Annotated in this window: 102 protein-coding genes, 3 tRNA genes, 3 rRNA genes and 1 pseudogene (2 of these 109 cut by a window edge); 96 read left to right on the forward strand and 13 right to left on the reverse strand. The window is 43.2% G+C overall.

The annotated features are described in order from the left end of the window. The 27 genes from J1C81_RS02075 to J1C81_RS02205 all read left to right on the forward strand — a co-directional run. Positions 1-1,166, forward strand: the final stretch of a protein-coding gene (locus tag J1C81_RS02075; RefSeq protein WP_002916421.1) for a pneumococcal-type histidine triad protein. 1,267 nt of this gene lie to the left of the window's left edge; only the last 1,166 of its 2,433 coding nucleotides appear in the window; its start codon lies off the left edge, out of view; its stop codon occupies positions 1,164-1,166. Between the two features lie 20 nt (positions 1,167-1,186). After that, on the forward strand, positions 1,187-2,104 hold the full coding sequence (locus J1C81_RS02080) for a metal ABC transporter solute-binding protein, Zn/Mn family (RefSeq protein WP_002916420.1): 918 nt from the start codon (positions 1,187-1,189) through the stop codon (positions 2,102-2,104). Positions 2,105-2,406: 302 nt separating this feature from the next. After that, positions 2,407-3,399, forward strand: a complete 993-nt coding sequence (locus tag J1C81_RS02085) for an ABC transporter ATP-binding protein (RefSeq protein ID WP_002916419.1) — start codon at positions 2,407-2,409, stop codon at positions 3,397-3,399. A 1-nt stretch (position 3,400) separates the two neighbouring features. Next, positions 3,401-4,219, forward strand: coding sequence for an ABC transporter permease (locus J1C81_RS02090; RefSeq protein WP_002916418.1), 819 nt, complete (start codon positions 3,401-3,403; stop codon positions 4,217-4,219). 1 nt (position 4,220) lies between these two features. Continuing rightward, positions 4,221-5,006, forward strand: coding sequence for an ABC transporter permease (locus J1C81_RS02095; protein ID WP_002916417.1), 786 nt, complete (start codon positions 4,221-4,223; stop codon positions 5,004-5,006). 50 nt (positions 5,007-5,056) lie between these two features. Continuing rightward, the gene (locus J1C81_RS02100; RefSeq protein WP_032909900.1) at positions 5,057-5,515 is read left to right on the forward strand and encodes a GNAT family N-acetyltransferase; all 459 of its coding nucleotides are present in this window, start codon (positions 5,057-5,059) and stop codon (positions 5,513-5,515) included. Between the two features lie 51 nt (positions 5,516-5,566). Continuing rightward, positions 5,567-5,639 (forward strand) — tRNA-Thr (locus tag J1C81_RS02105). Between the two features lie 175 nt (positions 5,640-5,814). Next, positions 5,815-7,902: a hypothetical protein gene (locus tag J1C81_RS02110; protein WP_002916415.1), complete on the forward strand. Its 2,088-nt coding sequence runs from the start codon at positions 5,815-5,817 to the stop codon at positions 7,900-7,902. A 640-nt stretch (positions 7,903-8,542) separates the two neighbouring features. After that, on the forward strand, positions 8,543-9,187 hold the full coding sequence (locus J1C81_RS02115) for a hypothetical protein (RefSeq protein ID WP_032909899.1): 645 nt from the start codon (positions 8,543-8,545) through the stop codon (positions 9,185-9,187). A gap of 210 nt (positions 9,188-9,397) precedes the next feature. Then, positions 9,398-9,610: a hypothetical protein gene (locus J1C81_RS02120; protein ID WP_235787748.1), complete on the forward strand. Its 213-nt coding sequence runs from the start codon at positions 9,398-9,400 to the stop codon at positions 9,608-9,610. Beyond that, on the forward strand, positions 9,607-11,145 hold the full coding sequence (locus J1C81_RS02125) for a hypothetical protein (RefSeq protein ID WP_002916413.1): 1,539 nt from the start codon (positions 9,607-9,609) through the stop codon (positions 11,143-11,145). The genes J1C81_RS02120 and J1C81_RS02125 overlap by 4 nt, the downstream gene beginning before the upstream one ends. 176 nt (positions 11,146-11,321) lie before the next feature. After that, entirely contained in the window at positions 11,322-11,768 is a 447-nt protein-coding gene (locus J1C81_RS02130) for a LytTR family DNA-binding domain-containing protein (RefSeq protein WP_002916412.1), read from the forward strand. A gap of 5 nt (positions 11,769-11,773) precedes the next feature. Further along, entirely contained in the window at positions 11,774-12,436 is a 663-nt protein-coding gene (locus tag J1C81_RS02135) for a LiaF transmembrane domain-containing protein (RefSeq protein WP_002916411.1), read from the forward strand. Between the two features lie 126 nt (positions 12,437-12,562). Further along, the gene (gene rpmB, locus J1C81_RS02140) at positions 12,563-12,751 is read left to right on the forward strand and encodes a 50S ribosomal protein L28 (RefSeq protein ID WP_001140948.1); all 189 of its coding nucleotides are present in this window, start codon (positions 12,563-12,565) and stop codon (positions 12,749-12,751) included. Between the two features lie 142 nt (positions 12,752-12,893). Continuing rightward, positions 12,894-13,259, forward strand: coding sequence for an Asp23/Gls24 family envelope stress response protein (locus J1C81_RS02145; RefSeq protein WP_002893676.1), 366 nt, complete (start codon positions 12,894-12,896; stop codon positions 13,257-13,259). A gap of 2 nt (positions 13,260-13,261) precedes the next feature. Then, the gene (locus tag J1C81_RS02150) at positions 13,262-14,926 is read left to right on the forward strand and encodes a DAK2 domain-containing protein (RefSeq protein ID WP_002916410.1); all 1,665 of its coding nucleotides are present in this window, start codon (positions 13,262-13,264) and stop codon (positions 14,924-14,926) included. 109 nt (positions 14,927-15,035) lie between these two features. Then, a complete protein-coding gene (locus J1C81_RS02155; RefSeq protein ID WP_002916409.1) occupies positions 15,036-15,644 on the forward strand; it encodes an SP0191 family lipoprotein in 609 nt (202 codons plus the stop codon). A 418-nt stretch (positions 15,645-16,062) separates the two neighbouring features. Then, positions 16,063-16,938 carry an ABC transporter ATP-binding protein gene (locus J1C81_RS02160; RefSeq protein WP_002916407.1) on the forward strand — a complete coding sequence of 292 codons (876 nt, stop codon included), beginning with the start codon at positions 16,063-16,065 and terminating at the stop codon, positions 16,936-16,938. 10 nt (positions 16,939-16,948) lie between these two features. Then, positions 16,949-17,683 carry an ABC transporter permease gene (locus tag J1C81_RS02165; RefSeq protein ID WP_002916406.1) on the forward strand — a complete coding sequence of 245 codons (735 nt, stop codon included), beginning with the start codon at positions 16,949-16,951 and terminating at the stop codon, positions 17,681-17,683. A 4-nt stretch (positions 17,684-17,687) separates the two neighbouring features. Continuing rightward, positions 17,688-18,788, forward strand: a complete 1,101-nt coding sequence (locus tag J1C81_RS02170; protein WP_002916405.1) for a sensor histidine kinase — start codon at positions 17,688-17,690, stop codon at positions 18,786-18,788. Then, complete coding sequence (locus tag J1C81_RS02175; RefSeq protein ID WP_002916403.1) at positions 18,785-19,384, forward strand: response regulator transcription factor; 600 nt, start codon at positions 18,785-18,787, stop codon at positions 19,382-19,384. The genes J1C81_RS02170 and J1C81_RS02175 overlap by 4 nt, the downstream gene beginning before the upstream one ends. A 260-nt stretch (positions 19,385-19,644) precedes the next feature. Next, positions 19,645-21,345, forward strand: coding sequence for an acetolactate synthase large subunit (locus J1C81_RS02180; protein ID WP_002916402.1), 1,701 nt, complete (start codon positions 19,645-19,647; stop codon positions 21,343-21,345). After that, the gene (gene ilvN / locus J1C81_RS02185) at positions 21,338-21,814 is read left to right on the forward strand and encodes an acetolactate synthase small subunit (protein ID WP_002898887.1); all 477 of its coding nucleotides are present in this window, start codon (positions 21,338-21,340) and stop codon (positions 21,812-21,814) included. Before J1C81_RS02180 ends, ilvN begins: the two co-directional genes overlap by 8 nt. Positions 21,815-21,878: 64 nt before the next feature. Then, on the forward strand, positions 21,879-22,901 hold the full coding sequence (gene ilvC / locus J1C81_RS02190) for a ketol-acid reductoisomerase (RefSeq protein ID WP_002916401.1): 1,023 nt from the start codon (positions 21,879-21,881) through the stop codon (positions 22,899-22,901). Positions 22,902-23,000: 99 nt separating this feature from the next. Beyond that, the gene (gene ilvA / locus J1C81_RS02195; protein ID WP_002916400.1) at positions 23,001-24,251 is read left to right on the forward strand and encodes a threonine ammonia-lyase IlvA; all 1,251 of its coding nucleotides are present in this window, start codon (positions 23,001-23,003) and stop codon (positions 24,249-24,251) included. 56 nt (positions 24,252-24,307) lie between these two features. Continuing rightward, complete coding sequence (locus J1C81_RS02200; protein ID WP_002893654.1) at positions 24,308-25,240, forward strand: SPFH domain-containing protein; 933 nt, start codon at positions 24,308-24,310, stop codon at positions 25,238-25,240. 108 nt (positions 25,241-25,348) lie between these two features. Beyond that, on the forward strand, positions 25,349-25,564 hold the full coding sequence (locus J1C81_RS02205) for a hypothetical protein (protein ID WP_002893653.1): 216 nt from the start codon (positions 25,349-25,351) through the stop codon (positions 25,562-25,564). 95 nt (positions 25,565-25,659) lie between these two features. Here J1C81_RS02205 and J1C81_RS02210 read toward each other — a convergent pair whose 3' ends face one another. Both J1C81_RS02210 and J1C81_RS02215 read right to left on the reverse strand, forming a co-directional pair. Beyond that, positions 25,660-26,400 (reverse strand): amino acid ABC transporter ATP-binding protein, encoded by a 741-nt coding sequence (locus J1C81_RS02210; protein ID WP_002893646.1) that lies wholly within the window; start codon positions 26,398-26,400, stop codon positions 25,660-25,662. Continuing rightward, on the reverse strand, positions 26,397-27,962 hold the full coding sequence (locus J1C81_RS02215; RefSeq protein WP_002916399.1) for an ABC transporter substrate-binding protein/permease: 1,566 nt from the start codon (positions 27,960-27,962) through the stop codon (positions 26,397-26,399). Before J1C81_RS02215 ends, J1C81_RS02210 begins: the two co-directional genes overlap by 4 nt. Before the next feature lie 131 nt (positions 27,963-28,093). Here J1C81_RS02215 and J1C81_RS02220 point away from each other — a divergent pair, with 131 nt between their 5' ends. The 9 genes from J1C81_RS02220 to sufB all read left to right on the forward strand — a co-directional run bounded on the left by J1C81_RS02220 (position 28,094) and on the right by sufB (position 38,346). Next, positions 28,094-29,989: a DUF2207 domain-containing protein gene (locus J1C81_RS02220; RefSeq protein WP_002916398.1), complete on the forward strand. Its 1,896-nt coding sequence runs from the start codon at positions 28,094-28,096 to the stop codon at positions 29,987-29,989. A 139-nt stretch (positions 29,990-30,128) separates the two neighbouring features. Further along, entirely contained in the window at positions 30,129-30,971 is an 843-nt protein-coding gene (locus J1C81_RS02225) for an undecaprenyl-diphosphate phosphatase (protein ID WP_002916397.1), read from the forward strand. A gap of 174 nt (positions 30,972-31,145) precedes the next feature. After that, positions 31,146-31,898 carry an adaptor protein MecA gene (mecA, locus tag J1C81_RS02230; protein ID WP_002911767.1) on the forward strand — a complete coding sequence of 251 codons (753 nt, stop codon included), beginning with the start codon at positions 31,146-31,148 and terminating at the stop codon, positions 31,896-31,898. Further along, complete coding sequence (locus J1C81_RS02235; RefSeq protein WP_002908072.1) at positions 31,889-33,055, forward strand: glycosyltransferase family 4 protein; 1,167 nt, start codon at positions 31,889-31,891, stop codon at positions 33,053-33,055. The genes mecA and J1C81_RS02235 overlap by 10 nt, the downstream gene beginning before the upstream one ends. An 89-nt stretch (positions 33,056-33,144) precedes the next feature. Further along, positions 33,145-33,915 (forward strand): Fe-S cluster assembly ATPase SufC, encoded by a 771-nt coding sequence (sufC, locus tag J1C81_RS02240; RefSeq protein WP_002893635.1) that lies wholly within the window; start codon positions 33,145-33,147, stop codon positions 33,913-33,915. A 41-nt stretch (positions 33,916-33,956) separates the two neighbouring features. Beyond that, the gene (gene sufD / locus J1C81_RS02245; RefSeq protein WP_002916396.1) at positions 33,957-35,219 is read left to right on the forward strand and encodes a Fe-S cluster assembly protein SufD; all 1,263 of its coding nucleotides are present in this window, start codon (positions 33,957-33,959) and stop codon (positions 35,217-35,219) included. 40 nt (positions 35,220-35,259) lie between these two features. After that, positions 35,260-36,492 carry a cysteine desulfurase gene (locus tag J1C81_RS02250; RefSeq protein WP_002916394.1) on the forward strand — a complete coding sequence of 411 codons (1,233 nt, stop codon included), beginning with the start codon at positions 35,260-35,262 and terminating at the stop codon, positions 36,490-36,492. Next, on the forward strand, positions 36,479-36,916 hold the full coding sequence (gene sufU, locus J1C81_RS02255; RefSeq protein ID WP_002916393.1) for a Fe-S cluster assembly sulfur transfer protein SufU: 438 nt from the start codon (positions 36,479-36,481) through the stop codon (positions 36,914-36,916). Before J1C81_RS02250 ends, sufU begins: the two co-directional genes overlap by 14 nt. Before the next feature lie 17 nt (positions 36,917-36,933). After that, positions 36,934-38,346, forward strand: coding sequence for a Fe-S cluster assembly protein SufB (sufB, locus tag J1C81_RS02260; RefSeq protein ID WP_002893631.1), 1,413 nt, complete (start codon positions 36,934-36,936; stop codon positions 38,344-38,346). Between the two features lie 139 nt (positions 38,347-38,485). Here the strand turns inward: sufB and pbp3 are convergent, their stop codons facing one another. Beyond that, the gene (gene pbp3, locus J1C81_RS02265; protein ID WP_002916392.1) at positions 38,486-39,754 is read right to left on the reverse strand and encodes a D-alanyl-D-alanine carboxypeptidase PBP3; all 1,269 of its coding nucleotides are present in this window, start codon (positions 39,752-39,754) and stop codon (positions 38,486-38,488) included. 292 nt (positions 39,755-40,046) lie between these two features. On the opposite strand from pbp3, the gene J1C81_RS02270 reads away from it, so the two are divergent. From J1C81_RS02270 to J1C81_RS02325, 12 genes and pseudogenes are all read left to right on the forward strand, one after another. Next, positions 40,047-42,002: a peptide ABC transporter substrate-binding protein gene (locus tag J1C81_RS02270; RefSeq protein ID WP_032909897.1), complete on the forward strand. Its 1,956-nt coding sequence runs from the start codon at positions 40,047-40,049 to the stop codon at positions 42,000-42,002. A gap of 191 nt (positions 42,003-42,193) precedes the next feature. Beyond that, positions 42,194-44,164, forward strand: coding sequence for a peptide ABC transporter substrate-binding protein (locus tag J1C81_RS02275; RefSeq protein ID WP_002916390.1), 1,971 nt, complete (start codon positions 42,194-42,196; stop codon positions 44,162-44,164). Positions 44,165-44,396: 232 nt separating this feature from the next. Further along, positions 44,397-46,382, forward strand: a pseudogene (locus J1C81_RS02280) (peptide ABC transporter substrate-binding protein). A 64-nt stretch (positions 46,383-46,446) separates the two neighbouring features. Continuing rightward, the gene (locus J1C81_RS02285; RefSeq protein ID WP_002916386.1) at positions 46,447-47,943 is read left to right on the forward strand and encodes an ABC transporter permease; all 1,497 of its coding nucleotides are present in this window, start codon (positions 46,447-46,449) and stop codon (positions 47,941-47,943) included. Continuing rightward, positions 47,943-48,869 carry an oligopeptide ABC transporter permease OppC gene (oppC, locus tag J1C81_RS02290; RefSeq protein WP_002898857.1) on the forward strand — a complete coding sequence of 309 codons (927 nt, stop codon included), beginning with the start codon at positions 47,943-47,945 and terminating at the stop codon, positions 48,867-48,869. The genes J1C81_RS02285 and oppC overlap by 1 nt, the downstream gene beginning before the upstream one ends. A gap of 8 nt (positions 48,870-48,877) precedes the next feature. Further along, on the forward strand, positions 48,878-49,945 hold the full coding sequence (locus tag J1C81_RS02295; RefSeq protein ID WP_002901221.1) for an ABC transporter ATP-binding protein: 1,068 nt from the start codon (positions 48,878-48,880) through the stop codon (positions 49,943-49,945). A gap of 10 nt (positions 49,946-49,955) precedes the next feature. Continuing rightward, positions 49,956-50,882, forward strand: a complete 927-nt coding sequence (locus tag J1C81_RS02300) for an ATP-binding cassette domain-containing protein (RefSeq protein WP_002916385.1) — start codon at positions 49,956-49,958, stop codon at positions 50,880-50,882. 300 nt (positions 50,883-51,182) lie between these two features. Further along, positions 51,183-52,730 (forward strand): 16S ribosomal RNA (locus J1C81_RS02305). A 64-nt stretch (positions 52,731-52,794) separates the two neighbouring features. After that, positions 52,795-52,867: transfer RNA gene (locus tag J1C81_RS02310), tRNA-Ala, on the forward strand. A 127-nt stretch (positions 52,868-52,994) separates the two neighbouring features. Next, positions 52,995-55,895: ribosomal RNA gene (locus J1C81_RS02315) — 23S ribosomal RNA — on the forward strand. 116 nt (positions 55,896-56,011) lie between these two features. After that, positions 56,012-56,127, forward strand: a 5S ribosomal RNA gene (rrf, locus tag J1C81_RS02320). Together the 16S, 23S and 5S rRNA genes with 2 tRNA genes alongside form the textbook arrangement of a ribosomal RNA operon. Before the next feature lie 5 nt (positions 56,128-56,132). Next, positions 56,133-56,206 (forward strand) — tRNA-Asn (locus tag J1C81_RS02325). 246 nt (positions 56,207-56,452) lie between these two features. On the opposite strand, the gene J1C81_RS02330 is transcribed toward J1C81_RS02325, so the two are convergent. Further along, positions 56,453-57,817 carry an aspartate kinase gene (locus J1C81_RS02330; RefSeq protein ID WP_002916384.1) on the reverse strand — a complete coding sequence of 455 codons (1,365 nt, stop codon included), beginning with the start codon at positions 57,815-57,817 and terminating at the stop codon, positions 56,453-56,455. Positions 57,818-58,067: 250 nt separating this feature from the next. Here J1C81_RS02330 and J1C81_RS02335 point away from each other — a divergent pair, with 250 nt between their 5' ends. The 16 genes from J1C81_RS02335 to J1C81_RS02410 all read left to right on the forward strand — a co-directional run bounded on the left by J1C81_RS02335 (position 58,068) and on the right by J1C81_RS02410 (position 71,605). Next, positions 58,068-58,859: an enoyl-CoA hydratase gene (locus J1C81_RS02335; RefSeq protein ID WP_002901188.1), complete on the forward strand. Its 792-nt coding sequence runs from the start codon at positions 58,068-58,070 to the stop codon at positions 58,857-58,859. A 141-nt stretch (positions 58,860-59,000) separates the two neighbouring features. After that, positions 59,001-59,435 carry a fatty acid biosynthesis transcriptional regulator FabT gene (locus J1C81_RS02340; RefSeq protein WP_002901186.1) on the forward strand — a complete coding sequence of 145 codons (435 nt, stop codon included), beginning with the start codon at positions 59,001-59,003 and terminating at the stop codon, positions 59,433-59,435. Beyond that, positions 59,435-60,409, forward strand: a complete 975-nt coding sequence (locus J1C81_RS02345; protein ID WP_002916382.1) for a beta-ketoacyl-ACP synthase III — start codon at positions 59,435-59,437, stop codon at positions 60,407-60,409. Before J1C81_RS02340 ends, J1C81_RS02345 begins: the two co-directional genes overlap by 1 nt. Positions 60,410-60,464: 55 nt before the next feature. Next, positions 60,465-60,689, forward strand: a complete 225-nt coding sequence (locus J1C81_RS02350; RefSeq protein WP_002893611.1) for an acyl carrier protein — start codon at positions 60,465-60,467, stop codon at positions 60,687-60,689. A gap of 136 nt (positions 60,690-60,825) precedes the next feature. After that, complete coding sequence (gene fabK / locus J1C81_RS02355) at positions 60,826-61,800, forward strand: enoyl-[acyl-carrier-protein] reductase FabK (protein WP_002902460.1); 975 nt, start codon at positions 60,826-60,828, stop codon at positions 61,798-61,800. Continuing rightward, on the forward strand, positions 61,793-62,713 hold the full coding sequence (gene fabD / locus J1C81_RS02360; RefSeq protein ID WP_002916379.1) for an ACP S-malonyltransferase: 921 nt from the start codon (positions 61,793-61,795) through the stop codon (positions 62,711-62,713). The genes fabK and fabD overlap by 8 nt, the downstream gene beginning before the upstream one ends. A gap of 12 nt (positions 62,714-62,725) precedes the next feature. Continuing rightward, entirely contained in the window at positions 62,726-63,460 is a 735-nt protein-coding gene (gene fabG / locus J1C81_RS02365; protein WP_002916378.1) for a 3-oxoacyl-[acyl-carrier-protein] reductase, read from the forward strand. A 64-nt stretch (positions 63,461-63,524) separates the two neighbouring features. After that, the gene (gene fabF / locus J1C81_RS02370) at positions 63,525-64,757 is read left to right on the forward strand and encodes a beta-ketoacyl-ACP synthase II (RefSeq protein WP_002893606.1); all 1,233 of its coding nucleotides are present in this window, start codon (positions 63,525-63,527) and stop codon (positions 64,755-64,757) included. 6 nt (positions 64,758-64,763) lie between these two features. Further along, complete coding sequence (accB, locus tag J1C81_RS02375) at positions 64,764-65,252, forward strand: acetyl-CoA carboxylase biotin carboxyl carrier protein (RefSeq protein WP_002916377.1); 489 nt, start codon at positions 64,764-64,766, stop codon at positions 65,250-65,252. After that, positions 65,249-65,671: a 3-hydroxyacyl-ACP dehydratase FabZ gene (fabZ, locus tag J1C81_RS02380; protein WP_002896886.1), complete on the forward strand. Its 423-nt coding sequence runs from the start codon at positions 65,249-65,251 to the stop codon at positions 65,669-65,671. The genes accB and fabZ overlap by 4 nt, the downstream gene beginning before the upstream one ends. 18 nt (positions 65,672-65,689) lie before the next feature. Beyond that, the gene (gene accC, locus J1C81_RS02385; protein WP_002916376.1) at positions 65,690-67,057 is read left to right on the forward strand and encodes an acetyl-CoA carboxylase biotin carboxylase subunit; all 1,368 of its coding nucleotides are present in this window, start codon (positions 65,690-65,692) and stop codon (positions 67,055-67,057) included. Positions 67,058-67,156: 99 nt separating this feature from the next. Beyond that, a complete protein-coding gene (gene accD, locus J1C81_RS02390) occupies positions 67,157-68,020 on the forward strand; it encodes an acetyl-CoA carboxylase, carboxyltransferase subunit beta (RefSeq protein ID WP_002901174.1) in 864 nt (287 codons plus the stop codon). Continuing rightward, entirely contained in the window at positions 68,017-68,787 is a 771-nt protein-coding gene (locus J1C81_RS02395; protein ID WP_002916375.1) for an acetyl-CoA carboxylase carboxyl transferase subunit alpha, read from the forward strand. The genes accD and J1C81_RS02395 overlap by 4 nt, the downstream gene beginning before the upstream one ends. A 199-nt stretch (positions 68,788-68,986) precedes the next feature. After that, positions 68,987-69,535, forward strand: a complete 549-nt coding sequence (locus tag J1C81_RS02400) for a carboxymuconolactone decarboxylase family protein (RefSeq protein WP_032909887.1) — start codon at positions 68,987-68,989, stop codon at positions 69,533-69,535. A gap of 18 nt (positions 69,536-69,553) precedes the next feature. After that, entirely contained in the window at positions 69,554-70,618 is a 1,065-nt protein-coding gene (locus tag J1C81_RS02405) for an acyl-CoA dehydrogenase family protein (RefSeq protein ID WP_002916372.1), read from the forward strand. Positions 70,619-70,690: 72 nt separating this feature from the next. Next, on the forward strand, positions 70,691-71,605 hold the full coding sequence (locus tag J1C81_RS02410; protein WP_002916371.1) for a TDT family transporter: 915 nt from the start codon (positions 70,691-70,693) through the stop codon (positions 71,603-71,605). A 120-nt stretch (positions 71,606-71,725) separates the two neighbouring features. On the opposite strand, the gene serS is transcribed toward J1C81_RS02410, so the two are convergent. Then, positions 71,726-73,003, reverse strand: a complete 1,278-nt coding sequence (serS, locus tag J1C81_RS02415; protein ID WP_002916369.1) for a serine--tRNA ligase — start codon at positions 73,001-73,003, stop codon at positions 71,726-71,728. A 310-nt stretch (positions 73,004-73,313) separates the two neighbouring features. On the opposite strand from serS, the gene J1C81_RS02420 reads away from it, so the two are divergent. Genes J1C81_RS02420 through J1C81_RS02430 form a run of 3 tightly spaced genes read left to right on the forward strand, consistent with a single transcriptional unit; the run spans position 73,314 to position 75,088 of the window. Further along, positions 73,314-73,871 (forward strand): TetR/AcrR family transcriptional regulator, encoded by a 558-nt coding sequence (locus tag J1C81_RS02420; RefSeq protein ID WP_002916367.1) that lies wholly within the window; start codon positions 73,314-73,316, stop codon positions 73,869-73,871. Continuing rightward, positions 73,864-74,442 (forward strand): NAD(P)H-dependent oxidoreductase, encoded by a 579-nt coding sequence (locus J1C81_RS02425; RefSeq protein WP_002916366.1) that lies wholly within the window; start codon positions 73,864-73,866, stop codon positions 74,440-74,442. Before J1C81_RS02420 ends, J1C81_RS02425 begins: the two co-directional genes overlap by 8 nt. 13 nt (positions 74,443-74,455) lie before the next feature. Beyond that, positions 74,456-75,088 (forward strand): GNAT family N-acetyltransferase, encoded by a 633-nt coding sequence (locus J1C81_RS02430; protein ID WP_002916365.1) that lies wholly within the window; start codon positions 74,456-74,458, stop codon positions 75,086-75,088. A 187-nt stretch (positions 75,089-75,275) separates the two neighbouring features. Here J1C81_RS02430 and J1C81_RS02435 read toward each other — a convergent pair whose 3' ends face one another. From J1C81_RS02435 to J1C81_RS02460, 6 genes are all read right to left on the reverse strand, one after another. After that, positions 75,276-75,638 carry a DUF956 family protein gene (locus J1C81_RS02435; RefSeq protein ID WP_002916363.1) on the reverse strand — a complete coding sequence of 121 codons (363 nt, stop codon included), beginning with the start codon at positions 75,636-75,638 and terminating at the stop codon, positions 75,276-75,278. Positions 75,639-75,708: 70 nt separating this feature from the next. Beyond that, complete coding sequence (locus J1C81_RS02440) at positions 75,709-76,650, reverse strand: PTS system mannose/fructose/sorbose family transporter subunit IID (protein ID WP_002893579.1); 942 nt, start codon at positions 76,648-76,650, stop codon at positions 75,709-75,711. A gap of 18 nt (positions 76,651-76,668) precedes the next feature. After that, the gene (locus tag J1C81_RS02445; protein WP_002916362.1) at positions 76,669-77,475 is read right to left on the reverse strand and encodes a PTS mannose/fructose/sorbose transporter subunit IIC; all 807 of its coding nucleotides are present in this window, start codon (positions 77,473-77,475) and stop codon (positions 76,669-76,671) included. Positions 77,476-77,519: 44 nt separating this feature from the next. Continuing rightward, a complete protein-coding gene (locus J1C81_RS02450) occupies positions 77,520-78,515 on the reverse strand; it encodes a PTS sugar transporter subunit IIB (protein ID WP_002893577.1) in 996 nt (331 codons plus the stop codon). A gap of 460 nt (positions 78,516-78,975) precedes the next feature. Then, complete coding sequence (gene adhP / locus J1C81_RS02455) at positions 78,976-79,995, reverse strand: alcohol dehydrogenase AdhP (RefSeq protein ID WP_002916361.1); 1,020 nt, start codon at positions 79,993-79,995, stop codon at positions 78,976-78,978. Between the two features lie 217 nt (positions 79,996-80,212). Then, positions 80,213-81,025 (reverse strand): Cof-type HAD-IIB family hydrolase, encoded by an 813-nt coding sequence (locus J1C81_RS02460; RefSeq protein ID WP_002916360.1) that lies wholly within the window; start codon positions 81,023-81,025, stop codon positions 80,213-80,215. A gap of 96 nt (positions 81,026-81,121) precedes the next feature. Between J1C81_RS02460 and J1C81_RS02465 the strand changes: the two genes are divergently transcribed. The 5 genes from J1C81_RS02465 to brpA all read left to right on the forward strand — a co-directional run bounded on the left by J1C81_RS02465 (position 81,122) and on the right by brpA (position 85,659). Beyond that, a complete protein-coding gene (locus J1C81_RS02465; RefSeq protein ID WP_002916359.1) occupies positions 81,122-81,751 on the forward strand; it encodes a DUF1361 domain-containing protein in 630 nt (209 codons plus the stop codon). Between the two features lie 146 nt (positions 81,752-81,897). Next, positions 81,898-83,319: an NCS2 family permease gene (locus J1C81_RS02470; RefSeq protein ID WP_002916358.1), complete on the forward strand. Its 1,422-nt coding sequence runs from the start codon at positions 81,898-81,900 to the stop codon at positions 83,317-83,319. Between the two features lie 139 nt (positions 83,320-83,458). Next, on the forward strand, positions 83,459-83,899 hold the full coding sequence (tsaE, locus tag J1C81_RS02475) for a tRNA (adenosine(37)-N6)-threonylcarbamoyltransferase complex ATPase subunit type 1 TsaE (RefSeq protein WP_002916356.1): 441 nt from the start codon (positions 83,459-83,461) through the stop codon (positions 83,897-83,899). Beyond that, positions 83,892-84,413 (forward strand): GNAT family N-acetyltransferase, encoded by a 522-nt coding sequence (locus tag J1C81_RS02480; RefSeq protein ID WP_002916355.1) that lies wholly within the window; start codon positions 83,892-83,894, stop codon positions 84,411-84,413. The genes tsaE and J1C81_RS02480 overlap by 8 nt, the downstream gene beginning before the upstream one ends. 7 nt (positions 84,414-84,420) lie before the next feature. Then, on the forward strand, positions 84,421-85,659 hold the full coding sequence (gene brpA, locus J1C81_RS02485; RefSeq protein WP_002916354.1) for a biofilm formation/cell division transcriptional regulator BrpA: 1,239 nt from the start codon (positions 84,421-84,423) through the stop codon (positions 85,657-85,659). Positions 85,660-85,778: 119 nt separating this feature from the next. Here brpA and J1C81_RS02490 read toward each other — a convergent pair whose 3' ends face one another. Both J1C81_RS02490 and J1C81_RS02495 read right to left on the reverse strand, forming a co-directional pair. Beyond that, the gene (locus J1C81_RS02490; RefSeq protein WP_002896907.1) at positions 85,779-86,066 is read right to left on the reverse strand and encodes a hypothetical protein; all 288 of its coding nucleotides are present in this window, start codon (positions 86,064-86,066) and stop codon (positions 85,779-85,781) included. Between the two features lie 9 nt (positions 86,067-86,075). After that, positions 86,076-86,486: an HIT family protein gene (locus J1C81_RS02495; protein WP_002905249.1), complete on the reverse strand. Its 411-nt coding sequence runs from the start codon at positions 86,484-86,486 to the stop codon at positions 86,076-86,078. A 68-nt stretch (positions 86,487-86,554) separates the two neighbouring features. Here J1C81_RS02495 and J1C81_RS02500 point away from each other — a divergent pair, with 68 nt between their 5' ends. From J1C81_RS02500 to J1C81_RS02615, 24 genes are all read left to right on the forward strand, one after another. Beyond that, positions 86,555-87,286, forward strand: coding sequence for an ABC transporter ATP-binding protein (locus tag J1C81_RS02500; protein WP_032909882.1), 732 nt, complete (start codon positions 86,555-86,557; stop codon positions 87,284-87,286). After that, positions 87,283-88,329 carry an ABC transporter permease gene (locus J1C81_RS02505; protein WP_002916352.1) on the forward strand — a complete coding sequence of 349 codons (1,047 nt, stop codon included), beginning with the start codon at positions 87,283-87,285 and terminating at the stop codon, positions 88,327-88,329. Before J1C81_RS02500 ends, J1C81_RS02505 begins: the two co-directional genes overlap by 4 nt. A gap of 50 nt (positions 88,330-88,379) precedes the next feature. Then, a complete protein-coding gene (gene ccrZ, locus J1C81_RS02510; protein ID WP_002893562.1) occupies positions 88,380-89,174 on the forward strand; it encodes a cell cycle regulator CcrZ in 795 nt (264 codons plus the stop codon). Beyond that, the gene (trmB, locus tag J1C81_RS02515; protein ID WP_002893561.1) at positions 89,171-89,809 is read left to right on the forward strand and encodes a tRNA (guanosine(46)-N7)-methyltransferase TrmB; all 639 of its coding nucleotides are present in this window, start codon (positions 89,171-89,173) and stop codon (positions 89,807-89,809) included. Before ccrZ ends, trmB begins: the two co-directional genes overlap by 4 nt. A gap of 199 nt (positions 89,810-90,008) precedes the next feature. Beyond that, on the forward strand, positions 90,009-90,497 hold the full coding sequence (gene rimP / locus J1C81_RS02520; RefSeq protein WP_032909880.1) for a ribosome maturation factor RimP: 489 nt from the start codon (positions 90,009-90,011) through the stop codon (positions 90,495-90,497). A gap of 59 nt (positions 90,498-90,556) precedes the next feature. Then, entirely contained in the window at positions 90,557-91,813 is a 1,257-nt protein-coding gene (gene nusA, locus J1C81_RS02525) for a transcription termination factor NusA (RefSeq protein WP_235787747.1), read from the forward strand. A 10-nt stretch (positions 91,814-91,823) separates the two neighbouring features. After that, positions 91,824-92,120 carry an RNase P modulator RnpM gene (gene rnpM, locus J1C81_RS02530; RefSeq protein ID WP_002893558.1) on the forward strand — a complete coding sequence of 99 codons (297 nt, stop codon included), beginning with the start codon at positions 91,824-91,826 and terminating at the stop codon, positions 92,118-92,120. Beyond that, a complete protein-coding gene (locus J1C81_RS02535) occupies positions 92,113-92,409 on the forward strand; it encodes a YlxQ-related RNA-binding protein (protein WP_002893557.1) in 297 nt (98 codons plus the stop codon). Before rnpM ends, J1C81_RS02535 begins: the two co-directional genes overlap by 8 nt. Before the next feature lie 19 nt (positions 92,410-92,428). Further along, positions 92,429-95,221 carry a translation initiation factor IF-2 gene (gene infB / locus J1C81_RS02540; RefSeq protein ID WP_002916348.1) on the forward strand — a complete coding sequence of 931 codons (2,793 nt, stop codon included), beginning with the start codon at positions 92,429-92,431 and terminating at the stop codon, positions 95,219-95,221. Positions 95,222-95,399: 178 nt separating this feature from the next. Further along, a complete protein-coding gene (gene rbfA / locus J1C81_RS02545; protein WP_002893555.1) occupies positions 95,400-95,750 on the forward strand; it encodes a 30S ribosome-binding factor RbfA in 351 nt (116 codons plus the stop codon). A 240-nt stretch (positions 95,751-95,990) separates the two neighbouring features. Further along, a complete protein-coding gene (nagA, locus tag J1C81_RS02550; protein WP_032909878.1) occupies positions 95,991-97,142 on the forward strand; it encodes an N-acetylglucosamine-6-phosphate deacetylase in 1,152 nt (383 codons plus the stop codon). Positions 97,143-97,300: 158 nt separating this feature from the next. Beyond that, positions 97,301-97,495, forward strand: a complete 195-nt coding sequence (locus J1C81_RS02555) for a hypothetical protein (protein ID WP_002903311.1) — start codon at positions 97,301-97,303, stop codon at positions 97,493-97,495. Positions 97,496-97,571: 76 nt separating this feature from the next. Beyond that, the gene (locus J1C81_RS02560; protein ID WP_002916345.1) at positions 97,572-98,417 is read left to right on the forward strand and encodes an aldo/keto reductase; all 846 of its coding nucleotides are present in this window, start codon (positions 97,572-97,574) and stop codon (positions 98,415-98,417) included. Continuing rightward, a complete protein-coding gene (locus tag J1C81_RS02565; RefSeq protein ID WP_002916344.1) occupies positions 98,418-98,870 on the forward strand; it encodes a hypothetical protein in 453 nt (150 codons plus the stop codon). A 137-nt stretch (positions 98,871-99,007) separates the two neighbouring features. Continuing rightward, positions 99,008-101,995: a type I restriction endonuclease subunit R gene (locus J1C81_RS02570; protein ID WP_002916343.1), complete on the forward strand. Its 2,988-nt coding sequence runs from the start codon at positions 99,008-99,010 to the stop codon at positions 101,993-101,995. A 21-nt stretch (positions 101,996-102,016) separates the two neighbouring features. Beyond that, on the forward strand, positions 102,017-102,868 hold the full coding sequence (locus tag J1C81_RS02575; protein WP_427197475.1) for a macro domain-containing protein: 852 nt from the start codon (positions 102,017-102,019) through the stop codon (positions 102,866-102,868). Positions 102,869-102,880: 12 nt separating this feature from the next. Beyond that, a complete protein-coding gene (locus tag J1C81_RS02580) occupies positions 102,881-105,571 on the forward strand; it encodes a DUF4062 domain-containing protein (protein ID WP_295345663.1) in 2,691 nt (896 codons plus the stop codon). Beyond that, positions 105,564-106,754, forward strand: coding sequence for a restriction endonuclease subunit S (locus J1C81_RS02585; protein ID WP_032909890.1), 1,191 nt, complete (start codon positions 105,564-105,566; stop codon positions 106,752-106,754). Before J1C81_RS02580 ends, J1C81_RS02585 begins: the two co-directional genes overlap by 8 nt. Positions 106,755-106,917: 163 nt before the next feature. Further along, positions 106,918-107,283 carry a type II toxin-antitoxin system RelE/ParE family toxin gene (locus J1C81_RS02590; RefSeq protein WP_032909876.1) on the forward strand — a complete coding sequence of 122 codons (366 nt, stop codon included), beginning with the start codon at positions 106,918-106,920 and terminating at the stop codon, positions 107,281-107,283. Then, positions 107,273-107,566 carry a helix-turn-helix domain-containing protein gene (locus J1C81_RS02595; RefSeq protein ID WP_002916337.1) on the forward strand — a complete coding sequence of 98 codons (294 nt, stop codon included), beginning with the start codon at positions 107,273-107,275 and terminating at the stop codon, positions 107,564-107,566. The genes J1C81_RS02590 and J1C81_RS02595 overlap by 11 nt, the downstream gene beginning before the upstream one ends. 21 nt (positions 107,567-107,587) lie before the next feature. Then, entirely contained in the window at positions 107,588-109,189 is a 1,602-nt protein-coding gene (locus J1C81_RS02600) for a type I restriction-modification system subunit M (RefSeq protein WP_002916336.1), read from the forward strand. Between the two features lie 130 nt (positions 109,190-109,319). Then, a complete protein-coding gene (locus tag J1C81_RS02605; protein WP_002916334.1) occupies positions 109,320-109,658 on the forward strand; it encodes a type II toxin-antitoxin system RelE/ParE family toxin in 339 nt (112 codons plus the stop codon). After that, on the forward strand, positions 109,651-110,736 hold the full coding sequence (locus J1C81_RS02610) for a HigA family addiction module antitoxin (RefSeq protein WP_002916333.1): 1,086 nt from the start codon (positions 109,651-109,653) through the stop codon (positions 110,734-110,736). The genes J1C81_RS02605 and J1C81_RS02610 overlap by 8 nt, the downstream gene beginning before the upstream one ends. A 328-nt stretch (positions 110,737-111,064) precedes the next feature. Next, positions 111,065-115,343: the 5' portion of a S8 family serine peptidase gene (locus tag J1C81_RS02615; RefSeq protein ID WP_002916332.1), read on the forward strand. The gene runs 239 nt beyond the window's last position; only the first 4,279 of its 4,518 coding nucleotides appear in the window; its start codon is at positions 111,065-111,067; the stop codon falls past the right edge of the window.

Genomic DNA, 115,343 nt, shown 5'->3' on the forward strand with positions numbered 1-115,343 from the left:
CGATTGAAAATAAATTGGCGAAGCAGAAAAGCATACCTCATGTCCTGCAAGCTAAGAAAGAATCAGTTGAACCGAAAGATCAAGAGTTTTATGATAAGGTATATGGTCTTCTGACTCAGACCCATCAGCAATTGCTAGAAAATAAGGGACGTTTGTCAGATTTTCAAGCCTTGGATGATTTAGTGAAGCGTTTGAATGATGAAACAAGTGATAAGGTGCAATTAATTGATGACTTATTAGCATTTCTTGCGCCTATCAATCATCCAGAACGTCTAGGCAAAGCAAATTCACAGATTGAGTATACTGAAACCGAAGTTCGAGTAGCCCAGCTAGCTGACAAATATACGACATCTGATGGATATATCTTTGATGCGCGCGATATTATCAGCGACGAAGGAGATGCTTATGTAACCCCTCATATGGGACACAGTCACTGGATAGGAAAAGATAGTCTTTCAGCTAAAGAAAAAGCAGCTGCTCAGACCTATACTAAAGAAAAAGGTCTGCTTCCACCTGCACCAACAGATGATTCCAAAGCCAATCCAAGTGGAGAAAGTGCGGCTGCTATCTACGAACGTGTTCAAGGAGAGAAACGGATACCGATCGTTCGTCTGCCTTACAATGTTGAGCATACTGTAGCAGTAAAAAATGGTAATCTGATTATCCCTCATAAGGATCACTACCACAACATCAAATTTGCTTGGTTCGATGATAAGACTTACCGAGCTCCTAATGGCTATACATTAGAGGATTTATTTGCAACTATCAAGTATTATGTTGAACATCCAGATGAGCGACCACAATCTAGCGATGGATGGGGGAATGCAAGTGATCATGTTTTAGGTAAAAAAGATGACAAGGAGGATACTGTTAGCCCAGAGAAACCTCAGGAAGAAGTTGAAGAGGAAACACCAACTGAGCCAGAAGTACCTCAAGTTGAAACTGCTAAAGTAGAAGCTAAGTTGCAAGAGGCGGAAGACTTACTTGAAAAGACGACGGATCCAAGTTTGAAATCCAATGCAACTGAGACCTTAACAGGATTGCGAAATAATCTTAATTTAGGGACTATGGATAATAATAACATCATGGCAGAAGTAGAAAAATTGCTAGCCTTGCTGCAATCTGCTTCTTCAGCTTCTGTGTCAAGTACAGAAGTGACTGATTAGCTGAGGTGAAGGAGTATTGTATGAAAAAAAGAACTGCAGTATTACTAGTGCTGAGTATACTAGCTTTGATGCTGGGAGCGTGTACTCAGAAAGAAGAACAACAAGCTAAAGGTTTGAAGATTGTGACCAGTTTTTATCCGGTTTATGCCATGGTTAAAGAAGTATCAGGTGATTTGAATGATGTTCGCATGATTCAATCTAGTACAGGGATCCATTCATTTGAACCATCGGCTAATGATGTAGCTGCTATCTATGATGCGGATGTTTTTGTCTATCATTCACATACCTTAGAGTCGTGGGCGGGGAGCTTGGATCCAAATTTGCAAAAATCTAAGGTGAAAGTACTTGAAGCTTCCGAAGGAATGCCCCTGGAACGTGTATCGGGTTTGGAAGACGTGGAAGCTGGCGAAGGAATCGATGAAAAAACTCTTTATGATCCTCATACATGGCTAGATCCTGAAAAAGCTGGTGAAGAAGCACAGATTATTGCGGATAAGCTATCTGAACTCGATAAAGAACACAAGGAAATATATCAAAAAAATGCTAAGAAATTCATTTCTAAAGCTCAAGAATTGACCAAAAAATACCAACCAATCTTTGAAAAGGCTAAGGAAAAGACTTTCGTCACTCAACATACTGCGTTCTCGTATTTAGCAAAGCGGTTTGGTTTGCAGCAGCTAGGTATTGCAGGGATTTCTCCTGAACAAGAGCCAAATGCAAGGCAGCTTACTGAAATTCAAGAATTTGTGAAAACATATAAAGTTAAAACGATTTTTACCGAAAGCAATGCATCGTCGAAAGTGGCAGAAACGCTCGTCAAGTCAACGGGAGTCAGACTGAAAACTCTCAATCCTTTAGAAGCCGATCCCCAAAATGATAAAAACTACCTAGAGAATCTAGAAGAAAACATGAGTATCTTGGCTAAAGAATTGAAATGAGAAGTTAATGCTTAATCTAGCTGAAGACTACAAAACGGAAACCTGCCCATAAGGGTAGGTTTTTTTGGTGTTTTAAGGAAACTATTAAACCAGAAGTTTGTATTAAAAGTATTATTTTAAGAGAGAAATTTTCAATTTCATGATCTATAGGCAAACGCTTGCATTCTATTTTTTGTTGGACTATAATAGGTTGGTATAAAGCCTTCTGTAATAATAAAAGTTAGAAGGTGTAGAAAGTAAGGATTTAGAATACTTGTGTTTGAAAATACGATTTTCTATTCCTTACGATAGCGGAGATAGATATGGCAATGATAGAAGTAGAGCATCTTCAGAAAAATTTTGTAAAAACAGTTAAGGAACCAGGGTTGAAAGGAGCTTTGCGATCCTTTATTCATCCTGAAAAGCAGACCTTTGAAGCGGTCAAGGATTTAACCTTTGAGGTGCCCAAGGGGCAAATTTTAGGCTTTATCGGCGCGAATGGTGCTGGGAAGTCGACAACCATCAAAATGCTGACAGGAATTCTGAAACCGACATCTGGTTTTTGTCGGATTAACGGCAAGATTCCGCAGGACAATCGCCAAGACTATGTCAAGGATATTGGAGTGGTCTTCGGGCAAAGAACCCAGCTGTGGTGGGATTTGGCTCTGCAAGAGACCTACACGGTCTTAAAGGAGATTTACGATGTGCCGGACTCGCTCTTCCACAAGCGCATGGACTTTTTGAATGAAGTCTTGGACTTGAAGGAGTTTATCAAAGACCCCGTGCGGACTCTTTCACTGGGTCAACGGATGCGGGCGGATATTGCTGCTTCCTTGCTCCACAATCCCAAGGTTCTCTTTTTAGATGAGCCGACCATTGGTTTGGATGTTTCGGTCAAGGATAACATTCGCCGGGCCATCACCCAGATTAATCAGGAGGAAGAGACAACCATTCTCTTGACCACTCACGACCTGAGTGATATTGAGCAACTTTGTGATCGGATTTTTATGATTGACAAGGGGCAGGAGATTTTTGATGGAACGGTTAGCCAGCTTAAGGAGACTTTTGGAAAGATGAAGACTCTTTCCTTTGAACTGCTACCAGGGCAAAGTCATCTAGTTTCTCACTATTCAGGATTGCCTGACATGACTATTGATAGACAAGGAAATAGCCTCAACATTGAATTCGATAGTTCCCGCTACCAGACGGCAGATATTATCAAGCAAACCTTGTCTGATTTTGAGATCCGTGATTTGAAGATGGTGGATACGGATATTGAGGATATTATCCGTCGCTTCTACCGAAAGGAGCTCTAAGATGGTCAAATTGTGGAGACGTTATAAGCCCTTTATCAATGCAGGGATTCAGGAGTTGATCACCTATAGAGTCAACTTTATTCTCTATCGGCTTGGCGATGTCATGGGAGCCTTTGTTGCTTTCTATCTCTGGAAGGCGGTCTTTGATTCCTCGCAGGAGTCCTTGATTCAGGGCTTCAGCATGGCAGATATCACCCTCTACATCATCATGAGTTTTGTGACCAATCTTTTGACTAGGTCTGATAGTTCTTTTATGATTGGAGAAGAGGTCAAGGACGGATCGATTATCATGCGCTTGCTGAGACCGGTGCATTTTGCGGCCTCTTATCTCTTCACCGAGCTTGGTTCAAAGTGGTTGATTTTTATCAGCGTCGGACTTCCATTTTTAAGTGTTATTTTTCTGATGAAAATCCTTTCTGGGCAAGGGATTGTAGAAGTGCTGGGATTAACTGTTATCTATCTCTTTAGCTTAACCCTAGCCTATCTGATCAATTTTTTCTTTAATATCTGCTTTGGATTTTCAGCTTTTGTGTTTAAAAATCTATGGGGGTCTAATCTGCTCAAGAATTCTCTGATTGCCTTTATGTCGGGGAGTTTGATTCCCTTGGCTTTCTTTCCTAAGATTGTTTCAAATATTCTTTCCTTTTTGCCTTTTTCATCCTTGATTTACACTCCAGTCATGATCATTGTTGGGAAATACGATACCAGTCAGATTCTTCAGGCTCTTTTCCTGCAGTTGTTTTGGCTTTTAGTGATGGCGGGCTTGTCTCAGTTGATTTGGAAACGAGTCCAGTCATTTATCACCATTCAAGGAGGTTAGTATGAAAAAATATCAGCGCATGCATCTGATTTTTATCAGACAATACATCAAGCAAATCATGGAATACAAGGTTGATTTTGTGGTTGGTGTGCTGGGAGTATTTCTGACCCAAGGTTTGAACCTCTTGTTTCTCAACGTGCTCTTCCAACACATCCCTTCCTTGGAAGGCTGGACATTCCAAGAGATTGCCTTTATCTATGGCTTTTCCTTAATTCCCAAGGGATTGGACCATCTCTTTTTTGACAATCTCTGGGCACTGGGGCAACGCTTGGTTCGAAAAGGAGAGTTTGACAAATACCTGACTCGTCCTATCAATCCTCTCTTTCACATCCTAGTCGAGACCTTTCAGATTGATGCTTTGGGCGAACTCTTGGTTGGTGGAATCCTACTTGGAACAACAGTGACAAGCATTACTTGGACTCTTCCCAAATTCTTGCTTTTCCTAGTTTGTATTCCTTTTGCGACCTTGATTTATACTTCCTTAAAAATAGCGACAGCGAGTATCGCTTTTTGGACCAAGCAATCAGGAGCTATGATTTATATTTTCTATATGTTCAATGATTTTGCCAAGTATCCGATTTCGATTTACCATTCGCTTATCCGTTGGTTGATTAGTTTCATTGTGCCTTTCGCCTTTACGGCCTACTATCCAGCTAGCTATTTCTTGCAGGAAAAGAATGGACTCTTTAATATCGGTGGTTTGATTCTGATTTCTCTTGTCTTCTTTTTCATTTCTTTGAAACTATGGGACAGGGGCTTAGACGCCTACGAAAGTGCAGGATCGTAAGATAGAAAATATGATTGGTCCTAAAGCTTAAATCAAGAAAGGATTTTAAGATGATAGTGATTGAAGAAGTGAAGGAAGAAAAACAAAAGATGCTAGTGGTTAGCGAAGTTTTGAAGGATCTGCCAGAATGGTTTGGAATACCTGAAAGTACACAAGCTTACATTGAAGGAGCTACGGATTTGCAAGTTTGGTCTGCCTATCAGGAGAGTGATTTGGCTGGCTTTGTAAGCTTATCATACTCTAGTGAAGATTGTGCTGAGATTGACTGTCTAGCTGTTAAGAAATGCTATCATAGAGCGGGAATTGGCAGTCAACTTCTAGGAGTTTTAGAAAAATCTGCTCGTCAAAAGGCATCCTATTTGCAAGTGAAAACGGTAGCACCAGGTCATTATCCTACTTACGACAGGACTAACGCTTTCTATCAGGCTCAGGGCTTTAAAAAGTTAGAAATCTTTCCTGAACTTTGGGATAAAAACAACCCTTGTTTGATTTGGGTTAAAAAGTTGTGAAATTTTCCCTTGACAAAAAAACTCAAGATGCTAGAATAAAGGGGAAAAGGCGCCGATTTAGCTCAGTTGGTAGAGCAACGCACTCGTAACGCGTAGGTCACAGGTTCGATCCCTGCAATCGGCATAAATAGGTCTTAGAAATCTTGTAAAAGCAAGGTTTCTTTTTTACTGAACAAGGTGTCAATTATAAAAGTTCGAATGCAAAGAGGTTAAAATATCTTTACATGGTGGAAAAATCAAGAAAATCAAAGAGAAATATGATACAGTGAATTAATATAAAAAGAAAGGAGCGGGTGTTTATGAAAAAACAATTGCTATTTTTTTTAATTTTATTAATTTCCATATTTATTGGTATAGGACAAGTTCGTGCTGATAGCAGTGACTCTGATAGTTTTTCAGATTCTAGTAGCTTTAGTTCGTCTAATGATTCAGATTCTGACGATGACACATCTGATGATGATTCTTCCTCTGATTTGGGCAGCGGTTTGACCGTTAATCCGGATAGTTTAGGTGACTTCGCTTCAGATATTCCAACTATTGATTCTTTGGATGCGTCAGCAAATGATGGTGATAATTTGACTAATCTGGGGAATATTTCTGCCCCAGTTTCTACAGAATCAAGCAATCCAACAACGAGCACAGATGAGATAATGGCGGGCACACCAGATACAGCAGTAGCGACCGCTCCCACACCCCTTACGGATGCAACTAATTCTGTCACTACTACAGATGAAACGACGGCTTCCTCGACTCCTATAGATTCAGCTAATCAAACAACTGAGTCAGTAGACTCGGCAAGCTCTGATAAGCCTAATTTGGCAGACTCGGCAACTGAATCAAGCACTGCGGCTTCCGCAGGCAATGGTTTGACAGCTAATCCGGACAGCTTAGGCAGTTTCGTTTCGGATAAACCAGCCGATAGAACTGGATCCGAATCTTCTACCGACCTGGGCAGTGGTTTGACTGCAGATGCAGATAGTCTAGGTAGTTTTATCTCAGAATCAGATTCTACAACTGAGTCAATAAACTCGGCAAGCTCTGACAAGCCTAATTTGACAGATTCGGCAACTGAATCAAGCACTGCGGCTTCCGCAGGCAATGGTTTGATAGCTAATCCGGACAGCTTAGGCAGTTTCGTTTCGGATAAACCAGCCGATACAACTGGATCCGAATCTTCTACCGACCTGGGCAGTGGTTTGACTGCAGATGCAGATAGTCTAGGTAGTTTTATCTCAGAATCAGATTCTACAACTGAGTCAATAAACTCGGCAAGCTCTGACAAGCCTAATTCGATAGATTCGGCAACTGAATCAAACACGACGGATTCTGCAGGCAATGGTTTGACAGCTAATTCTGATAACTTAGGCAATTTCGTTTCGGATAAACCAGCCGATACAACTGAATCTGAATCTTCTGCTGACCTTGGCAGTGGCTTGACTGCAGATGCAGATAGTCTAGGTAGTTTTATCTCAGATGAGTCAATAAACTCGGCAAGCTCTGACAAGCCTAATTCGATAGATTCGGCAACTGAATCAAGCACTGCGGCTTCCGCAGGCAATGGTTTGACAGCTAATCCGGACAGCTTAGGCAGTTTCGTTTCGGATAAACCAGCCGATATAACTGGATCCGAATCTTCTGTTGACCTTGGTAGCGGTTTGGCAGTTGATTCAAATGAAACTTTCAATGTTTTGGGAAACGATGCTTGGGGTAATTACTCTCCCTTGGAGGCTGATTACACTGTCTCTGCAACAAATACAACAAATGCAGAAGAAAGAAGGAACCCTAATATGTGGGGGACAGAAACTGGAAAGCCTTTTTCTACTCCAACGACTCTTTTGGGTATTGTTGGAGAAGAAGTTTATGATGTATTTGATGGCACATTTGGAAAATTGGCTGGAGTGACGTTTACTGAGTTGGGAACATACGTGACTCCTGATCCTCAGCCAGTGCCTGAAGAAGTTCTAACCCCTATCGGATCTTTAAATTATAATATAGCACAAGGAACTTCTCCGGTTCTTGGAACAGGGGTGATTAGAACAAGCGAAACGGGTGCACGATACATCGGTATAATTGCTGATAATTTAACTCATAATGTAGCAAATAATGTCTACATTGGACTTACTGGAGAGACTTTATCAGGAACTGATGCTGTTCCTGATAGTTCTCCTCTGCCTGAATCTGTTGGTCGAATTGCTATTATTGCAAATAATATTGTTGGATCTAAAACAGATGTAGAGCCTTTAGATGTTGTTATCGGTACGACAGGTTATAATCCCATTACTGGAGAAAAAGAAGATCGCATTCCCTCGCTATTTGGAATAATTCAAGGAATGAGAGGGGGACAAAAGGAGGGCTCCGAAGGAGCTAGTAATAGTCAGGAAAAATAATCTTCTTTGACATCTTATCGAAAGACTAGGTTTCTATACTAAGATTTCAAAGCTGAACCAATAATTATTGAAAGGATTGAATTCTATATTGAACAGGATTCGGTCCTTTTAATTCGTTTTTTGTAGAAAACACTATAATCTACAGTAGCTTTTTCTAGTTCATCAAGCGAAAGATAATTTTTTTATATCCTACTTAAGAAGAAGTTAGAAGCATTAAGCTTATTTTTAGACAGTTGGAGTGATACACGCTTAGGTTTTTTATGGTTCGAAACCCAATATGTATCTTTACCAGGAATTTTTAGGTACTGCTTGATATTATTTTTATCACAAATTTAAGAGCAGCACTATATAATACAAATTTGGGTTAATAAGAAAATTCCCTGCAGGGGGTATAAATAGGTCTTAGAAATCTTGTAAAAGCAAGGTTTCTTTTTTACTGGACAAGGTGTCAATTATATATGACATAATATTTCAAGGTCTTTAAAATATTTTTACATGGCAAAAAAACTCAGCAGCCTATAATAAAATTATGGTATATTAGAATAGTAAAAAAAGAAAGGAGGAGCATTTGTGAAGAAAAGACTAATGCTTTTGATTTTGTTGAGCGCTGTGTTTGTCCACGTTGGGCAGGTCCAGGCTTATGATGGTGGTTCAGGTTCCTCAGATTCTGGCTCCAGTACCTCGGACTCCGGTGGTTTCGGTTCAGATTCCTCGGACTCCGGTGGTTTTGGTTCAAGCTCCTCGGACTCCGGTGGTTTCGGTTCAGATTCCTCGGACTCCGGTGGTTTTGGTTCAAGCTCCTCGGACTCTGGCGGATTCGGTTCAGATTCCTCAGATTCCGGCGGTTTTGGCTCCAGTACCTCGGACTCCGGTGGTTTCGGTTCAAGCTCCTCGGACTCTGGCGGATTCGGTTCAGGTTCTTCGGACTCCGGTAGCTTTGGCTCCAGTTCTTCGGATTCCGACAGTTTCGGTTCAAGCTCCTCGGACTCTGGCGGTTTTGGTTCAAGTTCTTCGGACTCTGGTGGTTTCGGTTCAAGTTCCTCGGACTCCGGTAGCTTTGGTTCCGGTACCTCGGATTCCGACAGTTTCGGTTCAAGCTCCTCGGACTCTGGCGGATTCGGTTCAGGTTCTTCAGACTCTGATAGCTTTGGCTCCAGTTCTTCGGATTCCGACAGTTTCGGTTCAAGCTCCTCGGACTCCGGCAGCTTTGGTTCCGGTACCTCGGATTCCGACAGTTTCGGTTCAAGCTATTCAGACTCTGGAAGTTTTAGTTCCAGTTCTTTAGACTCCGGCAGTTTTGGTTCCGGTACCTCAGATTCCGGTGGTTTCAGCTCAAACTCCTCGGATTCTGGTAGTTATGACTCCTCTACTTCAAATAGTGATAGTCTAGGTTTCTCAGATTCTGGAAGTTTCGGATCTTCTGATTCTAACAGTTTCGGTGGCTATTCTACTTCAGATAATGATAGTCTTGGAACCTCTACTTCAGATAGTAGCTTTGGATCGTCAGATAGTTCTGGGAATTGGTCAAGTATTGGCGACAGCGACTTGTCGAATGGATCTGGAAGCTGGTCCAGTATTGGAGATGCCAGTTCGTCTAAGGATAACAGCGACTTTTCTAGCTTTGGTGATGCTATTTTATCGGGCAACAATTATAGTTCTGGAAGCTGGTCTAGCATTTCTGACGGCAATACAAGTTCTGCAGATTTGAGCGCAGGAAATTGGACGACCACCAATGATTCAGTCGCTAAGAAATCTTCCGAGATTTCCGACTCTTTTAGTGATTTTGATACAGGTAATTGGTCTCGAACATCTGATACCTTGGCTGATAATGCTTCGTCAAGCAGCAAGACAGTGAGTGACTTTACTTCAGGCGATTGGTCAAGAGTATCTGATTCATCAAGCGATAAATTTTCAACAAGTGGCTTAGGTCTGAACGACTTTACAGCAGGTGACTGGTCGCATGTATCAGATTTTAGTGACAATAGAACGTCAACAAGTGCTGCTTATAGTGATTTGGAGGCAGATAATTGGTCTAGAATCAATGATTCTTTCAACAATTCGGCTTCGTCAACTATCACGGCAACAGATGATTTTACAACAGGAGACTGGACTCGTGTAACCGATGCATTTGGAAGCCAGGTTTCCAACAAAAGTAAGTCTCTAAGTGATTTGACACTTGGTGATTGGGCCAGTGTTCAGGATGCTGCGTCAAGAACAGCAAGTCTCTCTCCATTGGAGGGTGAATATACTTTTTCTGCAACAAAACCTACAGAGGACTTTGTTAGCACATCATCAGTAAATCAATGGTCTGGCTTTAATCCAGTCGAGGGTGATTGGAAGCAGATTGATATCTCTGAGAAGTCAAAAACTGTTAACACCCCAACGATGTCAGAGGCTTTGGCTGATTGGGCAGGCTTCAAGCAGAAAACCACGAGTAAGGAAGGACTCCCAGGCTTTGCTTTAGACTATGCATCCTCTCTGACAGCAACAGGAAAAAATCAATTGCCAGGTTCATTTTTAGACGGAGATTGGCAACGGGTCAGCGAAAGTAAGCCTACTTCAACCCTTTTTAACAATCCTTTGGCTACAGAGGATGTACTCACTAACCAAACTCTTCCAACGACGGTTGACTTAGGCTTATCTCAAACTTTTAGTCGAACACCAGAAGACTACTATCAAGCAGGTGCGATGTTTGCAGGGCCGGTGAGTGCTGTAAAGACTGAAGAAAGTACAACTCCTATTACTGATAAGGTTAAGAAAAAATTTGATGAAATAAGGGGAGTGAACAAAAATATTGAGCAGTTTGCATATACCCATGCTGCAGAATATCAGATGGAGCCTGTAAAAACAGCTGAATGGGCTGGAAGAACGGAGTACTTCACTTCGTTAATAGAGGATACACTTACTTCTTTTACTAAAAAAATTGATGAATATAACCAAGCTAATAAAAAGGTAGAGCAAGCGAAACAAAGTGGGAGTCTTGAACAAATAGCAGATGCTTATAGAAATCAGACAGCAGCAGCAGTTGGTCTTGCAAACGACACTTATAATTCGGGTAAAAAAGGTTATGATTTGGGCAAAAAAGCTTTTGGTAAGTCTAAAGAACAAACTGATTCTAAAAATAACAAAGTGAGCTCTAATAATAAGGAGGATGCTAAAACGCCAAAGAATACATCAGTAAAGTCTAAATCAACTGATTCTAAAGCAGATAAAACCTCTAAAGGTAAAAACAAGAAAAACTAATTCCTTTTCCTTATATTGTCAAAAAACCGGGTTTCGTCCCGGTTTTTCTGATGTTTGATTCTTGTCAATGTTAGCAGCAAACCACTTACCGGTCAAATTTAACCACTTACTGAAAAGGCCTTGTTTCTCGGGAGTTTCTTGTTATAATAAATATAAGCAGATGGAAAGGAGAGCGTATGAACATTCGGATTGAATTAGATCAGAGTTTGGATGATACTGAAATGGTGATAAAAGTTTCGCGGCTGGATGAGCGGATTCAGCGTATCCAGGAAGCACTGGAAGAAACGGCGACTCCGTCCATTCTTTTCTATAAGGAAAGCAGTGAGTACTTTCTTGATTTAGCGGATATTCTCTTTTTCGAGACGGACGGCAGCAAGATTTTTGCCCATGCCCGCAATGATGCTTATGAGGTTAAACTGAAACTCTATGAGTTAGAGGAGATTCTGCCCCGTTATTTCTGTCGGATTTCAAAGTCCACCATTGCCAATATCAAGGCTATCTATGCTTTGGACAAGTCCTTTTCAGGAACGAGCACCGTCCAGTTTTACAATACCCATAAACAGGTGCATGTGTCTAGGCATTATTATCAGTTAGTAAAAGAAAAGTTAAGTGAAGTGAGGTAATTATCATGAAAAAAACAATTTTTGGAATCGGCTTTCTAGTCTTGGCAGCTTGGGTCCTGCTGCAGGGGAATTTTGGAATTCCTGCCTTCAATTTTAATATTTGGCCCATGCTAGTAGTTGCAATGTTTGCCTATTTCGCCTTGGAAAATTTCTTAGAAAGAGACTTTGGCACTGGGCTTATCATGGCAGTTATTGCGTTGATCATTGCCAATGCCGTTTACCACTTTTTAGCTATTTCAACAGGAACCTTGGTTTTGGGTGGTATTCTGGCTTGTATCGGTCTCAATATGATTTTCAAGCCCCAGCGTATTTTTAAGGGGCGTATCTTCTCAACTGCCTCTTCTTCCTCAAAAGATGATATTGCTTTTGGCAGTGGTACGCGCTATATCAACTCAGATAACTTCACCTATGAAAAGTTAGACTGTGCTTTTGGCAGTGCATCGGTTTATTTTGATAATGCGACTATCGAAGGGGACTCAGCAACTTTTGAAGTGGATCTGTCTTTTGGCAGTGTGATGCTTTATGTGCCAAGTGACTGGCGTGTAGAGCTGGATGTAGATAATGCCTTTGGCTCTGTCTACAATCCCCGCAATGTCAACGAAAAGAAAAAAACTCTCTATGTCAAAGGCAACGTGGCTTTCGGCTCTTTGAAGATTAGCTATGTTTAGGAAAACGGATTAATTTCGAAAGTTTGGAGAAATGTACTTGTCAAACGTCAAGTTTTTTGGTAATATAGGAAGGTATGTGGTGCTAGCACATCCGTAATATTAGATCTAATAGGAGGAAACACGATAATGGCTAAAGTATGTTACTTTACTGGTCGTAAGACTGTATCAGGCAACAACCGCTCTCACGCGATGAACCAAACAAAACGCGCTGTTAAACCAAATCTTCAAAAAGTTACTGTTTTGATTGACGGTAAACCTAAAAAAGTTTGGGCTTCAGCACGTGCCCTTAAATCAGGTAAAGTTGAACGCGTTTAATCTTTATTTAAAAAGGATGGAAATTTTCCGTCCTTTTTTGCTTTGAAATTTCCGCCTAGACAGTTGATTTAGGCCCTTCCTCTTTTACACCCTGTATAAAATATGGTAGAATAAACTATAAAATACTTTTGAGGTACAAATTATGACTGTGAAAATTAATACAAAAGATGGTCAAATTGAGCTGACTGATGATGTGATTGCAACAATCGTCGGTGGTGCAGCGACTGAAATTTTTGGTGTAGTTGGCATGGCCAGCAAAAATGCAATCAAGGATAATTTTCAAGCCCTTTTAGGAAAAGAAAACTATGCTAAGGGCGTGGTTGTGAAAGCGACTGATGAAGGTGATATCGCAGTTGATGTCTACACTGTGTTAAGCTATGGAGTCAAAATCAGCGAAGTTTCTAAAAACATCCAAGAGCGTGTTAAGTTCAGTTTGGAAAACAAGCTCGGAATTACTGCCCATGCAGTGAATGTTTATATCCAAAATATTAAAGTCGTAGGAGAATAATCGTGGCAAATATTACTACTAGTTTATTTCAAGAAATGGTGCAGGCAGCATCTACTCGCTTAAATAAACAGGCTGAATATGTAAACTCTTTGAATGTCTTCCCAGTTCCAGACGGAGATACAGGGACCAACATGGGCATGACCATTGAAAATGGTGCTAAGGAAGTGGCAGACAAGTCTGCTTCAACAGTTGGCGAAGCAGCAGGTATCTTTGCGAAAGGCCTTTTGATGGGCGCGCGTGGTAACTCAGGCGTTATCACTTCCCAGCTTTTTCGCGGTTTTTCTCAAAGTGTGAAGGAGCATGAAGAGCTGACTGGTGAAGATCTTGCTCTGGCCTTTCAGTCTGGTGTAGAAGTGGCTTACAAGGCAGTTATGAAGCCGGTTGAGGGAACGATTTTGACTGTTTCCCGCGGTGCGGCTATCGGAGCCAAGAAGAAAGCTGAAGTCACTAATGACGCTGTAGAAGTTATGAAAGCGGCTCTTGAAGGAGCTAAGGCTGCTCTGGCTAAGACACCCGATATGCTGCCGGTTCTGAAAGAAGTCGGTGTTGTGGACTCTGGCGGTCAAGGGCTGGTCTTTATCTACGAAGGTTTCTTGTCTGCTCTTACAGGCGAATATATCGCTTCTGAGGACTTTGTGGCGACACCTGCGACCATGTCTGAGATGATCAATGCTGAGCATCATAAGTCTGTAGCTGGCCATGTGGCAACGGAAGACATCACTTACGGCTACTGTACAGAAATCATGGTGGCTCTCAAGGCAGGACCAACCTATGTAAAAGACTTTGATTATGATGAATTCCGTAACTACCTCAACGATTTGGGAGATTCCCTGTTGGTAGTCAACGATGATGAAATCGTCAAAGTCCATGTTCATACTGAAGATCCAGGACTGGTTATGCAGGAAGGTCTCAAGTATGGTAGTTTGGTCAAGGTCAAGGTTGATAATATGCGCAACCAGCACGAAGCGCAGGTTGAAAAAGAAGAGCGCTCAGCCAAGCCGGCTCAAGAGAAAGAGTATGCGATTATCGCTGTAGTAGCTGGTGATGGCTTATCTGAAATCTTTAAGGCTCAGGGAGTTGACTACATCATCTCTGGTGGCCAAACCATGAACCCATCTACAGAAGACTTCATCAAGGCTGTGGAGCAAGTCAATGCTCGTAATATTATTATCTTGCCAAACAATAAAAACATCTTCATGGCAGCCCAATCAGCAGCAGAAGTGATTGAGCAGCCAGCAGCAGTGATTGAGACTCGCACCATTCCTCAAGGTTTGACCAGTCTCCTAGCTTTTGATGGCAGCAAGACTATTGAGGAAAACCAAGAGCGTATGACTGCAGCCTTGGCAGAAGTAGTCAGCGGCAGCGTGACAACTGCGGTTCGTGATACTACGATTGATGGCTTGGAAATTCATGAGAATGACAACCTCGGTATGGTGGATGGTAAGATAGTTGTTTCTAATCCGGATATGCTGACAGCTTTGAAAGAAACGTTCAGCAAGATGCTCAATGAAGACAGCGAGATTGTCTCTATCTATATCGGTGAAGACGGCAGCGAAGAGTTGGCTAGCAGTCTTGCTCAAGATTTGATGGAACAATTCGAGGATGTAGAAGTAGAAATTCATCAGGGCAGTCAGCCGGTTTATCCATATATTTTTAGTGTTGAATAGCATAAAAAGGCAATCGAAAGGTTGCCTTTAGTCATTTTATAGAAAATACTTAGACAAGAAACTGGTATTATGTTATACTGTAACAAATAAAAAGTAAAAAAGGTGAACTATGAAAAAATTTTTCATTCTTGTTATTTCTGCTTCGGTACTCTTGACGGGCTGTGTGTTTCCTAACTTCAGCAAGCATCGTCCTAGACATTCTTCTGAATCAGCAGCTTCCTCTAGGCGGACTAAATCTAGCTCTAGCTCCAGCTCCAGCAAGTCATCCAGTTCTTCTTCTGAAAGTACAGAGATTATCTCTAAAACGTTAGTCGGAGACATTGAAGAAATTCATCATCGTGATACAATTACTTATCAGGGCAAGAAAATCTTGAATCTTCGTATGGAATTGCTCACTTCCTTGCCAGAAGAAGCCAGTGCGGCATCAGCTACTTTGACTCCAGAGGAGATGACGACTATCATTCGTGAAGGAATGCAGTCTGATTCAAACTATGTAGCAGCTAAGAGCTTGGAAGGTGTTAATATTGATTATTCAGTTACAGCAGAGAAGAAATTGCAGACCTTGATTGAAATTGATTTGCAAAAGGTCAATGTCGAAGAAGTGGAAAAGAACAGTTTCTTCCAAGGTTTTGGACTGAAGGACATTAAGGATATTACACCTGAGATGTTTATTCTGAGTCTGAAGCTCAACGGTCTCAAAGAAGAGGGGCAGAGCTAAAGTTTAAAAAGCGTTGGTCGCCTCATCTTACAAAGTTGAGTAGCTAGTTTATTGAAAATTTTTTTAGATTAGGCTGCTTTAATTCCAGTTTCTATCTGAATTGCAACAGACATACAACTAGTCGGTTCCTCTCAATGAGGGAGCCGGCTTTTTTGTGTCTTCATGCAGAAGGGAAATAATCAGATTATTCCAATATTTGCTAGCTTTGGTCTCTAAATGCAGAATAGTGACATTTGTCATGTCAGTCGGTGACAAAATCAACTAGTAGGAAAAATTTCTTTGCCTTATAATATAGTTAACAAAATGATAAAAGGTTGCTGTAATAATTCAAACAGCATTTGGCCTTCGTTCTTCTTTCGCCTTTTGAAAAATAAAGGAAAGATGCACATGAGGCTTATCAAATCAAAGGAGGAGCAAAATGGAACTGATTGAAGTAAAGAAGCTTTCAAAAAGCATTCATGGTAAGGAGATTTTAAAGGATATTTCCTTTGAAATCTCCCAAGGTGATTGTGTAGCCTTGATTGGTCCCAATGGAGCAGGGAAAACGACTCTCATGGACTGTTTGTTGGGTGATAAGTTTCTGACAGCGGGTCAGGCTACAATTCAGGGACTCAAGCCAACTGACACTCATCTCAAGCAGTCGGTAGCGATTTTACCACAGGAAAATACAGTGGTGGAGGATTTGAAGGTCAAGGAACTCTTGGCGTTCTTCCAAGCTATTTATCCAAATAGTCTGTCCAATCAAGAAATTGATGACTTGCTGCAATTTACAGATAAGCAAAAGAATCAGTTGGCCAGTAAGCTGTCTGGTGGACAAAAACGTCTCTTCTCTTTTGTTCTGAGTCTGATTGGCCGTCCTAAGATTCTGTTCTTGGACGAACCGACTTCAGCTATGGACACTTCCACTCGTCAGCATTTCTGGGAAATTGTTAATCAGCTCAAGCAGCAGGGAGTGACCATCGTTTATTCCTCTCACTATATCGAAGAAGTCGAGCATACGGCAGATCGGATTTTGGTGCTGCACAAGGGCGAGTTGATTCGGGACACGACGCCTTATGCCATGCGCAGTGAGGAGCAGGAAAAACACTTTACCTTGCCGCTGACTTATCAGTCTGTGCTGGAAAAGCTGGATAATGTGACTGATATAGAAATCAAGCAAAAGGCTTTATCTTTTGCTACTAGAGATGCTGGTCAAGTCTGGCAAGTCCTGCAGGAACACGGCTGTACAATCGAAGAGATTGAAGTACGTAACCGTACCCTCTTGGATAGTATTTTTGAAACGACACAAGAATAGGAGAGTAATCATGAAAAATATGGCAAGTCTTATGAAGATTGAGTTGATTTTAATGAAGCGGCAGGCTGCTTATTATCTCTTGTCTATTGGTCTGCCCAGCGTCTTTTACCTGATTTTCTCAGGAATGATGTCTGGAAGTGATACGCCTGAACCTGTGCTTCGAGGCTACCTCTTCTCTATGACTCTTTTTAGTATCATGTCTAGTGCCTTCTTTAGCATTCCAAGCACTTTACAGTCTGATAAAAATAACAACTGGCAAAAAATGATTCAGCACTCGCCGATTTCTATGGTAAAATATTATATATCAAAACTTTGCAGTACTTTGTTGACTTTTATGCTTTCCATTATCGTAGTCTTCTCGATTGGGCATTTTGTTCGCGGGGTTAATCTGCCAATGGTGGACTGGCTTCTTATTGCCTTGATCCTTCTGGTAGGAAGTGTGGTCTTTATTGCCATGGGTGTATTGGTCAGTCTCTTGCCAAGTGCTCAGCTCATGTCTGTTGTGGGCAATATCGTCTATATGGCACTGGCTGTTCTAGGCGGTCTATGGTTTCCTCTGACTATGTTTCCAAAATGGCTCCAGCCAATCGGTAAGTTGACGCCAAGTTATCAACTGATGCAAGTCGTGTCTTCTTATCTGGAACACCATGAGTTTAATGGCAAGGCCGCTTTGATTGTTCTGATTTATACGGTTTTGGTCAGCATTCTTGTGCTGCAGCTCAAAAAGCGAATTGAGGTAAAATAAATTCATGTGGGAAAAACTTAAACAAGTCCACTATATGTTTCATATTGCGCTGGTCTTTATTATCTTTCCAGTTGCGGGAGTGATTAGCGGGGAATACCCGCTTTTCGTCTTGCTCTGGACAGCTATTTTTGTTGCGGCTTACTATGCGGTCTTGTTAAGTAACCATCGCCTTATCCAGTTTTTTTCTTGGTGGCTCTTGATTGCTTACATATATTATGGTTCTGTCTGGCTGAATACAGGTTTTACCTGGTATATTTTTTATCTATCCAATCTTCTTATTTACGAACTGGATGATATTTCTTTTAAATCCTGGCGTTTTTTGACCTTTCTCGCCTTGCAGCCTGCTATTGTGCTGACTAATTATTTGATGGGCAATGTTGGTCCAGCAGAGCTGCTTTCCTATATTGTAATCTTTCTCTTTTCGGATGGTTTGACTTTTGGTCTTTATCGGATTCAAACGACAGAGCGAATCAAGGAAGAAAAGGTCAAGCAAAATGCCCAGCTGAATCTTTTCCTGGCGGAAAATGAGCGCAATCGGATTGGTCGAGACTTACATGATAGTCTAGGACACACCTTTGCTATGCTCAGTGTTAAGGCGGAGCTGGCTCAGCAGTTTTTGCAGATGGAAGCCTATGACAAGGCAGCAAAAGAACTGCAGGAAGTGCAAGAGATTAGTAAGAAGTCCATGGCTGATGTTCGGCGGATTATTAACGATCTAAAGAATCGGACTCTGGACGAGGAACTAGTGACCATTCGTGCCATGCTGGAGATGAGCGGCGTTCAGGTAAAAATAGATAACCAACTCAATGTTGCCAGTATCCCACCGAGTCAGCAGTCGACGATTAGTATGATCTTACTGGAGGCGGCGACCAATATCATTAAGCATGCCAAGGCTAAAAAGAGTAATTTTTCTTTGGTAAAGAAAGACGAAAAGCTTGTTTTGGACATTCAGGATGATGGTTGTGGTTTTCAAAAGCTGACTGGTCGGGAGTTGCATAGTATTCGAGAGCGACTGTCTGCCTTGTCAGGAAGGCTTGAGATTCTTAGCAGCCAAGATCCAACGTGGATTCGGATTGAATTGCCGTACGGAGGGAAGGAAGCATGAAACTTTTGTTAGCAGAAGATCAAAGTATGCTGAGAGATGCCTTAGCTCAGCTCTTGCAGCTGCAGCCAGATGTCGAAGAAGTCTATCAGGCCGCAGATGGGCAGAAGGCTATTGACTGTCTTAGCTCAGAAACTGTTGATGTAGCTATTTTGGACGTGGAAATGCCCCACCAGACCGGTCTAGACGTTCTCGAATGGGTCAAGGCCAATCGACCCAACATCAAGGTCATCATCGTCACAACCTTCAAGCGGCCGGGCTACTTTGAGCGAGCTGTTAAGGCAGATGTAGATGCTTATGTGCTCAAAGAGCGTAGCATTGCGGATTTGATGAAGACCATCCACACCGTTCTAGCTGGGCAAAAGGAATATTCGCCAGAATTGATGGAGGTACTGATGACCAGCAGGAACCCTCTCTCTCAGCAGGAGAGGCTAGTCCTACAAGCTGCGGCGACTGGCCTGTCCAATAAAGAAATTGCTGAAAAACTCTACCTGTCAAATGGAACGGTTCGTAACTATATGTCTGCTATTTTGACCAAGCTAGATGCTGAAAATCGAACAGAAGCCGTCCGAATAGGGCAAGAGAAAGGCTGGTTATAGCTGGCATACTCAGTTTTGTAGAAAAGATGAGGAGCGGTAGCTTTCCCATAAACGGAACATTTGAGAGCTAATAATTCTAATGAAAAGTCAGTACTATAGATATAGTTCTGGCTTTTTATCTTTTGTTTGAAAAACATTCGGATTTAGATAAAAAATCAAGAAAAAAATTAACTAGCGGCTTGCAATTTTTTTCAAAAATGTTATCATAGTAGAAAGCTTTTTGAATTTTTAGAAAATTGTAAATAAATGAAAGGGGAAGAATGGAGAAAATCAAATTAGAAACTTCTAAGACAGGTTCAGAGCTTGTTTTGGAAACCTTGAAAAATCTTGGTGTTGATACGATTTTTGGCTATCCCGGCGGCGCTGTACTGCCGCTTTATGATGCTATTTATAGTTTTGAAGGCATCCGTCACATTCTGGGCCGCCATGAGCAAGGCTGTGTTCACGAAGCAGAAGGCTATGCTAAGTCTACAGGGAAAATCGGAGTTGCAGTTGTGACCAGCGGTCCGGGAGCGACTAATGCCATTACCGGCATTGCCGATGCCATGAGTGATAGCGTCCCCCTTTTAGTCTTTACTGGTCAGGTGGCCAAGGCTGGGATCGGTAAAGATGCTTTTCAGGAAGCGGATATTGTTGGGATTACGACTCCTATTACCAAGTACAATTATCAGGTTCGGGAGACGGCAGACATTCCGCGTATTATTACAGAAGCTATTCACATTGCGACGACAGGTCGTCCTGGGCCAGTCGTTATTGATTTGCCTAAGGATGTCTCGGCTCTGGAAACAGACTTTATCTACGACAGCAAGTTGCATCTGCCGAGTTACCAGCCGACTATTGAGCCTAATGAATTGCAGATTAAGAAGATTATCAAACAAATCTCTAAGGCTAAAAAGCCGGTCCTTCTTTCGGGAGGGGGTATCAGTTATGCCGAGGCAGCAGCGGAATTGGTTGCGTTTGCGGAGCGTTATCAGATTCCAGTGGTCACTAGCTTGTTAGGTCAGGGAACTATTGCGACAGACCATCCTTTGTTCTTAGGTATGGGTGGAATGCACGGTTCTTTTGCGGCCAATATTGCTATGACTGAGGCTGACTTTATGATTAGTATCGGCTGCCGCTTTGATGACCGTCTGACCGGTAATCCGAAAACCTTTGCCAAGAACGCTAAAGTAGCACATATTGATATTGACCCAGCGGAAATTGGAAAAATTATCAGCGTAGATATTCCTATCGTAGGGGATGCTAAGAAAGCCCTACAGATGCTGCTGAATGAAGAGCAGGTGCATAATAATACCAGCAAGTGGATTGACAAAGTAACCCAGGACAAGGAGCGAGTTCGCTCATATGACAAGAAAGAACGTGTCGTACAGCCTCAGGCTGTCATTGAGCGCGTGGGTGAGCTAACCAAGGGCGATGCCATCGTCGTAACAGACGTTGGTCAGCACCAAATGTGGGCTGCCCAATATTATCCTTATAAAAACGAGCGTCAACTGGTAACGTCTGGTGGTCTAGGAACCATGGGCTTCGGTGTACCTGCAGCGATTGGAGCTAAGATTGCCAATCCGGATAAGGAAGTGGTGCTCTTTGTTGGAGATGGTGGCTATCAGATGACGAACCAAGAGATGGCTATTCTCAATATCTATAAGATTCCGATTAAGGTCATCATGCTTAACAACCATTCGCTAGGCATGGTACGCCAGTGGCAGGAAGCTTTCTATGATGGTCGTACCTCTGAGTCTGTCTTTGAAACTTTGCCAGATTTCCAGCTCATGGCTCAGGCCTATGGTGTTAAATCCTATAAATTTGACAATCCGGAGACCATTGTCCAGGATTTGGAAGCCTTAAAGGAAGATATACCAATGTTTATCGAGGTAGATATCTCTCGTAAGGAGCATGTTCTTCCAATGGTGCCAGCTGGCAAGAGCAATCATGAGATGTTGGGGGTGAAGTTCCATGCGTAGAATGTTGACAGCTAAACTCCAAAACCGTTCGGGTGTCCTGAACCGTTTCACTGGTGTTCTTTCCAGACGTCAGGTTAATATCGAGAGTATCTCAGTCGGAACGACGGAAAATCCGGAAGTCTCCCGTATCACCATCATCATTGATGTGGCTTCATTGGCAGAAGTCGAGCAGATTATCAAGCAGCTCAATCGTCAGATTGATGTGATTCGGGTTCGAGATATCACGGATCGCCCTCATTTAGAGCGTGAAGTGATTCTGGTTAAGGTCTCAGCTCCAGCTGATAAGCGGGCAGAGATTCTGTCTATTATCCAGCCATTCCGGGCGACAGTTGTGGATGTAGCACCTAGCTCCATTACCGTTCAGATGACTGGTGATGCGGAGAAGAGCGAGGCTCTGCTTCGAGTTATTCGCCCATATGGTATCAAAAATATTGCTCGGACTGGAGCGACAGGCTTTACCCGAGATTAAACCAAACCTTTAATTTGTTAAAACCGCCTAACAGGCAATAAAAATAGAAAAGAGAGTAAAACTTATGGCAGTAACAATGGAATACGAAAAAGATGTAAAAGTAGCAGCACTTGACGGTAAGAAAATTGCCGTAATCGGCTATGGTTCACAAGGTCATGCCCATGCGCAAAACTTGCGTGATACAGGCCACGATGTGATTATCGGTGTTCGTCCTGGGAAGTCATTTGACAAGGCTAAAGAAGATGGCTTTGATACTTATACAGTAGCAGAAGCGGCTAAATTGGCTGATGTTATCATGATTTTGGCTCCAGATGAAATCCAACAAGATCTCTATGAAGCAGAAATCGCTCCAAACTTGGAAGCTGGAAACGCAGTTGGATTTGCTCATGGTTTTAACATCCATTTTGAATTTATCAAAGTTCCTGCCGATGTAGATGTCTTCATGTGTGCACCGAAAGGTCCTGGTCACTTGGTTCGTCGTACTTTCGAAGAAGGATTTGGTGTTCCAGCACTTTACGCAGTATACCAAGATGCAACTGGTAATGCCAAAAACATCGCCATGGACTGGTGTAAAGGTGTTGGTTCAGCTCGTGTTGGACTTCTTGAAACAACTTATAAAGAAGAAACAGAAGAAGATCTCTTTGGTGAACAAGCTGTGCTTTGTGGTGGTCTGACTGCCCTGATTGAAGCAGGATTTGAAGTTCTGACTGAAGCAGGCTATGCGCCAGAATTGGCTTACTTTGAAGTGCTGCACGAGATGAAACTGATTGTGGACTTGATCTACGAAGGTGGTTTCAAGAAGATGCGCCAATCTATCTCAAATACAGCTGAATACGGTGACTATGTATCTGGTCCGCGCGTCATTACTGAGCAAGTCAAAGAAAACATGAAGGCAGTCTTGGCTGATATCCAAAACGGTAAATTTGCGAACGACTTCGTTGACGACTATAAGGCTGGTCGTCCAAAACTCACTGCTTACCGTGAGCAGGCTGCTAATCTAGAGATCGAAAAGGTTGGTGCAGAATTGCGTAAAGCAATGCCATTCGTTGGTAAAAACGACGACGATGCTTTCAAGATTTATAATTAAGATAAAGAGCAGATAAGACATTAGGGGTTGGAATGCGAATTCCCAGCCCCTTGTTTTGCTTGATAGAGAATAAACTGGAAAGACAGGGAAGGAAAAAATATGCTCAGAGCAAAAGATATCACGCATGCTCATAAAGTGTTAAAAGATGTGGTTGTCAATACTCCGCTTGACTACGATCACTATTTGTCGGAGAAGTACCAGGCCAAGATTTACCTGAAGAAGGAAAATATGCAGCGGGTACGCTCTTTTAAACTCCGCGGGGCTTATTATGCCATTTCTCAACTTAATGAAGAGGAACGTCAGCGTGGGGTTGTCTGTGCTTCTGCGGGAAATCACGCCCAAGGAGTGGCCTATACTTGTAAGGAAATGAAAATTCCAGCCACTATTTTTATGCCCATCACGACTCCTCAGCAGAAGATTGGCCAAGTCCGCTTCTTTGGTGGTGAATTTGTGGAAATTAAATTGGTTGGAGATACCTTTGATGCTTCGGCCAAGGCTGCGCTTGACTATACTAAGGCTGAAAACCGGACCTTTATCGATCCTTTTGATAATGAAGATGTCCAAGCGGGTCAAGGGACTGTAGCCTATGAAATCTTAGACGAGGCCAGGAGAGAAGCTATCGATTTTGATGCAGTTTTAGTACCAGTTGGCGGCGGCGGACTGATATCAGGAGTCTCAACCTATATCAAAGAAAGTCAGCCAGCTATCGAAGTTATTGGTGTGGAAGCCAACGGTGCCCGCAGTATGAAAGCAGCTTTTGAAGCTGGAGGTCCGGTCAAGCTTAAAGAAATCGACAAATTTGCCGACGGCATCGCAGTACAGAAGGTCGGTGCATCAACCTATGAGGTTACACAAAAGAATGTTCAAAATCTTATTGGTGTAGATGAAGGTCTTATTTCAGAGACCATCATTGATCTATATTCCAAGCAAGGGATTGTCGCAGAGCCAGCTGGTGCTGCAAGTGTTGCTGCTTTGGAAGTACTGAGCGAGTATATCAAGGGGAAGACTATCTGTTGCATTATCTCAGGTGGTAATAATGACATCAACCGTATGCCAGAGATGGAAGAGCGGGCACTTATTTATGATGGTATCAAGCACTATTTCGTGGTTAACTTCCCGCAGCGTCCAGGTGCCTTGCGTGAATTCGTGAATGATATTTTAGGACCCAATGACGACATCACTCGTTTTGAATATATCAAGCGGGCAAGCAAGGGAACGGGTCCAGTTTTGATTGGTATTTCCCTAGCAGATAAGCATGATTATGCTTCTTTGATTAACCGTATTGAGCAGTTTGATCCGTCCTTTATCAATCTGAACGGGAATGAAACACTCTACAATATGCTTGTCTAATTGTAAATATATTTTAGCCTAATTTGTATGCTTTCGTTTGAAACTGCAAATTAAATATGTTAGAATATACTATAGTGAATCAAGGAGGCTTGAACATGTTGTTTATTCCATTTTTCTTTATCATATTGATCATAATCTTTATATTCTTGTTGCTTAGTGCAGTCTATGTGGTTCGTCAGCAATCTGTGGCAATCATTGAGCGTTTTGGACGCTACCACAAAACTAGCAGCAGCGGTATCAATTTCCGTCTTCCTTTAGGGATTGATAAGATAGCGGCTCGTGTTCAGCTGCGATTGCTGCAGAGCGAGATTGTCGTTGAGACCAAGACACAGGATAATGTTTTCGTAACTATGAATGTTGCGACCCAGTATCGCGTAAATGAGAACAACGTGATTGACGCTTATTACAAACTTATGCGGCCAGAAGCACAGATTAAGTCCTATATTGAAGATGCCCTTCGTTCCTCCGTTCCAAAACTGACCTTGGATGAGCTCTTTGAAAAGAAGGACGAAATTGCCCTAGAGGTCCAAAAACAGGTAGCTGAAGAAATGTCGACCTATGGCTATATCATTGTCAAAACCTTGATTACCAAGGTTGAGCCTGATGCTGAAGTTAAACAGTCTATGAACGAAATCAATGCGGCGCAGCGTAAGCGTGTGGCTGCTCAGGAATTGGCTGAAGCGGATAAGATTAAGATTGTGACAGCTGCCTCTGCAGAAGCTGAGAAAGACCGCCTGCATGGGGTTGGTATTGCCGAGCAGCGGAAGGCCATTGTGGATGGTTTGGCAGATTCGATCAAGGAATTGAAGGGCGCCAACATTGAGTTGACAGAAGAGCAGATTATGTCTATTCTTTTGACCAATCAGTACCTGGATACGCTGAATAATTTTGCAGATAGTTCGGGTAATAATACCATCTTCCTTCCAGCAAATCCAGAAGGTGTCGAAAGTATTCGGACTCAGATACTTTCAGCCCTCAAAGCTAAGTAAAGAAAATTCAGAATTATTTAATTTGTTCGAATTTGGTTTGTTTAAGTTGACAAACTGTATAAAAACAATTATAGTAGTTGATGTAGCTAGAATAGAGAGGAGTAAGAAATGGCTAAATCTAATTTCGAGAAAGTAGAATCTGTTGTTAGTTGGGTACGTGATAAGAAGATCACCGGTTACCGTATTAGTAAAGAAACAAATGCACGTGAAATGTCTATCATTGCTCTTGCTCAAGGACGTGCAAAAGTGAAAAATATCTCTTTTGAAACAGCTCTTGGCTTGATTGATTTCTACGACAAAAACCATGAAAAATTTGAAGACTAAACTTCAAAATTGTGCAACTGATATTGCTCATTAAATCAAAAAAGGAATCTGGACTTAGTTCCAGATTCCTTTTTGCTTTTGAAAATAGAAGTAATTTAGCTGAGGAAGCGTTGCAGGAATTCTTTGGTTCTTTCTTCTTTGGGATTGGTGAAGATATCCTGCGGGCTGCCAGCTTCAGCAATGACGCCCTTGTCCATAAAGATAACACGGCTGGAAACATCACGGGCAAATTCCATCTCGTGGGTTACGACAATCATAGTCAGTCCTTCCTGAGCCAGTTCTTTCATGATTTTCAGAACTTCCCCAACCATTTCAGGGTCGAGGGCTGAAGTCGGCTCGTCAAAGAGGATGGCGTCAGGATTCATGGAGAGGGCGCGGGCAATAGCGACCCGCTGCTTCTGACCGCCTGAGAGTTGCTTAGGCTTGGCCTGCCAGTATTGCTCGCCCATGCCAACCTTGTTGAGGTTTTCTTTGGCGATTTTCTCAGCTTCTGACCGTTCTTTTTTCAAAACGGTTGTCTGAGCGACGATGGTATTTTCTAGGACATTAAGATTTTCAAAGAGATTGAAAGACTGAAAGACCATGCCCAGCTTTTCACGGTAATGGGTCAAGTCGTAATTCTCGTCCAGGACATTCTTGCCGCGATAGAAAATCTGTCCGCCAGTTGGCGTTTCCAGAAGGTTGATGGAGCGCAGGAAGGTTGACTTTCCGCTGCCAGAGCTGCCGATGATGGAAATTACTTCTCCTTTATGAACGGTGAGGGAGATGTCCTTGAGGACTTGGTTTTCACCGTAGGACTTTTTGAGGTTTTTAATTTCTAAAATGGTTTCTGTCATGATTTTACTTCTCCTGTCTGCATTTGATTGGCACCTGTCGTGTAGTTGTCTGTGTCGAAGCGTTTTTCAACATAGCGCAGGATGCGTGTTACGCTGAATGTCAGGACAAAGTAGATTACAGCGATAATGGTAAAGGTTTGGAAGTATTGGTAGGTCTGGGTAGCGATAGTATTTCCAGAGAAATAAAGCTCAACCACTGAGATAACGTTTAACACGGATGTATCCTTGATGTTGATGACAAATTCATTACCAGTTGCAGGCAGAATATTACGGACGACCTGAGGCAGAACAATCTTGCGCATGGTCTGACCATGAGTCATACCCAGTGCTGTTGCAGCCTCGAACTGCCCTTTATCAACGGCAAAGATACCACCGCGGACAATCTCGCTCATATAAGCTCCGGTGTTGATAGAGACGATGAAAATAGCAGCGATAGTCCGGTCGATAGAAATTCCAAAAGCCTGAGCTGTTCCGTAGTAGATAACCATGGACTGAACAATCATGGGAGTTCCGCGGAAAATCTCAATATAGACATTTAAGAACCAGCCAAAGATTTTTTGCAGTGATGCTAGGAGTTTATTCTTAGAAGCTGGTGCTGTCCGATAAACGCCAATCAGCAGTCCGATGATGAGACCTGCGATGGTTCCTGTTATCGAAATAAGCAAGGTCAACTCAGCTCCGCGTAGGAATTGAGGCCAGTTTTCAGCCAGAATCTTAGCCACTTGACTGAAGAATGATTCATTCGTTGTTTCACTATCCGTATCAACAGGCTGTTTCTGAATCATCTCATCCATCAGCTTGACTTGGTCATTGGTAGTAATCTTAGCGATAGCTGCATTAGCTTGCTCGATACGATTGTCATCTTTACGCATCCCAATAGCAATGGAAGCATCCTCTTCACCAACTTCAAAGCCTTTCTCAAATTGAATCATTTTGAAGTTTGAGTTGGCAGTCTCGGCAGTCAAGGCTTCTGGCCGCTCAGAGATATAGCCATCAATAACGCCGGATTCCAAGGCTTGACGCATCTGAGCAAAATCGCCCATAGCTGTTTCTTTTTTGGCACCAGGCAGTTGGTCAATGAGATTGTAGAGGTAAACTCCTTGCTGGGAAGTGATTTTAGCGTCTTTGAAGTCTTCTAGAGTCTTAGCAGATGCATATTTTCCATCTTTACGAACTAGGAGAACTGGTTCGCTGGTGTAGTAACTGTTGGAAAAGGCGATTTCCTTTTTCCGCTCGGCAGTTGGGCTCATACCCGCAATAATCATGTCAATTTTGCCAGAAGTCAGAGCAGGAATTAAGCCATTCCAAGAAGTCTTGACAACCAGAGGTTCCTTGCCCATCTCTTGAGCAATTTTTTTGGCAATCTGCACATCGTATCCGTTGGCATATTGGTTGGTGCCTTCGATTTTTACAGCACCGTTGGAATCGTCATCTTGAGTCCAGTTGAAGGGGGCGTAGGCTGCCTCCATACCGATTCTCAGGTAGTCATCGGCTTGGATAACTTGGGCTGTTCCTAAAGCGACCAGGAGGGCAGTAAATAAAGTGAGTAATAATTTCTTCATGGGTTTCTCCTGCTTATCTAATAATAGTTCTTCCTATTCTATCGAAAATTACCGTTCTTTTCAATCCAAGTAAGCCCTTACTTGATAAAAATGATATAATAGAACAAAATATCTGTAAAGAGAGGTTGAGTATGAAACGATATTTTTATCTCCTGTTAGTATTATTTTCCTGCCTTTGTTTTGGTCGGGTTGTCTCGGCTGTTGACTATGATATTGAATCCTATCAAGGCGATCTGGCCTTGCGTGAGGACAATACAGCCACCTATACAGAAAAAGTGACCTACAAATTTAATGACGACTATAACGGTCAGATTGTGTCGCTAGGCTCTGCTGGAAAGATGCCCAATGGCTTTGCCATTGATGGGAATCCGACGGTCTCGGTTCTGACGAATGGTGAACCAGATATGGACATTAACCCCCAAGTCAAAGACTTGGGAGATGGCTATGAAGTCAAAATCTATAACTCCGGAAACGATGGTGACAGAGTTGTTGTCACTGTAACTTGGCAGCTGAGAAATCTCCTTTTTCTTCACAGGGATATTGCTGAGCTCAACTGGACTCCTATCAGCGACTGGGACCAGGGGATAGGAGAGGTCGTCTTGACAGTTTCTGGCTTGAGCAATCCAGATAAGAGCGAGCTCTTTGCTCATAGTGGCTACTTTGGCACCCAGCCTTTCGTGGATAAGGATGGCACTGACTATCTGGTCAAACTCAATGGAATTGGCTCGGGCGATAATGTCGAGCTCCACGGCTATTGGGATCGACAAGCGGTCTCTCTTGTGTCCCAGAATGAAGACGAGAGCGACTACTTGCCAACCTTTAAAGCTCAGGAAGAAAAGATTGCCCGCAAGACGGTCTTTTACCGGCAGCTAGGAGAGATTTATATGCCCTTGCTGCTCCTATGTGCCATCCTTGTAGCGGCTATTCTTTATTTTGTCTTTGCCCAGAAGATCAAGCCTAAGCAGTCTTATCCCAAGAATGCCCGTCTATACGAAGCTCCTCAGGACTTGGCTCCCCTTGTCTTGGCGGAAAATATTTACGCGGTAGACATGGAGGATGTCGACCCAACTAGGGGCGGCAAGGCAGCGCTGAACTTTGAAAACATGGTTCAGGCGACTCTGTTAGACCTGCTGGATAGGGGTAATCTCCTCCTGCAGGGAGATGCTGAAAATCCTGTTCTGCAAATAGCGACCTATGATGGGCTAGCGGACTTTGAGAGACGTTTTTTGGGCATGGCTTTTAACAAGCAATCCCAAGCCAGTGTGAAAGATCTATTTTCAGCCTATCAAATTTCAGAAGATATTTATAAGCACAAGTCTTCTGCGGATGAGTCCTATATCCGTAACATTGGTAGCAATATCAAGTCCTTATTTACTAACAGTTTGCGCTCCTTATCTAAAGAAGTGCGTTCTGAGGGCAAGCGTTTGGGTCTCTTTGGCCACTACCGGCCTCTTAAAGTTCAGGAAAAGAGGTTACTGATTACTGCCATTATTCTAGCTAGTGCTGTTTTGTTGTTCTCTCTTGGATTTTTGTTTGTCTATATGGCAGCTTTTGAAAGTCTTATCTGGATATATATTCCCTTAGCACTGGTGGGACTTGTTATGATTTGTATTTTTGCTAGTAAGGCGCAGCTTTATTGGCGAGATGGCGTCCTGAATGATGAAGGCGCGCATGATTACTATTTGTGGAGAAGTTTTTCAAATATGCTGCGAGATATTGCCCGTCTGGACAAGACAGAAATCGAAGGCATTATCTTGTGGAACCGTCTCTTGGTCTATGCGACCCTCTTTGGCTATGCAGATCGCGTCAGCCGTGTCATGGCTCTGCGTCAGATTCACTTGGAAAATCCATCTATGGACAGCTATGTTCAGGCTAACTTGCACTATGCCTTCTATAGTAGTATGCACAGCTTCTCAAACTACGGCCATGTAGCCACCACAGCCAGCAATTTCTCTGTCTCATCTGGCGGAAGTTCAGGTGGTGGGTTCTCCGGCGGCGGAGGCGGCGGAGGCGGTGGAGCTTTCTGATAGATAAGCTCTCTCCTAGCCAGAAAAGTCTTGGTACTGGCTTTTCCTAGCCTTGAAATTGTGATATAATAAGACCTAATACTCTTTGGGAATTTAACTGCGACTTTCCTTGAGTAAACCCTTGTTTCAGGAGTATTCTATGTTTATCATTGAAATTTTCATCTCTATTATTTACGGTATCATCGAAGGAATCACAGAATGGCTGCCGATTTCCAGTACGGGGCACCTGATTTTGATTCAAGACTTTATCCAGTTTAAAAATCAAAGTCCAGCCTTTATGGAAATGTTTAATGTCGTTATCCAGCTGGGAGCTATTTTGGCGGTTGTCGTTATCTATTTTGACAAGCTAAACCCTTTTAAACCGGGCAAGTCAGCACGTCAGGTTCAAAAGACCTGGCAGCTTTGGGCCAAGGTGGTCGTGGCAGCCTTGCCGGCTGCTGTTATCGGCTTATTCTTGGATGATTGGTTTGAAGCGCATTTCTACAATCTGGTCTCTGTGTCAGTGATGCTGATTGTCTATGGGGCGGCCTTTATCTATCTGGAAAGGCGCGAGCATGAGGAGCCTGCTGTGACAGATTTAGCTTCTCTTCCTTACAAGACTGCCTTGCAAATTGGTCTCTTTCAGATTCTAGCTCTATTTCCTGGGACTAGCCGTTCTGGTGCCACTATTGTCGGCGGTCTCCTGAATGGTGTCAGCCGTTCTGTCGTGACAGAGTTCACTTTCTATCTAGGGATTCCCATTATGTTTGGCGCTAGTGGCTGGAAAATTCTTAAGTTCATCAAGAATGGGAATAGTCTAGGATTTGGGCAAATCTTCTTGCTCTTAGTTGCCATGGGAGTTGCCTTCGGTGTCAGTCTAGTCGTGATTCGTTTCCTGACAGACTACGTCAAAAAGCATGACTTTACTGCTTTTGGGAAATATCGGATTGGCCTAGGCGGTGTGCTTCTGGTTTATGCAACAATCAAAGCCTTGATGGGATAAAAGGAGCAATTTTAATGTTCCCCTGACTATCCAATGTAGTAAGATAAGAAGCTCTCGGAATTTTCTGAGAGCTTTTTTGGGTAATTGCCGTTTTCAGACCAATACTAGCTATTTTTTGAAATACGGGGGATTTTTTAGTATAATAGTAGGACTAGAAGTGTATGAGGTAGAGATATGGAAATGAAACAGATTAGTGATTCGACCATAAAAATCACGATTCAGCTGGAAGATTTGGAAGAGCGCGGCATGGAAATGGCCGATTTCTTGGTTCCCCAAGAAAAGACGGAAGAGTTTTTCTATACCATCTTAGATGAGTTGGAAATGCCGGATAATTTTTTGGACAGCGGTATGCTGAGTTTTCGAGTGACACCTAAACCAGATAAGGTGGATGTTTTTGTTACCAAGTCTAAATTAGATAAGAATCTGAGTTTTGAGGATTTGGCAGATCTGCCAGACATGGACGAGCTGTCTCATATGTCTCCAGACGAATTCCTCAAGACACTGGAAAAGAGCATTTTTGAAAAGAGTAAGGAAGATATAGAAGCAGTCCAATCTTTGGAAACAGCCGAAGCAGAGGAAAGAGAGCAGCTTTCTCAGGAGGCGGCGGATGAGCAGTCGGCAGAAAATGCAGAGCGCTATATATACTATATCCTGCGCTTTGAAGATATTAAGGCTGCTGCGGCCTTTGCTCAGACGGTGGACTATAAGATTGACTTATCTGAGCTTTATAAGTATGATTCAGCTTATTATTTGACGATTTTAGTAGATGTTGAGGGCTTCCCAGAGCGCTATCCAGCTTGGCTTTTGGCTAAGATGCGTGAATTCGCAGATGATTCAGATATCACTCGGGCAGTGCTGCAGGAGCACGGTCATCTGCTTTTGGTGACAGATGCCGTCTCCGGTCTGCAGAAGGTTGAATGCCTATGATTACTTTTCCTTTAAAGTTTATCTTGGTATTGCTGGGAACTTTTTTTATCGGGGTGATTCTGACGCCCTTAGTTCGGCTCTTAGCCTTTAAGATTGGTGCGGTAGATTATCCCAATGCTCGCCGCATCAATAAAAAGCCCATGCCTAGCAGTGGCGGGTTGGCGATTGTAGCGGCCTTTTCTATCTCTACTCTGCTCTTGATGCCGCAAATTGTTGCTGTAGATTTTTTTGGACAGACCTATTTTGATTATGTTTGGCCGGTCGTTCTAGGTGGTTTGATTATTGCCTTTACAGGGCTGGTTGATGATATCAAAGAACTATCGCCTCTGCTGAAAATGGGGGGAATTGTTCTAGCAGCCAGTCTAATCTGGTGGCTGACAGATTTCCGATTGGATGATTTTAAGCTTCCTTTTGGCGGACCTTTCCTGCATTTTGAGCCTTGGCTATCCTATATTTTGACAGTGGTGTGGATTATTTCCATCACCAATGCGGTTAATTTGATTGACGGTTTGGATGGTCTGGTGAGTGGGGTGTCCATCATCTCCTTGGTGACGATGGGGATTGTTTCTTACTTCTTTTTGCCCCAACACAATCTCTTTCTGACCCTGACTATTTTCGTCTTGGTCTTGTCAATTGCGGGTTTTTTCCCTTACAATTACCACCCAGCTATCATCTATCTTGGTGATACGGGGGCTCTCTTCATCGGCTTTATGATTGCTGTTCTGTCCTTGCAAGGATTGAAAAATGCGACGGCTGTTGCGGTGGTGACGCCTATGATTATCTTAGGAGTGCCGATTACGGATACTTTTCTGGCGATTATCCGCCGTACTCTATCTGGTCAGAAATTCTACACGCCTGATAAGCACCATCTTCATCACAGACTCTTATCCTTGGGATTGACTCATCGAGGAACAGTGTTGGTTATCTATGGGATTTCACTGGTCTTTGCCATGATTTCTCTCTTGTTGAATGTTTCCAGTCGAATTGGTGGCGTGCTCTTGATGATAGGCTTACTTCTGGGTGTTGAGCTCTTTGCTGAGCTGGTCGGAGTTTTGGGGCCTAATCGTACTCCTTTGCTCAATATTCTCCGCTTTATTGGGAACTCCTCCTACCGTGAGGAAGTTCGGCGGAAATGGCGTCAAAAGAGGAATAAATAAGAATAGCTCTAAACAAAATAAAAGCCTTTTGGGCTTTTTTTTGGTATACTAAAGTATGTAAATCAGCTAAGCAAAGAAAGGAAAAAGAAATGTCTGTCTTAGAAATTAAAGATCTTCATGTTGAAATCGAAGGGAAAAAAATTCTCAAAGGGGTGAATCTCACTCTGAAAACGGGAGAGGTCGCAGCTATTATGGGCCCAAATGGAACAGGGAAGTCCACCTTGTCTGCAGCAATTATGGGCAATCCTAACTACGAAGTGACTCAAGGAGAAGTGCTTTTTGATGGAGTCAATATCTTAGAATTGGAAGTGGATGAGCGTGCTCGCATGGGACTCTTCCTGGCTATGCAGTACCCTAGTGAAATTCCTGGTATTACTAACGCAGAGTTTCTCCGTGCAGCTATGAATGCTGGCAAAGAAGACGAGGAAAAAATCTCCGTCCGCGACTTTATCATGAAGCTGGATGAAAAGATGGAACTGCTCAACATGAAAGAAGAAATGGCTGAGCGCTACCTTAATGAAGGCTTCTCTGGTGGTGAAAAGAAACGCAATGAAATCCTGCAGTTGCTCATGCTTGAGCCGACTTTTGCCCTCTTGGATGAGATTGACTCAGGTCTTGATATCGATGCTCTTAAGGTTGTGTCCAAAGGGGTTAATGCTATGCGTGGTGAAGGCTTTGGTGCTATGATTATCACCCACTACCAACGCCTGCTCAACTATATCACTCCAGATGTGGTTCATGTCATGATGGATGGTAAAGTCGTTCTTTCTGGCGGTCCTGAATTGGCAGTCCGCTTGGAGAAAGAAGGCTATGCTAAATTGGCTGAAGAGTTGGGCTTCACCTATACCGAAGAAGCCTAGTCAAACATTCTTTTGACTTTTATAAAAGATAGGAGAATGACATGACTAAAGAATTGATTCAAGAATTTTCACAGCTACATGCAGAGCCAGATTGGCTCTTTCAACTGCGCCAGCAGGCCTTTGATGAAATTGACCAGTTAGAGTTACCGCGTATTGAGCGGGTTAAATTTCATCGCTGGAATCTGGGCGACGGCCGTATTTCAGAGAGTGAGCCGCTGACAAGTGTTCCAGACTTTACAGCTTTAGATGACAATCTCAAGCTTGTTCAGTTGGGAACTCATACTGTTCTGGAGCAATTGCCGGCTGATTTGGCAGCGCAAGGTGTGATCTTCACAGATTTCCACACAGCTTTGGAAGAGATTCCAGAGCTGGTAGAGAAGCATTTTATGTCCGCAGTTAAGTATGACGAGGATAAATTAGCGGCTTACCATACGGCTTATTTCAACAGCGGAGCGGTTCTTTATGTACCGGACAATGTTGAGATTGACCAGCCGATTGAAGGAATTTTTTATCAGGACAGCGAAAGCGATGTTCCTTTTAACAAGCATATTTTGATTATCGCGGGCAAGCATTCCAAGGTTAACTACTTGGAACGCTTGGAAACTTACGGTGAGGGCTCTGTTCCCGTAACAGCCAATATCACTGTCGAAGTTATTGCTCAGGCTGGTGCTCAGATTAAGTTTTCCGCTATTGACCGCCTAGGTGAAAATGTCACAGCTTATATCAGCCGCCGTGGCAAGCTAGATAATGATGCTATGGTTGACTGGGCTATCGGCGTTATGAACGAAGGCAATGTCGTGGCTGACTTCGATAGTGACCTCTATGGCAAGGGGAGCCATGCAGATATGAAAGTGGTGGCTCTTTCAAGTGGTAAGCAAGTTCAGGGAATTGACACCCGTGTAACTAACTATGGCTGCAACTCTATCGGAAATATCCTGCAGCACGGAGTTATCCTAGAAAAAGGAACCCTGACCTTCAATGGTATCGGCCATATTATCAAAGGGGCTAAGGGGGCAGATGCCCAGCAGGAAAGCCGGGTTCTCATGCTGTCTGATCAGGCTCGCTCAGATGCCAACCCAATTCTCTTGATTGATGAGAATGATGTGACAGCTGGTCACGCGGCTTCTATCGGCCAGGTTGATCCGGAGGATATGTATTACCTCATGAGTCGGGGACTTGATAAGGCGACGGCTGAACGCTTGGTCGTGCGCGGTTTCTTAGGCTCAGTGATTGTAGAAATCCCTGTTAAGGAAGTCCGTGATGAAATGATTGAGAATATCGATATTATTCTCGCAAAAAGATAAAAAGTTGGGCCTTGTCCCCTGTAAGTAGATAGGAGTCTTCATGTCTGGATTTAATGCAGAAGCAATCAAGCAAGATTTTCCCATTTTGGACCAAATTGTCAATGATGAACCTTTGGTTTATTTGGACAATGCGGCGACAACCCAGAAACCCAAGCAGGTGCTGGCAGCTATTGAAAACTACTATCTTAGAGACAATGCCAATGTCCACCGCGGTGTGCATACGCTAGCTGAGCGGGCAACGGCAGCCTATGAAGCAGCCAGAGAAAGAGTTCGTTCTTTTATCAATGCAGCTTCTAGCAGAGAGGTTCTCTTTACACGAGGGACCACGACGAGTCTTAATTGGGTGGCTCAGCTTGCGGCTGAAAGGCTGCAGCCTGGTGATGAAGTGATAATTTCTATCATGGAGCACCATTCCAATGTCATTCCTTGGCAGGAAGCTTGTAGGAAGACCGGAGCCAAGTTGGTCTATGTCTATCTCAAGGATGGTGCTCTGGATATGGAGGATTTCCATGCCAAGCTCAATGAGCGGACAAAGTTTGTCTCTCTGGCTCATGCTTCCAATGTCCTCGGTGTCATCAATCCCATCAAAGAGATTGCCCAGCTGGTTCATCAGCAAGGAGCACTTTTAGTGGTGGATGGGGCTCAATCCATTCCGCACATGAAGATTGATGTGCAGGATTTGGATGTGGACTTCTTCGCCTTTTCAGGGCATAAGATGGCTGGGCCTACCGGCATTGGGGTTCTCTATGGCAAGGAAGAATTGCTAGAAGAGATGTCGCCAGTCGAGTTTGGCGGCGAAATGATTGATTTTGTCTATGAGCAGGAGGCTACCTGGAAGGAGATCCCGTGGAAGTTTGAGGCCGGCACTCCGAATATGGCAGGAGCAATCGGTCTTGCGGCGGCCATTGATTATTTGGAAGACTTGGGTATGGATGCCATTGCTCAGCATGAACAAGACCTGATTGCTTATGTATTTCCTAAGCTGCAGGCAGTAGAAGGGTTGACCATTTATGGCTCTCAGGATTTGGCCCAGCGTTCGGGCGTGATTGCCTTTAACCTGGATGGTCTCCATCCGCATGATGTCGCGACAGCTCTAGACTACGAAGGAGTGGCTGTTCGGGCGGGTCACCATTGTGCTCAGCCTTTACTCACCTATCTGCAGGTGCCAGCGACTGTGCGGGCCAGCTTTTATATCTATAACACCTATGCAGATTGCGACAAGCTGGTAGATGCTTTAGAAAAGACAAAGGAGTTTTTCAATGGCGCTTTCTAAGTTAGACAGTCTTTACAAGGCGGTTGTGACCGACCACTCAGCTCACCCCCATCATCATGGGAAACTGGAAGATGTGGAGCAGGTAGTTCTCAATAACCCGACCTGTGGGGATGTTATCAGTCTGTCTGTGAAGTTTAATTCTGAAAATCAGATAGAGGATATTGCCTTTGTAAATTCTGGCTGTACCATCTCAACGGCTTCGGCTAGCATGATGACGGATGTGGTTCTGGGCAAGACAAAAGAGCAGGCATTGGAATTAGCAGAAGTCTTCTCGCAGATGGTTCAGGGCCAGGAAGACAGTCGCCAGAAAGAATTGGGAGATGGAGCCTTTTTAGCAGGCGTTGCCAAATTCCCGCAGCGGATTAAGTGTGCGACCTTGGGTTGGAATGCCCTCAAGCGAGCAATTGAAGAAGATAAAAAGTAAGAATGTGAAAGGAAATTATGTCAGAAGAAAGAGTAGAACCAAAACCGATTGATCTCGGTGAGTACAAGTTTGGTTTCCATGACGATGTTGAACCTGTTCTCTCGACAGGGAAAGGGCTGAATGAAGCGGTCATTCGTGAGCTTTCTGCAGCCAAGGATGAACCAGAGTGGATGCTGGATTTCCGCCTCAAATCCTACGAGGCTTTCAAGAAGATGCCGATGCAGACATGGGGGCCGGATTTGTCAGAAATTAATTTTGACGACTTGATTTATTACCAAAAGGCCTCTGATAAGCCTGCTAGAAGCTGGGATGAAGTGCCTGAGAAGATCAAGGAAACCTTTGAGAAGATTGGGATCCCAGAAGCGGAGAGAGCTTATCTCGCTGGTGCGGCGGCCCAGTATGAATCAGAAGTTGTGTATCACAATATGAAGGAAGAGTTCCAAAAGCTTGGGATCGTCTTTACGGATACCGACTCAGCTCTCAAGGAATATCCAGAGCTCTTCAAGCAGTATTTTGCTAAGCTGGTTCCTCCGACAGATAACAAGCTGGCAGCTCTCAACTCCGCAGTTTGGTCAGGTGGTACCTTCATCTATGTGCCAAAAGGTGTCAAGGTAGATGTTCCTTTGCAGACTTATTTCCGGATTAACAATGAAAATTCCGGTCAGTTTGAGCGGACTTTGATTATCGTTGATGAGGGCGCTAGTGTCCATTATGTAGAAGGATGTACAGCTCCAACGTACTCTAGTAATAGTCTACATGCCGCGATTGTTGAAATTTTTGCCCTCGATGGGGCCTATATGCGCTACACCACTATTCAAAACTGGTCCGATAATGTCTACAACCTCGTGACCAAGCGGGCGCGAGCTATGAAAGATGCGACGGTTGAGTGGATTGACGGGAACCTTGGTGCAAAAACAACTATGAAGTATCCGTCTGTCTATCTGGATGGACCTGGAGCGCGCGGAACTATGCTTTCTATTGCCTTTGCCAATACCAATCAGCACCAAGATACAGGGGCTAAGATGATTCACAATGCTCCGCATACCAGCTCTTCTATCGTGTCTAAGTCCATTGCTAAGGGCGGAGGTAAAGTGGATTACCGCGGGCAAGTGACTTTTGGAAAGAATTCACAGAAATCTGTCAGCCATATTGAGTGTGATACGATTATCATGGATGACATTTCGGCATCAGATACCATTCCCTTTAATGAAATTCATAACTCTCAAGTAGCTCTAGAGCATGAGGCCAAGGTTTCTAAGATTTCAGAAGAGCAGCTCTACTATCTCATGAGCCGTGGCTTGTCCGAATCTGAAGCCACCGAAATGATTGTCATGGGCTTTGTTGAACCTTTCACTAAAGAACTGCCTATGGAGTATGCTGTTGAGCTTAACCGCTTGATTAGCTATGAAATGGAAGGATCAGTTGGGTAAAGCTTTGTCTAAGCGAAACTTTAAATTACTGCTTGAAGAACCGCATTGCGAGTTAATATTAGAAGATGTTTGCTAGTCCTAGTCCAACATTTAGAAAACATACAAAACAGCCGCGAATCAAATGATTCGCGGTTGTTCTTTATAATTTCTCGTTGACATAGCGGACGAAGTCATTCCACCAGACCTTGAAGAAAATACTTTTTTCCACCTCTTGGCCTGCCACCATTGTGACAGAAGGTGCTTTGTTTTCCAGATAGCCTTGGCCGATCGGTTCAGGGTCGGTATAGGTCAAGGTTCCGAGTTCAGTATTTTTTTTCAGCGGAGCTTGAAAGCCTTTTTCGTTGGTAGAAAATTCCACCTTGTGCTCAGCCTGATTGGCGATGCGCTCAATGATGGTGAAATCCTTGCTGGCAACGGCTGGAACGGTCTTTTGCTTGCCGTCAATAACGGTTGAATGGCTTTTATTGTAGGCTTCCCCCTCAGCCACAATAGTCGTCTGGGTGAAGTTTTGCGAAACATAGTTCATTAAAGACGCTGTGGCTACAAAGCGTGCGTAGGGGTCGCCGTCGGTTTGCTCAACGTCCAGCACAACAGTAATCATACGGATGCCATTTTCAGTAGTCGTCGCAACAAAGGAAGAGCCTCCCTTATCCGAACTGCCGGCTTTGAGTCCGTCTACACCTGAGCGGAAGTTGGACTGGTTTTCCAGCATGAAGTTATAATTTTCCAGACTCGTCCCCGCAATTTTGGCTGTGGACTTGGAAGTGATCTCTGTCACTTGAGGGAAGTCCATAATCAGATGCCGGCTGATAACAGCCAAGTCGTAGGCACTGAATTTGTTTTCAGCGTCCTTGCTTTTTTTAGCTGTGCTAGCTGAGGTGCCATACTCTGTTTCTTCAGTTGCGTATTCTAGAAGAAGAGTATTCAGCCCTGTGGAGTTCACAATAGTAGCATCTTTGATTCCCCATTCTTTAAGCTTGGCCTTCATCATTTGGACGAAATTTTCTTCGCTGCCCCCAACCTTCTCAGCCAAGGCAATCGTGGCACTGTTGGAGCTGGACATCAAGGAAGCGGCAATCAAGTCTTTGACTTTGTAACGTTTGGCTTCCAAAGGGACATTACTGATATTTGGATTAGATGTTAGATTGTAGGCGTAGTCTGAGATATCAACATAGGTATCGGCAGTCAGGTCTCCTCTGTCAATGGCTTCATAGACCAGATAGACGGTCAAAAGATTGGTGATGGAGCCGACTTCGATTGGAGTATTAGCATCTTTTTCGTAGAGAATCTTTCCAGAAGTAGCGTCCACAGCCATTGCACTCTTAGCGGCAATGTTGAAATCATCTGCTGCAACCTTGCTGGCGGTCATTCCGACCAAAACTAGTAAACATAGGAATAATCGTTTCATTTCTTTCCCCTAAAACAAGATATAACCATTGTATCATAAAATTCTCTTTTCTTTTATAAATCAAGGATAATAAAAGATTACAAAATAAATGTAGAGAAAAGTAGAGCAATCTCTTTTAAAAGATTTTTTATAAAAGCATCTTTCACAAAATCTCACAAAATAGAAAAATATTTGAAAAAACACAGTTAAACGGACTGAAAAATAGAAAATTATTATTTTTCTACATAAAGCATTTGTTTTTATAAAAAAATATTGTATAATAATACAATATAAATTGAGAAGGAGAATGCTCATGAAAAAATCTAAATGGTTGGCCATTACTGGACTGACAGTCGTGTCAACACTGATTTTAGCTGCTTGTGGAAGCTCCAGTGCCAGCAATACATACTCTTATGTTTATATTGCTGATCCTGATACCTTGGACTATGTAAACTCCAATCGGGGAACGACTTCTGATGTGGCTTCAAATCTGGTTGATGGTCTTTTGGAAAATGACAAGTATGGTAATCTGGTTCCATCTATTGCGGAAGACTGGACTGTTTCAAAGGATGGTCTGACCTATACCTATAAGCTTCGTAAAGATGCTAAATGGTACACTTCAGATGGAGAGGAATATGAAAGTGTCAAAGCCCAGGACTTTGTCACTGGTTTGAAGCACGCAGCAGATGAAAAATCAGAAGCTCTTCCAATTGTTCAAAGCTCTATCAAAGGCTTGGATGCCTATGTCAAGGGTGAGTCAAATGACTTTTCAACGGTTGGCGTCAAGGCTGTCGATGACTATACTGTCGAGTACACTCTTAACCAGCCAGAAAGTTATTGGAATTCTAAGACGACTATGGGGATTCTCTTTCCGATTAACAAAGAATTCTTGGAATCAAAAGGAAAAGATTTTGGTACTGTAAAACCTTCTTCCATTCTTTATAATGGACCTTATATTCTGAAGGCTTTCACTTCTAAGTCTGTCATTGAATATGCTAAAAACCAGAACTACTGGGATAAGGACAATGTCAAGGTTGAAAATATAAAACTGACTTACTATGATGGTTCAGACCAAGAATCACTGATTCGCAACTTCTCAGACGGTGCCTATTCTCAAGCACGGCTTTACCCGACAAGCTCTAACTACGCTTCTGTTGAAAAGCAATACAAAGACAATATTATCTACACACCACAGAACTCAACTAGCTATTTCTTTAGCTTCAACCTGAATCGTAAGGCCTATAATCATTCGTCTAAGACCACAGATGCTCAGAAGGCATCGACTACAGCGGCTATTCAAAATAAAGACTTCCGTCAGGCGATTAACTTTGCCTTTGACCGGACATCTTTTGGAGCTCAGATGAATGGTAAAGATGGGGCGACTAAACTTATCCGTAGCTTGCTTGTTCCTCCTAGCTTCGTGCAGGTTGATGGTAAAGATTTTTCAGATGAAGTAGAGAGCAAACTTCCTACATACGGCGATGAGTGGAGCGGTGTCAAGTTGACAGATGCCCAAGATACCATCTACAATGCTGACAAGGCCAAGGCAGAGTTTGCTAAGGCTAAGGAAGCTTTGCAAGCAGAAGGCGTTGAATTCCCTATCCATATCGATGTTCCTGTGGATCAGACTGACAAAGTCTTGGTACAGCGGACCAACTCTTTCAAACAGTCTGTTGAAGCAGCGCTTGGTCAAGAAAATGTCGTTATTGATGTTCAGCAAATGTCCACAGATGACTACGATAATTCAGCCTACTTTGCAGAAACAGCAGCTCAGAAAGACTACGACCTCAACATATCTGGTTGGTCAGCAGATTATCAAGATCCATCTACCTATTTGAATATTTTCAACCCAGAAACTGGTGATATTCTGGATAATATAGGATTAGAAAAAGGGAAAAATCAAGATATCGTCAATAAAGTCGGCTTGAACGAATACAAAGAGTTATTGGATGAGGCGGATAAGGAAAAACAAGATACCGACGCTCGTTATACTAAATACGCAGCAGCTCAAGCTTGGCTGACAGATAGCTCCATTGTTATTCCTAGTGTTTCTGCGGGTGGTTCACCAGTCGTTCAGAAGGTTGTTCCATTTACCAAGTCTTACTCTTATGTCGGAATCAAAGGGGATACTTATGTCTTTAAGAACATGGAGCTCCAAAATGATATTGTGATAACCAAAGACTATGAAGCAGCTCTTAAGAAATGGGAAAAAGAAAAGGAAGCATCCAATAAAAAAGCCCAAGAAGAGCTAGAAAAACATATCAAATAAGATTCTGAACCGCGAACTTTTGACTCTTTGCAAACAGTTTGGAATCAAAAGTTTGTAAATACGATAAAGCGAGGCTGAGACATTTTGTCCCAGTCTCTTTTTTATATCGGCCTCCATTGCATTGAAGCGTTTACATCCTGTCGCAGAAGTGCTATAATGAAAGTAATCTTAATGAAAACTGGAGGAAGTTTATGAAAACATCTAAGTTAGCTGCAGCTGCTGGGCTTGTCATTCTCTCTGCAGGAATTTTGGCTGCCTGTTCGTTTGGCGGCTCCAATTCATCTGGGAAAAACTATAGTTATGTTTATACGGCAGATCCAGATACGCTGGATTACACTGTGTCCAATAAACGGGCAACCAATGAGATTATGGCTAATGTAGTGGATGGTTTGCTGGAAAGTGATAAGTATGGTAACTTAGTGCCTTCTCTAGCAGAAGATTGGACCGTTTCAAAAGATGGTCTGACCTATACTTATAAGCTTCGTGAGGGAGTGAAATGGTATACTTCTGATGGTGAAGAATATGCAGATGTGACTGCTAAGGACTTTGTGACCAGTCTGAAGCATGCTGCTGACAGCAAGTCTGACGGTCTCTATATCGTTCAAAAATCCATTAAAGGCTTGGACGACTATGTCAATGGTAAGATAACTGACTTCTCCCAAGTTGGTGTTAAGGCGGTGGATGATTCTACTGTTCAATACACCCTCAATCAGCCAGAAAGTTTCTGGAATTCTAAGACAACCATGGGGATTCTTTTCCCAATTAATGAAGAATTCCTGAAATCAAAAGGTGATAAGTTTGCTCAGGGAACGGATCCAACCAGTGTCCTCTATAACGGTCCGTTTATCTTGAAATCTATCACCTCGAAATCTCAAATTAGCTTAGAGAAGAATCCTAACTATTGGGATAAGGAAAAGGTGAAAATTGATACTGTCAAATTCTCTTACTACGATGGGCAAGATACAGAATCGCTGGTGCGTGGCTTCTCTGACGGCAACTACACCATTGCTCGTCTTTTCCCAAATAGCTCCAACTTTGCCAGTGTGAAGAAACAGTATGGCGATAATATCGTCTACACTCCTCAAGGTTCAGGAACCTTCGTTGTCACAACTAATATCGACCGTCAGTCTTACGAGCATACCTCCAAGACAACGGATGCACAGAAAGCTTCCACTAAGAAAGCACTGCTCAATAAAGATTTCCGTCAGTCTCTGCTTTTTGCCTTTGACCGGACTGCCTATTCTGCCCAAACCAATGGCGAAGAAGCAGCAGACAAGCAACTTCGTAATACCTTTGTTCCGCCAACCTTTGTTCAAGCTAATGGTAAAGAGTTCGGCAGCATTGTAGAAGAAAATCTGGCTAGCTACGGTGATGAGTGGAAGGGAGTCAAATTAGACGACGCTCAGGATGGTCTTTATAATCCAGAAAAAGCCAAGGCAGAATTTGCCAAAGCTAAGGAAGCGCTGCAGGCAGAAGGAGTGGAATTCCCTATTCATCTGGATATTCCGGTCAGCTCAGCAGATACCAATGGCGTTAAGAGTGTTCAGTCACTGAAGCAGTCTATTGAAGCTAATCTTGGCTCTGACAATGTGGTGATTGATATTCAGCAGATGACAGATGATGAGTTGAATAACATCACCTACTTTGCGACCTCAGCATCTCAAGAAGACTGGGACTTGAATAATAATCTCGGCTGGAGTCCAGATTATAACGATCCTTCTTCTTATCTGGAAATCACTGGATCTAAGACTGGTGAGAATGTTGACAGTTACTTTGGTTTTGACCCTGGAACGGATAATGCAGCAGCTAAAGAGGCTGGCTTTGAAGAGTATGATAAACTCTTGGAAGACGCTGCTTCAGAAAACGAGGATATTAACAAACGTTACGAAAAGTATGCTGCAGCTCAGGCTTGGCTGACAGACAGTGCCCTGTTAATGCCGGCATGGTCATCTGGTGCAACACCAAGTGTCCGTAAGGTTGTTCCATTCTCAGGACCATTTGCTTGGACTGGAAACAAGGGTGAATACAGCTTTAAATATGTTGAAATCCAAGATAAAGCAATAACGACTAAAGAATATGAAAAAGCGCGTGAAAAATGGGCAAAAGAAAAGGAAGAATCCAACAAAAAAGCTCAAAAAGAACTCGCAGAACATATCAAATGAAGCAAGAAAATCCCATTGTAGCTACAGTGGGATTTTTGATGATTTTGAAGACGAAATGGACGAGGTTGAGCTTGTCTGGTCCTAGATAATCAATATCCGAGAAAACCAATTGCATAAACATCTGAGGGTGCCAGTGAGCTAACTTAATATTCTGAAAATTTATTTTACTTTTAGTACTATCTATGCTATAATCTTAATTAAATCTAAAAATCTAAAAGATGGAGAAACCCATATGAAACAAAGTAAAGTCCTTGCGCTAGCAGGAGTCACTCTTCTTGCAGCTGGCTTTCTTGCTGCTTGCTCTGGCTCTAAGCCAAACACAAAGTCAGGCAGCTCAGACTCTTCAAACACCTTTAATTATATCTACGAGACAGATCCTGAAAACTTGAACTATCTCACTTCAAGCAAGGCTGCTACAACAGACTTGACAGCCAATGTCATTGACGGTCTTTTAGAAAACGACCAATATGGAAACTTAGTTCCTTCAATGGCAGAGGAATGGACTGTATCCCCAGATGGGAAAACCTATACTTATAAACTTCGCAAAGATGCTAAGTGGTATACTTCCGAAGGTGAAGAGTACGCAGATGTGACAGCAGAAGACTTTGTTACAGGTCTCAAGTATGCAGCAGACAATAAATCTGAAACAATCTACTTGGTTCAGGATTCTGTCAAAGGGCTTAAGGACTATATTTCTGGGAAGATTGATTTCTCAGAAGTAGGGATCAAAGCAGTGGATGATCATACCGTTGAGTATACTCTTAATGAGCCAGAAAGCTTCTGGAATTCTAAGACTACAATGGGAATTCTCTACCCAGTAAACAAAGACTTTTTGAAAAACCAAGGTGATAAGTTCGCTCAAGCAACCGATCCAACAAGCTTGCTTTATAACGGGCCTTTCTTGCTTAAATCATTGACTTCAAAATCTGAAATCCAATTTGAGAAGAATCCTAATTATTGGGACAAAGAAAATGTTCATGTAGATGCAGTGAAACTCTCTTTCTATGATGGACAAGATCAAGGGAAACTAGCTGATCAGTTCAGTCAAGGTGCTCTGACAACAGCCAGACTCTTCCCAACTAGTGCGACCTATGAAAAGGTTGAAAAAGACTTTAAAGATAATATCGTCTATACACCTCAAGATGCCTCAACTTTCTTAGTAGGTACTAACATTGATCGCCAGTCTTATAATCATACGGCTAAGACATCAGAAGTTCAAAAGACTTCAACTAAGAAAGCCTTGCTTAACAAGGACTTCCGTCAGGCTTTGACCTTTGCCTTCAATCGTGAGTCCTATGCATCTCAGATTAATGGTAAGGACGGAGCAGACAAACTTCTTCGTAACCTTTACATCCCACCTACATTTGTGTAGGCTGGTGACAAGTCCTTCGGTGACTTAGTTAAGGAAAAAGTAGTAACTTATGGCGACGAATGGAAAGACGTTGACTTCTCAGATGGTCAAGATGGTCTCTATAACGAGAACAAAGCAAAGGCTGAATTCGCTAAAGCAAAAGAAGCTTTGAAAGCTGATGGAGTGGAATTCCCAATTCATCTGGACATTCCGGTTGATCAAACAGCTACTTCTAAAGTACAGCGCGTTCAATCCCTCAAGCAATCCATTGAGAAGACTTTGGGAACAGATAATGTTGTGATTGATGTTCACCAATTGTCTAAGGATGAAGTGACTAACATTACCTTGTTTGCTCCTTCTGCTGCTGAAGAGGACTGGGATATTTCAGATAATGTCGGCTGGTCTCCGGACTATCAAGATCCATCTACCTATCTTGATGTTATCAAACCTGGTGGTGAAAACACCAAGACCTTCTTAGGATTTGATGGCACAGATAATGCCGCAGCGAAACAAGTTGGTTTGGATGAATATACCAAGCTGGTTGACGAAGCTGGTGCAGAAAAGCAAGATTTGAACAAGCGTTATGAAAAATATGCGGCTGCTCAGGCTTGGCTGACTGATAGTGCTTTGTTGATTCCGGTAACTTCTAGAACAGGTCGTCCAACCTTGACTAAGGTAGTGCCTTTCTCAGCACCGTTTGCTTGGTCTGGTGCTAAGGCGCGTGAAGCAGCAAGTTATAAGTACATGAAATTGCAGGATGAACCTGTAACGACAAAAGATTATAATAGCGCTCAGGAAAAATGGAATAAAGAACGTGCGGAATCTAATAAAAAAGCTCAAGAAGAATTAGCAGACCACGTGAAATAAGCTTGCTAAGAGAACTTTCTCTAATAGAGGAGAAAGTTCTTTTGGAATTTAAAGGAAACGATAAATGAAAAAATATATTTTTATGCGTATCTTACGCTCAATTGTGTCGATTTTCTTGGTGACGACCCTGACTTATGCCATTATCTATACTATGGTGCCAAGAAGGTTGATTTTCAAGCAGGATCCTAACTATAATAAGATAGCGACCAATAAAGATAAAAAGACTAACTATGAAAACACTATCTTTGAGCGGATGGGCTACATTGACTATTATGATACAAAGGAACTGCAGGAGAAAGCCAGCAAGGAAGATTCTTCTGTTACCACAGAAGCTACTGAAGCAAACGAGAAGATTTATCAGAAGTATATTGATAAACTCGGTAATGGCTGGAAATTGCAGAAATTTCCACTGAGCGGAGAATTCTACGCTGTACGCGAAGTACCTGTGTATGAACGTGTCTTTGAGTTCTATGCTAATTTGATTCAAATTGACCATCCAAATGTTATCCAAGATGAGGAGAATCCAAACCTAGAGCGTTATATCCGGTTTGAAAATGATCCTTCTGTTGGCTGGTCTCTTGTGGGTTCTGGTACCAAGCATAAATATTTGCTTTACTTTAATGGTCAGTTTCCATTTGTCCACCAGAACTTTATTACCTTTAATTTAGGTAATTCTTATCCGACCTATGCTAATATCCCTGTTCTGCAAGTTATTACACAGGGACAAGGACAAACTAAGTCTTCTGAAGTTCAATTCCCAACAGGTAAAAAGACATCATCTGTTAACATTTACTCTCGTACCTATAAGACGCCAAGCAAAGCAGACTCACAGGATATTGCTAAGTTTGGTAAGGGAGATGCTTATACGGCGACTCAAAGCAACTATCAAAATCCATCCATGATTACCAGCTCAGCCATTATCGGTTTGATTGGTGTGGCTCTGTCTTATCTGATTGCTATTCCACTCGGATCCTACATGGCTCGACTCAAGAATACATGGTTTGATAGCATTTCTACAGCGGGCTTGACCTTTATGATGTCACTGCCAACCATCGCCTTGGTTTACATCGTTCGTTTGGCGGGGTCTGCTGTTGGTCTTCCAGACTCCTTCCCAATCTTGGGAGCAGGAGATTGGCGTTCTTATGTCCTTCCAGCTGTTATTCTAGGGCTTTTGAGTGCTCCTTGGACAGCTGTTTGGATTCGTCGTTATATGATTGACCTGCAGTCTCAGGACTTTGTCCGCTTTGCGCGTGCGAAGGGACTCTCTGAAAAAGAAATTTCTAACAAGCACATCTTTAAAAATGCTATGGTTCCGCTGGTATCTAGTATCCCAGCCTCAATCGTCGGAGTTATTTCCGGTGCAACCCTGACAGAAACAGTCTTCGCTTTCCCTGGTATGGGTAAGATGCTGATTGATTCTGTTAAGGCATCCAATAACTCTATGGTTGTTGGTCTTGTATTTATCTTCACATGTCTGTCTATCTTTGCTCTCTTGCTGGGTGACATTCTGATGACTGTACTGGACCCACGTATTAAGTTAACATCAAAAGGAGGTAAATAATGGCTACAATTGATAAAAGCAAATTCCAATTTGTCAAACGTGACGATTTTGCCTCTGAAACGATTGATGCTCCAGCCTATTCTTACTGGAAATCAGTCATGCGTCAATTTCTGAAAAAGAAATCAACCATTACCATGCTAGGGATTCTGATTGCCATTATTCTCATGAGCTTCATTTATCCTATGTTTTCAAACTTCGACTTTAATGACGTGAGCAAGGTAAATGATTTTAGCATGCGTTATATCAAACCAAGTGCTCAATACTGGTTTGGAACGGATAGTAATGGTAAGTCTCTCTTTGACGGTGTTTGGTTTGGTGCCCGTAACTCTATTCTTATTTCGATTATTGCGACGGTTATTAATCTGGCTATCGGAGTTATCATTGGCGGTATCTGGGGAATTTCCAAAACAGTTGACCGTGTCATGATGGAAATCTACAATATCATTTCGAATATCCCAGCCCTCTTGATTGTTATTGTCTTGACCTACTCTATCGGTGCTGGTTTCTGGAATCTTATTTTTGCCATGACGATTACTGGTTGGGTTGGTATTGCCTACACTATCCGTGTGCAGATTATGCGCTATCGGGATTTGGAATATAACCTTGCCTCTCGTACTCTTGGTACACCGACTCTAAAGATTGTTACGAAGAATATTATGCCGCAGTTGGTATCTGTTATCGTGACTACCACTTCACAGATGCTGCCAAGCTTTATCTCTTACGAAGCCTTTCTGTCCTTCTTTGGATTAGGGCTTCCTGTAACAGTGCCAAGTTTGGGACGCTTGATTTCAGATTATTCTCAAAATGTGACGACGAATGCCTACCTCTTTTGGATTCCACTCACAACTCTGATTTTGGTATCCCTTACTTTCTTCGTAGTTGGTCAAAACTTAGCCGACGCCAGCGATCCACGTACACATAGATAGGAGTAAATATGACAAAGAATGAAAATGTAATATTGACTGCTCGCGATATTGTCGTGGAATTTGATGTTCGCGACCGAGTTTTAACAGCCATTCGCGGAGTCTCTCTGGACTTGATTGAAGGTGAAGTGCTGGCTATTGTTGGTGAATCAGGTTCAGGAAAGTCTGTATTAACAAAGACCTTTACTGGTATGTTAGAAGAAAACGGCCGTGTAGCTAAAGGAACCATTGACTACCGCGGCAAAGATTTGACAACTCTTCGTAGTAATAAGGACTGGGAGCCAATTCGTGGTGCAAAAATTGCGACTATCTTCCAAGATCCGATGACGAGCTTGGATCCCATTAATACGATTGGAAGCCAGATTACAGAAGTCATTATCAAGCACCAGGGAAAATCAGCCAAAGAAGCTAAAAAAATGGCCATTGATTACATGAGCAAGGTCGGGATTCCAGATGCGGAAAAACGTTTCGAAGAATATCCTTTCCAATACTCGGGTGGTATGCGTCAGCGGATTGTTATTGCTATTGCTTTGGCTTGCCGTCCTGATATTCTTATCTGTGATGAGCCGACAACAGCCCTCGATGTAACGATTCAAGCGCAGATTATTGACTTGCTCAAATCCTTGCAGCAAGAATATCATTTCACAACTATCTTTATTACGCACGACCTTGGTGTTGTGGCTAGTATTGCAGATAAGGTTGCGGTCATGTATGCCGGTGAAATTGTAGAATACGGTACAGTTGAAGAAATCTTCTATGAGCCAAAACATCCTTATACATGGAGTTTGCTATCCAGCTTGCCTCAGTTGGCAGATGCGAATGGTGCGCTCTACTCGATTCCTGGTACTCCGCCGTCACTTTATTCACCAATCAAAGGGGATGCCTTTGCTTTGCGGTCTGACTATGCCATGTCTATTGACTTTGAAGAAGAAGCACCGGCTTTCAAGGTCTCAGATACTCATTGGGCAAAGACTTGGTTGCTACACGAAGATGCGCCTAAGGTTGATAAACCAGAGATTATCGAAAACCTACATGAAAAAATTCGTTCAAAAATGGGCTTCAATCAATTAGAAGCTTAGGAGGAAGGAAATGACTGAAAAATTAGTTGAAATTAAAGATTTAGAAATTTCCTTCGGCGAAGGAAGTAAGAAATTTGTAGCAGTAAAAAACGCAAATTTCTTCATCAATAAGGGAGAAACTTTCTCTCTTGTAGGAGAATCAGGCTCTGGTAAGACTACTATTGGTCGAGCTATTATTGGCCTTAATGATACCAGTGCAGGCGATATCTTCTATGAAGGCAAAAAGATTAATGGGAAAAAGTCAAAAGCGGAAGAAGCAGACTTGATTCGCAAGATTCAGATGATTTTCCAAGACCCGGCAGCTAGCCTGAATGAACGTGCAACGGTTGACTATATCATATCTGAGGGTCTCTATAATTACCATTTGTTTGATAGTGAAGAAGACCGGCAAAGAAAAGTCAAAAATATCATCAATGAAGTTGGCTTGTTGGCTGAGCATTTAACTCGCTATCCTCACGAATTCTCTGGTGGACAGCGTCAACGGATTGGGATTGCTCGTGCTTTGGTCATGCAACCAGACTTCGTGATTGCTGATGAGCCGATTTCCGCCTTGGACGTATCTGTCCGAGCACAGGTCTTGAATCTTTTGAAAAAATTTCAAAAAGAGTTGGGCTTGACATATCTGTTTATTGCCCATGACCTTTCGGTAGTTCGTTTTATTTCTGATCGGATCGCCGTGATTTACAAAGGTGTCATTGTAGAAGTGGCAGAGACAGAAGAACTGTTCAACCATCCTGTTCATCCTTACACACAATCCTTGCTCTCGGCTGTTCCAATACCAGACCCAATCTTGGAGCGTAAAAAAGTGTTGAAGGTCTATGATCCTGAACAACACGATTATTCTGTTGATAAACCAGAAATGGCTGAGATTCGTCCGGGACACTACGTCTGGGCTAATAAAGCTGAACTCGAAAAGTATAAACAAGAACAAGAATAGAAAAAATGTCCGAAAGGGCATTTTTTCGCCTTTAAAAGAAAGAATGTAGGTCAATTTACCAACCTCAAAGGTATGTAAAATAATTCACCAATTTAAAAATAATAATTTTTTAAAAAAATTGGAAAAAGGTATTGACAGGGTGAGGGTATAGGTGATATACTAATATAGTTGTCGCGAAAGACAAAGCCCTTTGAAAACTGAACAAGACGAACCAAGTGCAGGGTGACATAGAGATATGTAACCTGTCAAAAAACGAAAATAAATCTGTCAGTGGACAGTAATGAGTGCGAACTCAAACTTTTTAATGAGAGTTTGATCCTGGCTCAGGACGAACGCTGGCGGCGTGCCTAATACATGCAAGTAGAACGCTGAAGAGAGGAGCTTGCTCTTCTTGGATGAGTTGCGAACGGGTGAGTAACGCGTAGGTAACCTGCCTGGTAGCGGGGGATAACTATTGGAAACGATAGCTAATACCGCATGAAATTCATTGTCGCATGATAATTAATTGAAAGATGCAACTGCATCACTACCAGATGGACCTGCGTTGTATTAGCTAGTTGGTGAGGTAACGGCTCACCAAGGCGACGATACATAGCCGACCTGAGAGGGTGATCGGCCACACTGGGACTGAGACACGGCCCAGACTCCTACGGGAGGCAGCAGTAGGGAATCTTCGGCAATGGGGGGAACCCTGACCGAGCAACGCCGCGTGAGTGAAGAAGGTTTTCGGATCGTAAAGCTCTGTTGTAAGAGAAGAACGGGTGTGAGAGTGGAAAGTTCACACTGTGACGGTATCTTACCAGAAAGGGACGGCTAACTACGTGCCAGCAGCCGCGGTAATACGTAGGTCCCGAGCGTTGTCCGGATTTATTGGGCGTAAAGCGAGCGCAGGCGGTTAGATAAGTCTGAAGTTAAAGGCTGTGGCTTAACCATAGTATGCTTTGGAAACTGTTTAACTTGAGTGCAGAAGGGGAGAGTGGAATTCCATGTGTAGCGGTGAAATGCGTAGATATATGGAGGAACACCGGTGGCGAAAGCGGCTCTCTGGTCTGTAACTGACGCTGAGGCTCGAAAGCGTGGGGAGCAAACAGGATTAGATACCCTGGTAGTCCACGCCGTAAACGATGAGTGCTAGGTGTTAGGCCCTTTCCGGGGCTTAGTGCCGCAGCTAACGCATTAAGCACTCCGCCTGGGGAGTACGACCGCAAGGTTGAAACTCAAAGGAATTGACGGGGGCCCGCACAAGCGGTGGAGCATGTGGTTTAATTCGAAGCAACGCGAAGAACCTTACCAGGTCTTGACATCCCGATGCCCGCTCTAGAGATAGAGTTTTACTTCGGTACATCGGTGACAGGTGGTGCATGGTTGTCGTCAGCTCGTGTCGTGAGATGTTGGGTTAAGTCCCGCAACGAGCGCAACCCCTATTGTTAGTTGCCATCATTCAGTTGGGCACTCTAGCGAGACTGCCGGTAATAAACCGGAGGAAGGTGGGGATGACGTCAAATCATCATGCCCCTTATGACCTGGGCTACACACGTGCTACAATGGCTGGTACAACGAGTCGCAAGCCGGTGACGGCAAGCTAATCTCTGAAAGCCAGTCTCAGTTCGGATTGTAGGCTGCAACTCGCCTACATGAAGTCGGAATCGCTAGTAATCGCGGATCAGCACGCCGCGGTGAATACGTTCCCGGGCCTTGTACACACCGCCCGTCACACCACGAGAGTTTGTAACACCCGAAGTCGGTGAGGTAACCGTAAGGAGCCAGCCGCCTAAGGTGGGATAGATGATTGGGGTGAAGTCGTAACAAGGTAGCCGTATCGGAAGGTGCGGCTGGATCACCTCCTTTCTAAGGAGTCCGTAAGGACACACGGAATGCACTTGAGTCTTGTTTAGTTTTGAGAGGGCTATGTGGGGCCTTAGCTCAGCTGGGAGAGCGCCTGCTTTGCACGCAGGAGGTCAGCGGTTCGATCCCGCTAGGCTCCATTATCTAGTTTGACTAGATAAAGAACTTGTCCATTGAAAATTGAATACCGATATCAAATAGTAACAAGAAAATAAACCGAAAACGCTGTGAATATTAATGAGTTTAAGACTGAAAGGTCAAAAATAAGGTTAAGTTAGTAAGGGCGCACGGTGGATGCCTTGGCACTAGGAGCCGATGAAGGACGTGACAAACGACGAAATGCCTCGGGGAGCTGTAAGTAAGCACTTGATCCGGGGATGTCCGAATGGGGGAACCCAACAGGTTGATGCCTGTTACCCATTTCTGTTAAGGGAATGAGGAGGAAGACGCAGTGAACTGAAACATCTAAGTAGCTGCAGGAAGAGAAAGCAAAAGCGATTGCCTTAGTAGCGGCGAGCGAAGAGGCAGGAGGGCAAACCGAAGAGTTTACTCTTCGGGGTTGTAGGACTGCAATGTGGACTCAGAATTTATAGAAGAATGACTTGGGAAAGTCAGCCAAAGAGAGTAAGAGCCTCGTATTTTAAATAGATTCTGTACCTAGCAGTATCCTGAGTACGGCGGGACACGTGAAATCCCGTCGGAATCTGGGAGGACCATCTCCCAACCCTAAATACTCCCTAGTGACCGATAGTGAACCAGTACCGTGAGGGAAAGGTGAAAAGCACCCCGGGAGGGGAGTGAAATAGAACCTGAAACCGTGTGCCTACAACAAGTTCGAGCCCGTTAATGGGTGAGAGCGTGCCTTTTGTAGAATGAACCGGCGAGTTACGTTATGATGCGAGGTTAAGTTGAAGAGACGGAGCCGTAGGGAAACCGAGTCTGAATAGGGCGCTTTAGTATCATGATGTAGACCCGAAACCATGTGACCTACCCATGAGCAGGTTGAAGGTGCGGTAAAACGCACTGGAGGACCGAACCAGGGCACGTTGAAAAGTGCTTGGATGACTTGTGGGTAGCGGAGAAATTCCAAACGAACTTGGAGATAGCTGGTTCTCTCCGAAATAGCTTTAGGGCTAGCGTCGACATGAAGATTCTTGGAGGTAGAGCACTGTTTGGGTGAGGGGTCCATCCCGGATTACCAATCTCAGATAAACTCCGAATGCCAATGAATTATGGTCGGCAGTCAGACTGCGAGTGCTAAGATCCGTAGTCGAAAGGGAAACAGCCCAGACCACCAGCTAAGGTCCCAAAATAATTGTTAAGTGGAAAAGGATGTGGGGTTGCACAGACAACTAGGATGTTAGCTTAGAAGCAGCTATTCATTCAAAGAGTGCGTAATAGCTCACTAGTCGAGTGACCCTGCGCCGAAAATGTACCGGGGCTAAAACAATTTACCGAAGCTGTGGATACCTTTTATAGGTATGGTAGGAGAGCGTTCTATGTGTGGAGAAGGTGTACCGTGAGGAGCGCTGGAACGCATAGAAGTGAGAATGCCGGTATGAGTAGCGCAAGACAGGTGAGAATCCTGTCCACCGTAAGACTAAGGTTTCCAGGGGAAGGCTCGTCCGCCCTGGGTTAGTCGGGACCTAAGGAGAGACCGAAAGGTGTATCCGATGGCCAACAGGTTGAGATTCCTGTACTAGAGTATGAAGTGATGGAGGGACGCAGTAGGCTAACTCGTGCGTACGAATGGATGTACGTCTAAGCAGTGAGGCGTGGTATGAGTCAAATGCTTATACCTGTAACGTTGAGCTGTGATGGGGAGCGAAGTTTAGTAGCGAGTGAGTGATGTCACACTGCCAAGAAAAGCTTCTAGCGTTGTATCATACTCTACCCGTACCGCAAACCGACACAGGTAGTCGAGGCGAGTAGCCTCAGGTGAGCGAGAGAACTCTCGTTAAGGAACTCGGCAAAATGACCCCGTAACTTCGGGAGAAGGGGTGCTGACTTTTGTCAGCCGCAGTGAATAGGCCCAAGCAACTGTTTATCAAAAACACAGCTCTCTGCTAAATCGTAAGATGATGTATAGGGGGTGACGCCTGCCCGGTGCTGGAAGGTTAAGAGGAGTGCTTAGCGGTAACGCGAAGGTATGAATTGAAGCCCCAGTAAACGGCGGCCGTAACTATAACGGTCCTAAGGTAGCGAAATTCCTTGTCGGGTAAGTTCCGACCCGCACGAAAGGCGTAATGATTTGGGCACTGTCTCAACGAGAGACTCGGTGAAATTTTAGTACCTGTGAAGATGCAGGTTACCCGCGACAGGACGGAAAGACCCCATGGAGCTTTACTGCAGTTTGATATTGAGTGTCTGTGCCACATGTACAGGATAGGTAGGAGCCTATGAAATCGGGACGCCAGTTTCGATGGAGGCGTTGTTGGGATACTACCCTTGTGTTATGGCCACTCTAACCCGGTAGGTTTATCATCTACGGAGACAGTGTCTGACGGGCAGTTTGACTGGGGCGGTCGCCTCCTAAAAGGTAACGGAGGCGCCCAAAGGTTCCCTCAGACTGGTTGGAAATCAGTCGCAGAGTGTAAAGGTATAAGGGAGCTTGACTGCGAGAGCTACAACTCGAGCAGGGACGAAAGTCGGGCTTAGTGATCCGGTGGTTCCGCATGGAAGGGCCATCGCTCAACGGATAAAAGCTACCCTGGGGATAACAGGCTTATCTCCCCCAAGAGTTCACATCGACGGGGAGGTTTGGCACCTCGATGTCGGCTCGTCGCATCCTGGGGCTGTAGTCGGTCCCAAGGGTTGGGCTGTTCGCCCATTAAAGCGGCACGCGAGCTGGGTTCAGAACGTCGTGAGACAGTTCGGTCCCTATCCGTCGCGGGCGTAGGAAATTTGAGAGGATCTGCTCCTAGTACGAGAGGACCAGAGTGGACTTACCGCTGGTGTACCAGTTGTTCTGCCAAGAGCATCGCTGGGTAGCTATGTAGGGAAGGGATAAACGCTGAAAGCATCTAAGTGTGAAACCCACCTCAAGATGAGATTTCCCATAACGCAAGTTAGTAAGAGCCCTGAGAGAAGATCAGGTTGATAGGTTAGAAGTGGAAGTGTGGTGACACATGGAGCGGACTAATACTAATCGCTCGAGGACTTATCCTAGAATAAGAAATTCATCAGAGTGCAGCGAATGGTTTAGAGAAATGTTAGATTTGATATTGTATTCAATTTTGAGTTGACAAGGCTTGTCTGAGAGGACAGAGCAGTTAATTCAATAGTTAAGTGACGATAGCCTAGGAGATACACCTGTACCCATGCCGAACACAGCAGTTAAGCCCTAGAACGCCGGAAGTAGTTGGGGGTTGCCCCCTGTGAGATATGGTAGTCGCTTAGCAGTTATCCGCCATAGCTCAGTTGGTAGTAGCGCATGACTGTTAATCATGATGTCGTAGGTTCGAGTCCTACTGGCGGAGTTTGAAAGAGGTTTTACCTCTTTTTTTGTACTTTTTGGTATTATTTACATTGGTATTATTTACAATGGGAGATAATTCTATGATTGTGAGTAGTAGTGTTAAAAGCTATTGTTTTTCAGATAGTCTGTGAATTAAATGACAGTATTTAGCACTTAAATCAAAAAGGCAGAAGTTAGTGCGTAACTAACTTCTGCCTTTTTCGATTATCGAGTGATTGTATGATAAAGATGCTTCTGAGGTTTGCATTTATGATTCTGTATTGACTTCAAAGAAGGCTCTGTATAAAGCACGAATGGCAGCTTTTTCTTGATTTTTTTCAACAACAAACATGATGGATACTTCGCTTGAGCCTTGGGACATCATTTGAATGTTGATATTGTTTTCTGAAAGAGCTTTGGTTGCAGTAGCTGTTACACCAATATGACTTTTCATTTTTTCACCAACAATCATGATAATAGAAAGGTCGTGTTCAATTTCTGCATGATCAACCTCTGCTTTTTGGACAAGTTGTCGAAGGATCTCTTCCTCTTTGATAGGAGTTAATTCGCGCTCGCGCAAGATAATGGAAAGGTCATCAATTCCTGTAGGCATGTGCTCCCAACCAATATTCAGGTCTTCTAGAATTTGAAGGACACGTCTACCAAAGCCGATTTCTCTGTTCATCAGGTACTTGGACATGTTAATGCTGACAAATCCTGCATCTCCAGCAATGCCAACGACAGGAAGATGGTCTTTACTGTGTTTATGAACAATTTGTGTTCCAGGATGTTCTGGATTGTTGGTATTTTTAATAACCAGCGGAATTTTGCCACGGTAAGCTGGAAGCAGAGCTTCATCATGGAGAACTGTAAAGCCTGCATAAGCTAATTCACGCATTTCCCGATAGGTTAGCTCAGGAATGGAATGTGGTTTGTGAACGATGCCAGGATGGGCGGCAAAGATTCCGTCAACATCAGTAAAGTTCTCATAAACATCTGCTTTGACTCCCGCAGCAATGATAGAGCCCGTAATATCAGAACCCCCGCGAGAGAAAGTGCAGATTTGTCCATCTTGAGTTACACCAAAGAAACCAGGAATAACTAGAACTTCATCAGAATTGTTGAGTTCTTCAATCTTATCATAGCTGGAAGGGAGAATTCGAGCATTACCTGGCTCACTGGAAACGACGAGTCCTGCTTCTCTCGGATGTACATAGCTAGCTGGAACGCCATTTTGACTGAAATAAGCTGCAATTAATTTGGCGTTGTTGTTTTCTCCTGCAGCAAGAAAAGTATCATAAAGAAATGCATTATCTTCAATTGGCAAAGTAGCAAGGCTTGTGATGCTTTTGGAAATTTTCTCCAGAACTTTTGGTTTCAAACCAAGTTCTGCCACCATATCTGCATAGCGATTGATAATCCACTGTTGATTTGGTGTGACATCATTTCCTGCTATGTACTCTCGGTAGTATTTAATCAGAGCATCGGTTACTTTGATATCGTCATCGTGGCGTTTTCCTGGCGCTGATACTACAACAAACCGACGTTCAGGATCAGATTTGACAATATTCAAAACTTTTTCTAATTGAGTCGCAGAAGCCAGTGAACTTCCGCCAAATTTTACAACTTTCATAGGTTCTCCTATCTTATTTTAAAAATTATAACAAAATTCTGAAAATTATTCAAACGCTGTTTTTATACTATTTTTATCCATAATATTGCTTTTACACTTTAAATTTGAAGACCATCTAATTTTTCCCATTTTTTATTTCCTTTCTTTTATATTTTATGATAAAATATAAGTTGTGTATAATTTGAATATCAAATTATTTAAGAATAAAACAAAACGGCTGATTTGAAATCGGGTCGGGAATGGAGCTGAAATGACATTTAATGGAATTCTCTATCACGTAGCAGATGAGGTAGCAACGATTACTTTTAATCGCCCTGAAGTTTCAAATGGCTTTAATATTCCTATGTGCGAGGAAATTTTAGAGGCTATTGAACTTGCTGCTAAGGATGAGTCCGTCAAATTTTTAGTTATCAATGCTAATGGCAAGGTTTTTTCAGTGGGTGGGGATTTGGCTGAGATGCAGAGAGCTGTCAGTGATGATGATGTCCAATCCTTGGTGAAAATCGCGGAACTGGTGAATGATATTTCCTTTGCTATGAAGCGTTTGCCTAAGCCGGTTATCATGAGTGTTGATGGCCCTGTTGCTGGTGCAGCTGCTAATATGGTCGTTGCAGCAGATTTCTGCATTGCCACTGAAAAATCCCGTTTCATTCAGGCGTTTGTTGGGGTTGGTCTGGCGCCAGATGCTGGCGGTCTTTACTTACTGACTCGTGCTATCGGGGTGACTAGGGCGACCCATCTGGTTATGACTGGGGAAGCTCTGACTGCAGAGAAAGCTCTGGATTACGGCTTGCTTTATAAAGTCTGTGAAGCAGAAAAGTTGGAAAAAACAACGGAACAGTTGCTGAAGAAGCTGAAACGTGGCTCTCTAAATTCTTACAGAGCCATGAAAGAAATGGTCTGGAAGAGTCTGTTCAGCGGCTGGTCTGAGTATGCTGAGCTAGAGTTGGAACTGCAGAAATCGCTGGCTTTCACAGAAGATTTCAAAGAGGGAGTTCGGGCACACTCTGAGAAGCGTCGTCCAAATTTCACAGGTAAATAATATATTGGTTCAAGGTTGCTTAATTTGTAAGTTGTTTACGAAAATATTTGAAAATCAAATTAATTTTCAAAAAAGCTTGCAAATTACTTTTCTATCTGATAAAATTTGATTGTCAAAGTATTTTCTTAAGGAGGGTTGGTTTTGAATTTTCAGTTAGTAAATGATTACTTAACGTCTATTTTCAATAATGTCTTGGTTATTGAAGAATCGAGCCTAAGAAGCAGTCGCTTCAACGACGTCTCCATTAAGGAAATGCATACGATAGATGTCATCGGTACAACCCCAAATGCTACTCCAAGTGATATATCACGAGAATTGATGGTTACTTTGGGAACTGTTACGACTAGTTTGAATAATCTGGAGCGTAAGGGTTATATTGAGCGGCGTCGGTCGGAAGTTGACCGTCGTGTGGTGCATCTGAATTTGACAAAGAATGGACGGCTTTTGTATCGTCTTCACAAGCGATTCCACAACCGCATGGTCATGCAGGTAGTGGATGGGATGAGTCCAGAAGAGAGACAAGTGATGCAAAAGGGCCTGCAAAATTTATATAGTTTCCTAGAGGATTTGAAATAATGAACTATGCTAAGATTAGCCAGGTGGCTCATTATGCTCCCCGTCAGGTTGTCAGCAATGATGATCTAGCCGAGATTATGGATACCAGTGATGAGTGGATTTCAAGTCGAACTGGGATTAAAAAACGCCATTTATCGTCAGATGAAACGACCAGTGATTTAGCTACAAAAGTAGCAAAGAATTTGCTGCAAAAGTCAGGAATTTCTGCTCAGGACCTGGACTTTATCATTGTTGCCACTATTACGCCGGATTCTTTAATGCCTTCAACGGCTGCGAGAGTACAGGCAAACATCGGTGCTAACAATGCCTTTGCCTTTGATTTGACAGCGGCCTGCAGTGGCTTTATCTTTGCCCTATCTACTGGGGAAAAGTTTATTTCTTCAGGTCGTTATCAAAAGGGTTTAGTCATAGGAAGTGAAACTCTCTCTAAGACGGTAGATTGGTCGGATCGTTCAACAGCGGTTCTCTTTGGAGATGGTGCTGGCGGTGTACTGTTGGAAAGTGCTTCAGAACAGCATTTTTTGGCAGAAAGTCAGTTTACAGACGGATCTCGCGGAGATAGTCTGACCTGCGGAAAAATCGGTTTGTCTTCCCCTTTTTCTGAAAAGGGTGAGAATCAGCCTTTTCTGACAATGGACGGTAGAGCTATTTTCGACTTTGCTATTCGTGATGTTGCTCGTTCTATCAGGGAAACCATTGAAAGCAGTCAGCTTTCAGCGGAAGATTTGGATTTTCTGTTGCTGCATCAGGCCAATATCCGTATTTTGGATAAAATGGCTAAGAAGCTTGGTGTTGCGCGGGAGAAACTTCCAGCCAACATGATGGAATACGGCAATACTAGCGCTGCTAGCATCCCGATTTTATTATCTGAGTGTGTGGAGCAAGGACTGATCAAACTGAACGGAAATCAGACAATTTTGATGTCAGGTTTCGGTGGAGGTTTGACATGGGGCACGCTTATTGTTACAATTTAGTTAATCAAGTGGAAACACATGATAAAAAATATTTTATTTTTAAAGGAGTCTATCCATGGCAGTATTTGAAAAAGTACAAGAAATTATCGTTGAAGAACTTGGTAAAGAGCCATCAGAAGTTACTCTTGAGTCAACTTTTGATGATCTTGAAGCAGATTCATTGGACTTGTTCCAAGTGATTTCAGAAATTGAAGATGCATTTGACATCCAAATCGAAACTGAAGAAGGTTTGAACACAGTTGGTGATTTGGTTGCTTATGTAGAAGAAAAAACTAAATAAGCAAGTAACTGAGAGTATCGAAAGATATTCTCTCTTGTTTAGGTAATAGTTTGACTGTCAAAGTAAAGAAAATACATCTAGCGTGTGGTAGTTTGAGATCAAGCTATTACTTAAGCAATGATAAAAGGAAGGTATTATGCAAACACGTATTACAGAATTATTGAACATTGATTACCCTATTTTCCAAGGCGGAATGGCCTGGGTTGCTGACGGTGATTTGGCTGGTGCAGTTTCAAAAGCTGGTGGTCTTGGTATCATCGGTGGCGGAAATGCACCTAAGGAAGTAGTAAAGGCTAATATTGATAAGATTAAGTCCTTAACAGACCGTCCTTTCGGTGTTAATATCATGCTCCTGTCTCCTTTTGCGGACGACATTGTTGATCTCGTCATTGAAGAGGGAGTAAAAGTAGTAACAACTGGTGCAGGTAATCCAAGCAAGCACATGGCTCGTTTCCATGAAGCGGGGATTACAGTTATCCCTGTTGTGCCAAGTGTGGCCTTGGCTAAGCGGATGGAAAAAATCGGTGCGGATGCAGTCATTGCAGAAGGTATGGAAGCCGGTGGCCACATCGGGAAATTGACTACCATGTCCTTGGTTCGTCAGGTTGCAGAAGCAGTCAGCATCCCGGTTATTGCTGCTGGTGGTATTGCAGATGGTGCTGGAGCTGCGGCTGGATTTATGCTGGGAGCGGAGGCCGTTCAGGTCGGAACTCGCTTTGTCGTTGCTAAGGAATCCAATGCCCATCAGAACTATAAGAACATGATTTTGAAGGCTCGTGATATTGATACGACTATCTCTGCCCAGCATTTCGGCCATGCGGTTCGTGCTATCAAGAATAAGCTGACGCGTGATTTCGAAAAGGCAGAAAAAGAAGCCTTCAAGCAAGAAAATCCAGATTTGACTGTTTTTGAAAATCTGGGTGCTGGTGCTTTGGCCAATGCGGTTGTTCGCGGAGATGTGGAAAATGGTTCCGTCATGTCTGGTCAAATTGCTGGTTTAATCAGTAAGGAAGAGACAGTCGAAGAGATCCTCAAAGATATCTACTATGGTGCTGCTGAGAAGATTCAGCAGGAAGCAAAACGTTGGGCAGGAGTAACTAGAAATGACTAAAAGAGCCTTTCTCTTTGCCGGTCAGGGAGCGCAGTACCTTGGAATGGGGCGCGAGCTTTATGATCAGTATGAGCTTGTGCGGTCAACTTTTGATGAGGCTAGCCAAGTTCTAGGCTATGATGTCCGAGCTTTGATCGATCAGGATGAAGAAAAGCTCAATCAAACTCGCTACACGCAACCGGCTATTTTAACAACTTCAGTAGCTATTTATCGGCTCTTGGCTGATAAGGGAATCGAGCCTGATATGGTAGCAGGTCTCTCGCTTGGAGAATATTCTGCCTTGGTAGCTGCTGGCGCCCTTGATTTTAAGACTGCAGTGGCCTTGGTTGCTAAGCGCGGTAGCTTCATGGAAGAGGCAGCTCCAGCAGGTTCTGGAAAAATGGTCGCAGTTTTAAATGCTGAGGCTTCTCTCATTGAAGAGGTCTGTCAGGAAGCAAGCGCTATTGGTGTAGTCTCACCAGCCAACTATAATACGCCTAGTCAGATTGTTATTGGCGGAGAAGTGGCAGCAGTAGACAAGGCTGTGGGGCTTTTGAAAGATGCCGGTGTCAAGCGCTTAATCCCGCTCAATGTATCCGGACCTTTCCATACAGCGCTTTTAAAGCCAGCCAGCGAACGATTGGCAGAAGTCTTGGGAACAGTTGAGTTTTCAGATTTTGTACTGCCATTAGTCGGAAATACTGAAGCAACTGTGATGGAAAAAGAAAGAGTCAGAGAGCTTTTGACTCGTCAGGTAATGGAGCCAGTGCGCTTTTATGACAGCATTGCTAAGATGCAGGAAGCTGGTGTGACTGAATTTATCGAAATCGGTCCTGGCAAAGTTCTGTCTGGTTTTATTAAGAAAATTGATAAGTCTGCGGATGTCCGCCAAGTTGAAGATGTAGAAAGTTTAAATGCTCTTCTAGAAAAATAATGAGGAATCATCATGGAATTACAAAACAAGAATGTATTAATTACTGGGTCCGCTCGCGGAATTGGATTGGCAATTGCGCATAAATTTGCTAGTGTCGGTGCCAATATCATCTTAAACGGACTCGCGGAGATTTCTGATGATGTTTTGGCTGGATTTGCTGGCTATTCTGGCAAAGTTGTAACTGTTATTGGAGATGTTTCCAAAGCTGAAGATGCCCAGCGAATGGTAGAAGAAGCTGTTGCGGCTTTGGGATCTGTTGATGTACTGATCAATAATGCTGGTATTACACGTGATAAGCTCATGCTGAAAATGACGGAAGAAGATTTTGAGCAGGTGCTGAAAGTGAATCTTACTGGGGCATTCAATATGACACAATCAGTCCTGAAACCGATGACAAAAGCTCGTCAGGGTGCTATCATCAGTCTGTCAAGTGTCGTTGGTCTGGCAGGGAATGTCGGTCAGGCTAACTATGCAGCTTCCAAGGCTGGTCTGATTGGTTTTTCTAAATCAGTTGCCCGTGAGGTAGCAGCGCGTAATATCCGTGTCAACTGTATTGCCCCTGGCTTTATCGCATCTGATATGACAGATGTACTTCCAGAAAAAGTAAAGGCGGCGTCTCTGGCACTCATTCCAATGAAGCGTTTTGGTACTCCAGAAGAAGTTGCAGATGTTGCGCTCTTCTTAGCAAGTCAGGAATATTTGACGGGACAAGTCCTCACGATTGATGGCGGCTTTACCATGCAGTAAGTCACAGTTTTTGAATATTAACGAGTATAAAATCAGTTGATTCATCTAAATAAAGGAGCTCAATATGAAACTTAATCGAGTTGTTGTAACAGGATACGGCTTAACTTCACCTATCGGAAATACTCCGGAAGAATTCTGGAATAATTTAAAAGAAGGCAACATTGGAATCGGTCCAATTACTAAATTTGATCATAGTGAATATAGTGTTCACAATGCGGCGGAAATTCAGGATTTCCCATTTGATAAATATTTTGTCAAAAAGGATACCAACCGTTATGATAATTACACACTTTATGCGATTTATGCTTCTCAAGAAGCGGTCAACAATGCTCACTTAGATGTAGATGCGCTGGATAAGGATCGCTTTGGTGTCATTGTAGCTTCAGGTATCGGCGGGATTCAGGAAATTGAAGAACAGGTTGTTCGCTTGCATGAAAAAGGTCCTAAACGTATCAAACCTTTGACCTTGCCAAAAGCTCTGCCAAATATGGGGGCAGGAAATGTGGCTATGCGCTTTGGAGCCAATGGTATCTGTAAGTCTGTCAATACGGCCTGTGCCTCAGCAAACGATGCGATTGGTGAAGCTTTCCGCTCAATTAAGTTCGGTTATCAAGATGTGATGCTGGTTGGTGGTTCAGAAGCTTCTATTACACCATTTGCGATTGCTGGTTTCCAAGCCCTGACTGCTCTTTCTACCACAGAAGATCCTAAGCGCGCTTCTATTCCTTTTGACAAGGACCGCAATGGTTTTGTCATGGGTGAAGGTTCTGGTATGCTGGTTCTGGAAAGTTTGGAACATGCTGAGAAACGCGGAGCTACTATCTTGGCTGAGGTGGTAGGATACGGTCATACTTGTGACGCTTACCATATGACTTCTCCGCATCCAGAAGGTCTGGGAGCTATCAAGGCTATCAAACAGGCGGTTGAAGAAGCTGAAATTGAGCCGAAAGATGTGGCTTATGTCAATGCTCACGGTACATCAACCCCTGCTAACGAAAAAGGAGAAAGCGGAGCCATTGTTTCCGTCTTTGGTAAAGATGTAGCGGTGTCTTCTACTAAATCCTTTACAGGACATCTGCTCGGTGCAGCGGGTGCGGTTGAGGCTATTGCGACGATTGAAGCAATGCGTCATAGCTATGTGCCAAAAACAGCTGGTACAACGGAGCTGCCAGACTATATTGAAGCCAACGTTATTTACGGTCAAGGTAAGGAACAGGAAATCCCATATGCGATTTCTAATACATTTGGCTTTGGTGGTCACAATGCCGTTCTTGCCTTTAAACGCTGGGAGGCTTAAAAACCTATGAATATCAACGAAATTAAAGATTTAATGGCGCAGTTTGACCAGTCTAGTCTGCGTGAGTTTTCTTACAAAAATCAGAGCGATGAACTGACTTTTAGTAAGAATGAAGGTCAGGCTGCAGTTCCAACAGCCAGTGCAGCTCCAATTGCTGCACCTTTGCAGGCTGCGAGTGCACCTGTGATTGAGCCAACTCCTCAAGCAGCTCCGCTTGCAGAGCCAGAACCAGTTTCAGAAGCTCCGGCACCTGCTGCTGAAGGTGATGTTGTGGAAAGTCCTTTGGTTGGTGTGGCTTACTTAGCAGCTGGTCCAGACAAACCACCGTTTGTATCTGTTGGAGACCAAGTTAAAAAAGGTCAAACCCTGATGATTATTGAAGCAATGAAAGTCATGAATGAAGTTCCAGCGCCTAAAGATGGTCTGGTTACAGAAATTCTGGTTCAGAATGAAGAAATGGTTGAATTTGGGAAAGGGCTGGTACGCATCAAATGATTGATATCAATGCAATAAAAGAAGCACTTCCGCACCGCTACCCAATGCTTTTGGTAGATCGCGTTTTGGAAGTTAGTGAAGATGAGATTGTCGCTTTGAAAAATGTGACAGTCAATGAGCCTTTCTTTAACGGACATTTTCCTCAATATCCTGTTATGCCAGGTGTCTTAATCATGGAAGCTCTGGCTCAAACAGCCGGCGTGCTGGAGTTGTCTAAAGAAGAGAATAAGGGCAAACTGGTCTTCTATGCTGGCATGGACAAGGTTAAGTTCAAGAAGCAAGTTGTACCAGGTGATCAACTGATTATGACAGCTAAGTTTGTCAAGCGCCGCGGAACGATTGCGGTTGTAGAGGCGAAAGCAGAAGTTGATGGGAAATTGGCAGCCAGCGGTACTTTGACCTTTGCGATTGGTCAGTAGATAAAAGGAGCTTTCACCATGTTTCGTAAAATTTTAATTGCTAACCGTGGGGAAATTGCGGTCAGAATCATTCGTGCAGCCCGCGAGTTGGGAATTGATACGGTAGCTGTTTATTCAACGGCTGACAAGGAAGCACTCCATACCTTACTGGCTGATGAGGCAGTCTGTATCGGTCCAGCCAAGTCCACTGATTCTTATCTGAATATGAATGCAGTTCTGTCTGCTGCTGTTCTGACAGGTGCAGAAGCCATTCATCCTGGTTTTGGTTTTTTGAGCGAAAACTCTAAATTTGCGACCATGTGCGAAGAGGTTGGCATCAAGTTTATTGGACCTTCAGGTGCTGTTATGGACTTGATGGGGGACAAGATTAATGCTCGGGCTCAGATGATTAAGGCGAAAGTGCCGGTCATCCCAGGATCTGATGGAGAAGTTCATACCTCTGAAGAAGCCTTGGAAGTCGCCGAAAAGATTGGTTATCCAGTCATGCTTAAAGCTTCTGCTGGCGGCGGCGGCAAGGGCATTCGTAAGGTTGAAAAGGCTGAGGATTTAGTAGCGGCCTTTGAGTCTGCATCTAGCGAAGCCAAAGCAGCCTTTGGTAATGGTGCCATGTATATGGAGCGAGTCATCTATCCAGCGCGCCATATTGAAGTGCAGATCTTGGCAGATCAGCAGGGGCATGTGGTTCACTTGGGCGAGCGGGATTGCTCTTTGCAGCGTAATAATCAGAAAGTGCTGGAAGAAAGTCCATCTGTGGCGATTGGGAAAACCCTACGTCAGCAGATTGGTGAAGCAGCTGTTCGGGCTGCTCAGTCTGTCGGCTATGAAAATGCTGGTACAATTGAGTTTCTGCTTGATGAAGCCAAGGGTGAATTCTACTTTATGGAGATGAACACTCGGGTGCAGGTTGAGCATCCAGTGACCGAGTTTGTCACTGGTGTGGATATTGTAAAAGAGCAAATCAAGATTGCAAACAGTCAAGAACTGTCCTTCAGTCAGGATAATGTTGAAATCCGAGGGCATGCAATTGAGTGTCGGATCAATGCTGAAAATCCAGCCTTTAACTTTGCGCCGAGTCCTGGTAAGATTTCAAATGTTTATCTGCCAAGCGGTGGAGTGGGGCTGCGCGTGGATTCAGCCGTCTATCCTGGCTACACCATCCCCCCTTACTACGATAGCATGATTGCGAAGATAATTGTTCATGGGGAAAATCGCTTCGATGCTCTGATGAAGATGCAACGTGCACTCTATGAACTAGAAATTGACGGTGTTGTGACCAACAGCGGCTTTCAACTGGACTTAATCTCAGATTCTAATGTAATTGCTGGTGATTATGACACAGCCTTTCTCATGGAGAAGTTCCTTCCGGCTTATCAAGAGAAACAATAGATACGACATGTAAGAGCTGCTCTGTAAATTCGAAAGACGGTGGCTTTTGCTGTTTGATGTGCCTGAGTATAAAATCTTGAAAAGGAGAAGACGTAAACGATGGCTTTGTTTTCAAAGAAGGATAAATATATCCGTATCAATCCTAATCGAGCGAGTCGGGAAAAGCCTCAAGCAAAGCCTGAGGTACCAGACGAACTCTTTTCGAAATGCCCAGGTTGTAAGCATACCATTTACCAAAAAGATCTTGGGAATGACAGTGTGTGCCCTAACTGTGGCTATAATTTCCGTATTTCTGCTCATGAGCGCTTAAATCTAACTGTGGATGAAAATAGTTTTGAGGAGATGTTCACTGGAATTGAAACCAAGGATCCTCTGAACTTCCCTAATTATCAAGAAAAATTGGCTCTTACCCGTGAGAAGACGGGACTTGATGAGGCAGTTCTGACTGGGACGGCTAGCATCAAGGGGCATAAAACAGCTCTTGGAATCATGGATTCAAACTTTATTATGGCTTCTATGGGGACAGTTGTGGGTGAAAAGATTACCCGTCTCTTTGAGTATGCGACAGAGCATAAATTGCCAGTCGTTCTGTTTACGGCTTCTGGCGGTGCCCGCATGCAGGAGGGCATTATGAGCTTGATGCAGATGGCTAAGGTCTCTGCGGCGGTACAGCGGCACTCTGCAGCAGGCCTCTTCTATCTGACTGTCTTGACAGATCCGACAACTGGTGGTGTCACAGCCTCTTTTGCTATGGAGGGTGATATTATTCTGGCTGAAACGCAGGCTCTTGTTGGGTTTGCCGGGCGTCGGGTTATTGAGTCCACAGTTCGTGAGAAGCTGCCAGATGATTTTCAAAAGGCTGAATTTCTCATGGAGCATGGTTTTGTGGATGCCATCGTCAAGCGTGGTGACATGAGAGATACACTTGCTACCTTATTAGCATTCCATGGAGGTCAAGCATGACAAAAATCACTCGGATTATTAAAGAAGCGCGTGATCAGGCTCGTTTGACTGCGCTGGATTTTGCACAAGGAATTTTTGATAACTTCGTCGAGCTGCATGGGGATCGCTCTTTTCGAGATGACGGTGCGGTGATTGGCGGTATTGGGACGCTAAAGGGTCAGCCTATAACGGTGGTCGGTATTCAAAAGGGACGCAATTTGCAGGATAATTTATGCCGAAACTTTGGTCAACCGCATCCGGAAGGCTACCGTAAGGCTCTGCGTCTCATGAAGCAGGCGGAAAAATTTTGCCGTCCTGTGGTAACTTTCATCAATACGGCTGGTGCCTACCCTGGTGTAGGTGCTGAGGAACGTGGTCAAGGGGAAGCCATTGCCCGTAACTTGATGGAAATGAGTAATCTCAAAGTACCGATTATTGCCATCATCATTGGTGAAGGTGGCTCAGGCGGAGCCTTGGCTTTGGCTGTAGCAGACAAGGTCTGGATGCTGGAAAACTCTATGTATGCAGTTCTTAGTCCAGAAGGCTTTGCTTCTATCCTCTGGAAAGACGGCAGCCGCGCTATGGAAGCGGCAGAACTGATGAAAATTACTTCACATGAGCTCTTGCAGATGGAAGTGGTGGATAAGGTCATTCCTGAAAGAGGCTTTAATAACCATGAATTACTGGCTGCAGTGAAAGAAGAAATCATTGCTGAGTTGGATAGTCTGTCTCAGCTCTCCTTGGAGCAATTACTGGAAAATCGCTACCAGAGATTCAGGAAATATTAAAAAATCGAAGCCCATAGGCTTCTTTTTCTCGTTTCGGATTCTTGTTTGGAATTGATGTGGAGCTACCTTACGAGGGAAATATATTTTAGTTTGAAAAATCGCATTATATTCTCTTTATAGGACTTATATAAAATATATATTATACAAGCTATTGGTCCTATGTTAAGATAGTTTCTAATTAAAAGAAATGAGGTTTCATATGTCAGAATTTACTATCCACACGATTGAGTCCGCACCAGCTGAGGTAAAAGAAGTCCTGGAAACTGTTCAAAAAGATAACGGTGGCTACATTCCCAATCTTATCGGTCTTTTGGCCAATGCACCAACGGCTTTGGAAACTTATCGGACGGTCGGAGCCATCAATCGCCGTAACAGCCTGACACCGACTGAGCGTGAAGTAGTGCAGATAACGGCTGCAGTTACTAATGGCTGTGCTTTCTGTGTAGCGGGTCATACAGCCTTTTCAATCAAGCAGATTCAAATGAATGATGATCTTTTGGAGGCTCTGCGCAATCGTACTCCGATTGATATAGATCCGAAGCTAGATACGCTTGCTAAATTTACCATTGCTGTCATCAATACTAAGGGACGGGTCGGAGACGAGGCGTTAGCAGACTTCCTAGAAGCAGGCTATACGCATGAGAATGCTCTGGATGTAGTTCTAGGTGTCAGCCTTGCGACCCTTTGCAATTATGCTAATAATCTGGCCAACACGCCAATTAATCCGGAATTGCAGCCTTATGCCTAGTCTTTGGGGAGGTGGCAAATGACATTTTTTTCAGAAGAGTTTATCAACTGGTTGGATGACCACGCTGACCAAATTGACAAAGAATCCTGTGAAGCGGGTAACCAACTGATTGAGCGTATCGCCGCTGAAGGAGCCTTTAGGGTTGGCGTTCCAGAAGAGCTGGGAGGCCGAGGTGGCAATGATACGGATGTGATTGAAGTGCTCAAGGAGCTGGCTCACCATTCCTTGACCGCTTCCTTTATCTCTTGGGGGCAAAGGACCTTTATTGATAACATTTTAAAATCTCCTAATCCCTACTTTAGAGACCGCTATTTGGAAGGGCTCTTGTCAGGGGAATATGCAGGTGCGACAGCCTTGTCCAATGCTGTTAAATTCCTGTCGGACCTAGAGGAGTTAAATGTCTCTATTGTGGAAGAAGATGGGCAGCTTTATCTGAAAGGGTGTCTGCCTTGGGTAACCAATGCTCGCGCGGATCGCTTCCTCAGCATATTTGTTGCCGGTTTCGAAGACGGGAGCCGCCAGCCGCTGGTTCTAGCTGTGCCATCTGACGCAGAGAATTTCTCCCGTTCAGCGGATTTAGAGTTTGTATCCTTGCAAGGGGGAAATACAGCTGCCCTGACTTTTAATTATGTGCCTTTGCAAGAGGAATGGATTCTTGTACAAGATGCCCAGGCTTTTTTGGCAGAAAATCGCCCAGCTTTTCTAGGTTATCAGTTTGGTTTGGCTCTTGGCCTAGCAGAGAAGTCTCTGGCGGAGGTCGAAGCTAATCTGTCAGTCCGCTCCATTTTGAGAGAGGAGTGGGAGGAGCAAGTGGCTGCTCTGACTGCGATCCAGGAACAGCTCTATAGAGGTCTTCTCCAGCCTGGTTATTTTGTTGAGCGTCCTAAGGAGCTCTTCCAGCTGCGAATTGATATAGTTGATGTAGTGGCCCAAAGTCTGCTCTTGGAGCTGCAGGCTAGTGGAGGCAGAGGATATTTGAGTAATTCGACTTCTGGCTTTATCCGCCGTTGGAACGAAGGTGCTTTTCTTCCCATTGTCTCACCGAGTGCAGTCCAGCTACGGCATATTTTAGAAGTCTCATAGAAATGATGGCAAACAAACGTCTGATTGTCATTGAAAAGGGACTTCAAGACATTACTATAAAGGAGTTGCTTCGTGAACAGCAAACGACCGCCCATTCTCTTATCTGGGTTGATTCTAGGCCTATTTGGTTTGGCTAATCTATTACTGAACTACCATTCTATCTTTTTCCACTTGTTAAACGGTCTGGCATTGATACTTTGGCTTTATCTGACGCTGGCTTTAGTGTTATCATTTTCGGACTATCGGCAAGATTTGCAAAAGGCCCCTTTCTTATCGAGCTTTGCGACTTATCCTATGGCTAGTATGCTCTTAGCTGCTTACCTAAGCAAGCTTGGCTTATTTTGGATGGGTCAGTTGCTTTGGTACATGGCCTTGCTGCATATTGTTCTAATAGCTATCTTTACTTGGAAGTATGTGTTTAAGGCCGAAGGATTATCTTTAACCCCGAGCTGGACGGTTCTCTATGTTGGCTTGGCCATGGTAAGCTTGACTCAGGGTGTAGTTCATCAGCCGCTTTTGGGCTATTTGGCTTGGTTTTTTGCTCTGCTACTGAGTTTGATTCTCTATCCCTTATTTTACAGGGCTAGACGGGCACAAAAGCTGCCTGATGCTTTAAGGCCACAATGGGCCATTTACTGTGCACCTTTCTCGCTCCTGTTGGGAAGTTATATCCGTTTGGCTGGTTCTGATGCAGAAGGTTGGTTTGTTGCCTTGCTGATCCTCTTATCGCAGGCCTTTTATCTTTTGGTCCTATGCCTCTTACCTCGCATTTTCCGACTGGGTCCTCAGCTTAGCTGGTCAGCCTTGACCTTTCCTCTTGTCAATACAGCTTTTGCTCTGAGACTGGGACTTGATTATCTAGGTTGGACCTGGCTTGTTTGGCTAAGTCATGCAGAAGCTCTGCTAGCTTTCGTAATCGTCCTCTATGTTTGTTTTTACTTTGCGGTCTCATTGCGAGCCAGAAAGATAACAAAAAATCTGAGATGATACTCTTTGAAACTCTGTTTTTGATTTTCTCTGAGTTGATCTCGGATTTTTTTAATTTTAGCAAAATAAGTCTGAACTTAGACCTAATGATACAGGCAAAGCATCAGGATAATCTGCTTTTTATTTTGGCGCTATAACTTCTAATCCACCCATGTACGGACGCAGAACCTCTGGAATAGTCACAGAGCCATCTTCGTTTTGGTAATTTTCTAAGATAGCTGCTACTGTGCGTCCGACAGCCAGTCCAGAACCGTTGAGAGTATGAAGGAGTTTGACCTTGCCATCTGCTTCGTCACGGTAGCGGATTTGAGCTCGACGAGCTTGGAAATCTTCTGTGTTAGAGCAACTCGAGATTTCACGGTAGGTGTTCTGAGCCGGAATCCAAACTTCCAAGTCGTAGGTCTTAGCAGCTGAGAAGCCCATATCTCCAGTACAGAGTGCTACAACGCGGTAAGGTAGATTCAGCTTTTGCAGGATGTTTTCAGCGTTGGCAGTCATCTTTTCCAGCTCTTGATAAGATTCTTCTGGCTTGGCAAATTTTACCATTTCAACTTTGTGGAACTGGTGCAGACGGATGAGACCGCGCGTGTCACGACCAGCAGAGCCAGCTTCAGAGCGAAATGATGGGCTCATAGCCGTGAAGTAGATTGGCAATTCTTTTCCGTCCAAAATTTCGTCTCGATAGTAGTTGGTCAGCGGAACTTCAGCAGTTGGAATCAGAACGAAGTTGGTATCGCTTAGCTCAAAGGTATCTTCTTTGAATTTAGGATATTGCCCTGTCCCAAACATAGAATCATGGTTGACCATGTAGGGAGTGATGACTTCTGTGTAGCCTTCTTTGCCATGCTCATCCAGCATGAAGTTATAGATAGCACGCTCTAATCGAGCCCCTAAGCCCTTATAGAAGAGGAAGCGAGCACCAGTAACTTTTGCCCCACGCTCCCAGTCAAGGATGTCGAGGTCTTCACCCAAATCCCAGTGAGCCTTGGCTTCAAAGTCAAATTGTCGTGGTGTCCCCCAGCGACGAACTTCAATGTTTTCGTCCTCATCTGCTCCGACAGGAACACTTTCGTGCGGGATATTCGGCAGAGTGGTAGTTAATTCAGTCAACTTAGCATCCAGCTCAGCCAAGGTTGCGTCTAAGTTCTTGACCTCAGCAGAAAGTTTTTGCATAGCAGCAATCTTGTCATCTGCATTTTCTTTGTTGCGTTTAGCTTGAGCAATTTCAGCAGAAACAGTATTGCGCTCTGCCTTGAGTTCTTCCACCTTAACTAACAAATCCCGACGTTCTTTGTCAATGGTTTTCATTTGGTTGAGGGTTGCAGCGTCAACACCTCGCGTAGCTAATTTTTCAGCAACAGAATCAAAGTCTGTACGGATGCGTTTTAAATCTAACATAGGTACCTCCAAAAATAAAAGCACTTTATGAAACTGTTGGAGCGGCAGGGCCGCGGTTCCATCCAACTTCACAAAAGTGCACTTGCTTAATTATTTATTTTTAAACTAACGGTAGAATTTCCTATTTTCTCCTTATCTGCTCACAGCCACCGCAGACTTTCTGAAAAGTGCCCAATAGTACTTATCCGTTTCGACTATTATACAGGATTTTCCGGAAAATGTAAATCCCAGAATAGGAAAAATCTTGACAGGAAAAGATAACTATGTTATCTTTAAATAAAGGTAACGCAGTTATCTAAAAGGAGTTCTTATGGTAAAACAAACAACGCGCGACCGTATGATTGAGAAGGCAAGCCAGCTTATCAGAGAATATGGCTATCAGAATATCCCCCTGAGGAAACTGGCATCTTTGCTGGGGGTTACGACTGGTGCTTTTTACAAGGCTTTTGAGAACAAGGAGGAGCTTTACTATCAGGTCTGTCTTTTGGAAAACCAGAGGCAGATTAAACGTTTAGAGGAACAGTATTTAGATGGAGTCTCTGATCCTTTGGATTGCATTTGGCAGATAGGACTCTTTCTTTTATCGGAATATGAGACCAACAGTCAGATGATGGATTTTCTCTTTTTCAGTCCTGTGGCGACAGAGGCTTACCGGAAAGGTGAGCTTCTGGAAATCGGGAACAAGACGGTGGTTTATCTGGATCGGCTGCCTATTGAGAGTCAGAAAGAGAAAAAGATTCTCTTGCTCAAACTGGACACCTTCATCACAGGCTATGGGCATTTTATTGCTAAAGGCTTGGAGCCTTTTGATGAGGAAGTTTATCGCTCAATGTTCAATGATTTACTAGGAGGTTACAAATATGAGTAAAAATCTCATTGTTTATGCACATCCCTATGATAAAAGCTTTAACCATGCTATTTTAGAGCAGGTTCAGGATTTGTTGGAGAAGAAAGGTCAGACCTATGAACTGATCGATCTCTATGAGGATGGTTTTAATCCAGTCTATACCAAGGAAGAGCTAGCGCTTTTTAATAAAGGGCAGGCACTAGATCCGCTGGTTCTGAAATATCAGGAAGCTCTTGCATCCTGTGACCGCCTTATCATGATTTTTCCTATCTGGTGGGCGGATATGCCAGCTATTGTCAAGGGCTTTGAAGATAAGGTATTTTTGAAAAATAAGATTTACGAGGAGACGAAGACTCGCCAGTTAGTTGGTCGTTTGACCAATATTAAAGAGGTATTGGCTATTACTACCTCTGCAGCACCGACCTTCTATCTTAAGTATTTCTGTGGTGATGTCGTCAAGAAAGCCATGTTGGGCCATACCTTTAAATCTATCGGTGCTAGACAGCGCCGTTGGTTGAATTTCGGGAATATTTCTCAGTCTACAGCTGAAAAACGGCAGGCTTTCTTAGAAAAATTAGCAGAAAAGATTTGAAGAGGTAGTTATCATGATTCGTTTTAGAAGAGCAGATGAAAGGGATCTTGCTACTGCAGTCTCAGTTTTAACTGCTGCTTTTGCTGAGCATGAGGTCTATAGAGAAAAATTCCGCCCTCTCTTTGGCAGCAGCCAGTCTTATATTGATTTTCTAAATAGATTGCATGCAGTTATGGTTAAGGCAGCGATGCGTCATCATATTTGTCTGCTTGCTGAAGTGGACGGGTGTCTTATGGCGGTCGCTACCATTCATAAGCTCGGTAATCATCCTGTCGGTATGCTTTCCTTTTTGCGGGCAGGAGCATGGAGGATGTGGCAATATATTCCCCAGCTTTTAGCCTTTCAAAAAGTCTTTGGGGATGGCAGTAAAGAAGCTAAAAAAAGGGGTATTTCAACTCTTTATCTTGAATTGCTGGGTGTGCTGCCTGATTATCAAGGACAGGGAGTTGGCGGTCTTTTTATCTCAAAGGGACTTGAATTGCTTGCAAAAGAAGAAAAATGCCAGTGGCTTACTTTAATTACTCATACAGAAAGCAACTGTCGTTTTTACAAAAAGAACGGATTTAAACAACTAGATGTCCGTGATGTTGAAGGTGTCAAGACATGGACTTTCGAGAAAAATTTAGCTGATGTTTATCCTTTTTGAAAATCTAATGATGCGGTCTTGCATTGATAATATCAGCTTACTTCATCCCATCATTTCAAGGGACTGAAATAGTGCATTCTCAAAGCTGTTTCACTTTTCAATTTTTTGTGCTAGCTCCATTTTGCTGATACAAGCAGCTTTTGTCTTAGTCGAAAATATAAAAAATAAGGTTGAAACTTTTTCAACCCTATTTTTTCTTCTTAAAGATTCCAGCAATTTTTTGTAACAGAGTCGGCAATCTCACAACTTTGTCGTTGCCGATATGTTCTCGCGCAATTTTGAGAATCTTACCAGAGTCTTTGGAGGCAAAGAGAAACTTTCCCTTGTCAGTCCAGATTTCAAAGTGGCGGCTGACTCTTTTGCCAGAAACATTAGCACCGATAGTAGTGATGCTAGTCCAAGGCAGCTGAATATAATCTTCTACATTGGCATCAGCATAAAACTCCAGAGCTGTCTCGCCGATTAAAAATTTCCCAACCTTTCCGCCTAATCCAAGATAGGAAACGCCAGTGGTATTAAACTCAACTGTTTTGTTTTGTGATTGTGCCATAGAGCAACTCCCTTTTAAATAATATAGCTATTATACCACAATAAAAAGAAGGCCGAAACCTTCTTTTTGATTACATCAAACCAGCAACGTGAGCTAGTACACCAACTACAAAGAGAGCGATGATGATAGTGATAGGGGATACTTTCTTCTTAAGCAACCACATACAAGCGAAAGTTAGAAGTAGTCCCATCAAACCAGGAATCAAGGAATCCAAGTTTTGTTGGAAAGTTGTAACTTTTTCAGGGGTTTGAGATAGTCCTTGACCTACTTGAGCAAAGGCTTCTTGGATACCCTTATAGCCACTGGACAATTTGTCCCAATGGATATATGCTTTATCATCTAGCTTAACAGATGAAACGTTAAAGACAAACTTAATAGATACCCAGCGCTCAACCAGAACAGCCAAGATAAACATACCTAGGATTGAAGCACCTTTGGTAATGTCTTGGAGGATACCACCAGACATGTCCTTAGTGATTTCAGAACCAGCCTTGTAGCCCAATTCTTGTGTGTACCAGAGGAAAGCCATCCGGATAGCATTCCAAGCTAAGAAGAAGATAAGTGGACCAATGATATTTCCAGTCAAAGCAAGAGATGCACCAAGTGCTCCAAGGATAGGACGAACTGTGAACCAGAAGACAGGGTCTCCGATACCAGCCAGAGGTCCCATCATACCGATTTTAACCCCTTGGATAGCCGCATCGTCAATTGCTGCACCATTTGCTTTTTCTTCTTCAAGCGCAAGTGTAACTCCGATGATTGGAGCTGCAACATATGGGTGAGTGTTGAAAAACTCCAAGTGACGCTCAAGAGCAGCAGCTTGATCTTCTTTTTTAGTATAAAGTTTCTTAATAGCTGGAATCAGTGAATAAGCCCAGCCCAAGTTTTGCATACGTTCGTAGTTCCAAGAACCTTGCAAGAAAGTAGAACGCCACCAAACTTTTTGACGGTCAGCCTTTGAAAGAGTCAATTTTCCTGACTCATCAGGTTTTACAGTATTTAATTCTGTCATGATAGTGTGTCTCCTTTCTTAGTAGTCTTCTAGGATGTCGCCAATTGGATCGTTAGATGAGGCTGTTGCTCCGCCACCGCCATTTTCGCCTTTTTTAGACAGGGCAAGGTAGATGAGGGCAATAGCGACACCGATTGCACCGAGGGCAATCAGAGTGAGTTCGCTGACAGCAGCCAAAGCAAAACCAATAGCGAAGAATGGCCATACTTCACGAGTTGCCATCATGTTGATAACCATGGCATAACCAACGGCTACGACCATACCACCACCGATTTGCATACCTTCTGATAGCCAAGCTGGCATAGCTTCAAGAGCAGATTTAACAGACTCAGCAGGAATCATCAAAAGAAGTGCTGCAGGGATAGCAATACGTGCTCCTTGCATGAAAAGAGCGATAAAGTGAGCGCGTTCAACTCCTTTAATGTCTCCTTTTTTCGCAGCAGCATCTGCACCGTGAACCAAACCGACTGACAAAGTACGGACAATCATAGTCAAGAAGAGACCAGCAACAGCAAGTGGAATAGCAACACCTTGTGCTACAGCGATTCCTTTGCTTGAGAAGTCTCCGCCCAGTACCATGATGATGGCAGCGGCAACAGAAGCGAGGGCAGCATCAGGTGCTACAGCAGCTCCGATATTAGCCCAGCCAAGAGCAATCAGCTGGAGAGAGCCACCCAGCATAACACCAGCAGCCAAATTACCAGTTACCAGTCCAATCAAGGTACAAGCAACCAGCGGTTGGTGGAATTGGAATTGGTCTAAGATACCTTCTAGACCAGCTAAGAAGGCAACAAAGACTACTAAAACCATAGAAATAATAGACATGTTCTAAATCCTTTCGTAAATTAATAAAAGCAAAACGTTTGATTCTACTGCACGTTGGCTTTCTTAATCAAATCAAACAAATCTTTTTTAGAGTCATTTGGTACTTTACGTACGTCGAATTCAACGCCAAGGTCGCGCAGTTTTTCATAAGTGGCAACGTCTTCCTTGTCCATTGACAGTACGTTGTTGACCATCGTTTTACCAGTTGAGTGAGCCATGGAACCAACATTAAGGGTCTTGATTGGCACACCGCCTTCAACAGCACGAAGGGCGTCTTGAGGAGTTTCAAACAGAATCAAGGCATGTGTGTTGCCAAAGCGAGGGTCTTTTGAAACGGCAATCAATTTGTCGATTGGGACAACATTGGCTTTGACATTACCTGGTGCAGCTTGCTTGATCAATTCTTTACGAAGTTCATCTTGAGCTACTGAGTCAGAGGCAACGATAATACGATCTGCTTTTGAATCTGGTGTCCAAGCTGTTGCTACCTGACCGTGCAGCAAACGTGTGTCGATCCGGGCAAGGTTGATTTTGAGCTTGCCGTCGCCGATTACAGTCCCTTCAGGGATAGCTGCTTGGGCAACTGGAGCAGCTGCAGCAGGAGCATTTGCTTCTTCAGCAGCAGGGTTCAGCTCTTCAGGCAGAGCTTTGACTCCTTCCTTAGCTTCTTTGATGATGTTAGCAACAACAGCTTCAACGCCGGCGTTGGCATCCATCATCCTTTCTGTATAAGCTTGAATCAGCATAGGCAGGTTCAAGCCTGTAATGATAGCGAACTTGCGGTCAGGATTTTCACCCATGACACGGCTAGCTTGGTTGAATGGAGAGCCACTCCAAAGGTCAGCCAAGACCAACACTTCATCGTCCGCATCAAACGAAGCCACAGCGTCATTGAACTTTGCATAGAGATCATCTGGTCCTTCGTTGGGCATGAAAGTTACAACTTGTACTTTTTCCTGCTCACCGAAAATCATAGAACCTGATTGATGAATACCAGCAGCAAATTCACCGTGGCTAGCAATAATGATTCCGATACTCATTATTGACATTCCTCCTTATAAAATGTTTGACTTAAGTTTTAAGAAAACTTTAAGGCAAGTTTATTATAAAACGTTTTCATGAAAAATGCAAGCGTTTGTTCCTAAAAACGACTTTTTCTTTCAAAAATGTCAGTATTTGCTGGAACCCTGATAAATATAGGTATAAGCAAACCTTAGCTATAGAAATGTTTTAATAAATTAGGAAAACAGAAAATAAAACAGATTAATATATGAAAAAACGTTGAAATAATATGAAAGAGACTTTTGAAATGACAGAAGAGAATTTTGTTTGAGAAAGTGTTTATTTATCAAAAAAGAAAGAGGAGGACCAAAGACAAGAATTCGCATCTTATGTCTTTAGCCTCCATCTATAATGGCAAAAGTTTCTAATAATATTAAGTCTGCCCATCATATGTTTCCAAGAGCTTGGTAAATGTTGGGACTGAAATGCTTTAAAGTATTAGTGTGTGAAGTCAAGGACCATACGTCCCTGAATGGTACCCGCTTCCATTTCGTCAAAGACATCCACTGCATCTGAAACAGGGCGTTTTTTAACGACAGGAACCACTAATCCTTCAGCACCAAACTGGAAGGCTTCTTCCAAGTCCTTACGTGTACCAACGAGGGAACCGATGACTTGAATGCCATCTAAAACTGTTTTGACAATGCTGAGATCCATCATTTCAGATGGTAATCCAACGGCAACTACCCGACCGCCAGCACGAACAGAGTCAACAGCTTGGTTGAAGGCAACTTTAGAAACGGCTGTTACTACGGCAGAATGAGCACCGCCAGTTTTTTCTTGGATAAGAGCAGCGACATCTTCAACTTCATGACCGTTGATGACGATGTCAGCACCAACTTCTTTGGCCAGAGCGAGCTTGTCATTGTTGATATCAACAGCGACTACATGGGCATTAAAGACTTTCTTGGCATATTGAACCGCTAGGTTACCCAAACCACCTGCTCCAAAGATTACTGTCCATTGGCCTGGCTGCAGCTGGGCTTCTTTGATAGCCTTGTAGGTAGTTACACCGGCACAAGTGATAGAAGAAGCTTGGGCAGGATCCAGTCCTTCTGGAACTTTGACAGCATAGTCGGCTGTAACGATACATTGCTCTGCCATCCCACCGTCAACAGAATAACCAGCATTTTTTACTGTACGGCAAAGGGTTTCGCGGCCAGTTGTACAGTATTCACAAGCGCCGCAGCCTTCAAAGAACCAAGCGACACTGACGCGGTCTCCGACTTTGAGGCTTTTTACATCTGGAGCGATTTCTTTGACAATACCAATACCTTCATGTCCTAGAACGCGGCCCGGTACCTTGCCAAAGTCACCATGCGCGACGTGAAGGTCTGTATGGCAGACACCGCAGTATTCAATGTCAACGAGAGCTTCCCCTGTTTCAAGAGGACGAAGTTCCTTATTTTCGATGAGTTGGACATTGGTTCCTTCTGGATTTACAACAACTGCTTTCATAAGTAATTTCCTCCTGTTATTTAGTTTTTGATTATGTTAATTATATCACAAACTCAAACAAATAGCAAACGCTTACAATTTCAAGCAGAAGTAACCTTTAAAACTATGATACGGCGGATAAGCTCCGATTTTTAAAGCTTTCGAGCATGATTGAGGTTGAGAGAAGACAAAAAATAAAAGACAAACTCTCAAACAGAGTTTGCCTAATTGTCTACTTTTATAAAAAAAGTTTGTTGAGCTCGTGGGCAACGCCATCTTGGTCATTGGTCAAAGATAATTGCTGGTCAGCGTATGGAAGAAGGTCAGTATTCGCATTTTTCATGGCATAGCCAGTGCCAGCAAAGGAAAGCATCTCAGTATCATTTTGCTCATCACCAAAGGCAATCAGATTTTTGCGATCTACATTGAGAACATTAAGCAGGTACTGAAGGGCAAAGGCCTTATTGACACCTTTGGGAGCACACTCGAGGATGTTGAGTGGGCCGCCCCAAGAGTTGATAGAAAGTTCATGCTGGTAAAAAGCATTCATTTCCTCTGCCAGAGCATATTTGTCAGATGCTCGCGTCTGCAAGAGAATGGCGTTAGGATTCTCCGTTACCAGATTAGCTTGAAACTGGTTTTCTGGCTTGAAAGCATCGATGCCAAAGAGCTTGGGATCAGCAATTTCTTCATTGGGATTGGTGATATAGAATTTATTGCGGTATTCGCCAGCAATGAAATCTGCTTCAATCTCATCCCTGCGCTTAACCATATCCAGCAGAAAGGACTTATCCAGCGTCAGCGATTTTTCAAAGTCCCATTTCTTTTCTGGAATGTGAGTCAAAGAGCCGTTGAAATTGATCATGGGTGTATTGAGCTCTAATTCTTTATAATATTTCAAAGCCATGCGGTAGGGCCGGCCTGTTGTGATAATGACCTTGTGGCCCTTTTGGGAAATTCTTTTGATGGTTTCTTTGGTGAAGTCAGACAAATTGCTGTTAGAATCCAGCAAGGTTCCGTCCAAGTCCACAGCGATTACTTTTTTTGTCATGCGAGTCTCTTTTCAGTGATAATACAGACTATTATAACAGAATTCAGTGTAAATAACACGACTTATGTTATAATGGTGCTCTAATCAGTCACAATTATGACACACCAAGGAGGAGCTTTTCGTATGCGTAAACCGATCATGATTCATGCTCTTTTTCTGATGATTGCCTTTTTTATCTATATCCAATCTCTAAATGGCGGTCCGACCTATCTTATCTGGAATATGACCTTGGCCTTAATCAGCTATGATGCAGCTGTCTTGACACTTTTATTAAAGAAGCAGAAGTGGGCTTATCCTATTCTTTTCCTCTTGTGGTTGCTCTTCTTCCCCAACACTTTCTATATGATTACAGATTTGATTCATATGACTTGGGTGGCAGATGTTCTGAGTAAGCCAAGTGTTTTCCTGCTCTTTTTAGCTTTTGTTTCCAGTATTTTATTCGGGATTTTCTGTGGTATGGAGAGCTGGTATGTGATCAAGGAAGGCTGGAAGCTTAACTGGTATTTGGACTTGTTGCTGACGGCAGCTCTGTCGGCTGTGTCCAGTCTGGCTATCTACATTGGACGTTATGATCGCCTCAATAGCTGGGATTTATTGCTTCATCCTCAGCTGGTTGTAGAGAAGCTCTTGCAAACTTTGCAGCCTGATCGTCTGCCTTTCATTCTTGGTTTTACTTTTTTGCAGTTTATGAGTTTAGTATTTCTGATGAGAGATAATAAAAAATAAGAAAAGCGAGACATTCATCTTGAAAAAGTGAATGTTTTTTATTATAATTTAAATTATCGTTCGCAAATAAACGAAATTCAATCTGTTTTTCTTTGTTTTTTGAACTAGATATTAGAAATTTTACTCAAAAGGAGATTTATTGAAAAATGGATAAATTTTTCAAACTGACCGAAAAAGGGACAGATGTCCGGACAGAAGTTTTGGCTGGTCTGACGACTTTCTTTGCCATGTCCTACATTTTATTTGTCAATCCGGCTATGCTGGCTCAGACAGGTATGCCCAAGCAGGGTGTTTTCCTAGCTACAATTATCGGGGCTGTTGCGGGAACCTTGATGATGGCCTTCTTCGCCAATCTGCCTTATGCGCAGGCTCCTGGTATGGGGCTGAATGCCTTTTTCACTTTTACGGTCGTCTTTGCCTTGGGCTACACTTGGCAGGAAGCCTTGGCTATGGTCTTTATCTGCGGGATTATTTCTCTTATTATCACTCTGACCAAGGTGCGTAAGATGATTATTGAGTCGATTCCAGGCTCCTTGCGAGCAGCTATTTCAGCAGGGATCGGGGTCTTTCTGGCTTATGTGGGAATTAAAAATGCTGGCTTGCTCAAGTTTTCAATCGATCCGGGAAACTATACAGTAGCTGGCAAGGGAGCAGATAAAGCTGCAGCGGCTATTACGGCTAATTCAGCAGCAACTCCAGGTCTAGTAGATTTTAACAATCCAGCGGTCATCGTAGCCCTGGTTGGTCTCGCCATCACAATCTTCTTTATCGTGAAAAATATCAAGGGTGGTGTTATCCTATCCATCCTAGTCACGACAGTTGTGGCTATTCTGGTTGGCTTGGTTGATTTATCAGCCATTGACTTTGGGCAGAATAATATTGGCACTGCTGTTAATGAATTGGGACAGATTTTTGGGGTGGCCGTAGGTCCGAAAGGTCTGGGTGCCCTCTTAGCAGATTCGGCTCGCTGGCCTCAGACATGTATGGCCATTCTGGCTTTCTCTTTGACAGATATTTTTGATACCATTGGTACCTTGATTGGGACAGGTGAAAAGGTCGGGATTGTGGCGACTTCTGGGGAAAACCATGAATCAGAAGGTTTGGATAAGGCGCTTTACTCGGACCTCATTGGAACCTCTATTGGCGCCATTGCTGGAACTTCTAATGTGACGACTTATGTGGAGTCTGCAGCTGGTATCGGAGCTGGAGGCCGAACAGGTCTGACCGCCTTGGTCGTAGCCATCTGCTTTGCGGTGTCAAGCTTCTTTAGCCCACTCTTGGCTATTGTTCCTAATGCTGCAACTGCACCGATTCTCATTATCGTGGGGATTATGATGCTGGCTAGTCTGAAAAACATCCATTGGGATGATATGGCGGAGGCCATTCCAGCTTTCTTTACTTCTATTTTTATGGGATTTGCCTATTCTATCACTCACGGGATAGCAGCTGGATTTATCACCTACACCTTGGTCAAAATCTTCAAAAGTCAAGCCAAGGATGTGCATTCTATGATTTGGATTTTGGATCTTCTCTTTATTTTAAATTTCGTAAATCTGGCTTTAAATTAGGTCTAAACATTGCTGGATTTCCTTGATTTTAGTACCCTTTGTATAGGATATGTTTTTGGTATAAAAAATCAGCTTTTCCTAGCTGATTTTTCTTTTGCAAAATTAAGCAGAAAAAAATTTTTTCTGGTATAATAAGAGAATGTTTAGTCATAATGAGGAAGAATTAATCCAGTGGGGTCAGCGTCTGGGCACATTGCTCCAGGCAGGGGACGTACTGGTTTTAACGGGAGATTTAGGAGCAGGAAAGACAACCTTTACTAAGGGGCTGGCTCTAGGTTTGGGCATTAATCAGATGATTAAAAGTCCAACCTATACCATTGTTAGGGAATACGAGGGGCGCTTGCCACTCTATCATCTGGATGTCTATCGTATTGGAGACGATCCAGACTCCATAGATTTGGATGACTTTCTCTTCGGAGAGGGTGTGACAGTCATTGAATGGGGGGAGCTGCTGAGAGAAAATCTACCTGAAGACTATCTCAAATTAAGCCTCTTGAAAAAGAAAGACGGGCGTGAATTGGTTTTTGAAACCAAAGGAAAGCGAGCCCAAGAGCTGCTTGAGGGACTGCAGAATGACTGAATATGAATTGTGCTTGCGAGAAGCGGAAAAAACAGATGCTGCTGAGCTGATTGCCTTCCTCAATCAGGTCGGGTCTGAGTCAGATTATATGACGCTGGATGAAGCTGGAATTTTGATGAATCAGGAGGAGATGGCTTCTTTCATTGAGCATCAGGCTGCTTCCAGTAATCAGCTTTATCTGTTGGCGCTTTTAAATGGTGAGATTGCTGGTCTTGTCAGCATCACAGCTGATTTCCATGAGCGAATTCGCCATATTGGTCAAGTCTTTGTTGTGGTGAAGAAAGCTTTCTGGAACCAAGGACTGGGACACATATTGCTGGAAGAGGCACTGACTTGGGCTGAGGATTCTCAAGTTATTAGACGTTTGGAATTGAGCGTTCAGGTTAGAAATGAACGAGCGGTTCACCTCTATAAAGATTTAGGATTTGAAATTGAAGGCTTACAAAGAAGAGGAGCCTATTTAAAAGAAGGGATATTTCTTGATGTTTACCTAATGGGTAAACTGATAGACTAAAAAAGATATGTTTAAAAAGATTATAATGATGTTTCTCAGCCTCCTTGTCGTAACGACAGCTGGTATCGGTACTTATGCTTGGACGATCTATGGTCAGTCAACAGATGAACTGTCCAAGACTTATAAGGGTTTGGGAAATGAGACGGATGTCATTTCTGCGACTAAGCCTATGACCATCTTGCTGATGGGAGTGGATACAGGGAGCGGCTCCCGCGAGGATACTTGGGTCGGGAACAGCGATACCATGATTCTCCTGAGTGTCAATCCAAAGACTAAGAAAACAGTCATGATGAGTTTGGAACGTGATATTCTGACTCAGATTGATGAGAACGGTCAGACAGTTGAAGCTAAGCTGAATGCAGCCTATGCAACTGGAGGAGCAGAGTTAGCCATTTCGACTATTGAGGGCTTGATGAATATCCACATCGACCGCTATGTGATGATTAATATGCAGGGCTTGGTTCAGCTAGTAGACGCAGTAGGTGGTATTGAGGTCAATAATACCTTTGATTTCCCTATTTCTATTGAAGATAATGAGCCTGAGTATACTGCTAAGGTGGAACCTGGCAAGCAAACCATCAATGGTGATCAGGCGCTGGTCTATGCTCGTATGCGCTATCAGGATCCAGAGGGTGACTATGGCCGCCAAAAACGTCAACGTGAAGTAATTAAGAAAGTGGTTGAAAAAGTTCTCAGTCTCAACAGTGTCAGCCATTATCAGGCTATTTTAAAAGCTGTCAGCAGCAATATGCAGACCAATATCGCGCTTGATTCAAAAAGCATTCCCCAACTGCTAGGCTATCAGGATGCCTTTAAAAACATCAAATCTGAGCAGCTGCGTGGAGAAGATGCGACCTTACCTGATGGTGGAAGCTATCAGCTGGTGACTTCAGAGCATTTGCTGAGCATGCAGAATCTAATCCGCAAGTCTCTGGGCTTGGACAAAGTCAAGAGTCTGAAGACCAACGCTGTTCTCTATGAAGATATTATGGGTGGCAACAGTCTAAGAAGCAGCAATAGCAGTAGTACATCTAGTAGCACAGAAAGCTATAGCAGTTACCAGAATTCTTATAGTCAGCCTACTTATAATAATGGTTATGAGAATTACTCTTATCCGACGACAGATACAACAGTTGGAACTACGAATACGACTCCGGTTGCTCCAGCGGCTTCCTCTGCCCCAGCTGCAGATGTCAGTGTCAGCACCCCACAAAGTCAGCCAGTAGTCAATGCGACTACAGAGTAGAAAGTTAAATATAAAAAGAGGCCGGGACAAAATGTCTCGGTCTCTTTTGGTTATGGCAGGAAGCCCTTAACGCGATGGCTGATTGGAATTTTTGTTCCCTATCATCCATCTTTTCTCTATCACGACTCGTACTTTTCCCAGATGTCTTTGACTTGCTGGATCTGCACTTGAGCTTGGTTTTCAAGGACTTTATATTTATAAGTAAGATCTTGAGCGATGTCTTTGACTTGCTCTTTTTGCTCTTGAATGATGGCAATATTTCGTTGGATATTGGCTAGACTGTCCTTTACTTTGTCTAGACTATCTGTTGTTTCAATGATTTCTTCTTGAATTTTTTGTCGGTTTTCAACCAGCTTGTAGCTGGCTGCTGCAGCACCGATAAATAGGAAAATATTTGACAGTTTCATAGTCTCTCCTTAAGCTTGTGTAATCTTCTCAGCTAATTCGGCTAGAGCTGGGAAGTCTGGTTCGTGGGCTGCGAAAGTAATCTTGAGGTCATCTGCATCACTGTAGCGCGGTGCCAAATGCACATGGGTATGAAAGACAGTCTGTCCAGCGATTTCTTCGTTGTTGTTGATGATATTCATACCAGCTGCACCTGTGGCTTTCATCACCTTACGGGCTATGTCAGGTACGCGAGCAAAGAGCTGACTGGTGCTGTCGGCATCCATATCCAGCACATTTCGGAAATGCTCTTTAGGGACAACCAAGGTATGACCTGGTGTTACCTGAGAAATATCCAGAAAAGCAAGGACTTTCTCGTCTTCATAGACTTTAGAAGAAGGGATTTCTCCGGCAATAATTTTACAAAAAATACAATCAGCCATAAATGGTACCTCTATTCGCTAGATTTTGTTATAATATAAGAACCATTATACCAGAATTCGGAGAAAATATGTTAGAAATCAAAGAGCTTACGGGCGGCTATGTTAATATCCCGGTTTTAAAGGATGTCAGCTTTGAAGTGGGCAATGGCCAGCTGGTTGGTCTGATTGGTCTCAACGGTGCGGGCAAGTCCACGACTATCAGTGAGATTATCGGTCTTTTGACGCCTTATAAGGGGCAGATTCAAATTGATGGGCTGGAGCTGCGGACCAATCCTAGTGATTACCGCAAGAAAATCGGTTTTATTCCGGAAACACCCAGTCTCTACGAAGAATTGACCTTGCGCGAGCACATTGAGACGGTAGCTATGGCTTACGACATTGAGCAGGAAACAGCTTTTAAGCGCGTGGATAAGCTATTGGAAATGTTCCGACTCAAGGAAAAACTGGATTGGTTCCCTGTTCACTTTTCAAAAGGGATGAAGCAAAAAGTGATGATTATCTGTGCTTTTGTAGTTGATCCCAGCCTTTTTATCGTAGATGAGCCTTTTCTGGGTCTGGATCCGGTAGCTATTGCAGACCTTATCCAACTCTTAGATGAGGAAAAGAAGAAAGGCAAGTCCATTCTGATGAGCACCCATGTTCTGGACTCTGCTGAGAAGATGTGCGATAGTTTTGTAATCTTGCACAGAGGTCAAGTACGGGCCAAGGGCAGCTTGACTGAGTTGCGGGCCCAATTTCAAATGCCGGATGCTAGTCTGAATGACATCTATCTAGCCCTGACAGAAGAGGCGGCGCTATGAAAGAATTATTTGCCAAACGAAAGCAGGATTTTCGTCAGCAATGTTTGAAATACCTGCGCTATGTTTTTAATGATCATTTCGTGCTCTTTCTGCTGATTTTTATGGGATTTTTAGGTGTTCAGTACAGTCAGCTATTGCGACATTTTCCGACCAATCACCTACCCATTATTGTCAGTCTGGTTATTCTATCGGTCTTTATCCTGCCTTTTGGACGGATTGCGACCTATCTGGAAAAGCCGGATGCTCTTTTTCTCTTGGTCAGAGAAGCAGAAGTCAGGGCTTTTATCAAGGCTCAGATTCTGCGTTCCTATCTCTTGTACGCAGTCTTACAGACTGGAATCTTACTGTTACTGGCTCCGCTTTTTCTGGCTCTGGGATTGCCTGTCTGGGGCTTCGGGTTCTACTGTCTCTTTATGCTAGTCTTGAAATGGTTTTTGTTTCAGGCTAAGGCCAAGAAGTTCTTTACTGAAAATGGCCTAGATTGGCAGGCTCTGGTGGCTTATGAAGCAGCCCGAAAGCAGACGATTCTGCGCTTCTTTGCTCTCTTTACCAATGTTAAAGGCATTTCAAACAGTGTCAAGCGCAGGGCCTATCTTGATGGTTTGACGAGACTTGTGGGCAAGCAGCATAGTAAGACCTGGCAGAATCTCTTTTTGCGCTCTTACTTGCGAAATGGAGACTTCTTTGCTCTGACCTTGAGACTGCTCTTTTTGGCTCTTTTGGCCTTGATTTTTGTCAGTCAAGCTTGGATTGCTGCAGCTTTTGCGGTCTTGTTCAATTACCTCTTGCTCTTCCAGCTGACGGCCTTGTACGAAGCTTTTGACTATCAGTTTTTGACCCAGCTTTTTCCGATAGAAAGAGGGGAAAAGCTGAAGGGAGCAAGACAAATTATCACATCTATTGGCAGCAGTGTTCTCTTGGCTGAAGTGCTGACTGCACTGCTATTTCTCCAAGACAAGACAGCAGTGCTGGCCATGATGGGAGCGACTGCCCTACTCTATCTGTTCTATCTGCCGTTTAAGTTACGGAGATTGGTTGACTAAAAGAGGTAAAACTAGTAAAATGATAAAGAAACTTTTTACGGAGGGGAAACATGGACTTGGTTGATAACGAGCTGACCCTGACACCGATAGCTGGTAAGAGCGGAAAGGCCTATATGGGGACTTATCCGGACGGGGGGCGCGTTTTCGTCAAGATGAATACAACCCCTATCTTAGCAGGCTTAGCTCGAGAACAAATCGCACCGCAGCTTTTGTGGAGCCGCCGGATGCCGGACGGCAACGTAATGAGCGGGCAGGAGTGGCTTTCAGGCACTATTCTGACCCCAAATGATATGTCCAAAAAGCAGGTAATCAATATTTTGACTCGGCTGCATCGCTCGCGCCCATTGATGACGCAGCTGACCAAGCTGGGCTATACTTTGGAAACGCCAACTGATTTGCTGAATGCTTGGCTCAATCAAGTGCCGCTTGCTTTGAGAAATAATCAATATCTTCAATCTGTTATCCGCGACCTACGCCAGACTGTGCCGGCCTTTCGTGAGGATTATGCAACCATCGTTCACGGAGATGTGCGTCACAGCAATTGGGTAGAGACCGACAGCGGGCTTATTTACTTGGTGGATTGGGATTCTGTGCGCCTGACAGACAGGATGATGGATGTAGCACATATTTTGAGCCATTATGTGCCTGATTCAGGTTGGCAAGAGTGGCTGAGCGCATATGGCTATAAGTATAATCAGACTGTTTTCAATAAGCTATACTGGTTTGGTCAGTATTCTTATCTGATGCAGATTGCCAAATACTACGAAAACAATGATTTAGAAAATGTGAACCGGGAGATTTACGCATTACGAAACTTCCGTTCTAAATACGGAAGAGGACAATGAGAGTAAGGAATCGTAAGGGAGCGACGGAACTGCTGGAGGCGCATCCCCAGTATGTGATTTTGAATCCGGCAGACGCCAAGGGCAGATGGCAGGAGATTTTTGGCAATGATCACCCCATTCATGTAGAGGTTGGCAGTGGCAAAGGAGCTTTTGTGTCCGGTATGGCCAAGGCCAATCCTGAGATTAACTACATCGGGATTGATATTCAAAAATCGGTTCTCAGCTATGCCTTAGACAAGGTGCTGGCAACAGATGTGCCCAATATCAAGTTATTATGGGTGGACGGTTCGGATCTGACTGATTATTTTGAAGAGGGCGAGATTGACCGCCTCTATCTGAACTTCTCAGATCCTTGGCCCAAGAAACGCCATGAAAAGCGCCGTCTGACCTATCAGTCCTTTCTGGCGACCTATCAGCAGATTTTGCCGGAAAATGGAGAAATCCACTTCAAAACGGACAATCGTGGTCTTTTTGAGTATAGCTTAGTAAGCTTTTCGCAGTATGGTATGAAGTTAAAGGGCGTGTGGTTAGACTTGCATGCCAGCGACTTTGAAGACAATGTCCTGACTGAGTATGAGCAGAAATTTGCTAACAAGGGACAAGTCATCTATCGGGTGGAAGCAGCGTTTGAATAAGAAAGAGTCTTCTAGGAAATACTCCTTGAAGACTTTATTATTAGGAAAGAATTTTGCTTAAAAATAAGATTGTTTTAAGTGGGATTCCGTCTTTAAAAGCTTGTACAGCATATTTCCCTTGCATTCTGGGACTTGTCGTGCTATAATACTAATAATGAATAAGGAAAGAGAGGCGAGGAAGTATCTTCGCCTCTTATCTGTGAGGAGGTGTCGTCATATCGCAACGATTGTTGAATTGGTGAGGGAGGTTATTGAACCAGCCATTTTGGCCCACTATGAATTAGTCGATATTGAGTACGGAAAGATGGGCGGGGACTACGTTCTCAGTGTCTTTGTAGATAAGCCTGAGGGCATTACGGTCAATGATACAGCGGATTTGACGGATATTATCAGTCCGCTCTTGGATCAAATCAAGCCAGATCCTTTCCCGGAACAGTATTTTCTGGAAGTGACCAGTCCAGGCTTGGAGCGCCCGCTCAAGACCAAGGAACAGCTAGCCGATACCGTCGGCAGTTATATCCATGTCAGTCTCTATAAGGCTGTTGACAAGCAGAAAGTCTTTGAAGGAACCTTGCTGAGCTTTGAAGAGGATGTTCTGCACATGGAATATCTGGACAAGACTCGCAGAAAAGAAGTCGAAATTCCCTACAGTCTGGTTTCCAAAGCCAGATTAGCCGTTAAGTTTTAGCCGCAGAAGCAATATAGAAAAGAAAGGAACACTTTTGTTTCGGCAAAAGTCACATGAAAATGAGTAAAGAAATGCTAGAGGCCTTCCGCATTCTGGAAGAAGACAAAGGAATCAAGAAAGAAGATATCATTGACGCAGTGACCGAGTCACTCCGCTCAGCCTATCGTCGTCGCTATGGTCAGGCAGACAGCGCAGCCATTGAGTTTGACGAAAAGTCAGGAGATTTCCGTGTCTATACTGTTCGCGAAGTCGTGGACGAGGTCTTTGACAGCCGTTTGGAAATCAGTCTCAAAGATGCCTTGGCTATCAGTTCAGCCTATGAATTAGGAGATAAGATCAAGTTTGAAGAAGCGCCAGCTGAATTTGGCCGCGTAGCAGCTCAGTCTGCTAAGCAGACCATCATGGAAAAGATGCGCAAGCAAACCCGTGCTATCACTTACAATACCTATAAAGAACATGAAAATGAAATCATGTCAGGAACGGTGGAGCGTTTTGATAATCGCTTTATCTATGTCAATCTTGGTAGCATTGAAGCACAATTATCGAAGCAAGACCAGATTCCTGGTGAGGTCTTTGCCTCTCATGACCGCATCGAAGTCTTTGTCTACAAGGTAGAAGATAATCCTCGCGGTGTCAATGTCTTTGTCAGCCGCAGCCATCCAGAAATGATCAAGCGCTTGATGGAGCAGGAAATCCCTGAAGTCTATGACGGAACTGTGGAAATCATGAGCGTGTCACGGGAAGCAGGCGATCGGACCAAGGTAGCGGTTCGCAGCCACAACCCTAATGTGGATGCCATCGGAACAATCGTCGGACGCGGTGGAGCTAATATCAAGAAAATTACGAGCAAGTTCCATCCTGCCAAATACGATCCGAAGAGTGGCCGTATGGTGCCGACTGAAGAAAATATCGACGTCATCGAGTGGGTAGCAGATCCAGCGGAATTTATCTACAACGCTATTGCTCCTGCAGAGGTTGACCAAGTTATCTTTAACCAAGAAGATAACAAGCGAGCCTTGGTTGTTGTACCGGACAACAAGCTTTCTCTGGCTATCGGCCGTCGCGGACAGAATGTACGCTTGGCAGCTCATTTGACAGGCTTTAGAATCGATATCAAGTCTGCCACAGAGTTTGAAGAAATGGAAGCAGCCAATGAACTGGGCGGATTTGCTCAGGAGGCTGAAGAAATTCTTGGGGATGCAGCTGTTCTAGAGACAGAAGTTTCAGCAGCAGAAGCAACAGACTTTGACGCAGTAGCAGAGGAAACTGTACTAGAAACAGCTGGTTTAGAAAGCGAAGCTGAAGAACTAGATTAAGGGGGCTGGAATGGCAAAAACAAGAAAAATCCCTTTAAGAAAATCAGTGGTGTCCAACGAAGTGATTGACAAGCGTGATTTGCTGCGGATTGTCAAGAACAAGGAAGGTCAAGTCTTTATCGATCCGACAGGCAAGGCCAACGGCCGTGGAGCTTATATCAAGCTAGACAACCAAGAAGCCCTTCAAGCTAAGAAGAAGCGGGTTTTTAACCGCAGCTTTAGTATGGAAGTGGACGAGGCTTTCTATGATGAGTTAATCGCTTATGTCGATCATAAGGTCAAAAGAAGAGAGTTAGGTCTTGAATAAAGAGAAACTTGCAAATTTGCTGGGACTGGCTCAGCGGGCTGGCCGCATCATTTCTGGTGAGGAGCTGACCGTCAAAGCTATCCAGGAGGGAAAAGCACATCTGGTCTTTTTGGCCCAGGATGCAGCTCCTAATCTCAGCAAGAAAATCACTGATAAAAGTCGTTACTACCAAGTAGAAGTATCAACCGTGTTTTCAACACTGGAATTAAGCTCTGCCATTGGCAAGGCCAGAAAAGTGCTCGCCGTGACAGATGCTGGTTTTACAAAGAAAATGAGGTCTCTTATGTAATAGAAGAGGAGGACAAGATTTGTCTAAAGTAAGATTGTATGAAATCGCCAAAGAACTGGGAAAAGAAAGCAAGGAGGTAGTGGCTCGTGCTAAGGAGCTGGGATTGGATGTCAAGAGTCATTCATCCAGCGTAGAAGCTGACGCTGGTGAGCGAATCAAATCCAGCTTCAAGAAAGCAGCCGCTCCTCAAGCCACTGCAGAAAAGCCTGCAGCAGCTCAGCCATCACCGCAAAAAACTCCTGCCAAAGAGGTTGCGCCAGTCAAGGCAGAACTGACAGAAGCAAAAGTAGATGCTAAGCCAGAAGCGAAAGCAGAAACAGCGGCGCCTGTCAAGCGCCCGCAAAGCCGGAACTTTAAGGCAGAACGTGAAGCGAGAGCCAAGGAAGAGGCAGAGCGTCGGAAGCAGCAAGGCAACCGCAAACCACAAAACAAAGAGCAAGGCAAACGTGAGGACCGTGATAATCGAAATAAGAATCGCGGAAACCGCAACGACCGAGATAGGGGCAATCGTCCAAATGACCGTCGCGATAATCGTGGTCAAGATGGCCGCCGCAATGGTCAGAATCATCAAGGATTTAACGGTCAAAACCGCCAACAGCCTCAAGGACCAAAGATTGACTTTAAGGCCCGAGCAGCAGCTTTGAAAGCAGAGCAGAATGCTGAATACGCTCGCTCCAGCGAGGAACGCTTTAAGCAAGCACAAGAAGCTAAAGAAGTTATGGAACGGCAAAATCGCCGCAAGGAGCAGCCTAAGGCAGAAGCAAGTGCACCAGTTCAGCCTGCACCAGCTCCATCTGCACCAGCAGCGAATCCAAGCCCAGCTCCAGCCGCCGTGGATACGCGTCGTAAGAAGCAAGCTCGACCAGATAAGAAGCGCGATGATTTTGATCGCGAAGAAGAAGGTCCAAGAAAACAACAAAAGAATCGAAGCAGTCAAAATCAAGTGAGAAATCAAAGAAATAGTAATTGGAATAAAAACAAGAAAAATAAAAAAGGAAAGGGCAACAATAATCAGGCACCAAAACCTGTTACAGAACGTAAGTTCCATGAGTTGCCAACTGAATTTGAATATACAGACGGAATGACCGTTGCAGAAATTGCAAAACGGATCAAGCGCGAACCAGCTGAAATTGTCAAGAAACTCTTTATGATGGGCGTGATGGCAACGCAAAACCAATCTCTTGACGGCGATACTATTGAACTCCTTATGGTGGACTACGGTATCGAAGCTAAGAAGAAGGTGGAAGTTGATACAGCTGACATTGAGCGCTTCTTCGTAGAAGAAGGCTATATCAACCAAGATGCCTTGGTAGAGCGTCCGCCAGTTGTAACTATCATGGGGCACGTTGACCATGGTAAAACAACCCTCTTGGATACCTTGCGTAACTCTCGCGTAGCTACAGGCGAAGCAGGCGGTATTACTCAGCACATCGGTGCTTACCAGATCGAGGAAAGCGGCAAGAAGATTACTTTCTTGGATACGCCTGGTCACGCGGCCTTTACTTCTATGCGGGCCCGCGGTGCCTCTGTTACGGATATCACTATCCTGGTGGTAGCGGCTGATGACGGTGTTATGCCGCAAACGATCGAAGCTATCAACCACTCCAAGGCGGCTGATGTCCCAATCATCGTAGCCATCAACAAGATTGATAAGCCAGGAGCGAATCCTGAGCGCGTGATTGGTGAATTGGCTGAGCATGGCGTCATGTCAACAGCTTGGGGCGGAGATTCTGAATTTGTTGAAATCTCAGCGAAATTCAATCAAAATATCGACAGCTTGCTGGAAACAGTCCTCTTGGTGGCTGAAATTCAAGAGCTCAAGGCCGATCCGACTGTTCGAGCGATTGGTACAGTTATCGAAGCCCGTCTGGATAAAGGAAAAGGTGCTGTAGCAACCCTTCTGGTTCAGCAGGGAACTCTGAATGTGCAGGATCCAATCGTTGTTGGAAATACCTTCGGTCGGGTTCGGGCTATGACCAATGACCTGGGCCGTCGCGTTAAGGTGGCCGGACCATCTACACCGGTGTCTATCACTGGTCTCAATGAAACTCCGATGGCTGGTGACCACTTTGCGGTCTATGAAGATGAAAAAGCTGCGCGTGCAGCCGGTGAAGAACGTGCCAAACGTGCCCTTCTCAAACAGCGTCAAGCTACTCACCGCGTCAGTCTGGAAAATCTCTTTGATACCCTCAAAGCTGGTGAAGTCAAGTCTGTTAATGTTATCATCAAGGCTGATGTGCAAGGATCCGTAGAAGCTCTGTCTGCTTCCCTGCAGAAGATTGAAGTGGAAGGCGTTAAGATTACCATCGTCCACTCAGCAGTTGGTGCTATCAATGAGTCAGATGTAACACTGGCGGAAGCTTCAAATGCCTTCATCATCGGATTTAACGTTCGTCCTACATCTCAAGCTCGCCAGCAGGCAGAAGCTGATGATGTCGAAATCCGTCTCCACAGCATTATCTACAAGGTTATCGAAGAAATGGAAGATGCCATGAAGGGAATGCTGGATCCGGAATACGAAGAAAAAATCATCGGGGAAGCTCTTATCCGCGAGACCTTCAAGGTTTCCAAGGTTGGTACTATCGGTGGATTTATGGTTATCAACGGTAAAGTGACCCGTGATTCCAAGGTTCGTGTTATCCGTGACGGCGTCGTGATTTACGATGGGGAGCTTGCCAGCCTCAAGCACTTCAAGGATGATGTTAAGGAAGTTACCAACGGCCGTGAAGGTGGACTCATGATTGATGGCTACAATGACATCCAAGTAGATGACACGATCGAAGCCTACATCATGGAAGAAATTAAGAAATAAGATAAGAAGTAGGTTGAAAACTCGTAGTGAAAATCATATTTAGCGGAAGTTGATACTTCTAGTTCCACATCTTTTTTCACAAAGAGTTTAGATCGAATTTCATTCATTAAAACAAAACATATAAGCTAGGCCTAGCCTAGCTTATATTGCAGAAGAGAAAAATTAGAAAGGAAATCTCATGGCAAATAATTTTCGTACAGACCGTGTGGGCATGGAAATCAAGCGCGAAGTCAATGAAATCTTGCAGAAGAAAGTTCGTGACCCGCGGGTGCAGGGAGTAACCATTACCGATGTCCAAATGTTGGGCGACCTATCCATGGCCAAGGTCTACTATACGATTATGAGCAATCTGGCCTCTGACAATCAAAAAGCTCAGACCGGTCTGGAAAAAGCGACCGGTACCATCAAGCGAGAGCTGGGTCACAATCTGAAGATGTACAAGATTCCAGATTTGACCTTTGTCAAGGACGAATCCATCGAGTATGGCAATAAAATCGACCAGATGCTGCGCGATTTAGAGAAAAAGTAAAATAGAAACTCAGCTGTCATGGCTGGGTTTTCTGTTTTTTAAATTTAATATAACAATTTTTTGCAAAAATAGGTATATACCATTTACAAATAAAAAAGAAAGAGTTATAATATAGTCAAGAGAACTCAGAGATTCAAAAGCGGGAGTTAGAAAGTAGCTATAGAAAGATGCTAGCTCTATCACAGAATTCCGCTTTGAATGGCCGAGAATACAGCATTTAAGAACAAGGGAGGCAGTCTTATGCCTACATATATTAAAGCAGATCAATTTTTCTATCCTCAGGGAATCCGTCAGGGCGGTTATTTAGAGCTGATTGACGGCAAGTTTGGCAAGTTGGTGCAGTCTGTTCCGCAGGATGCAGAAGTCATAGATTACAGTGGCTACTCGATTGCGCCGGGTCTGGTGGACACTCACATTCACGGTTTCGGCGGTGTTGATGTGATGGACAATAACATCGAAGGAACTCTTCATACCATGAGTGAGGGTCTCTTGACTACCGGTGTGACCAGCTTTTTACCCACAACCCTGACCTCATCCTATGAGCGTCTCTTAGCAGTAACTGAAAACATCGGTGCACGCTATCAAGAAGCCAGCGGAGCCAAGATTCGCGGTCTCTATTTTGAAGGGCCCTACTTCACCGAGAAGTATAAGGGGGCCCAAAATCCTGCCTATATGAAAGATCCTAGCATGGATGAGTTTCGTGCTTGGCAGAAGGCCGCAAATGGCTTGCTCAATAAAATTGCTCTCGCGCCAGAGCGTGATGGTGTGGAGGAATTTGTCCGCACGCTGACTGATGAAGGCGTGACCGTTGCTCTGGGGCATTCTAACGCAACCTATGATGAAGCCAAAACTGCGGTCGAAGCAGGTGCCAGTGTCTGGGTGCATGCATACAATGGTATGCGGGGCTTGACCCACCGGGAGCTGGGCATGGTTGGTGCCATGTACGAGCTGCCCCACACCTATGCGGAACTGATTTGTGACGGCCACCATGTTGACCCTAAGGCCTGTGATATCTTGCTTAAGCAGAAGGGACATGAAAATATTGCCCTCATTACTGACTGTATGACCGCAGGAGGTCTTGAAGATGGTGACTACATGCTGGGAGAATTTCCAGTGGTTGTGGCGGAAGGAACTGCTCGGCTTAAGTCAACGGGCAATCTAGCGGGCTCCATTCTCAAGCTCAAGGACGGATTGAAAAATGTGGTCAAATGGGGCATTGCCAATCCTCATCAGGCGGTTATGATGGCTAGCCTGATTCCGGCAAAATCCGTCCATATTGATGATGTCTGCGGACAGATCAAGGAAGGCTACGATGCTGACTTTATCGTTTTAGATAAAGATTTAGAGCTGGTAGCTACTTATCTTGATGGTCAAGAACGATTCCATGTATGAGAACCGCAGGTATTTTAAATTAGTCTCCTTATATTTTTCAGAAAGAGCAGGGAAACCTGTTCTTTTTGGTTGGCAGACGCCTTGATAGTCTTCGCCTAGATTTGAATTGCTTTCTTAGGCGTGATATAATGAGACTATAATGTAAACAGGAGTAGGCTATGAAACGAATTGATGCGAAATTTTTGATAATGGGACTTGTATTGCTGCTGGCGGGACTGATCTTTGGACGAATCTTAATCCTTGTCGCAGGAGTTGCTTTCATTATCTATAGCTTTTTCAGTAAAGGGATGGAGCCGACCAAGGAAAATATCTTCAAACCTAAGCCAATACTGAAGAAAAAGGAAAAGAAATGAGCGGTTATGCTCTTGTGATCACTGTAGCAGCTGCCTTGTTGAAGGCAGTAGAAGTAACTTATAAAGGAGACGTGAGATGAGAGAATATCTTTTGAACAATGGTGTAGGCATTCCGGTGCTGGGCTTTGGGACTTGGAAGGCGCAGGATGGTGAAGAGGCTTATCAGGCAGTGCTGGCAGCCCTTAAGGCAGGCTATCGGCACATTGATACGGCGGCTATCTATCAGAATGAAGAGAGTGTCGGTCGGGCGATCAAAGACAGCGGAATCCCGAGGGAGGAGCTCTTCATCACGACCAAGCTTTGGAATGACATTCATACTTATGAAGAGGCTCAAGAGGCCTTTGCGGCCTCAATGGAGCGGTTGGGACTGGACTATCTGGACCTCTACCTCATCCACTGGCCGAATCCCAAACCCCTGAGGGAAAACGATGCTTGGAAAAAGCGCAATGCCGAAGTCTGGCGTGCTATGGAAGATCTTTATAATCTCGGAAAGATTCGAGCGATTGGCGTCAGCAATTTCCTGCCTCATCACTTAGAAGCCTTGCTTGAAACAGCTCGCATGACTCCTGCTGTCAATCAAATCCGTCTGGCTCCAGGTGTCTATCAGACAGAAGCGGTGAACTTCTGCCGTGAGCATGAGATTTTACTGGAAGCTTGGGGACCATTTGGTCAAGGTGAGCTCTTCCAAAATCCAGCCGTACAGGCTGTGGCAGACAAGTATGGCAAGACCATTGCACAAGTCGCGCTAGCTTGGAGCTTGCAGGAAGGCTTCCTGCCCCTGCCTAAGTCGGTCACTTCGAGCCGGATTGCCAGCAATCTGGACTGCTTTGGCATCAAGCTAGATGCTGCTGACTTGGAAGTGCTCAAAAATGTCAGCGGTTTGACCGGTGGCGCTCCAAATCCGGATGGGATGGATTTTTAGATGCAAATCCGATTCTATCGAAGTTCAGATAGAGAAGCCTTGCAGTCTTACCATTTAACCGACTTGAGATTTACCAATCATCCTAGCCAGGTTGTCGCTGATTTAGAAAATCGCTATGCCATCTTGGGTCTTGAAGAACATCAAATCGTAACCTTTCTGATCTTGGATGCTGGGGAAGAGAAGTTTACTTATGGTGGTCAGCCAGAGAGCCTGCTCCTTCGTAGCTTTTCAACGGATGAAGACTTTCAGATGCGAGGGTACGGTAGTCAGACGCTGAAGCTCTTGCCTGGTTTCGTAAGAGAACATTTGCCCATGTATAGAAGCATCATCCTAGGCGTCAATGAGAGAAATCAAGTCGCTTCTTATCTCTACCGAGAGACCGGCTTTAGCAAACAACCCCAGCGCATATTAGGACCAGCCGGCTGGCAGGAAGTCTATGAATTAAAAATCTAAAGCTATCCCCGGTTTGAAAAGAGCTGGGGATTTTTCATACCTTGGCATGAAAACGCTATAAAATCAAGCCTTTCTATGCTATAATAAAAATCAGAAGCATCATACAAAAATTCTCGTGTAAAGCAGAAGGAAATCAAATGAAAACAAGCCAGGAATTAGAAATTGAAAAACAGTTGATCCAGCAGTTGGCATCTGGAGAAAGCCAGTGGACCTATCGGAAAGATCTTAAGACAGAGGACCAATTGTGGGAGAATTTTTTTGAGAAACTAGCTCAAAATAATGTCGCCATGTTAGCGGATCATCCCTTGACTGATCAAGAAAAACACCAAATCAAGAATCAGCTAAACTTTGTCAGTTATTATGAGGCGGCCAAGTGGCTAGCAGGAGAAAATGGCATTGCCAAGGTAGAGGTTCAGCGCGAAGATGCTAGTCTTGGTACCATCCGTCTAGCGGTCATCTGGCGGGACAATATCGCTGCTGGAAAATCTAGCTATGAAGTAGTCAACCAAGTCGAGCGAGACAAGGCATACCCTCAAGATCAAGACAGACGAATGGATGTGACTCTTCTTATTAATGGACTTCCTATGATTCACATTGAGCTCAAGAGTCCAGGAGTTGGATTTTTGAAAGCTTTTTATCAGATAGAAAAATACGACCGTGAAGGCAAGTTCCGTGGCATCTACTCGAGCTTGCAGATGTTTGTCGTGACCAATAAGGTCGACACTCGCTATATCGCTGCAGCCCGTGAAAATAAGCTAAACAAACAGTTCCTGACCAAGTGGGTGGATAAAGACAACCGGCCTGTGACGGATCTGACCAGCTTTGCCCATGAGGTTCTCTCCATCCCGCGGGCTCATCAGATGGTCATGCAGTACTCGGTCATAGACGATAGCAAGAAAGCCCTGATCCTCCTGCGCCCTTATCAGATTCATGCCATTGAGGCAGTACAGGATGCTTCTCGCCGTCAAGAGTCGGGCTATATCTGGCACACGACAGGCTCAGGGAAGACCCTGACCTCTTACAAGGTGGCCCGCAATCTCTTGCAGATTCCCGCCATCCAAAAGACCATTTTTGTCGTCGATCGTAGAGATCTGGACCAGCAGACGACCTCGTCCTTCCTCTCATACGCTGCCAATGATGTCATTGATATCGATGAGACCGATAATACTCACGAATTAGTCAAGCGCCTAGGTGGTAACGACAAGCGCGTGGTAGTCACGACCATTCAGAAAATTACGACCATGATGCGCAAATTTGAAGAAGGAAAGTACCAGCGGGATGCTGGGAAGATCAAGAACCTGCATGTGGCCTTTGTCGTGGATGAGTGCCACCGAGCTGTTACTCCCCAAATGCAAAAGGAGATCAAGGCCTACTTCCGAAACTCTCTCTGGTACGGCTTTACAGGAACTCCGATTTTCAAGGAAAACAAACGAAAACAAGTGGGAGACTTGGCTCAAACCACTCACCAACAGTATGGCGAACGCCTACATGAATACACAGTTAAGGAAGCCATCCATGATGGAGCGGTTCTTGGCTTTAAGGTGGATTATCGAAATACTATCATCTCTGATATGCTGGAGGAAGAGATCCCTGATAGTGCTTATGAGGACAAGGAACACATGCTAGAAGTCCTGGATGCTATCCTCAATAAGAGCCAGCAACAGCTCAATATCCCTAAAGGAGTTGGAAAAAGCTATGATGCTATTTTGACGGTCAAGTCTATTCCACAAGCACAGGCTTATTATAATCTGCTCAAGAGTATCATGGCTGGCAAGGAGCGGGTCAAGGTCTCTGAACGGGTCAAACGCCATTTACCAGATTTTCCAAAGTTTACCATCACTTACTCAGTGTCTGAAAATGAGGAAGAATCCATCGGCTACCAGGAACATATGAAGCAGGTCATGGAGGACTACAACCAAGAGTTTGGCACGCATTTTAGACTAGCGGATCTGAGGGGCTTTAATACCGATGTCAATAATCGCCTGGCCAGAAAGCAGGACAAGTACCTCTATCGCAATGAGCAGTTGGACCTGGTCATCGTGGTTGATCGTCTCTTGACCGGCTTTGATGCTCCCTGTCTCTCCACGCTCTTTATTGATCGCAAGCCCATGCGCCCGCAGGACTTGATCCAGGCCTTTAGCCGGACCAATCGGATCTTTGATGACAAGAAGCGCTTCGGCCATATCATCACCTTCCAGCGTCCTCAAGCCTTTAAGGAAGCCGTCGACAATGCCCTCAAGCTCTACTCCAATGGAGGAGAAAATGAGGTCTTAGCTCCAAGCTGGGAAGAAGAAAAAAGCAACTTTCTATCAGCTTGCGGAGAATTTCAAGCTCAAGTTACGGACCATGAAGAAGAAGGAATCGCTATCGAGCAAGCTAGCACAGCTCAGCTACGTAAAATAGCGAAATCTTACCAAGCCTTTGATAAGTATCTGGCCTCTATCCGCGTCTATAATGAATACAAAGAAGAGGAGATTTACCAAGAGACTGGCTTGACTGATGCCAAGCTAGAAAGCTACCTAGGTCTCTATCAAAACATTCTAGCAGAGCTTAAAAGCCGTGTAGATGACGATGATCAAGATGATCCGCTGGATATCCACTATGAACTAGAGTCTGTCCAGGTCGATGAGATCAACTATGCCTATATCTTAACTCTCATCCAAAGTATGATCCAGCAGGATGATAATGTAGCAGAGCCTCTTAGTGACAAGGATATTGCTGCCGTGGATGGTTATATCCAAGGCTTGAATAGGACCAATCCAGGACTTGCGGCAATCATTCAAAATCTTTGGACAGAAGTGCAAGCAAATCCAAAACTCTATCGAGGTTTATCCATCACAGGTGTCTTAGATAACATGATTGAGACGGTGATTGACAAACATATCTCCAACTTTGTCAAAAAATGGTATGTCGGAGAGGACGAGCTTCGCTACTATATCCAGCACTACCGCAAAGGCGCTAAGAAGCAAACAGGTGAAAGCCAGCTAACCAAGAGCCAACGCTATAAAGACTATAAGGTAGAAGTAGCAGATGCCCTCAACCCACTCAGCTACAAAAAACAAATCAAAGAAGCCTATACCCAACTGATCGAAGAGGTGATTGAACCATTGAGAGTGGGGAGGTAGGAGAAGGGAAGTAAAATACATTTGATAAAAAAATCATTTAAATTATCGTACAAGTATTTTTTTAGTTTTTTATCCTTGTTATCATTATTGGCGACTTTTATAAATATCAGTGATATTTATGAAAGTAATAATATAATAAGCCATATATTTAAAGTTATAATAACTTTTCTTGTATTATATGTCTTAAGCTTCGCTTATGCATTGTTAAATTGCTATTTCAAAAGTAGAGTAATATATTTTAAATATAATAAGTTTGAAGTTTCAGGAACATATGGCAATATCTTAGATTATATTGGCGCTAGTAAAGTTAATTTAATAGTTCCTGTAAATAGTTGTTTTGATACCAAAATAGATGATTCGGTTATTTCTACCAATTCACTTCATGGAAAAGTTATTAAATTTTTATATGATAATAATTTAGTATCACAGACAGAGCTTGATAAGAAGATTAAGCGTAGTTTGAGAGAACAGAATATATCATCAGTAAATATTGGTAATGATGTGAAAAAAGGTGGAAAATCAGTAGGAAATTATAATAGGTATCCTATCGGAAGTACTGCTTTTGTGGATATTGGTGACGTTAGATATCATTTTATAGCATTATCTATTATAGAAAATAATAAGAATGCTATAACTAGTGATCAAGATTATCTTATAGTTTTGAATGCAATAGTTGATAATTGTTTTAGGAATTCTAATGGTAATCCGATATATCTACCCTTGGTTGGTTCTGGTTTATCCAAACTGAATTATAATCATCAGCAACAATTAGAATTTATGGTTAAATACTTCATGCTACGTAGAACAAAATTAATATCTGATGTTGAAATCGTAATCCGAAAGGAAGATAGAGATAAAATTTCTATATTATAATTTAGGTGAGAGATGAGTACGAATAAGGTAAAAGATCCGATTAAAGTTTTTATTAGTTCTAAATGCGATGGAAAGTATAGAGAGATGCGTAAAAGACTCTCTAAACTCATTAATGATTCGCCTTTAATGAGTTCAATATGTTATGAAGAAGAGGGGAGTCGCAGTGTAATATCGGAGGAGTTTTATATAAATCATGTAAAGTCTTGTGACGTATGCTTGTTTATTATTGATAATGAAGATGGGATCAGTCCTTCGGTTTTAAAGGAGAATGACGCTGCAAAAAAGCACAATAAAAAATGTTTATATTTCTTTTGTACTGAAAATTCTAGTGATAGGACTCAATTGCAGGAAGATCTCAATGCAAAAGAAAAGTATTCAGAAATACCCGTGTTTGATCAGATTCCGGAAATAGTAATTGAATCAATTGCTGGAGATATTATTCATTATTATCGTTATAGAAACAGTGATATTGTTGATTATAAAATATCTGACATTAATACAGATAAGTATTCGTCAACAATTCTTGATATTTCAAAAGAATCTAAAGTGTTATGTGAATATCTTTTCAAAATATTTCAGTTAAACTTATCTCGAGATGAAAATAAATTATCAAACATTGATCACGAGATAATAAAGTTTTTTCAATTTATTTTTAATAAAAATAAATTCTTGGAAATTAATTTTGACATCCTAGAGGAGTATTTTGTTTCAAAAGCTGAAGAGGAATTAAAAGAAATTTTAACTCAAAGATTTAGTGCTATAAAGTTATATTTTAAGGGAGATCTAAGTGGTGCAATATCCATTCTATCTGAGAATTTAGTGAAAGTAGCTGATGATGTCAATATTCCGAAATGGATAGTTAACAATTTAGCAATAGATTTAAGAAACATTCAAAATGAAAAAGATAATTATGAAAATAGTTGGCCAAATTCAAATAGTGGTCTGGAATATCTAAATAACTCAAAAGAGCCCATCTACTTTCCATTGTTAGATAGAAAAGAGAAAATGTTTTTTGAAAAGATAGATAAATTCCATGCAGACAATTTATATTTAGAATCTGTAAGAAGTTATAATCTATGTAATATTGGCGTATTTCAATGGATATCAGAATCATTTATATTATCATTAGGTTACGCCTCTATTGCTCATATACAACATGTGAAAAATTTGATGAAAGTGCTTTTAAGAACACTTGCCGAAATGTATGATGATTATGAATTTAAAATAGAATTATTTGCTTTAGCAGTAACCTCTTCGGATAAAGTACTAGCTAATTTCTTGCTTAAATCGAAACAAGTAATAGGGACCATTAGTGCAGAAGAGATTGAATATACTATAGGATTGATTCGTAATATCGAATTTTTCAATAATCGTTTACGTTCCCAATGCTACTTATTACGTCATTTTTCAGATTATATAAATGATTCTATAATTGCTTCGTTCCTCATTGAATTTAAAGGTGAGGTCATAAAATGGTTGAATCAAGAGAATAGTGAGTTGAATTTGGAAAAACCAATTTTTGAGGCTTTAAAACAAATTATAACCCGATCTAATTATGAAGATACCATTGTAATTCTAGATATAATTTTTGATAAAAAACTAATTCGATTTTATGATAGTGCATTTTCTCTATTATCTAGAATGGACTATAGTGTGCTATCTAACCAAATTCAGAAAAAAGTAGAAAATTATTTTATATTTAAAAATGAGGAATATCAATTAAATGCATACGGAAGTTATAGTAATGCTTTGATTAATTATGTAAGGAATTCTACTAATGATAATACTAAATTATTGAGGTATATTGAGGAGAATGATTCTTTATTAATGGAGAAAATCAAACTTGAACTAGAACACAATATTGTTCCTGAAAAATATATAGATAAATTTATTGAAGATATAATCAGTTATAATAGAACTCAAGGTAAAAATGGGATATATACGTTTTCGGCAGTAAATAATTTCCAAACAATATTTAATATTATTAAGATAGATAATGTAAAATTATCTGAAAAAACATTTAATAAACTTATTGATATTTTCAAGCAGACTATTACTTCAGACAATCAATTATTAAGTGATAAATATTCTTCATTTAACATTTTATTTCAAATTTATTTTTCTCAGATTCATGATCATAATTGGTCAAAACTAATCGATGTATTGCAATCAAATAGAAATACATTGCGAGTGCATAGTGATTTAACTGATGAAAATCCAATTATTTTATCTATTCAACTGAATGTAATGAAAAGTATTTATGATGGTAATTATAATCTTGTTATTAACGATATACTCAAACTATCTGATGAAAATATATTTGAAATTAAGAGGGTAATATCATTCTTACGAACAATCTTTGAGTTTGATAAATTTTCCCCGAGTAGTGAATTTATTATGTTTTGTACTTATTTTTGTTTAAACATGACCAAACATTATTCTAGAAATATTAAGATGAATGCAACAGATTTGTTAATTAAACTAACTAAATATGAAATAGTTAATCAGATTATATTAAATCAACTGTCAAATATGATGGATTGTTCTAACTCAGACATAAAACTAGTTATTGTAACAAATATAGATAAAATTATTTCAAATGGTGATTATAAAGAATATATTATAGAGAAGGCAAAATTAGATAATCACCATTTAGTAATTAAGTATGCAAATGAATATAGAATGGAAAATTCTAATGAATAATTTTAAAATTCCCAAAATTAGGTTTAACAATTTTAAAGCTTTTTGGGTAGAAAAAAGAATTGCAGATATAGTCAACATATCTGCTGGTGGTGATGTAGATAAAGAAAGATTGAAGGAAAGTGGGAAATATCCTGTTATTGCAAATGCTTTGACAAACAAAGGAATTGTTGGGTTTTATGATGATTATAAAGTGAAAGCCCCTGCAGTGACTGTTACAGGACGTGGAGATGTTGGATATGCAGTAGCAAGACATGAAAATTTTACTCCAATTGTTAGACTTCTAACTCTTCAATCGGAAAATATTGATGTTGATTATCTTGAAAATCAGATTAATTCTATGAGAATTTTAAATGAGTCTACGGGTGTTCCACAATTAACAGCTCCTCAACTTGGGAACTATAAAGTGTATCATCCTGAGATTGACGAACAATCCGCTATCGGCTCTCTTTTCCGCACTCTCGACGACTTTCTTGCTAGCTACAAGGACAATCTTGCTAATTACCAATCTTTCAAGGCGACTATGCTTTCCAAGATGTTTCCCAAAGCTGGACAGTCTGTTCCTGAGATTCGTTTGGATGGATTTGAAGGAGAGTGGAGAATTATAAAATTAGGTGATGTATTGTCTGAGTTAAAAAGTGGCTTGTCGCGAGAATTATCAAATGATGATATTGGCCTTCCAGTTATTAGAGCTAACAATATTAGTGACGGAAATTTGAATTTGGATAGAGATATAAAATACTGGTTTAAGGAAGATCCTAAAGGGGCTAATACAGCAAATTATTTTGTAAAAGAGAATGACATATTGGTTAATTTTATAAATAGTGAGGCAAAAATGGGAACTGCTGCGATTGTGTCAAGAGAACCAGATAGAGAGACAATATATACAACGAATATATTGAAATTAACTGTAAAAGAAGACTATTATCCTTATTTTATATATTTAATGACTTTCGTACAAAGTTATCAAAATTATATAAAATCTATTACTAAACCTGCGGTAAATCAGGCAAGTTTTACGACTGTTGATTTTAAAAAATACGAATTTTTATGTCCAGCATTTCAAGAACAACAATCCATCGGTACCTATTTCTCTAACCTCGACAGCCTCATTGCTGCGCATCAAGAAAAAATCTCTCAGCTCGAAACACTCAAAAAGAAACTCTTACATGATATGTTTATCTAACCTTCTCAATTACCCTCAACAATACCATAAATATAGCATTTTTCGAATAGTATAAGTGAGCTCCTTTGATTCTTTCAAAGGTTGCTCCTTAGTATTTAATAACTTAAAAGTATTTACTTTTAATAACTTTAGAGTGATAATGAATTCGAAAAGGTGTTGCTTTGTGCACGCTATTTATTTTTATAAGGACAAACATGGAAGTCAACCGGTCTTGGACTATATGAGGGAGCTAGCTCGTCGTGATAGCAAGGACAGCCGGATCAAACTCAACAAGCTCAACGACTATATCGAGCTTTTGAGCCAGCATGGAACGCGTACTGGTGAACCCTATATCAAGCATCTGGATGTGGAGATTTGGGAGTTGAGACCTTTGCGGGATCGGATTTTATTCGTGGCTTGGCTGGATGGAAGCTTTGTCTTACTGCATCATTTTGTCAAAAAGACGCAAAAGACATCCAGACGAGAGATCGAGAAAGCCAAGCGAGCGTTGCAAGATTTGAAGGAAAGAGGGCTAAGAGATGAAGAATAGTGCCATCGGTAGCAATTGGAGAGATGTGAGAGCAGAGCTCTTTACCAAGGAAGAAATCCTGGGAAGTGATCTGCGGGTCGCAATCATGACAGAGTTGATCGAAGCCCGGCATGAAAAGGGCATTAGCCAAAAGAAACTTGAAGAACTCAGTGGTGTCAGTCAACCGGTCATTGCTCGGATGGAGACAGGAAAGACCAGCCCTCAATTGGATACGGTCTTGAAAGTCTTAGCCAGTCTGGGCAAGACCCTCGCTGTCGTCCCACTGGAACAAGAAAACGTCTAAAAGAAATCAGAAAGAATTACTATGGAAACAACACAAACCTCCCAGTCGCTTTACCAAGCCCTGTGGAACTCAGCGGATGTGCTCCGCTCTAAGATGGATGCCAATGACTATAAGTCTTACCTTTTGGGGATGATCTTTTATAAATACCTCTCAGATAAGTTGCTTTTCTTCGTGGCTGAGACCATGGAGGAGGAGACAGAGAGTCTGGATGAAGCCCTGGCTCTTTACCGATCCTACTATGAGGATCCGGACTCTCAAGAGGACCTCATCTCCGTCATCAAGGATGAGCTCAACTATGTCATCAAGCCAGCCCTGACCTTTACAGCCTTGGTGGATCGGGTCAATGAAGGTACCTTCCAGCTGGAAGATCTAGCTCAGGGCTTCCGAGATATTGAGCAATGTGATGAACTTTATGAAAACCTCTTTGAGGACATTGATCTCTATTCCAAGAAACTAGGGGCAACTCCTCAAAAGCAAAACCAGCTAGTAGCTGCGGTCATGAAAGAGCTAGCAGTGCTGGATGTGGCAGGTCATGCGGGTGATATGCTGGGCGATGCCTATGAGTATCTGATCGGTCAGTTTGCGACCGACTCTGGGAAGAAAGCTGGTGAGTTCTATACTCCACAGCCTGTAGCCAAGCTCATGACCCAGATTGCCTTTTTAGGGCGTGAAGATGAGCAGGGCTTTACACTCTATGATGCCACCATGGGATCGGGCTCGCTCTTGCTCAATGCTAAGAAGTATTCTCATCAGCCTCAAACCGTCCAATACTTCGGTCAGGAGCTCAATACCTCGACCTACAACCTAGCTCGGATGAACATGATCCTCCACGGGGTTCCTGTTGAAAACCAGTTCTTGCACAATGCCGATACGCTGGATGAAGACTGGCCGACCCAGGAGCCGACCAACTTTGACGGTGTTCTCATGAACCCTCCATACTCTGCCAAGTGGTCAGCAAGTTCTGGCTTCCTCCATGATCCTCGTTTCTCTCCTTTTGGGAAACTCGCACCTCAGTCCAAGGCTGACTTTGCCTTTCTCTTGCATGGTTACTACCACCTCAAGCAGGATAATGGGGTTATGGCTATCGTCCTACCTCACGGGGTCCTTTTCCGTGGCAATGCAGAAGGAACTATTCGTAAGGCCTTGCTGGAAGAAGGGGCTATTGATACCGTGATCGGTCTTCCTGCCAATATCTTCTTTAATACCAGCATTCCGACAACAGTCATCATTCTCAAAAAGAACCGCACCAATCGGGACGTCTATTTTATCGATGCTTCTAAGGAATTTGATAAGGGCAAAAACCAGAATATCATGACGGATGCTCATATTGAGAAGATCCTCAAGGCCTATAAGAGTAGAGAGGACATGGAGAAGTTTGCTCATCTAGCAAGCTATGAAGAAATTGTCGAAAATGACTATAACCTCAATATTCCTCGCTATGTAGATACCTTTGAGGAGGAAGAAGTAGAGCCATTAACAGAAATCGTCAGCAAGATTAATGATACAAATAAAGCAATCGAAAGCCAAACAGTTTCGCTACTCGAAATGCTTAATCAACTCCACGGAACCACACCAGAAGCAGATGCTGAGCTCAAACAGTTTCTGAAGGAGTTTAAAGGGTGATGGAAAAGTAGTTAGATACATCAATCAAATTTAATATCCCAGCCAAATCAATCTTTGGCTGGTTTTTATTGTTTAAAGATGGTATAATTAAATTACCTAATAGGTAATTTAATTTAACGGAAAGGGATTTATGAAGCTTATCTATACAAACAAAACTGTTAAAAAGCAGTGCACAGAGCTGAGGCAGGCGAAAAAGGATTTTTCGGATAAGATTGCTGTAAAGTTGCATCAGTTGATCAACTTTTTAGAAGCAGCGGATTCTTTGGCTAGTGTGACGGCTTTTCCTAAATATCACTTTCACCAACTCAAGGGAAAGAGACAGGGGCAGTTTGCTTTGGATATAGATGGTCGAAAGAGTTCCTATCGGTTGATTGTAGAATTTCGTGATGAGGATCTAGAAAAGGTTTTTCCTAGTCCCATTGAAATCGAAATCCTAAAAATAGAGGAGGTCAGCAATCACTATGAGTAATAAAATTGTTGAATACAAAGACCTGATTGCTTTTCATCCAGGTCAGTATGTTGGAGAGTTGATTGAAGATTATAACGTAACGCAAAAGGAATTTGCGGAGCGTTTAGGAGTTTCTGCAAAGACTGTCAGCAAGCTCGTCAATGCTGAGGAGTCCATTAGTAAAGAAACAGCTCATAAGTTAGCCAAGCTAAGCGGAGTTTCCATGCAAACCTGGCTCAATCTTCAAAATGCTTACGATGTAAAAGTTGCAGATATTGTAGAACAAAGAGAGCTAGAAGAAGGTTGTGAGAAAGAAATCTGTGAGATGATTGATTTTAAGTATTTTAAGGAAGAGGGCTATGTTATAGAAAAGCGCTATACTTTGAAAGAAAAGATTGTCGAACTTCGCAAGATTCTAGGTGTTGCAAGTTTAGAAAACCTCTTAACTTTCAATCATCTAGTGAGTTATCGGAATACACGTGAGTTTACGCCTAAAAGTATAGTGAATTCCAACGTCATGCTGGAGTTGGCATCTAAAAAGGCGCGTGATAAAACGACTACTAAGCTCAATCGTAGAAAACTAGAGAAAAACTTGCCTGCTTTGAGAGAGTTGACCAGACAAGACCCAGAAGTCTTTCCTCAACGCTTGTCTGATATCTTGCTAGACTGTGGTGTTGTCCTAGTCGGTCTACCTGCTTTAGCAAATGCCAATCTGAATGGTGCGACCAAAAAATTTGGAAATGGCAGTGCGCTGCTTTTACTCACGGATCGAAACAAAGCGTCCGATATTTTCTGGTTCTCACTTTTTCATGAGATTGGGCATATTCTGGAGAATGATTTTTCATCTGATGATGGTAATAGTGAATCATACCTTCGTTCCGAGGAGCAAGCAGACCAGTTTGCAAAAGATCTCTTGATTAGACCTGAAGACTATCAAGCTTTTGTTAAAAAAGGGAATTTCGATAAGTCAGATATCATACGCTTTGCTGAGGAAATAGATATTCACCCCAGTATTGTCTTAGGACGCTTGCAGAAGGAGCAGTACCTTGGATATGAGCAGTTTAGAGAATTAAAAGAGAACTATTACTTTGTTTCTTGAGAATTTTTGATTTTATGAGAATTTTATTCTAAGAAGTAGTCCGTTTGCTTATTTATCAATGAGAAATAATATTTCATAAACATCCTATCACAAATCAATCAAACTGGTACATTCTGAGCTAGTTCTGATTGGTTTTTTCTTATTTCCGGATTTTAAACTGTATTTATTCTGTATTTCAAATAAATAGAGACCTGAAACTTTATCATATAGCAGTTTTCTGGTTAGAACATTCGCTATTGTTACGTTTTTGTTACATTTGTTAGGATTGTATGAATTGTCAGAAAATTTTTATTATAATATGGTTTATAAATAAAGTAAGGAGACTTCTATGCAAAAACAACGTTTTTCACTCCGTAAATACAAGTTCGGTTTGGCTTCTGTTCTGCTGGGAACTGCTCTGGTTTTTGGTGCTGGACAGGCTCAGGCGGATGAGCAGGCGACAGCTAGTTCGTCAGGGCAAGGTCAGACGACTGCCGCTGTGGTATCAGCGACTGAGCCTGCTTCTCAAGCAACTACACCTGAGAGTCAGCCAGCAAGTTCAGCTACTGTGGAGAAAGCACCAGCTTCTTCTGAATCGGCTGCTTCAAGTACAGAGCAGGCTAGCCAGCCTTCTACGACAGAGGCTAGGGAAGCTGCTGCCGCTCCTGTAGAAAAAGGAGCGACTTCTTCATCAGAACAAGCTTCTTCAAGTGCTGAGAAAGTAACTCAGCCATCTGCCACAGAGACCAAGCCAACAGCTCCAGCTAGTCCAACAGCAGAGTCTCCGGTGGCCGCAAACTCAGAAAAGTCTGCTGCTAATCCTGATGCAGTAGCAGAGTCACCAACTTCTCGGGATGCTAAACCAAGCAGCATCAGTACCAATGAGATTATCAAGGTTCCTCAGACCTGGTCTCAGGGCTATAAAGGTCAAGGTCGTGTGGTAGCCATTATCGACTCAGGTCTGGATGTCCATCATGAGGTTTTGAAGATTTCTGACCCGTCAAAGGCCAAGTATCAGACAGAGGCAGCTTTGGAAGAGGCTAAGAAAAAGGCTGGTATTGACTACGGGAAGTGGTACAACAGCAAGGTTGTCTATGCCTATAACTATATTGACGGTGATGACAATATCAAGGAAAAGAATAGCTACTCACATGGTATGCACGTAACAGGGATTACAGCGGGGAATCCCAACAAGAAAGCTCCTAATGATGAGTATGTCTATGGTGTTGCGCCAGAAGCACAAGTTATGTTTATGAGGGTCTTCTCAGACCGTCAACGCACAACTAGCGACGCTATCTATATCAAAGCCATTGATGATGCGGTGGCTTTGGGAGCTGATACCATTAATATGAGTCTAGGTTCAGCAACAGGTTCAACGGTTGATGTCAGCCCTAGTCTGCAGGCCGCTATTGAGCGTGCTCGGGCCAAGGGGGTGAGCGTTGTCATTGCAGCGGGTAATGACAATACCTTCGGAAGTGAATACTCTAAACCGCTGGTTGAAAATCCAGACTATGGTCTAGTTGGCAGTCCTTCAACAGCAGAAAGCTCTATCTCAGTCGCTTCTGTCAATAACACAGTTCTGACAGAGGAAGTCATGGAAGTTCGTGGTCTGGAAAAGAACGATAAGCTTTTGAACGGTCATTTCAGCTACTCCATGGGTGAGACAAATGCAACCTTTGAAAAGGGCAAGGAATATGAGTATGTCCATGTTGGTCTTGGTCGTGAAGAGGACTTTGCTGGTAAGGATTTGACAGGGAAGCTGGCCCTTATCCAGCGAGGTTCCTTTACCTTTGCTGAAAAGGTTAGAAATGCCATCAGCCATGGTGCTGTTGGTGCTCTGATCTACAATAATGTTGACGGAGCTAACCTAACGATGAGCCTGGACAGTGAATCTAAAAAGGTTCCGTCAGCCTTTATCAGTAAGGAATATGGAGCGGCTTTAGCAGCTGGTAATTACAAGGTGGTCTTTAATGGTCTTGAGGTCAATCGGCCGCATCCAGGAGCAGGTAGTCTGTCTGACTTCTCTAGTTGGGGTGTCACGACAGATGGTTTGCTCAAGCCAGATGTGACCGCACCAGGTGGCGATATCTACTCTTCGCTTAATGACAATACCTATGGCTCTATGAAGGGAACCAGTATGGCTACGCCTCATGTGGCTGGTGTAGCGGCTCTGGTCAAGGAATATCTCCTTCAGCACTATCCAGACTTGACGCCTGCTCAGAATGCTGATTTGGTCAAAGCCCTCATCATGTCCACAGCTAAGCTACATGTCAACAAGGAAACTGGTGTCTACACCTCTCCGCGTCAGCAGGGAGCTGGTATCGTAGATACGGCAGCGGCTATTTCTACCGGTCTCTATGTGACAGGGGATAACCAATATCCTAGCGTTTCCTTGGGCAATGTTCAAGACAGCTTCACCTTTGATGTTACGGTTCATAATATCACGGATAAGGACCGGACGCTGAAGATGATTGTTAATACCAACACGGATGCGGTCAAGGATGGCTACTTTACCCTGACACCTCGCAAACTAACCGAAACGGTTTGGCCAGAAGTTACCGTCAAGGCTCATAGCAGCCAGAAAGTGACGGTCAAGGTAAATACTGCTAAGTATGCGGAAGAGTTAATCAAGCAGATGCCGAATGGCTATTTCTTAGAAGGCTTTGTCCGCTTTGTCGATCCAGCAGATGACGGTGATGTTGTTAGTCTGCCATTTATGGGCTTCCGTGGGCAATTCCAAGATCTGCCAGCTGTAGAAAGACCAATCTATGATCTGGTCCAAGAAGGCAAGTCAGGCTTCTATTACCCAGTGCCAGAGGACAAGAGTATCCTGTCTGATGACAATGTCTCTTCGCTTGTGACAGAGTCAAATGATACACTCTACTCTACCGGTCGAACAGCTGCTCGTAGCTCAATTGTACTGGGAACTGCAGAAAATGCGGATGGTAAGCATGTGCTGCAGCTGGGAGCGGATGGTAAGATTCGTCTGGCCTTCTCACCTAATGGAGATGGCAATCAGGACAGCATCCAGTATCGGACAGTTCTCTATCGCAATATCAATAATCTGACAGCTAGTGTCTATACGGCAGATGATAAGGACTATCGCTTCCCAATCTGGCAGAGCAGCACGATTAGAGAAGGCCGCAAGAACTATTATAGTGGTCAGTCAGACAATCCTAAGTCCTACCTACTAGAAGATACATACTGGGATGGTCGTGACAGCAAGGGTGAGAAGCTGGAGGATGGCCTCTATACCTATGTGGTTCGCTATACGCCAGATGTGCCAGGTGCTAAAGAGCAGCAGATTAGCTTTAACCTGCAGATTGATAATCAGAAGCCTTTGATTAGCTCAGGCTATATCAGTACCAAGGATGGTGCAGAAACCTTTACAGCTCGCAAGCCAAAAGATGTTGGCAACGGTGGTATTTTGAGAGAGCAGGTTTTCTATCTTCAAGCAGATGAAAAAGGGAAAGAGACCTTTAAAGCCGTGGATGATTTTGGCATTGAGCGTGATTACGAGCGTCGAGTTTACATCTCAGCCAATGCGGATGGCAGCTACAGCTTGCCAAAAGGAGTGGACAAGTCCAAGATCTTCTATGTGGTAGAGGACTATGCGGGCAACCGTGATGCCATAGCTCTGTCAGAACTAGTCAGTGCTGAAAATGATGGTCGTATCCGTGTCGCTCTGGTGGATGCCAATACGCGTCAAGATGTGCATTCGACCTTTGTCTATCGAATCAAGGATAGCAAGGGCAAGTATGTCGAACTGGACAAGGGCAAGAAAATCAACGCTCTGCCGTTTGGACGCTACACAGCTGAGATCTTTACTTATGATAAGGATGAGCTTCGTTTCTACAGCGCTCTGACTCAGGAGTTTGAGCTGACAGCCCAAGATAGCTTTAAGACGATTGAGTTTCTGGTCAAGAAGCTGGTCTTTGCACCGGTCAGCGTTGCCTTTGATCAAGCTGTTCCGAAGAATACCCAAGTGGTTCTCAAGAATAATAATGGCGATGCTTATACGCTTCCAGCAGAACTGTTTGGTAAGCATGCCTTTGGAAGATCTGTAGCGGCTGGATTCTACTCTGTCTTTGTCAACCTACCGACTGGCTATGAGCTCTGGGAAAGTAAGCCGACTGTTGAGGTCAAAGAGGGCAAGAATAACCTACTCAAGCTAGGAGTTATCGTCAAGTCAGGCTTGCTGGCAGCTGTCAATCAGCAGTCTAATCTGGTCGGCACTGCTCAGTATTACAATGCTTCTGCAGCGAAGCGCACGGCCTACGACCAAGCCTATCAAGCAGCCAAGGAAGCTTTGACAAGCAAACTGACCCAAGCGCAAGTTGATGATGTAAGAGCAAAACTAGAAACAGCATCAGCTGATCTAGACGGCAAGGACTCTGACCTTGCTGCGGTTAAGGCGGCTGTGGAAGCTTATGCTGCTACCACTAAGACAGGTGCTTATGCCAATGCTAAGGATAGAACTCGCCGCGCTTATGACAAGGCCTTCCAAGCAGTGGCTCTGCTCTTGGTGCAGGATAAGGTGACCCAGGAGCAAATCGATACAGCTCTAGCTCAGCTGACTACAGCAGAGAAGAAGCTGGATGGCAAGGCGACTAACTTTACCAATCTCA

The sequence above is a fragment of the Streptococcus sanguinis genome, from assembly GCF_050225395.1.
Taxonomy (GTDB): domain Bacteria; phylum Bacillota; class Bacilli; order Lactobacillales; family Streptococcaceae; genus Streptococcus.

Coding starts and splice junctions, on each gene's coding strand:
- J1C81_RS02080 (WP_002916420.1), top strand. CDS start 1,187: ATGAAAAAAAGAACTGCAGTATTACTAGTGCTGAGTATACTAGCTTTG.
- J1C81_RS02085 (WP_002916419.1), top strand. CDS start 2,407: ATGGCAATGATAGAAGTAGAGCATCTTCAGAAAAATTTTGTAAAAACA.
- J1C81_RS02090 (WP_002916418.1), top strand. CDS start 3,401: ATGGTCAAATTGTGGAGACGTTATAAGCCCTTTATCAATGCAGGGATT.
- J1C81_RS02095 (WP_002916417.1), top strand. CDS start 4,221: ATGAAAAAATATCAGCGCATGCATCTGATTTTTATCAGACAATACATC.
- J1C81_RS02100 (WP_032909900.1), top strand. CDS start 5,057: ATGATAGTGATTGAAGAAGTGAAGGAAGAAAAACAAAAGATGCTAGTG.
- J1C81_RS02110 (WP_002916415.1), top strand. CDS start 5,815: ATGAAAAAACAATTGCTATTTTTTTTAATTTTATTAATTTCCATATTT.
- J1C81_RS02115 (WP_032909899.1), top strand. CDS start 8,543: ATGATGGTGGTTCAGGTTCCTCAGATTCTGGCTCCAGTACCTCGGACT.
- J1C81_RS02130 (WP_002916412.1), top strand. CDS start 11,322: ATGAACATTCGGATTGAATTAGATCAGAGTTTGGATGATACTGAAATG.
- J1C81_RS02135 (WP_002916411.1), top strand. CDS start 11,774: ATGAAAAAAACAATTTTTGGAATCGGCTTTCTAGTCTTGGCAGCTTGG.
- rpmB (WP_001140948.1), top strand. CDS start 12,563: ATGGCTAAAGTATGTTACTTTACTGGTCGTAAGACTGTATCAGGCAAC.
- J1C81_RS02145 (WP_002893676.1), top strand. CDS start 12,894: ATGACTGTGAAAATTAATACAAAAGATGGTCAAATTGAGCTGACTGAT.
- J1C81_RS02155 (WP_002916409.1), top strand. CDS start 15,036: ATGAAAAAATTTTTCATTCTTGTTATTTCTGCTTCGGTACTCTTGACG.
- J1C81_RS02160 (WP_002916407.1), top strand. CDS start 16,063: ATGGAACTGATTGAAGTAAAGAAGCTTTCAAAAAGCATTCATGGTAAG.
- J1C81_RS02165 (WP_002916406.1), top strand. CDS start 16,949: ATGAAAAATATGGCAAGTCTTATGAAGATTGAGTTGATTTTAATGAAG.
- J1C81_RS02170 (WP_002916405.1), top strand. CDS start 17,688: ATGTGGGAAAAACTTAAACAAGTCCACTATATGTTTCATATTGCGCTG.
- J1C81_RS02175 (WP_002916403.1), top strand. CDS start 18,785: ATGAAACTTTTGTTAGCAGAAGATCAAAGTATGCTGAGAGATGCCTTA.
- J1C81_RS02180 (WP_002916402.1), top strand. CDS start 19,645: ATGGAGAAAATCAAATTAGAAACTTCTAAGACAGGTTCAGAGCTTGTT.
- ilvN (WP_002898887.1), top strand. CDS start 21,338: ATGCGTAGAATGTTGACAGCTAAACTCCAAAACCGTTCGGGTGTCCTG.
- ilvC (WP_002916401.1), top strand. CDS start 21,879: ATGGCAGTAACAATGGAATACGAAAAAGATGTAAAAGTAGCAGCACTT.
- ilvA (WP_002916400.1), top strand. CDS start 23,001: ATGCTCAGAGCAAAAGATATCACGCATGCTCATAAAGTGTTAAAAGAT.
- J1C81_RS02200 (WP_002893654.1), top strand. CDS start 24,308: ATGTTAGAATATACTATAGTGAATCAAGGAGGCTTGAACATGTTGTTT.
- J1C81_RS02205 (WP_002893653.1), top strand. CDS start 25,349: ATGGCTAAATCTAATTTCGAGAAAGTAGAATCTGTTGTTAGTTGGGTA.
- J1C81_RS02210 (WP_002893646.1), bottom strand. CDS start 26,400: ATGACAGAAACCATTTTAGAAATTAAAAACCTCAAAAAGTCCTACGGT.
- J1C81_RS02215 (WP_002916399.1), bottom strand. CDS start 27,962: ATGAAGAAATTATTACTCACTTTATTTACTGCCCTCCTGGTCGCTTTA.
- J1C81_RS02220 (WP_002916398.1), top strand. CDS start 28,094: ATGAAACGATATTTTTATCTCCTGTTAGTATTATTTTCCTGCCTTTGT.
- J1C81_RS02225 (WP_002916397.1), top strand. CDS start 30,129: ATGTTTATCATTGAAATTTTCATCTCTATTATTTACGGTATCATCGAA.
- mecA (WP_002911767.1), top strand. CDS start 31,146: ATGGAAATGAAACAGATTAGTGATTCGACCATAAAAATCACGATTCAG.
- J1C81_RS02235 (WP_002908072.1), top strand. CDS start 31,889: ATGCCTATGATTACTTTTCCTTTAAAGTTTATCTTGGTATTGCTGGGA.
- sufC (WP_002893635.1), top strand. CDS start 33,145: ATGTCTGTCTTAGAAATTAAAGATCTTCATGTTGAAATCGAAGGGAAA.
- sufD (WP_002916396.1), top strand. CDS start 33,957: ATGACTAAAGAATTGATTCAAGAATTTTCACAGCTACATGCAGAGCCA.
- J1C81_RS02250 (WP_002916394.1), top strand. CDS start 35,260: ATGTCTGGATTTAATGCAGAAGCAATCAAGCAAGATTTTCCCATTTTG.
- sufU (WP_002916393.1), top strand. CDS start 36,479: ATGGCGCTTTCTAAGTTAGACAGTCTTTACAAGGCGGTTGTGACCGAC.
- sufB (WP_002893631.1), top strand. CDS start 36,934: ATGTCAGAAGAAAGAGTAGAACCAAAACCGATTGATCTCGGTGAGTAC.
- pbp3 (WP_002916392.1), bottom strand. CDS start 39,754: ATGAAACGATTATTCCTATGTTTACTAGTTTTGGTCGGAATGACCGCC.
- J1C81_RS02270 (WP_032909897.1), top strand. CDS start 40,047: ATGAAAAAATCTAAATGGTTGGCCATTACTGGACTGACAGTCGTGTCA.
- J1C81_RS02275 (WP_002916390.1), top strand. CDS start 42,194: ATGAAAACATCTAAGTTAGCTGCAGCTGCTGGGCTTGTCATTCTCTCT.
- J1C81_RS02285 (WP_002916386.1), top strand. CDS start 46,447: ATGAAAAAATATATTTTTATGCGTATCTTACGCTCAATTGTGTCGATT.
- oppC (WP_002898857.1), top strand. CDS start 47,943: ATGGCTACAATTGATAAAAGCAAATTCCAATTTGTCAAACGTGACGAT.
- J1C81_RS02295 (WP_002901221.1), top strand. CDS start 48,878: ATGACAAAGAATGAAAATGTAATATTGACTGCTCGCGATATTGTCGTG.
- J1C81_RS02300 (WP_002916385.1), top strand. CDS start 49,956: ATGACTGAAAAATTAGTTGAAATTAAAGATTTAGAAATTTCCTTCGGC.
- J1C81_RS02330 (WP_002916384.1), bottom strand. CDS start 57,817: ATGAAAGTTGTAAAATTTGGCGGAAGTTCACTGGCTTCTGCGACTCAA.
- J1C81_RS02335 (WP_002901188.1), top strand. CDS start 58,068: ATGACATTTAATGGAATTCTCTATCACGTAGCAGATGAGGTAGCAACG.
- J1C81_RS02345 (WP_002916382.1), top strand. CDS start 59,435: ATGAACTATGCTAAGATTAGCCAGGTGGCTCATTATGCTCCCCGTCAG.
- J1C81_RS02350 (WP_002893611.1), top strand. CDS start 60,465: ATGGCAGTATTTGAAAAAGTACAAGAAATTATCGTTGAAGAACTTGGT.
- fabK (WP_002902460.1), top strand. CDS start 60,826: ATGCAAACACGTATTACAGAATTATTGAACATTGATTACCCTATTTTC.
- fabD (WP_002916379.1), top strand. CDS start 61,793: ATGACTAAAAGAGCCTTTCTCTTTGCCGGTCAGGGAGCGCAGTACCTT.
- fabG (WP_002916378.1), top strand. CDS start 62,726: ATGGAATTACAAAACAAGAATGTATTAATTACTGGGTCCGCTCGCGGA.
- fabF (WP_002893606.1), top strand. CDS start 63,525: ATGAAACTTAATCGAGTTGTTGTAACAGGATACGGCTTAACTTCACCT.
- accB (WP_002916377.1), top strand. CDS start 64,764: ATGAATATCAACGAAATTAAAGATTTAATGGCGCAGTTTGACCAGTCT.
- fabZ (WP_002896886.1), top strand. CDS start 65,249: ATGATTGATATCAATGCAATAAAAGAAGCACTTCCGCACCGCTACCCA.
- accC (WP_002916376.1), top strand. CDS start 65,690: ATGTTTCGTAAAATTTTAATTGCTAACCGTGGGGAAATTGCGGTCAGA.
- accD (WP_002901174.1), top strand. CDS start 67,157: ATGGCTTTGTTTTCAAAGAAGGATAAATATATCCGTATCAATCCTAAT.
- J1C81_RS02395 (WP_002916375.1), top strand. CDS start 68,017: ATGACAAAAATCACTCGGATTATTAAAGAAGCGCGTGATCAGGCTCGT.
- J1C81_RS02400 (WP_032909887.1), top strand. CDS start 68,987: ATGTCAGAATTTACTATCCACACGATTGAGTCCGCACCAGCTGAGGTA.
- J1C81_RS02405 (WP_002916372.1), top strand. CDS start 69,554: ATGACATTTTTTTCAGAAGAGTTTATCAACTGGTTGGATGACCACGCT.
- serS (WP_002916369.1), bottom strand. CDS start 73,003: ATGTTAGATTTAAAACGCATCCGTACAGACTTTGATTCTGTTGCTGAA.
- J1C81_RS02420 (WP_002916367.1), top strand. CDS start 73,314: ATGGTAAAACAAACAACGCGCGACCGTATGATTGAGAAGGCAAGCCAG.
- J1C81_RS02425 (WP_002916366.1), top strand. CDS start 73,864: ATGAGTAAAAATCTCATTGTTTATGCACATCCCTATGATAAAAGCTTT.
- J1C81_RS02430 (WP_002916365.1), top strand. CDS start 74,456: ATGATTCGTTTTAGAAGAGCAGATGAAAGGGATCTTGCTACTGCAGTC.
- J1C81_RS02435 (WP_002916363.1), bottom strand. CDS start 75,638: ATGGCACAATCACAAAACAAAACAGTTGAGTTTAATACCACTGGCGTT.
- J1C81_RS02440 (WP_002893579.1), bottom strand. CDS start 76,650: ATGACAGAATTAAATACTGTAAAACCTGATGAGTCAGGAAAATTGACT.
- J1C81_RS02445 (WP_002916362.1), bottom strand. CDS start 77,475: ATGTCTATTATTTCTATGGTTTTAGTAGTCTTTGTTGCCTTCTTAGCT.
- J1C81_RS02450 (WP_002893577.1), bottom strand. CDS start 78,515: ATGAGTATCGGAATCATTATTGCTAGCCACGGTGAATTTGCTGCTGGT.
- adhP (WP_002916361.1), bottom strand. CDS start 79,995: ATGAAAGCAGTTGTTGTAAATCCAGAAGGAACCAATGTCCAACTCATC.
- J1C81_RS02460 (WP_002916360.1), bottom strand. CDS start 81,025: ATGACAAAAAAAGTAATCGCTGTGGACTTGGACGGAACCTTGCTGGAT.
- J1C81_RS02465 (WP_002916359.1), top strand. CDS start 81,122: ATGACACACCAAGGAGGAGCTTTTCGTATGCGTAAACCGATCATGATT.
- J1C81_RS02470 (WP_002916358.1), top strand. CDS start 81,898: ATGGATAAATTTTTCAAACTGACCGAAAAAGGGACAGATGTCCGGACA.
- tsaE (WP_002916356.1), top strand. CDS start 83,459: ATGTTTAGTCATAATGAGGAAGAATTAATCCAGTGGGGTCAGCGTCTG.
- J1C81_RS02480 (WP_002916355.1), top strand. CDS start 83,892: ATGACTGAATATGAATTGTGCTTGCGAGAAGCGGAAAAAACAGATGCT.
- brpA (WP_002916354.1), top strand. CDS start 84,421: ATGTTTAAAAAGATTATAATGATGTTTCTCAGCCTCCTTGTCGTAACG.
- J1C81_RS02490 (WP_002896907.1), bottom strand. CDS start 86,066: ATGAAACTGTCAAATATTTTCCTATTTATCGGTGCTGCAGCAGCCAGC.
- J1C81_RS02495 (WP_002905249.1), bottom strand. CDS start 86,486: ATGGCTGATTGTATTTTTTGTAAAATTATTGCCGGAGAAATCCCTTCT.
- J1C81_RS02500 (WP_032909882.1), top strand. CDS start 86,555: ATGTTAGAAATCAAAGAGCTTACGGGCGGCTATGTTAATATCCCGGTT.
- J1C81_RS02505 (WP_002916352.1), top strand. CDS start 87,283: ATGAAAGAATTATTTGCCAAACGAAAGCAGGATTTTCGTCAGCAATGT.
- ccrZ (WP_002893562.1), top strand. CDS start 88,380: ATGGACTTGGTTGATAACGAGCTGACCCTGACACCGATAGCTGGTAAG.
- trmB (WP_002893561.1), top strand. CDS start 89,171: ATGAGAGTAAGGAATCGTAAGGGAGCGACGGAACTGCTGGAGGCGCAT.
- nusA (WP_235787747.1), top strand. CDS start 90,557: ATGAGTAAAGAAATGCTAGAGGCCTTCCGCATTCTGGAAGAAGACAAA.
- rnpM (WP_002893558.1), top strand. CDS start 91,824: ATGGCAAAAACAAGAAAAATCCCTTTAAGAAAATCAGTGGTGTCCAAC.
- rbfA (WP_002893555.1), top strand. CDS start 95,400: ATGGCAAATAATTTTCGTACAGACCGTGTGGGCATGGAAATCAAGCGC.
- nagA (WP_032909878.1), top strand. CDS start 95,991: ATGCCTACATATATTAAAGCAGATCAATTTTTCTATCCTCAGGGAATC.
- J1C81_RS02555 (WP_002903311.1), top strand. CDS start 97,301: ATGAAACGAATTGATGCGAAATTTTTGATAATGGGACTTGTATTGCTG.
- J1C81_RS02560 (WP_002916345.1), top strand. CDS start 97,572: ATGAGAGAATATCTTTTGAACAATGGTGTAGGCATTCCGGTGCTGGGC.
- J1C81_RS02565 (WP_002916344.1), top strand. CDS start 98,418: ATGCAAATCCGATTCTATCGAAGTTCAGATAGAGAAGCCTTGCAGTCT.
- J1C81_RS02570 (WP_002916343.1), top strand. CDS start 99,008: ATGAAAACAAGCCAGGAATTAGAAATTGAAAAACAGTTGATCCAGCAG.
- J1C81_RS02580 (WP_295345663.1), top strand. CDS start 102,881: ATGAGTACGAATAAGGTAAAAGATCCGATTAAAGTTTTTATTAGTTCT.
- J1C81_RS02585 (WP_032909890.1), top strand. CDS start 105,564: ATGAATAATTTTAAAATTCCCAAAATTAGGTTTAACAATTTTAAAGCT.
- J1C81_RS02595 (WP_002916337.1), top strand. CDS start 107,273: ATGAAGAATAGTGCCATCGGTAGCAATTGGAGAGATGTGAGAGCAGAG.
- J1C81_RS02600 (WP_002916336.1), top strand. CDS start 107,588: ATGGAAACAACACAAACCTCCCAGTCGCTTTACCAAGCCCTGTGGAAC.
- J1C81_RS02605 (WP_002916334.1), top strand. CDS start 109,320: ATGAAGCTTATCTATACAAACAAAACTGTTAAAAAGCAGTGCACAGAG.
- J1C81_RS02610 (WP_002916333.1), top strand. CDS start 109,651: ATGAGTAATAAAATTGTTGAATACAAAGACCTGATTGCTTTTCATCCA.